The organism is Psychrobacter sp. PL15 (assembly GCF_035984995.1).
Taxonomy (GTDB): Bacteria; Pseudomonadota; Gammaproteobacteria; order Pseudomonadales; family Moraxellaceae; genus Psychrobacter.
This window is the reverse complement of record NZ_JAXCIB010000004.1, coordinates 1-115,343: the sequence shown is the minus strand read 5'-3', so window position 1 is coordinate 115,343 and position 115,343 is coordinate 1. Positions and strand designations below refer to the sequence as shown.

General features: G+C 43.3%; 83 protein-coding genes, 5 tRNA genes, 1 other RNA gene and 2 pseudogenes (1 of these 91 running past the window's edge). 56 read left to right on the top strand and 35 right to left on the bottom strand.

What is annotated here, in order from left to right; translation table 11 throughout:
• From RCH20_RS04995 to RCH20_RS04955, 9 genes are all read left to right on the top strand, one after another.
• On the top strand, positions 1-326 hold the end of the coding sequence (locus RCH20_RS04995; RefSeq protein ID WP_209958762.1) for an amino acid ABC transporter ATP-binding protein. Its footprint begins 457 nt before the window's first position; 326 of the gene's 783 nt are visible here — the last part of the coding sequence; its start codon lies beyond the left edge, outside the window; its stop codon occupies positions 324-326.
• A gap of 401 nt (positions 327-727) precedes the next feature.
• Positions 728-1,957, top strand: a complete 1,230-nt coding sequence (locus RCH20_RS04990; RefSeq protein ID WP_327192800.1) for an FAD-dependent oxidoreductase — start codon at positions 728-730, stop codon at positions 1,955-1,957.
• 709 nt (positions 1,958-2,666) lie between these two features.
• Complete coding sequence (locus tag RCH20_RS04985) at positions 2,667-4,430, top strand: AMP-binding protein (protein ID WP_327192799.1); 1,764 nt, start codon at positions 2,667-2,669, stop codon at positions 4,428-4,430.
• Between the two features lie 448 nt (positions 4,431-4,878).
• On the top strand, positions 4,879-6,636 hold the full coding sequence (locus RCH20_RS04980; protein WP_209955440.1) for an AMP-binding protein: 1,758 nt from the start codon (positions 4,879-4,881) through the stop codon (positions 6,634-6,636).
• Positions 6,637-6,770: 134 nt separating this feature from the next.
• Positions 6,771-8,381 carry a carboxyl transferase domain-containing protein gene (locus RCH20_RS04975; protein WP_209955438.1) on the top strand — a complete coding sequence of 537 codons (1,611 nt, stop codon included), beginning with the start codon at positions 6,771-6,773 and terminating at the stop codon, positions 8,379-8,381.
• A 204-nt stretch (positions 8,382-8,585) separates the two neighbouring features.
• Positions 8,586-9,392: an enoyl-CoA hydratase/isomerase family protein gene (locus tag RCH20_RS04970; RefSeq protein WP_209958760.1), complete on the top strand. Its 807-nt coding sequence runs from the start codon at positions 8,586-8,588 to the stop codon at positions 9,390-9,392.
• Positions 9,393-9,518: 126 nt separating this feature from the next.
• Entirely contained in the window at positions 9,519-11,657 is a 2,139-nt protein-coding gene (locus RCH20_RS04965; protein ID WP_209955436.1) for an acetyl/propionyl/methylcrotonyl-CoA carboxylase subunit alpha, read from the top strand.
• A 149-nt stretch (positions 11,658-11,806) separates the two neighbouring features.
• Entirely contained in the window at positions 11,807-12,721 is a 915-nt protein-coding gene (locus tag RCH20_RS04960; protein ID WP_209955434.1) for a hydroxymethylglutaryl-CoA lyase, read from the top strand.
• Positions 12,722-12,810: 89 nt separating this feature from the next.
• On the top strand, positions 12,811-13,989 hold the full coding sequence (locus tag RCH20_RS04955) for an isovaleryl-CoA dehydrogenase (RefSeq protein ID WP_209955432.1): 1,179 nt from the start codon (positions 12,811-12,813) through the stop codon (positions 13,987-13,989).
• A 413-nt stretch (positions 13,990-14,402) separates the two neighbouring features.
• Here RCH20_RS04955 and RCH20_RS04950 read toward each other — a convergent pair whose 3' ends face one another.
• Both RCH20_RS04950 and RCH20_RS04945 read right to left on the bottom strand, forming a co-directional pair.
• On the bottom strand, positions 14,403-15,128 hold the full coding sequence (locus RCH20_RS04950) for a pantothenate kinase (protein WP_209955430.1): 726 nt from the start codon (positions 15,126-15,128) through the stop codon (positions 14,403-14,405).
• Positions 15,129-15,280: 152 nt separating this feature from the next.
• Positions 15,281-16,297: a biotin--[acetyl-CoA-carboxylase] ligase gene (locus RCH20_RS04945; RefSeq protein ID WP_327192798.1), complete on the bottom strand. Its 1,017-nt coding sequence runs from the start codon at positions 16,295-16,297 to the stop codon at positions 15,281-15,283.
• 205 nt (positions 16,298-16,502) lie between these two features.
• Here RCH20_RS04945 and RCH20_RS04940 point away from each other — a divergent pair, with 205 nt between their 5' ends.
• From RCH20_RS04940 to ligA, 5 genes are all read left to right on the top strand, one after another.
• Positions 16,503-17,306: a sulfite exporter TauE/SafE family protein gene (locus RCH20_RS04940; RefSeq protein WP_327192890.1), complete on the top strand. Its 804-nt coding sequence runs from the start codon at positions 16,503-16,505 to the stop codon at positions 17,304-17,306.
• A gap of 69 nt (positions 17,307-17,375) precedes the next feature.
• Complete coding sequence (locus RCH20_RS04935) at positions 17,376-17,624, top strand: hypothetical protein (RefSeq protein ID WP_327192797.1); 249 nt, start codon at positions 17,376-17,378, stop codon at positions 17,622-17,624.
• 264 nt (positions 17,625-17,888) lie between these two features.
• A complete protein-coding gene (locus tag RCH20_RS04930) occupies positions 17,889-21,908 on the top strand; it encodes an AAA family ATPase (RefSeq protein WP_327192796.1) in 4,020 nt (1,339 codons plus the stop codon).
• A gap of 239 nt (positions 21,909-22,147) precedes the next feature.
• Complete coding sequence (locus RCH20_RS04925) at positions 22,148-23,173, top strand: cell division protein ZipA C-terminal FtsZ-binding domain-containing protein (RefSeq protein ID WP_327192795.1); 1,026 nt, start codon at positions 22,148-22,150, stop codon at positions 23,171-23,173.
• A gap of 360 nt (positions 23,174-23,533) precedes the next feature.
• Positions 23,534-25,525, top strand: a complete 1,992-nt coding sequence (gene ligA, locus RCH20_RS04920; RefSeq protein WP_327192889.1) for an NAD-dependent DNA ligase LigA — start codon at positions 23,534-23,536, stop codon at positions 25,523-25,525.
• A gap of 180 nt (positions 25,526-25,705) precedes the next feature.
• On the opposite strand, the gene RCH20_RS04915 is transcribed toward ligA, so the two are convergent.
• The 3 genes and pseudogenes from RCH20_RS04915 to RCH20_RS04905 all read right to left on the bottom strand — a co-directional run bounded on the left by RCH20_RS04915 (position 25,706) and on the right by RCH20_RS04905 (position 27,669).
• A complete protein-coding gene (locus RCH20_RS04915; protein ID WP_209955420.1) occupies positions 25,706-26,260 on the bottom strand; it encodes a hypothetical protein in 555 nt (184 codons plus the stop codon).
• Positions 26,261-26,745: 485 nt separating this feature from the next.
• Positions 26,746-27,156 carry a hypothetical protein gene (locus RCH20_RS04910; RefSeq protein ID WP_209955419.1) on the bottom strand — a complete coding sequence of 137 codons (411 nt, stop codon included), beginning with the start codon at positions 27,154-27,156 and terminating at the stop codon, positions 26,746-26,748.
• A gap of 153 nt (positions 27,157-27,309) precedes the next feature.
• A pseudogene (locus tag RCH20_RS04905) lies at positions 27,310-27,669 on the bottom strand (DUF3362 domain-containing protein).
• A 55-nt stretch (positions 27,670-27,724) separates the two neighbouring features.
• Here RCH20_RS04905 and RCH20_RS04900 point away from each other — a divergent pair.
• The gene (locus RCH20_RS04900; protein ID WP_209955417.1) at positions 27,725-28,111 is read left to right on the top strand and encodes a hypothetical protein; all 387 of its coding nucleotides are present in this window, start codon (positions 27,725-27,727) and stop codon (positions 28,109-28,111) included.
• A 187-nt stretch (positions 28,112-28,298) separates the two neighbouring features.
• Here RCH20_RS04900 and RCH20_RS04895 read toward each other — a convergent pair whose 3' ends face one another.
• Positions 28,299-28,766 (bottom strand): Lrp/AsnC family transcriptional regulator, encoded by a 468-nt coding sequence (locus RCH20_RS04895; protein ID WP_209955415.1) that lies wholly within the window; start codon positions 28,764-28,766, stop codon positions 28,299-28,301.
• Positions 28,767-29,046: 280 nt separating this feature from the next.
• On the opposite strand from RCH20_RS04895, the gene rarD reads away from it, so the two are divergent.
• Positions 29,047-30,048 (top strand): EamA family transporter RarD, encoded by a 1,002-nt coding sequence (gene rarD, locus RCH20_RS04890; protein WP_209955412.1) that lies wholly within the window; start codon positions 29,047-29,049, stop codon positions 30,046-30,048.
• Positions 30,049-30,441: 393 nt separating this feature from the next.
• On the opposite strand, the gene smpB is transcribed toward rarD, so the two are convergent.
• Entirely contained in the window at positions 30,442-30,918 is a 477-nt protein-coding gene (gene smpB / locus RCH20_RS04885) for an SsrA-binding protein SmpB (RefSeq protein ID WP_209955410.1), read from the bottom strand.
• 533 nt (positions 30,919-31,451) lie between these two features.
• Between smpB and coaD the strand changes: the two genes are divergently transcribed.
• From coaD to RCH20_RS04820, 13 genes are all read left to right on the top strand, one after another.
• A complete protein-coding gene (gene coaD / locus RCH20_RS04880) occupies positions 31,452-31,964 on the top strand; it encodes a pantetheine-phosphate adenylyltransferase (RefSeq protein WP_327192794.1) in 513 nt (170 codons plus the stop codon).
• Between the two features lie 113 nt (positions 31,965-32,077).
• Positions 32,078-32,326: a YfhL family 4Fe-4S dicluster ferredoxin gene (locus RCH20_RS04875; protein WP_327192793.1), complete on the top strand. Its 249-nt coding sequence runs from the start codon at positions 32,078-32,080 to the stop codon at positions 32,324-32,326.
• Between the two features lie 188 nt (positions 32,327-32,514).
• Complete coding sequence (gene bioA / locus RCH20_RS04870; RefSeq protein WP_327192792.1) at positions 32,515-33,843, top strand: adenosylmethionine--8-amino-7-oxononanoate transaminase; 1,329 nt, start codon at positions 32,515-32,517, stop codon at positions 33,841-33,843.
• 50 nt (positions 33,844-33,893) lie between these two features.
• Positions 33,894-34,622: a dethiobiotin synthase gene (gene bioD, locus RCH20_RS04865; RefSeq protein WP_327192791.1), complete on the top strand. Its 729-nt coding sequence runs from the start codon at positions 33,894-33,896 to the stop codon at positions 34,620-34,622.
• A gap of 227 nt (positions 34,623-34,849) precedes the next feature.
• Positions 34,850-35,232: RNase P RNA component class A (rnpB, locus tag RCH20_RS04860), an RNA gene on the top strand.
• 195 nt (positions 35,233-35,427) lie between these two features.
• Positions 35,428-35,504: transfer RNA gene (locus RCH20_RS04855), tRNA-Met, on the top strand.
• A gap of 413 nt (positions 35,505-35,917) precedes the next feature.
• Positions 35,918-37,714: a translation elongation factor 4 gene (lepA, locus tag RCH20_RS04850; protein ID WP_209955401.1), complete on the top strand. Its 1,797-nt coding sequence runs from the start codon at positions 35,918-35,920 to the stop codon at positions 37,712-37,714.
• A gap of 152 nt (positions 37,715-37,866) precedes the next feature.
• The gene (gene lepB, locus RCH20_RS04845) at positions 37,867-38,769 is read left to right on the top strand and encodes a signal peptidase I (protein WP_209955399.1); all 903 of its coding nucleotides are present in this window, start codon (positions 37,867-37,869) and stop codon (positions 38,767-38,769) included.
• Between the two features lie 195 nt (positions 38,770-38,964).
• Positions 38,965-39,351: a DUF4845 domain-containing protein gene (locus RCH20_RS04840; protein WP_327192790.1), complete on the top strand. Its 387-nt coding sequence runs from the start codon at positions 38,965-38,967 to the stop codon at positions 39,349-39,351.
• A gap of 170 nt (positions 39,352-39,521) precedes the next feature.
• Positions 39,522-40,319, top strand: coding sequence for a ribonuclease III (gene rnc / locus RCH20_RS04835; RefSeq protein WP_209955397.1), 798 nt, complete (start codon positions 39,522-39,524; stop codon positions 40,317-40,319).
• Positions 40,320-40,684: 365 nt separating this feature from the next.
• Complete coding sequence (era, locus tag RCH20_RS04830) at positions 40,685-41,737, top strand: GTPase Era (protein WP_327192888.1); 1,053 nt, start codon at positions 40,685-40,687, stop codon at positions 41,735-41,737.
• Between the two features lie 86 nt (positions 41,738-41,823).
• Positions 41,824-42,558, top strand: a complete 735-nt coding sequence (gene recO, locus RCH20_RS04825; RefSeq protein WP_209955395.1) for a DNA repair protein RecO — start codon at positions 41,824-41,826, stop codon at positions 42,556-42,558.
• Positions 42,559-42,639: 81 nt separating this feature from the next.
• A complete protein-coding gene (locus RCH20_RS04820; RefSeq protein ID WP_327192788.1) occupies positions 42,640-43,398 on the top strand; it encodes a pyridoxine 5'-phosphate synthase in 759 nt (252 codons plus the stop codon).
• 23 nt (positions 43,399-43,421) lie between these two features.
• Here the strand turns inward: RCH20_RS04820 and RCH20_RS04815 are convergent, their stop codons facing one another.
• Positions 43,422-44,123, bottom strand: coding sequence for a GspH/FimT family pseudopilin (locus RCH20_RS04815; RefSeq protein ID WP_327192787.1), 702 nt, complete (start codon positions 44,121-44,123; stop codon positions 43,422-43,424).
• A 682-nt stretch (positions 44,124-44,805) separates the two neighbouring features.
• Here RCH20_RS04815 and RCH20_RS04810 point away from each other — a divergent pair.
• Together RCH20_RS04810 and typA are read left to right on the top strand one after the other, a co-directional pair.
• On the top strand, positions 44,806-45,987 hold the full coding sequence (locus tag RCH20_RS04810) for an OmpA family protein (protein WP_327192786.1): 1,182 nt from the start codon (positions 44,806-44,808) through the stop codon (positions 45,985-45,987).
• A 371-nt stretch (positions 45,988-46,358) separates the two neighbouring features.
• A complete protein-coding gene (gene typA, locus RCH20_RS04805) occupies positions 46,359-48,206 on the top strand; it encodes a translational GTPase TypA (RefSeq protein ID WP_327192785.1) in 1,848 nt (615 codons plus the stop codon).
• Positions 48,207-48,417: 211 nt separating this feature from the next.
• Here typA and RCH20_RS04800 read toward each other — a convergent pair whose 3' ends face one another.
• The 6 genes from RCH20_RS04800 to cysM all read right to left on the bottom strand — a co-directional run bounded on the left by RCH20_RS04800 (position 48,418) and on the right by cysM (position 56,806).
• Positions 48,418-48,864, bottom strand: a complete 447-nt coding sequence (locus RCH20_RS04800; RefSeq protein ID WP_209955387.1) for a hypothetical protein — start codon at positions 48,862-48,864, stop codon at positions 48,418-48,420.
• 320 nt (positions 48,865-49,184) lie between these two features.
• Positions 49,185-50,120 carry a bifunctional DNA-formamidopyrimidine glycosylase/DNA-(apurinic or apyrimidinic site) lyase gene (gene mutM, locus RCH20_RS04795; RefSeq protein WP_327192784.1) on the bottom strand — a complete coding sequence of 312 codons (936 nt, stop codon included), beginning with the start codon at positions 50,118-50,120 and terminating at the stop codon, positions 49,185-49,187.
• 201 nt (positions 50,121-50,321) lie between these two features.
• Positions 50,322-52,880: a RelA/SpoT family protein gene (locus tag RCH20_RS04790; RefSeq protein ID WP_327192783.1), complete on the bottom strand. Its 2,559-nt coding sequence runs from the start codon at positions 52,878-52,880 to the stop codon at positions 50,322-50,324.
• A 392-nt stretch (positions 52,881-53,272) separates the two neighbouring features.
• A complete protein-coding gene (rlmD, locus tag RCH20_RS04785) occupies positions 53,273-54,814 on the bottom strand; it encodes a 23S rRNA (uracil(1939)-C(5))-methyltransferase RlmD (protein WP_209955381.1) in 1,542 nt (513 codons plus the stop codon).
• A gap of 111 nt (positions 54,815-54,925) precedes the next feature.
• Positions 54,926-55,759: a 3'-5' exonuclease gene (locus RCH20_RS04780; protein WP_209955379.1), complete on the bottom strand. Its 834-nt coding sequence runs from the start codon at positions 55,757-55,759 to the stop codon at positions 54,926-54,928.
• A gap of 87 nt (positions 55,760-55,846) precedes the next feature.
• Positions 55,847-56,806, bottom strand: coding sequence for a cysteine synthase CysM (cysM, locus tag RCH20_RS04775; protein WP_327192782.1), 960 nt, complete (start codon positions 56,804-56,806; stop codon positions 55,847-55,849).
• Positions 56,807-57,460: 654 nt separating this feature from the next.
• Here cysM and RCH20_RS04770 point away from each other — a divergent pair.
• The 5 genes from RCH20_RS04770 to tsf all read left to right on the top strand — a co-directional run bounded on the left by RCH20_RS04770 (position 57,461) and on the right by tsf (position 66,106).
• The gene (locus RCH20_RS04770) at positions 57,461-61,114 is read left to right on the top strand and encodes an ATP-binding protein (RefSeq protein WP_327192781.1); all 3,654 of its coding nucleotides are present in this window, start codon (positions 57,461-57,463) and stop codon (positions 61,112-61,114) included.
• A gap of 254 nt (positions 61,115-61,368) precedes the next feature.
• Positions 61,369-62,181, top strand: a complete 813-nt coding sequence (locus tag RCH20_RS04765) for a crotonase/enoyl-CoA hydratase family protein (protein WP_209955375.1) — start codon at positions 61,369-61,371, stop codon at positions 62,179-62,181.
• Positions 62,182-62,408: 227 nt separating this feature from the next.
• Positions 62,409-63,668 carry a multidrug effflux MFS transporter gene (locus RCH20_RS04760; RefSeq protein ID WP_209955373.1) on the top strand — a complete coding sequence of 420 codons (1,260 nt, stop codon included), beginning with the start codon at positions 62,409-62,411 and terminating at the stop codon, positions 63,666-63,668.
• Between the two features lie 367 nt (positions 63,669-64,035).
• Complete coding sequence (gene rpsB / locus RCH20_RS04755; protein WP_209955370.1) at positions 64,036-64,899, top strand: 30S ribosomal protein S2; 864 nt, start codon at positions 64,036-64,038, stop codon at positions 64,897-64,899.
• Between the two features lie 322 nt (positions 64,900-65,221).
• Positions 65,222-66,106 (top strand): translation elongation factor Ts, encoded by an 885-nt coding sequence (gene tsf / locus RCH20_RS04750; RefSeq protein ID WP_209955368.1) that lies wholly within the window; start codon positions 65,222-65,224, stop codon positions 66,104-66,106.
• Between the two features lie 192 nt (positions 66,107-66,298).
• On the opposite strand, the gene RCH20_RS04745 is transcribed toward tsf, so the two are convergent.
• From RCH20_RS04745 to hflX, 4 genes are all read right to left on the bottom strand, one after another.
• Complete coding sequence (locus RCH20_RS04745) at positions 66,299-67,108, bottom strand: lytic transglycosylase domain-containing protein (RefSeq protein ID WP_209955366.1); 810 nt, start codon at positions 67,106-67,108, stop codon at positions 66,299-66,301.
• A gap of 467 nt (positions 67,109-67,575) precedes the next feature.
• Positions 67,576-68,262 carry an LrgB family protein gene (locus RCH20_RS04740; protein WP_209955364.1) on the bottom strand — a complete coding sequence of 229 codons (687 nt, stop codon included), beginning with the start codon at positions 68,260-68,262 and terminating at the stop codon, positions 67,576-67,578.
• On the bottom strand, positions 68,259-68,681 hold the full coding sequence (locus RCH20_RS04735; RefSeq protein ID WP_327192780.1) for a CidA/LrgA family protein: 423 nt from the start codon (positions 68,679-68,681) through the stop codon (positions 68,259-68,261). Before RCH20_RS04735 ends, RCH20_RS04740 begins: the two co-directional genes overlap by 4 nt.
• A 385-nt stretch (positions 68,682-69,066) precedes the next feature.
• On the bottom strand, positions 69,067-70,527 hold the full coding sequence (gene hflX, locus RCH20_RS04730) for a ribosome rescue GTPase HflX (RefSeq protein ID WP_209955359.1): 1,461 nt from the start codon (positions 70,525-70,527) through the stop codon (positions 69,067-69,069).
• A gap of 495 nt (positions 70,528-71,022) precedes the next feature.
• Here hflX and RCH20_RS04725 point away from each other — a divergent pair, with 495 nt between their 5' ends.
• Positions 71,023-71,820, top strand: coding sequence for a lysophospholipid acyltransferase family protein (locus RCH20_RS04725; RefSeq protein WP_209955357.1), 798 nt, complete (start codon positions 71,023-71,025; stop codon positions 71,818-71,820).
• Between the two features lie 131 nt (positions 71,821-71,951).
• Here RCH20_RS04725 and RCH20_RS04720 read toward each other — a convergent pair whose 3' ends face one another.
• A complete protein-coding gene (locus RCH20_RS04720) occupies positions 71,952-72,992 on the bottom strand; it encodes an aldo/keto reductase (protein ID WP_209955355.1) in 1,041 nt (346 codons plus the stop codon).
• A gap of 57 nt (positions 72,993-73,049) precedes the next feature.
• A complete protein-coding gene (locus tag RCH20_RS04715) occupies positions 73,050-73,547 on the bottom strand; it encodes an FKBP-type peptidyl-prolyl cis-trans isomerase (RefSeq protein ID WP_209955353.1) in 498 nt (165 codons plus the stop codon).
• Positions 73,548-73,744: 197 nt separating this feature from the next.
• On the opposite strand from RCH20_RS04715, the gene RCH20_RS04710 reads away from it, so the two are divergent.
• The gene (locus RCH20_RS04710) at positions 73,745-74,392 is read left to right on the top strand and encodes a DUF1294 domain-containing protein (protein WP_209955351.1); all 648 of its coding nucleotides are present in this window, start codon (positions 73,745-73,747) and stop codon (positions 74,390-74,392) included.
• A gap of 337 nt (positions 74,393-74,729) precedes the next feature.
• On the opposite strand, the gene lspA is transcribed toward RCH20_RS04710, so the two are convergent.
• The 3 genes from lspA to RCH20_RS04695 all read right to left on the bottom strand — a co-directional run bounded on the left by lspA (position 74,730) and on the right by RCH20_RS04695 (position 79,360).
• Positions 74,730-75,374: a signal peptidase II gene (gene lspA / locus RCH20_RS04705; RefSeq protein WP_209955349.1), complete on the bottom strand. Its 645-nt coding sequence runs from the start codon at positions 75,372-75,374 to the stop codon at positions 74,730-74,732.
• A complete protein-coding gene (gene ileS, locus RCH20_RS04700; protein WP_209955347.1) occupies positions 75,367-78,204 on the bottom strand; it encodes an isoleucine--tRNA ligase in 2,838 nt (945 codons plus the stop codon). The genes lspA and ileS overlap by 8 nt, the downstream gene beginning before the upstream one ends.
• A 439-nt stretch (positions 78,205-78,643) precedes the next feature.
• On the bottom strand, positions 78,644-79,360 hold the full coding sequence (locus RCH20_RS04695; protein WP_209955345.1) for a GntR family transcriptional regulator: 717 nt from the start codon (positions 79,358-79,360) through the stop codon (positions 78,644-78,646).
• Positions 79,361-79,501: 141 nt separating this feature from the next.
• Here RCH20_RS04695 and RCH20_RS04690 point away from each other — a divergent pair, with 141 nt between their 5' ends.
• The 3 genes from RCH20_RS04690 (at position 79,502) to ald (ending at position 83,683) form a co-directional block, all read left to right on the top strand.
• Complete coding sequence (locus RCH20_RS04690) at positions 79,502-80,200, top strand: aspartate/glutamate racemase family protein (protein WP_209955344.1); 699 nt, start codon at positions 79,502-79,504, stop codon at positions 80,198-80,200.
• Between the two features lie 46 nt (positions 80,201-80,246).
• Positions 80,247-81,602, top strand: coding sequence for an NCS1 family transporter (locus RCH20_RS04685; RefSeq protein WP_327192779.1), 1,356 nt, complete (start codon positions 80,247-80,249; stop codon positions 81,600-81,602).
• 965 nt (positions 81,603-82,567) lie between these two features.
• Complete coding sequence (gene ald / locus RCH20_RS04680; RefSeq protein ID WP_209955340.1) at positions 82,568-83,683, top strand: alanine dehydrogenase; 1,116 nt, start codon at positions 82,568-82,570, stop codon at positions 83,681-83,683.
• A 338-nt stretch (positions 83,684-84,021) separates the two neighbouring features.
• On the opposite strand, the gene RCH20_RS04675 is transcribed toward ald, so the two are convergent.
• Together RCH20_RS04675 and RCH20_RS04670 are read right to left on the bottom strand one after the other, a co-directional pair.
• Positions 84,022-84,480, bottom strand: a complete 459-nt coding sequence (locus tag RCH20_RS04675) for a protein disulfide oxidoreductase (RefSeq protein WP_327192887.1) — start codon at positions 84,478-84,480, stop codon at positions 84,022-84,024.
• Positions 84,481-84,780: 300 nt separating this feature from the next.
• Complete coding sequence (locus RCH20_RS04670) at positions 84,781-86,418, bottom strand: carbon-nitrogen hydrolase family protein (protein ID WP_327192778.1); 1,638 nt, start codon at positions 86,416-86,418, stop codon at positions 84,781-84,783.
• A 553-nt stretch (positions 86,419-86,971) separates the two neighbouring features.
• Between RCH20_RS04670 and RCH20_RS04665 the strand changes: the two genes are divergently transcribed.
• Positions 86,972-87,601 (top strand): BLUF domain-containing protein, encoded by a 630-nt coding sequence (locus tag RCH20_RS04665; protein WP_327192777.1) that lies wholly within the window; start codon positions 86,972-86,974, stop codon positions 87,599-87,601.
• A 281-nt stretch (positions 87,602-87,882) separates the two neighbouring features.
• On the opposite strand, the gene RCH20_RS04660 is transcribed toward RCH20_RS04665, so the two are convergent.
• Positions 87,883-89,346, bottom strand: a complete 1,464-nt coding sequence (locus tag RCH20_RS04660; protein WP_327192776.1) for an FAD-binding oxidoreductase — start codon at positions 89,344-89,346, stop codon at positions 87,883-87,885.
• 578 nt (positions 89,347-89,924) lie between these two features.
• Here RCH20_RS04660 and serA point away from each other — a divergent pair.
• Entirely contained in the window at positions 89,925-91,157 is a 1,233-nt protein-coding gene (gene serA, locus RCH20_RS04655) for a phosphoglycerate dehydrogenase (protein WP_327192886.1), read from the top strand.
• 299 nt (positions 91,158-91,456) lie between these two features.
• On the top strand, positions 91,457-91,885 hold the full coding sequence (uraH, locus tag RCH20_RS04650) for a hydroxyisourate hydrolase (RefSeq protein ID WP_209955329.1): 429 nt from the start codon (positions 91,457-91,459) through the stop codon (positions 91,883-91,885).
• Positions 91,886-92,084: 199 nt separating this feature from the next.
• Here the strand turns inward: uraH and trhO are convergent, their stop codons facing one another.
• The gene (gene trhO, locus RCH20_RS04645) at positions 92,085-93,143 is read right to left on the bottom strand and encodes an oxygen-dependent tRNA uridine(34) hydroxylase TrhO (RefSeq protein ID WP_327192775.1); all 1,059 of its coding nucleotides are present in this window, start codon (positions 93,141-93,143) and stop codon (positions 92,085-92,087) included.
• Between the two features lie 302 nt (positions 93,144-93,445).
• Here trhO and RCH20_RS04640 point away from each other — a divergent pair, with 302 nt between their 5' ends.
• Entirely contained in the window at positions 93,446-96,670 is a 3,225-nt protein-coding gene (locus tag RCH20_RS04640; RefSeq protein ID WP_327192774.1) for an Eco57I restriction-modification methylase domain-containing protein, read from the top strand.
• Positions 96,671-96,779: 109 nt separating this feature from the next.
• Here the strand turns inward: RCH20_RS04640 and RCH20_RS04635 are convergent, their stop codons facing one another.
• From RCH20_RS04635 to metX, 3 genes are all read right to left on the bottom strand, one after another.
• On the bottom strand, positions 96,780-97,361 hold the full coding sequence (locus tag RCH20_RS04635) for a tetratricopeptide repeat protein (protein ID WP_209955324.1): 582 nt from the start codon (positions 97,359-97,361) through the stop codon (positions 96,780-96,782).
• A 405-nt stretch (positions 97,362-97,766) separates the two neighbouring features.
• Positions 97,767-98,384 carry a methionine biosynthesis protein MetW gene (gene metW, locus RCH20_RS04630; RefSeq protein WP_209955322.1) on the bottom strand — a complete coding sequence of 206 codons (618 nt, stop codon included), beginning with the start codon at positions 98,382-98,384 and terminating at the stop codon, positions 97,767-97,769.
• Positions 98,381-99,772, bottom strand: a complete 1,392-nt coding sequence (metX, locus tag RCH20_RS04625; RefSeq protein ID WP_327192885.1) for a homoserine O-acetyltransferase MetX — start codon at positions 99,770-99,772, stop codon at positions 98,381-98,383. The genes metW and metX overlap by 4 nt, the downstream gene beginning before the upstream one ends.
• A gap of 560 nt (positions 99,773-100,332) precedes the next feature.
• On the opposite strand from metX, the gene hemH reads away from it, so the two are divergent.
• Positions 100,333-101,352 (top strand): ferrochelatase, encoded by a 1,020-nt coding sequence (gene hemH, locus RCH20_RS04620; protein ID WP_209955318.1) that lies wholly within the window; start codon positions 100,333-100,335, stop codon positions 101,350-101,352.
• Between the two features lie 128 nt (positions 101,353-101,480).
• Here hemH and RCH20_RS04615 read toward each other — a convergent pair whose 3' ends face one another.
• The 5 genes from RCH20_RS04615 to RCH20_RS04595 form a co-directional block, all read right to left on the bottom strand.
• Positions 101,481-101,798, bottom strand: coding sequence for a hypothetical protein (locus tag RCH20_RS04615; protein ID WP_209955316.1), 318 nt, complete (start codon positions 101,796-101,798; stop codon positions 101,481-101,483).
• Between the two features lie 66 nt (positions 101,799-101,864).
• Entirely contained in the window at positions 101,865-102,665 is an 801-nt protein-coding gene (locus RCH20_RS04610) for an SDR family oxidoreductase (protein WP_209955314.1), read from the bottom strand.
• 176 nt (positions 102,666-102,841) lie between these two features.
• Positions 102,842-103,417: a hypothetical protein gene (locus tag RCH20_RS04605; protein WP_327192773.1), complete on the bottom strand. Its 576-nt coding sequence runs from the start codon at positions 103,415-103,417 to the stop codon at positions 102,842-102,844.
• A 423-nt stretch (positions 103,418-103,840) separates the two neighbouring features.
• A complete protein-coding gene (gene polA / locus RCH20_RS04600) occupies positions 103,841-106,813 on the bottom strand; it encodes a DNA polymerase I (protein WP_327192772.1) in 2,973 nt (990 codons plus the stop codon).
• A 233-nt stretch (positions 106,814-107,046) separates the two neighbouring features.
• Entirely contained in the window at positions 107,047-107,460 is a 414-nt protein-coding gene (locus RCH20_RS04595) for an organic hydroperoxide resistance protein (RefSeq protein ID WP_209955310.1), read from the bottom strand.
• Positions 107,461-107,822: 362 nt separating this feature from the next.
• Between RCH20_RS04595 and RCH20_RS04590 the strand changes: the two genes are divergently transcribed.
• From RCH20_RS04590 to RCH20_RS04545, 10 genes and pseudogenes are all read left to right on the top strand, one after another.
• Complete coding sequence (locus RCH20_RS04590) at positions 107,823-109,445, top strand: peptide chain release factor 3 (protein WP_327192771.1); 1,623 nt, start codon at positions 107,823-107,825, stop codon at positions 109,443-109,445.
• A gap of 272 nt (positions 109,446-109,717) precedes the next feature.
• Positions 109,718-110,053 carry a hypothetical protein gene (locus tag RCH20_RS04585; RefSeq protein ID WP_327192770.1) on the top strand — a complete coding sequence of 112 codons (336 nt, stop codon included), beginning with the start codon at positions 109,718-109,720 and terminating at the stop codon, positions 110,051-110,053.
• Between the two features lie 283 nt (positions 110,054-110,336).
• On the top strand, positions 110,337-110,567 hold the full coding sequence (locus tag RCH20_RS04580; RefSeq protein ID WP_327192769.1) for an RsiV family protein: 231 nt from the start codon (positions 110,337-110,339) through the stop codon (positions 110,565-110,567).
• A 160-nt stretch (positions 110,568-110,727) separates the two neighbouring features.
• Entirely contained in the window at positions 110,728-112,185 is a 1,458-nt protein-coding gene (locus tag RCH20_RS04575; RefSeq protein WP_327192768.1) for an FHA domain-containing protein, read from the top strand.
• 421 nt (positions 112,186-112,606) lie between these two features.
• Positions 112,607-114,103, top strand: coding sequence for an anthranilate synthase component I (trpE, locus tag RCH20_RS04570; protein WP_327192767.1), 1,497 nt, complete (start codon positions 112,607-112,609; stop codon positions 114,101-114,103).
• A gap of 181 nt (positions 114,104-114,284) precedes the next feature.
• Positions 114,285-114,360, top strand: a tRNA-Thr gene (locus RCH20_RS04565).
• An 85-nt stretch (positions 114,361-114,445) separates the two neighbouring features.
• Positions 114,446-114,529 (top strand) — tRNA-Tyr (locus tag RCH20_RS04560).
• Positions 114,530-114,592: 63 nt separating this feature from the next.
• Positions 114,593-114,666, top strand: a tRNA-Gly gene (locus RCH20_RS04555).
• 123 nt (positions 114,667-114,789) lie between these two features.
• Positions 114,790-114,864: transfer RNA gene (locus RCH20_RS04550), tRNA-Thr, on the top strand.
• Positions 114,865-115,266: 402 nt separating this feature from the next.
• Positions 115,267-115,343: pseudogene (locus tag RCH20_RS04545) on the top strand (hypothetical protein); the annotation flags it as partial.

The window sequence follows — 115,343 nt, the reverse complement described above, 5'->3', positions numbered from 1 at the left end:
CTGAGCTATCTGGTGGGCAGCAGCAACGGGTAGCGATTGCTCGTGCCTTAGCGATGGACCCAGTGGCAATGTTATTTGATGAACCAACCTCGGCATTAGATCCTGAAATGATTCAAGAAGTACTAGATGTCATGGTGGAGCTAACACGCGATGGCATGACCATGATGTGTGTGACTCATGAAATGGGCTTTGCCAGCCAGGTCGCCAATCGTATTGTATTTATGGATGAAGGGCATATCGTCGAAAACTGTAGTAAAGATCAGTTCTTTGAAGGAGCGAAAAGTGAGCGCGCGCAAATGTTCTTATCTAAGATTTTGAATCATTAAGCCATTGTTTATATAAGTTAATCGTTACTAAAAGCGCCTACTAGGCGCTTTTTTTTATATTGTTGAGCATGAACAAAACTGTCCTCTTCATCATAATCTAATAGACAACACTCATTTTTGTTGTTTGCCAGCTCGCACGGACGTTCTTTTATCTCAATAATAACGGATCTATAATACGCCCGAGCCGAATTGATTTTTATAAATAAGGTTAATAAGCTTAGCATGGCTCTTTAGCGCATACTGTTGACGTGAGTCATCCTTAGTTTGCTGTTACAATAGCTGAGGCTATTTTTCATATACAAGCCGCAAGACAAAACCTATCTATTATCCATTTATCATAAATAGCATCGCAGGCAGTGGCATAATAACAACAGCTGAGCGGCGCAACCTTTGGAGCCATCATGAGTGTAGAAAATATGTCCACGTCGCCTATGTCATCACCCCAGAAAGATATTGTGATCATCGGTGCAGGTTTAGCGGGCTGGCATGTCATTGATGCGATTCGTAGCAAAGATAAAGATATTCCCATCACCTTAATCACTACCGATAATGGTGATCGTTATCATAAACCTATGCTGACCATGGCTATCAGCCAGAATAAACGCGCTGCTGACCTAGTGCGTGCAACTGGTATTGAGGCCGCAAAAGCCGCGAATATAACATTACTTACCCATACTCAGGTTATTGATATTGATTCTGACAGCCAGCAATTACATCTTGCGGCAACGGGAGCAGCGGGTACCCATACTACTAATCCAACATCTATCCATTATGAAAAATTAGTACTGGCAGTGGGTGCTCATCCTATCTTTCCAAAAAGTCTGCCTGAAGATTTGGTCTGGCATGTCAACCATATTGAGCGTTTTGGACAGCTGCAAGAAAAACTAGCTACGGGCAGTCAACGGGTGGCTATTGTTGGTGCTGGTATGGTGGGTACTGAAATTGCAGAAGATTTGCTAAAAGCCGGTCATAAAGTCACTCTAATTGATTTGAATAACGCGCCACTATCGCAAATGCTACCACCGCAAGCGACTGCCCGTATTACAATAGCGATTGAATCACAAGGCATCCAGTTTTTGGGTGGCTGTCAAGTATCAGGCATCACTCGTGATAGCGATGGCCAGTTACATATCAGTTATGGGCCTTTAGATACAGGGTCAGAAGATCTCAGTATTCAACAATTCACCCCGCTGGTAGTCGATCACGTGATTGCTAGTACCGGGCTGTTGGTCGATGATAAATTACCTACTGCCGCTGGTATTGAGTTCGATCGTCGTACTGGTATCGTGGTTGATGCGCTCACATTGCGTACTCATGCGGCAAATATTTATGCCATTGGCGATTGCATGTCTATTAATGGCGTGGCGTGTCGTTATGTGGCACCGCTACGGGCGCAGGCAGCAACGATTGCTGATGATATTTTAGGGCATGAGCATGGTGGTTATGATCATAAACCACCAATGATACGTTTGAAAAATAAAGCTATTTCGGTGATGGTGACTGGCGTACCGAAGGCTACTGGCAATTGGCAAGTAAAAAGCGACAGCGCTGACGAGTTAGTCATGGAACTGCTCGACGATCATGAGGCAGTAAGCGCTACGGTAACGATAAAAGCACCTACAACGGCGTAAGTGTAACCAGAATTAAGCTGTTTGGTTATGGCATTGTTTTAAGTCATTGATAACCAGTTACGCTGTTATGTCGAACTGTTAAGAAGGACTGAGGTTAGTTACTGCTAATAATATGAGTTGCTGAAAAAACCAGCCAAATGCTATAGAGGCGTCTGGCTGGTTTTATTATTTCTAAGATCGGTTTTATGATTTACGATCTAAATAATTATTCAGGCTATACTCTTTAATGACAAGATAAGTGGCTAGTAGAAGAATATTTGAGTAATACATAATTAAAATACCTTAAAAACGCGACGGTACTGCTGGTATAAGCTTTTTGCAGCCTCTGTCTGCGTAGGCACAGCAAGCAAGAAAAACTTATGCCAGCAGTACGTTATGTATCGATATTACTTTTCATTGACTATATATTGTATCGATGGAATTGATAGTCTTTAATTGCAGGCAGTATAGTAAACGTTTAGGGCGTATCACCATTTAGCATACTAAATCATACTAAATCATTCTAAGCTTTATAGCCTAATTAAAAACCCAAACTACTTTTCTAAATTAGATACGCTATAGTTAGAGTGTATCTCTAGCGCTTTTATTGCTACAGATAACCATTAATATACTAAGCAGTCATACGGTTATATCTGCAGAAAATGTGCCATTATAGCAGTACGATAATTTAGAAAATAAAACCCAAAGAATAAAAACGAAAGGACTCGTTATGACTAAACCCTCCTATTTTGATACTATTCTTAATAATGTTCCACGCGTCAATATGGGCGCGCGCTCTGCTAATGCGCCACTCACCCAAAGCTATGACAAAGGCCCTGATGTGCCGCTAATCGAAGCGACTATCGGCGACTTTTTTGATGCTATCGTAGATAAATATCCTGAGCGCGCAGCACTGGTGTCACGGCATCAAAATATCCGCTGGACTTATCAAGAGCTGCAACAACAGGTTAATCAGTTGGCCAGTGCTATTATCGAGATGGGACTTGAGATTGGCGATCGCATTGGTATTTGGTCGCACAACAATGCTGAATGGCTTGTGCTGCAGTTGGCAACTGCAAAAGTTGGGGTCATTTTAGTCAACCTTAATCCTGCTTATCGCACTTTTGAGCTGCAGTATGCGTTGAATAAATTAGGCTGCTCAGCACTGGTGTTAATGCGTCATTTTAAAACCAGCGATTACGCACAAATGATCGGTGAGTTGTGCCCTGAGATTTATCATAAGAGCTATCAGCAGCTCGACTTAGTCGAAATGCCTACTGTCGAACGCATCATTTGGATTGATCAGCCTGGTAGTGATGAAGACTTTAATTTTATGCAAAAATTTTCGGCGTGGATAGCAGAGGGCGATGCTAATGATCCGCGCATTGCCGAGCGGCAAGCACAGCTGAAAAATACGGATGCTATTAGTGTGCAGTTTACCAGCGGTACCACGGGTACGCCAAAGGGCGCGACCTTAAGTCATCGTAATATTCTAAACAATGGCTACTTCCTCGGCGAGTCGATGAACTTAACTGAGAAAGACAGACTATGTATCCCTTTGCCGCTTTATCACTGCTTCGGAATGGTTGGTGGTAATTTAGCCATCTTGACCCACGGTGGCTGCGCGGTCTATCCCAATGATGGCTTTGATCCCTTGACCGTATTACAAACGGTAGAAGAGGAAAGGTGTACTGGCTTACTTGGCGTACCGACCATGTTTATCGCTGAGCTTGATCATCCAGAGTTTGAGAGTTTTGATTTGTCCAGTTTGCGAACGGGCATTATGGGCGGTTCTAGTTGTCCGATTGAGGTGATGCGCCGGGTCATCGATAAAATGCATATGAGCGGAGTCACCATTGCTTATGGCATGACGGAAACCAGTCCGGCCTCTTGTCAGACTAATGAGCATACCCCACTTGAAAAAAGAGTGTCCACGGTAGGGTTGGTTTTGCCAGCGATTGAAGTCAAAATTATCGATACCGAAACCGGTGATACTGTAGCGATTGGAGGGACTGGCGAGCTATTGACCCGCGGCTATTCAGTGATGAAAGGTTATTGGGGCAGTCGTTTTAAGACCCATGAAGCCATTCAAGACGGCTGGATGCATACCGGCGATTTGGCCACTATGGATGCAGACGGTTATATCAACGTGGTTGGCCGTAGTAAAGATATGATTATCCGTGGTGGCGAAAACATTTATCCGGTCGAGATCGAAAACTATTTATACCGTCATCCTAAAATCCGCGACGTACAAGTGGTTGGCATACCCGATGAGCGTTATGGTGAGGTATTAGCCGCCTGGATAATTGCCAAAAAGCCGGATAGTTTAACTGAAGACGAGGTACGGCAGTTCTGTCTTGAGCATATTGCCCATTATAAAGTACCGACCTACTATCGTTTTGTCAGCGAATACCCAATGACTATCACTGGCAAAATTCAAAAATTCAAAATCATAGAGCTAATGAAAGCAGAATTGGGATTAGAGTCGATCTAACTTAAAAACGATACAACGATACAACGTTACAACGATACAACATTACTGGGCTGCTGGGATGAATTTTTTGCAGCCTCTGTCACGCGTGCGAACAGCAAGCAAGAAAAATTTATACCAGTAGCACGTTGATTTGAACGACTCTCTTTTATTCTTAACTGACTATAGAGTAGCTTGGTTGGGTAACAATTTACTCATTAATTAAATACTGTTTTTATCAAGTGCTAAAAAAGCCAGCTGTCCATTACACCACTAATTATGAGCTTTTAATTATTTATAATACCTTTCCTAAGGTTTGTTTAAGTGATACATATTGTATCGATATCATTGACAGCCTTTCATTGAAGGCGTTATAGTAGTTGGCAAGATATAAAACAGATTCAAGGAAGAATAGAACCTGTTAGCAGGCTATAGTAAAGTAAAATAATAAAGTACAACGAAAGGACTCGTTATGACTAATCCCTCCTATTTTGATACCATTCTTAATAATGTCCCTAGCATAAATATGGGCGCGCGCTCTGCCAATGCTCCTCTCACCCAAAGCTACGATAAAGGCCCTGATGTGCCACTCATTGAGGCCACTATCGGTGACTTTTTTGATGCTATCGTAGATAAATACCCTGAGCGTGAAGCGTTGGTGTCACGCCATCAAAATATTCGTTGGACGTATCGTGAGCTACAACAGCATGTTAATCAGTTGGCCAGTAGCATGATTGAGATGGGACTTGAGATTGGTGATCGCATCGGTATTTGGTCGCACAATAATGCCGAATGGTTACTCATGCAGCTAGCGACCGCAAAAGTCGGGGTGATCTTAGTTAATATTAATCCAGCCTATCGTACCTTTGAATTGCAGTACGCTCTTAACAAGTTAGGGTGCTCGGCGCTGGTATTAATGCGTCATTTTAAAACCAGCGACTACGCTCAGATGATCCGCGAGTTATGCCCTGAGATTTATCATAAGAGCTATCAACAGCTGGACTTGATCGAGATACCGACCATTGAACGTATCGTTTGGATTGATGAGCCTGATAGCGATGAAGATTTTAGCTACATGCAGAAATTCTCGTTATGGATGGCTGAGGGCGATGCCAATGATCCGCGGGTAGCTGAACGACAAGCTCAGCTCAAAAACACCGATGCTATTAATGTACAGTTTACCAGCGGCACCACTGGCACCCCAAAGGGCGCAACCCTAACCCACCGTAACATTCTAAATAACGGTTATTTTATCGGTGAGGCCATGAACCTAACCGAAGAGGACAGATTGTGTATTCCTGTACCGTTATATCACTGCTTTGGTATGGTGCTCGGTAACTTAGCAGTCTTAACTCACGGCGGTTGTATTCTTTATCCCAACGATGGCTTCGATGCGTTGACGGTATTACAAACGGTTGAAGAAGAGAAATGTACCGCTTTGCATGGCGTGCCGACCATGTTTATCGCTATGCTCGACCATCCTGAGTTTGACACCTTTGATTTGTCCACTTTGCGTACCGGTATTATGGCCGGCTCTAGCTGTCCGATTGAAGTAATGCGCCGGGTCATTGATAAGATGCATATGAGCGAAGTCACTATTGCTTATGGCATGACTGAGACCAGTCCGGTGTCTTGCCAAACAAATGAGCACACGCCGCTTGATAAGCAGGTTTCTACCGTCGGACTGGTACAGCCCGCACTTGAAGTAAAGGTTATCGATAGCGAAACGGGTGATATTGTGCCGATAGGGGAAACCGGTGAGTTATTAACGCGCGGCTATTCGGTAATGCAAGGTTATTGGGGCAGTCGCTTTAAATCGCGTGAGGCTATTCAAGATGGTTGGATGCATACCGGTGATTTGGCCACTATCGATGAAGACGGTTATGTCAAAATCGTTGGTCGTAGTAAGGATATGGTCATTCGTGGTGGGGAGAATATCTATCCGGTAGAAATTGAAAATTATCTCTACCGCCATCCTAATATCCGTGACGTACAAGTGGTTGGTATACCCGATGAGCGTTATGGTGAGGTGTTGGCAGCATGGATTATTCCCAAGCAGGAAGGTAGCTTGACCGAAGAAGAGGTGCGGCTATTCTGTAGTGAGCATATCGCCCATTATAAAGTACCCACCTACTATCGCTTCGTTACTGAATATCCAATGACCATTACTGGTAAAATCCAGAAGTTTAAAATCGTTGAGCATATGAAAGAAGAGCTGGGCTTAAAATAGCGAAGCAGCTAAGCAAAGCATTTAAAAAGCAGCCTCTAAAAAGCAGTATTTAAAAACAGTAGCTAAGCGCAGACTAAGAAAAATAAGTCATAAATAAAAGACCAGCATAAAAGCCAATTATAGAAAGGGATATCATGAGCGCCATCATAACCAGTAAATTGAGTCCAAACGCCGCTGAATTTCAGCAAAATAGCGCCGCTATGCAAGTGATAGTAGATGATCTATATGAGCATTTACACAAAATTGCACAAGGTGGCTCAGAGCGCTCGCGTGCTAGGCATTTGGCACGTGGCAAACTGCTACCACGTGAGCGTGTTGAACGCCTGCTCGATGTTGGGACCCCCTTCTTAGAGATAGCCCCGATGGCGGCATACGATATGTATGATGAAGATATCCCAGCTGCTGGTGTGATTGCTGGTATCGGTCGTGTTAATGGCACTGAATGTTTGATTATCTGTAATGACGCTACTGTAAAAGGCGGCACTTATTTTCCAATGACTGTTAAAAAGCATCTGCGGGCGCAAGAAATCGCACAAGAGAACAATCTGCCTTGTATCTATCTAGTGGATTCAGGGGGCGCAAATTTGCCCAATCAAGACGAAGTGTTTCCTGATAAAGAGCACTTTGGCCGTATTTTCTTCAATCAAGCCAATCTTAGTGCGGCGGGTGTTCCACAAATTGCGGTAGTGATGGGCAGCTGTACCGCTGGCGGCGCTTATGTCCCAGCGATGAGCGATGAGTCTATTATTGTCAAAGATCAAGGGACTATCTTCCTAGGTGGCCCGCCGTTGGTAAAAGCGGCTACTGGTGAAGAAGTGACCGCCGAAGACTTAGGCGGCAGTGATGTGCATACGCGTCTATCAGGAGTGGTGGATCATCTGGCGCAAAACGATACCCATGCGTTGTCGCTGGCACGTAATATTGTCAGTCATTTTAACCGACCAGCCAAGCACATTCCCAATCAAATTACCCCGCGGCCGCCGCGTTATGATGCCAAAGAGCTGTACGGCATTATTCCCAATGATACCCGCCAGCCGTTCGATATTAGAGAGATCATCGCGCGGATTGTCGATGACAGTGCGTTTGATGAATTTAAGGCGCGCTTTGGTACTACCTTAGTCTGCGGTTTTGCCCATATTGAAGGCATGCCAGTCGGTATTATTGCCAATAACGGTATTTTATTTAGTGAGTCGGCGCAAAAAGGTACGCACTTTATTGAGCTGTGCTGTAAGCGCAAAATTCCATTAGTATTTTTGCAAAATATTACCGGATTTATGGTCGGACGTAAGTACGAAAACGAAGGTATTGCTCGTCATGGTGCCAAGATGGTGATGGCCGTTGCCAATGCTAAAGTACCTAAATTTACCGTTATCGTCGGTGGCTCATTTGGTGCGGGTAATTATGGTATGTGTGGCCGTGCGTATAGTCCGCGCTTCTTATGGATGTGGCCGAACGCGCGCATATCAGTCATGGGCGGCGAGCAAGCGGCATCGGTACTTGCGACTGTCAAGCGTGATAATTTTGATCGTAAAGGTGAAGCCTGGAGTAAGGATGATGAAGAAGCCTTTAAAACGCCTATTCGCGAGATGTATGAAGAGCAGGGCCATCCGTATTATGCGACTGCCCGCTTATGGGATGACGGCGTGATTGACCCTGCTGATACCCGCAAGGTGTTGGCACTAGGACTTAGCGCGGCTCATAACGCTCCGATTGAAGAGACCACATTCGGTGTTTTTAGAATGTAAGACAACTAAGCAAGTTACTCATGATTATGTTGGGTTTAATTTAAAATAGATACAGTGTGATTGGCAGAAATTTTTGCAGCCTCTGTCTGGCTTGCGCACAGCAAGCAAGAAAATTTTTGCCAGTCACACGCTCATATCAATATTTAGTATTGACTGGTTTGAAAAGTACTATAAAAATATAAAGAGAAAATTATGCAAAATGATATGGTAAAAAATACTAATAATTATAAAAGCCTACTGGTCACTATTGAGCAACACGTCGCCACCGTCACTTTAAACTGTCCTGAAAAGCGTAATGCTTTCAACGATGAGATGATAAGTGAGCTGACCGTAGCGTTTGAACAGTTAGGGGCAAATGATAACGTGCGCGTCATTGTTCTAGCGGCAGCTGGCAAGGCCTTTTGTGCTGGTGCGGATCTCAACTGGATGCGCGCCATGGCGGATTACAGCTATGAGGAAAATTTAGCGGATGCTGATAAGTTAGCGCAAATGCTTAAGACCATTTATGAGTGCCCAAAGCCGACTATTGCTGCTATTCAAGGGGATGTTTATGCGGGTGGCATGGGCTTAGTAGCCGCCTGTGATGTCGCATTTGCCGTTAAGATTGCTAATTTTTGTTTAAGTGAAGTTCGGTTAGGTCTTGCACCAGCAACTATCAGCCCTTATGTCATTCGCGCAATGGGTGCCCGAGCAGCGCAGCGTTATTTCTTAAGTGCGGAAGTTTTTGATGCCAAAAAAGCGCGCCAGCTCGGCTTTATTCATGAGCGCGTTAGCGAAGAGTCACTTAATGATGTGGTAGCAACTTTCTGTGCCAAAGTCGTCAAAAACAGCCCTGATGCGATGGAAACCTGCAAGACTCTACTTCATGATGTGGCCGGACAACCCATAACCGAGAAGCTTATAAAGCATACGGTCAAAGGTATTGCTGATATTCGTGCCTCAGAACAGGGGAAGGAAGGCGTGCAAGCCTTTTTACAAAAACGTCGCCCCGCATGGCAGACAGAAGACTAGCTATTAAAGACCAATTGGTGATAGCAGCAAAAGTAATACTAAACGGACAGCATCAAACAGTCAGGTCAGGATTCCAACCATAACTGATGCTACGATAAAAATATAAGGCAAAAGACAAGGATAGCTATGTTTTCTAAAATTTTGATTGCCAACCGTGGCGAGATTGCCTGCCGAGTGGCAGCGACTGCAAAGCGTATGGGTGTTAATACCGTCGCTGTCTATTCCGATGCTGACCGTCATGCCAAGCATGTGGCTGTCTGTGATGAAGCCGTCTATTTGGGTGGTTCTGCCCCAAAAGACAGTTACCTTAAAGGTGATGCTATTATTGCGATCGCTAAAGAAACCGGCGCGCAAGCCATTCATCCTGGTTATGGATTCCTGAGTGAAAATGCTGAATTTGCTCAAGCTTGTCATGATGCCGGCTTAGTATTTATCGGTCCATCGGCTGCTGCTATCCGTGCCATGGGCGGTAAGTCTGAATCTAAACGCTTGATGGAAACAGCTGGCGTACCACTAATTCCTGGCTATCATGGCGACAATCAAGATGGCGAATTCTTAAGGGCGCAAGCTGATGAAATCGGCTATCCAGTATTAATCAAAGCCAGTGCTGGTGGCGGTGGTAAAGGCATGCGTATTGTCGAGCAAAGCGCTGACTTTATCGGCCTATTAGAGTCTTGCCGCCGTGAAGCGATAACCAGCTTCGGTAATGATCAAGTATTGGTCGAAAAGTATGCCCTCAAACCGCGTCATATCGAAATCCAAGTATTTGGCGATAGCCACGGAAATTATGTGCATTTATTTGAGCGAGATTGCTCGGTACAGCGCCGTCATCAAAAAGTTCTTGAAGAGGCGCCAGCGCCTGGTGTCGATATCAGCATGCGCGAGGAAATGGGCGCAGCGGCTATCGAGGCTGCGCGGGCAGTGAGTTATGTTGGCGCAGGAACCGTCGAGTTTATCGTTGAGCAGCGTGAGACTTCCATGAATTTTTACTTCATGGAGATGAATACGCGTTTGCAAGTCGAGCATCCGGTTACCGAAGCAATTACTGGTTTAGATTTGGTTGAATGGCAGCTATTGGTTGCTGCTGGTGAGTCATTACCGAAAACCCAAGATCAGCTGGTTATTAATGGTCATGCTATTGAAGCACGAATCTGTGCTGAAAACCCTGACAATGATTTCCTGCCAGCGACGGGGACGTTGTTTACTTATCAAAAGCCTGAACACAGTACCTTTAACATTGCTGATATACGTCTTGATGACGGTGTCCGCGAAGGCGATGTCATTAGCCCCTTTTATGATTCGATGATTGCCAAACTAATTGTTCATGCACCAACTCGTGAGCAAGCGTTAGCCAAACTTGATCGCGCACTGGCACAAACGCGCATCGTTGGACTGCCGAACAACGTAGCATTCTTACGTTATATTATTAATACCGATTCATTTAGCAATGCCAATCTAGATACGGCATTGATTGAGCGGGAGCGGGCTGACCTTTTTGACCAACAGCCTCTTGAGCTATCAACACTCATTAGCACTGCCATTGTTCAGCAGCTTGCCACTGAGTCGGCCGATACGGATGCCAATTCTTTTGACCCTTTTGGCCAGACCTCAGGGTTTCGCGCTTATACCGATTATACGCGGCAGTTTAGTTTGGTTTATGATGAGCAGCCTTATTTAGCTCATATTAGTGATTGGTACAATGGTGCTACATGCTCAGATAGTGGTCTTGACAAGTCTAACGATAAAGCCAGTCGCTTTGATATGGTCATTGAGCATGATACGACTAATAATGATGGTAAAGATACAGACCAAGTTAACGACAAAAATAATACTGCCAGTCCAACCCATAATTTATATAAGGGCCATGTCAGCTACACAAGCAGCGATGCACACAACCATGTTTTATGGTTAGACGGTACACGTATTAGCGCCCAAAGTTGGCTACATAATGAAACTGTATATGTCTTTACTGATGCTGGGCGTGATCAGATTACTTTAATTGATATTATGGCTCATGTTGGTGAGGATAATGCGGCGGTTGGTAGTCTAAAATCGCCTATGCCAGGACAAGTTATTGCCTTTAAGGTAGCCGTAGGTGATACCGTCAAGCAAGGCGAGCCGTTAGCTGTGATTGAAGCCATGAAAATTGAGCATACTATCATCGCGCCTACGGATGGTGTAGTCGCAGAGCTGCTATTTAAAGCCGGCGATTTGGTTGCCGATGGTGATGAGTTATTGCGAATTGATGCTACCGAAGAAGGATAATGATAGCGACAGTTAAAGAGCATGGCGGTTTTTAGAAATAACTGTTTGCGAAATTAGCTCTTTAAAAATTTCAGCCTAGTAGCTTTTAGCCCATTAACCACACTAACAGTCAGATCAGTAAAAACAGATTAATAAAAAGGATGGCAATCATGAAACACTCGTATCCCGACCAGGTACTGATCGTTGACGTCAGTCCGCGTGATGGCTTGCAAAATGAGTCCAAAACCGTACCAACTGCCATCAAGCAAGCACTGATTGAAGACCTGATTGCCGCTGGGATTAAAAAGCTTGAAGCGACTAGCTTTGTCTCGCCTAAATGGGTACCGCAAATGGGTGATAACAGTGCACTGTTGGAAGCGCTTGAGCCCACACGTCATGATGACGTTTGTTATTCCGTATTAGTGCCCAATATGCGTGGCTTTGAAAATGCTATCGTGCATCGTCCTGATGAAATTGTCATATTTGGCTCAGCCAGTGAAACCTTTAGTCAAAAGAATATTAACTGTAGCATCGATGACAGTATTGCACGCTTTGCCCCAGTCGCTGCTGCTGCTAAAGCCCAAGGTATCAAGGTTCGCGGAGTTATTTCGTGTACGGTCGGCTGTCCTTATGAAGGTGATATTGACCCCAGTCAAGTAGCGTATGTGACCAAGCGTCTGGTCGAGATTGGTGCCGAGCAAATTGGCATTGCCGATACTATAGGTGTTGGTACACCCCTCAAAGTTCAGCGTGCTTTACAAGCAGCGCTTGAATATGTTGATATAGCAGCGATATCGGGGCACTTTCATGACACTTATGGTCAGGCATTGAGTAATACCTTAGCGGCATTGCAGATGGGTGTGCGCGAGTTTGATACATCCGTTGCTGGGCTTGGTGGTTGTCCATATGCCAAAGGGGCAACCGGTAATGTGGCGACTGAAGATGTGGTTTATATGCTGCACGGTATGGGTATCCGTACCGGTATTGATCTGGAAAAGTTGGTCAGTGCTGGCGAGCGTATCAGTGCATTTTTAGAGCGTCCCAATGGCTCCAACGTTGCGCGTGCATTGATTAACCAGCGTTAGTCTTGAGCTATTAATCAATAAAAGTACCCTACGCGCTAATAACCTTTAAAAATATTAATAGATTAGAACCTAAAATATAAGGAATAATTATGAGTTTACCCGGATTAGACTTTCAGCTTGGCGAAGATATTGATGCCCTACGCGATATGGTGCAAAAATTTGCGGCGAATGAAATTGCCCCGCGTGCCGCTGAGATTGATTCCAGCGATGAATTCCCAATGGATCTATGGCAAAAAATGGGTGATTTAGGCCTTCATGGTATCACCGTTCCTGAAGAGTATGGCGGGGTTGATATGGGCTACGTCGCGCATATGGTGGTGATGGAAGAGATTAGCCGCGCTTCTGCGTCGGTGGCACTCAGTTATGGCGCCCATTCAAACCTTTGCATCAATCAGCTCAAACGTAATGGCAGTGAAGAGCAGAAGCAAAAATATCTACCTAAACTGCTGAGTGGTGAATTTATTGGTGCGCTTGCCATGAGTGAAACCGGTGCTGGTTCTGATGTCACCAGTATGAAGCTCAAAGCCGAAGAAAAAGACGGTAGCTATATTTTGAACGGTAGCAAAATGTGGATTACCAACGGCCCTGATGCGGATGTGATGGTGGTTTATGCCAAAACCAATCCTGAGCTCGGTGCTAAAGGGATTACTGCCTTTATCATTGAGAAGGGTATGGCAGGCTTTGGTACTGCACAAAAGCTCGATAAATTAGGCATGCGTGGCAGCCATACTGGCGAGATGACCTTTAGCAATGTCGAAGTGCCTAGTGAAAATATCCTTGGCGGCTTAAATAATGGCGTCAAAGTATTGATGAGTGGGCTGGATTACGAGCGCGCGGTATTGGCTGCTGGTCCTATTGGTATCATGCAATCGGTGATGGACAATGTGATTCCTTATATCCACGATCGTCAGCAATTCGGTCAAGCCATTGGTGAATTTCAGCTGATTCAAGGTAAAGTCGCTGATATGTACACCGTGCTACAAGCTGGTCGCAGCTTCTTATATACGGTCGGTAAAAACCTCGACGCGCTAGAAGCCGGTCATAGTCGTCAAGTACGTAAAGACTGCGCCAGTGTTATCTTATGGTGTGCTGAAAAAGCCACATGGATGGCAGGTGAAGGCATTCAAATATTTGGCGGTAATGGCTATACCAATGAGTATCCACTGGGTCGTTTATGGCGCGATGCCAAGCTATATGAGATTGGAGCGGGTACCAGTGAAATCCGCCGTATGCTGATCGGCCGTGAGTTGTTTAACGAGACTAAATAGTCTGACTAATAAACAGCTTGGCTCATAACTAGGCTCATAAGTTAGCCAGCAACTGGCATGACTGAGCAGGCGAATAGACGGACAGACAGCGTGAGGTTGTTTTTGAAAGTTTAATAATTTGAAGTGCTAAAGCTTTTAAAATGATGCCATAACTCAGAATCTATAGTTAAAATACCTTAAAAACGCTACGGTACTGTTGGTATAAGCTTTTTGCAGCCTCTGTCTGCGTAGGCACAGCAAGCAAGAAAAACTTATGCCAGCAGTATGTTATGTTATGTATCGATGTTACTTTTCATTGACTATAGAGCCCACAAAACAGCTCGCACTGTCCGTTAACCCATAAAAAAGCAGTAAGTCTGAGACTTACTGCTTTTTTATGGATTGTTTTTTATCAATAGTTTTTCGCAGGCTAATTACTGTTTGCTATAGTCGAAATATCGCGCTATGCCGTTGAGCAGTAAATCTTCACGAATACGCACTGGACGATTAACATGTTGGGCAATCATATTAGCATCGCCACCGGTCATGATCAGCTCAAAGTTTGGATGACGATTGGTAATCTCATTTACCGCGCCGACGATAGACAACAGGATACCTCGGTGTACCGCCTCATGAGTGTTGGTGCCTTGAGTGATGCGATCAAAGGTACCGTTAGAGATGGTGATTTGTTTAGTACCTGAGAACAACGACTCACGCTGCAGATAGATATTAGGAAAAATATAGCCGCCCAAATGCTCGGCGTGATCAATCAGATCAATAGTCACAGCCGTTCCGCAGCCAATCACACATTGACGCTTTTTCTTATCCACGGCACCCAGCATTTGTAGCCAGCGATCACAGCCTAATTGGTTGGCATCGTAATCACTACGCATGAGTGGATGTTCGGCATCAACATGGACAAACTCGAAAGGAATACCCAGTCGACTCAAGGTTTTTGACACTCGTTCATTAAGCTCGTCACCCAGTACTGACGAGATACCGATAAAGTCAGGAGCATAGCGCTCAAAGCGATCCGTCAAACCCATGAGTAGTTCTGCAGGCGCTTGCAAATGTTGCTTAGCGTCATGCGAGACAATCTGCCCGATATCATCGGTGAGCCAGTATTTAAGACGGGTATTTCCCAAGTCGAGCCAGAGCATAAATATCCTTATATCGAATGAATCAATTATAAAGCAGTTGCGGTGTCAGACGTGCTTAATGCACTTGCTGTGATAAGTGACGTACCCTCTTCACTTACCTGTCTGGTACTTATTTTATATTTGATTCACTATTAGTGCCCAGTGTAGGTGCTTTAAACCTCATTAATAACATCAATACGACCAGTAAAAAGCGCGGAAAGCTTACCGTTATCTTGCCGTAATTGCAAACATCCGTGTGTATCAATACCGCAGGCATACCCAGTAGTAATATGAAGTTGGTCGTTATGATTTTGGCTCACCTGTAGCCGTAACCCTGTCAGTGCGTCCATTGCGGCAAACTGAGTCATAAATTCATCCGCATATTGAGTGTGGGCGGTTAGTTTTTCAGCAGCCAATTGCTCAAAGCAAGTAATCGCTGTTATTAAGGCGTGACTGATTTGCCGATATAAGTCTTGTAGGCTTGGCAAGGTTGCGTTCATTGTCTCTGATCTAGATAGATCGCTATTATTAGAGGAGGGGTTTAGCGTTTCATAAATGTCTTGTAGACTAATCGCTTGATAGCTCATACCTTCGCTGGTTTGGGTGGTCAAGGCTGGGGTTGCTCGTACATTTAGGCCAACCCCCATTACTACGCCAATTAATTTACCTGATTGCCACACTGGCTCAATCAAAATGCCCGCCAGTTTATTAAAATAACTGATTGGTGGCGTAAGATTATGAGCGTCATCAGACTCACGCACTTTATTGGGGTTGATTGATGTATCAGAGTGTTGAGCAGGTTCTTTAGTAGAGTGGTTAGGCGTTTGATAAAACCCTAAATCATTGGCCCATTTTACCCCAATAGCAGCCAATCCTTGCGCTCGTAATTGGTCATTCAGCGTTTGAATCACTGGCATTTTAGCCAATTCAGCCCCGATAACTAAGGATAATAAACCACTGATCGGCATTTGCATTGGATGATACAACGACAGATAGACATTACCCTGCGGTGACTGCCAAGAACGGCCGCGCTGTCCACGCCCTGCGGTCTGGGTGTCGGCAGTTAATAGCTGCGGCTCATTTGTACTGAGAGTTCCTGCTTGTACAGCGTCAATCAGCTCGCTATTAGTCGATGGACTACTGACAACATGGCGATGGTTGAGGGTCGTTAAGAGGGTGGTTAGTGGCATAATTTTAGTCGATGTGGTTAATGTAGTGTGGGTAATTTTTGATATACTGAGGCGATTGTGGAGAATAGAAGATAGAAAGTCGACATCATGGATGGAAAAACAAGACCGTCATCTTATTATCATATAAAAGTAAGCACAATAAAAGCCAAGCTCAATAGCAGACGGACACAATAAAAATTAAGTATATTAAAAGGTAAAACGGATGATGTTATATGTATGGTTTGTAATTGCCGGTGCGTTCGCAGGAGTCTGTGCTGGTTTGTTCGGTGTGGGCGGTGGCATGATTATCGTGCCAGCCTTAGTATGGATTTTCACCGCCTATCACTTTCCACCTGAGGTGGTTACTCATTTAGCGATTGGTACTTCTTTGGCGACCATTGTTGTCACCTCAATCAGCTCAATGACTGCGCACAATAAGCGTGGCGGCGTACGTTGGGATATCTGGCGTAAAATGGGAGTGGGTTTGGTGATCGGTAGTTTAATAGGGGCCGGTGTTGCTGAGTCGATTGATGGCCAAGCACTGAAAGCCATTATTGGTGGCGGAGCATTATTAGTAGCCATAAAAATGTTGTTCTTCTCTAATAAGGAACAGCTTGGCAAACCGCTGCCTTCTACTGGCGTACAATTTGGTGCCGGCACGGGTATTGGTTTGGCCTCGTCTATTTTCGGTATTGGCGGTGGTAGTTTGACGGTACCCTTTTTAAACTGGGCAGGGCTGACGATGAAGCAGTCGGTGGGTACCGCTGCTGCTTGTGGTTTACCTATTGCAATTGCCGGAGCGTTAGGGTTTGCCTGGTTTGGTCAAAATGTCGAAAACTTACCAGAGGGCACTATTGGCTTTGTGCATATTTCTGGATTTTTATGCATTTCGGTGATTAGCTTTATTATGGCAAAAGTCGGTGCGAAGCTTGCGTACAAATTGCCAGCTTTGATGCTCAAACGTGCCTTTGGGGTATTGTTGTTATTTGCTGGTGGGCAGTTGTTATTGAGTGGTATTGGGGTGTTGTAGCTTGGCCTGCTATAGATTTGAATTTGAGTAACAATGTGCTATTAAGTAATTTGTACAAGGATAAAAAGTATGCATAGAAATGATAGAAAATTTGTTATAGCATTAATTCTAACGACTGTTATTGCAATTGCTCTCTATTTCTTTTTAGGCCTTGTCGCCCAAAGCTATGCAAAAAACATAGCGGCATCTATTTCAGGCGAAATATCAAAATCTCCGTTTATAGTTATCGACTTATTAAAGGGCGGTGTTTGGCTGCTTTATGCCGCTGCCATACTTGTGCTCATATCAAAATGGTGGGCTAAGCGAGTAAAGACTTAATGGAAACTTTCTTATAAAGTGAAAATTTCATCACGGCTTTGATTGTGTCGGGTTTCATTTTATATTTTTATAACTTGGACCATAATGATACTAACATTACTCATTTACAACCAATCAAAACGAGATGTGATGCTAGGGAAAATGAGTTACATAACAAGATTAAAAGTTATATATCAGATTATACTCAAATCCTACAAACCCCAAAAATCTCCCAAAATTTCAGGTAGAATAGCCGCCTGTTTTTGCTAAGCTTATTGATACTTCATGCGTTTAAAATCTCTAAAATTAGCGGGCTTTAAGTCTTTTGCTAACGCTACTACCTTTACCTTTCCCCGCGGTATTACTGCTATTGTCGGGCCCAACGGCTGTGGCAAATCAAATGTGATTGATGCCATCCGTTGGGTATTGGGTGAAACCTCTGCTAAGCAATTGCGTGGCGGGGCGATGAGTGATGTTATTTTTGCTGGCACGCAAGATAAAGCAGCAAAAAGTGTCGCCAGTGTCGAACTGACTTTTGAGCATACCCAAGACGAGCAAATGGGTATTCGCCATGAGTTCAATCTCTATCAAGAGCTGTCTGTCCGCCGTCAGGTCAATTTGGAGGGGCGCTCAGATTACTTTATTAACGGCACGCGTTGTCGTCGCCGTGATGTGATTGATGTATTTTTGGGAACTGGCCTCGGCTCGCGCAGCTATGCAGTTATTGAGCAGGGCATGATAGGGCGTATTGTGGACTCCAACCCAATGCAGCTACGTGAATTTATTGAAGAGGCGGCAGGAGTATCTCGCTATCAAGCACGCCGTGATGAAACTCAAAAAAAGTTAGAAAAAACTAAAGACAATCTGGCGCGCCTATATGATGTGCAGAGTGAGCTGGAACGCCAACAAAAGACGCTATCTAAGCAAGCTGCCAGTGCCCAGCACCATGCTGAACTGGCCGAAACTCTGGCTGATATCAAGCAGCAGCTGGCTATTCAGCAATTATATCAAGCCAAACAGTCGCAGCAGCAGTATAAAGCTGAGCATGAGCGTAGCGTTAATACAGTGGCTAGGCTACAAGCCAATTATGATCAGCTCAAAACCCAGCAAGATAAACTCACTGCGCGTATTAACCAAGAGCAGTGGCTAAAAGACGATGCCCAAAGCGCGCACTATCAGCAGCAATTAAGCTATCAACACGCTGAGCACCAATTAAATGATGGGCAAGCGCAGCTTGACCAAATTAAGCAGCAACTTGCTGATTTAGAACAGCAACGAGAGCAAGCAATAGCTGAGATTAATGATCTAGAAATAGCACAAGCGCAGCAACAGACTGAGCTAGCAAAACTACGGCCACAGCTAGTCGAACTAACGGCTAAGCGCGACACAGATAAACGCGATGAGCAACCACTACAGCGCACTTGGTATGAGTCACAAAATAAGCTAACGCATCTACAAGATAGTGAGCGTCTGCTCGAGCAGCAGCAAGCACTCAATACCCAATCACAACACCGTTTGCAACTTAGTCAAGATAAATGGGCTCGCCGCCAACAGAATTGGCAAGACTTATGGGTACAGAGCCAACAGGCTACTCAATCTCAATCGTCCGAAACTACCGCGTTTAATAGCGATAATGTAGCATCAGGAAGTCAGACCACAAAGGCACAAATTGTTGATTTAGACAGTCAGCTACAGCAAATTAACCGGCAGCAAGACAGTGTTGAGGAACGACTGTCTGAGTTACAACCGCAAGAGCGTATGTTGCAGCAACGTTTGGCTGAGCAACAGCGTGCCCTTACGGAACACGAAAAACGCCATGCGCTATTAGCCGGTGAGTACGATGCCATTCACCAAGTATTGCATCCTAAACCTACTAACAATTCTCAGCAGCAAACCGCTAATGCAAACAGTGACTTAAACAGTGACTTAAACAGTGATTCAGACAGTAAGTTAAAAGGCAGCTTTAAAAGCAACGCGGAGGATAAAGTAGTCAGCGACTACCAACCGTTACCTATCACCACCCTGCGTGAGCAGATTGAGCTTAGCGCTCAAGGTCAGCAGTACGCGCATCTGCTAGATAGCTTATTGGCACTATGGCTCGATAGTCATGTGCTCTTACTAAGCCAACATAACGTTCATGATAATGCTCAACGAACAGCTAGTCTGTCGTCACAATTTAAGCGCTATTTGCCGGAGTTGCTGGCGTATCAAAACGGTCAGAAGCAACAGGATACATCTGAAAATTGTCATAGTCTATGGTTGCCCGTGGCTCATGCTGCCAATCAAAATGATAGCCGGAAAAATGATTTTATCGACACTTTACCAGGCCAGCTTAAAGATAACGTTTTTTCTTTATCGCAACTGATTGCGCAGCCTACATTGGCATTATGGCAGCAGTGTTATTTATATATTGCTCAACATGATAACAATACTGATTTTGAGAAAAATGCACAGCTGACTCTCATCTTGCAAGCGTTACCCTCATCAGCGCTATTATTAACCACTGATGGTTGGTTAATCAGCAGCAGTGGCACGATAAATCTCAGCAAATTTGTTGGTGCCCAGGATGAGCAGGCTGATAGCCAGAGCAACAGTCAATTTCTAACCCAGCGTCTGAATCAACGCCAGCGCTTAGAAAATTTAGCAACCTTGCTCGATGAGAGAGAGGCGCAGATAACAACGCAACAGCAAACGCTCAATCAAAACCAACGTGAGTATGATACGTTGGTCATCAGTCTTGAAGAAACTCGCGCTCAAGCTGACAATCTGATACGCAATCAATATCAATGCCAGCAGCAATTAACCACTCAGCAAGCCGCTCGTGACCGTCAACAGGCCGATGTACAACGTTTAAATTTTGATAAAACAGCACTTGCAGAAGAGTTGCAAGAGTTAGAGCATGAGCAAAAGTCTTTAGACCGCGAACAGCTGAGTATTGAACAAGATAGAAACGCGCTCATGCCTAAACTAGCAGAGGCGCGCGCGATCTGCCAGCAATTACAAGCTGATCACAACCAATTAAACCGAGTCCGTCAAATCGATACTGAGGCGTGGCAGGCATTACAGTTAAGCATCCAGCAAAGTGATATCCGCCTTGAGCATAGCGTCAGCAGTCTAGCGCGTGCGACTGATGTACAGGATAAGGCGATACAAAATCAGCAGACCTTGATAGCACGACTTAAGAGCGATCAACAACAGCTGCCAGCCTTGCAAGCCGCATTACAAACGGCACAGACAGCACGGGATCAACAGCAAGCATTACTAACCGAGCGTGAAATTATATTAACCGCACTTAAGCATGAATATAGTGAGCAACAGGCAGCGCTAGATACGTTGCAAACTGAGGTACAAGTCAAACAAAGCAAGCTGGCAAGTGACGCAACCGAATTAGCCTTAAGTGAAGCACGGTTAAATGACGCTAGTAACCGCGCCCACGAGAGCTTAGCGGAATACTATCAGCTTAGTAATAAGTCTAATAATAGTGGACAAACGCTGCAAACTATCAGTGTCTCAAGCTTATTAACTGACTTTATTACTCATGAGCGCCGCGTACGTCCGGATAAAATCGCTGATCTATATAATAAGCAAAACCAACTTGAGCAGCAGCTGAACAAAATTGGCGCAGTTAATTTAGCTGCGGTGGCTGAGCTGTCTGAAGTCAACCAACGCTTAGCGCCGCTGGCACAGCAAACTGAAGATATTGCCGCCAGCATGAATACCTTGACGAATGCGATCGCCTCTATTGATGAGACGACTAAGGCGCTATTTATGCAAACGCTTGAGGCGGTCAATATTGATCTCGCTGATTTATTTGCCAAAGTATTTGGTGGGGGTCATGCCAGCTTAACGCTCAACCTAGATGACATGCCGACTAACAGCTCTTCTGATAAAGATCAGTCAAAACCATATTCAGAGCAATGTTCAGAGCCATGTTCAGAGCAATGGCGCGCTGGACTTACTTTAATGGCACAACCAAAAGGCAAGCGTAACAGTCGGCTAGCGGTGTTGTCGGGCGGCGAGAAAACCTTAACCGCCCTCAGTTTGATTTTTGCTATTTTTAAGCAGCACCCAGCACCATTTTGCGTCCTTGATGAAGTGGATGCACCGCTCGATGACGCTAATGTTGCACGGTTTACCAGTCTCATTCATGAATTGGCAAACGATTTACAGTTTATATTTATCAGTCACAATAAGCTGGCCATGCAGATTGCCGACGAGCTTAAGGGCATCACCATGCCCAGTCCAGGGATTTCAACCTTGGTCAGTGTTTCCTTAGAAGAGGCCGCGCACTATATTGAGAGTTAGGATATTGAGAGTTAATGTTTAGCGCTTGGTATTAATAGCTCCTATCAAAAATTAACATTGAGCAATTATTGAATGCTGGCATTACCATTTAGAGTTGATAGCTGATAGTAAGTATCAAATAATGATATTGGGCGGACTATAAACCATCACAATATGGTGACGACTTCGGTCAGCCATGCTAGACTATTGCCGTTCATACCATCTTTTGTTTTTGTTATATATATTAGGATGTATTTCTCATGACCGCTATTCAGTTTATATTAATTGCCATTGCTGCGTTTATCGTGCTTGCAGGGTTGTTTATGGTCATTCGTAGCTTTAAGCGGCGCAAAAATGCTGAAGTGGCGGCGGTCAATTATGATAAGAATGGTATTCCCATTATTCCACGTCATGAGCGTAATATCGTCGATCAGCCAGATCTTGATGACACCGTTGCTGGCGAGACCACTATTGGCCCTAATCGTGATTATTTAAATGCGGTGATTGAAGACGAGCCATTGACTCATGCGCACACCAATGTCGATGCGCAATTGACAGCAGATCGCGGTGATGCCAGCCATGATATTGATATTGATATTGATAGCGATGAGGACTATAAACGCTGGCAAGATGAGCAGCAGATTGAAGATAATGCTGAGTTTGTGCATGTCGCTGACCAATTGCAAATGAAGGGTTACCAAGAGCCTGACGCCTTTTCTAGCCTAATGTCTGCCACTGACAACCTAATGCCATCGATCGATACTGTAGAAGAGCCGCGCTTTACCGACAACAGTCCGATACTCGACCACCACCTGCTAGAGCCAGTGGATCAAGCACAAAATGGTCCACTCATTAATGCCAAAGACAATATTAATATTACTATTTTACCGCATCAGTACCGCGATCGCCCATTAACGGTTATCCGTGGTCGTGACCTATTAGCGCTAATTGATAAATATGGCTTGCGCTTTGGGGCGATGAATATGTTTCATCGTTACGAGAAAAAGGATGGTACTGGTATGCTATGGTTTAGTATGATGGGTATCACGGATAGTGGCATCGCACCCTTTGATCCACACAGTGTGGCGACTAATAATTATAGCGGTATCGTGGTGTTTTTATCATTACCTCATCCGCAAGCATTGCTCAGTTTCGATAGTATGATGAGCATCGCCTATATGATGGCCAGTGACTTAAATGCGATGATGCTAGACGAAAGTAATGAACCGATCACTCCCGAATATAAGCAGCAGCTGCGTAATCAAGTTCGTGACTACGAAGGTTAGAGTGGTGCTCATTAGCAGCTAAATAGCCTAACAACCATAAACCAAATTTAAGTAAACTGTAGGTCTAAAGAAATAGGCTAACAAGTACAAATAACGTGATGTATGTTACGTTATTTGTATCTATCAATTATCACAATATCCTGCAAACTTGTTATGATATCGGCATCTTGAATCGTAAAGACGCCGACTATGACTGACTCACTCTTACCACCTGACTCGAAAAAAGCAACCTCTCAAGCAGTAACCTCTCAACCAGCCACTTCGCAATCAAGCAGCCCCCAAAATCCAGATTCGCAAAAGCCCATTGCTCAAAAGCTCATCGAAAACGACATTACCGATAGTGATGCCGTTATCGCACAAATGCGCGTATTTATTGATGCACTCAAAACTCATAACAACGCCTATTACGTGCTGGATAATCCGCTCTTAGAAGACAGTGAATACGACCAGTTGCGTCGAGAATTGTTGGAACTAGAACAGGCTTATCCGGATTTGATCCAGCCTGACAGTCCGATTAATCAGGTGGGTGATGCTCCATTATCTGCATTTACCCAAGTCACCCACGATATACAGATGCTATCGCTCGGTAATGTGTTTGAGTACGATGATTTGCGTGATTTTATGCGCCGGGTCAACGACCGTTTAAGTGTCGCTCAGCAGAACCCTGAATATGAAATGGAGCTAAAGCTTGATGGGCTAGCAGTGTCGCTAAAATATGTGCATGGCAAGTTTGTGCAAGCGGTCACGCGCGGCGATGGGCAAACAGGTGAGGACATCACTCAAAATGCCAAAACCATTCGGAATCTACCCTTATGGTTAGCTGCGGCGGCTGATATTGAGTTGCTAGAAGTGCGCGGTGAAGTGCTAATGCCTAAGGCAGGATTTGAGCGTCTGAATCGACTGGCACAGGAAAATGAAGATAAAACTTTTGCCAATCCACGCAATGCTGCTGCTGGTAGTTTACGTCAGCTTGATCCGGCGGTCGCGGCAAATCGTCCGCTAGCCTTCTATGGCTATTCGATTAATCAAGGTCTACCGGATACCATCGACACTCAATCAGCAGCCCTTGCTTGGTTGAAAGACATTGGTTTTACCGTTAGTGCAGTAGAAGTAGTACAGAACCCACGCGAGGCGCAAGCCTACTATGAGTCAGTGATTGAGGCACGCGCTGAGCTGCCGTTTGAGATTGATGGTACGGTGATTAAGGTTAATAGTTTGGCGCTCCAGCAGCAATTGGGCTTTTTATCACGTGAACCGCGCTGGGCAACTGCTTATAAATTCCCTGCCGAGACCGTCATGACCCGTTTACACTCCATTGAGTGGCAAGTTGGGCGTACCGGACAAATCACCCCAGTTGGTAAGTTAGAACCGGTAAAAGTCGGCGGCGTTACGGTCAGTAATGTCACCTTGCACAACTTTGGCGAGATTCAACGCCTCGATGTACGCGCAGGCGACATGGTTAGTGTCCACCGCGCTGGTGATGTTATTCCGAAAGTGACCCGTGTTTGGCAGGATCAGCGTCCAGCCGATAGCGAGCCAGTCACTTTACCGTCTACCTGCCCAGTCTGTGATTCTCCTGTGGTACTACCCGAAGATGAAGCATTGGCTCGGTGTACGGGTGGTCTGTTTTGCCCGGCCCAGCAGCAAGAAGCGCTGATTCATTTCGTTTCTCGGCGCGCGATGGATATCGATGGATTGGGTGAGCGCTGGCTTATTGGCTTTTTTAACCATGGGGTAGTCAAAACTGTCGCTGATATTTATCAGCTGCATAACCATCAAGAAGAACTCATTACCCTTGAGAAGCTGGGTGAAAAATCAGTACAAAAGATCATTGCTGCTATCGAAGCCAGCAAGCATACAACGTTGGCACGTTTCATTTATGCGCTTGGTATTCGCGGTGTGGGTGAAGGTACTGCCCAAAGCTTAGCGCAGCAATTCGGTGATCTGGATATCCTAATGGCCGCAGATATTGAAGCGCTATTGCTAACCCCTGATGTTGGAGCTATTACCGCTGAACTGGCTTATAAGTTCTTCCGTGCGCCCCATAATATCGAAGTCATTGCCGCGTTACGTGAGGCGGGCGTATATTGGGATAAGGTTGTGCAAAAATCATCTAGCGATCTACCACTTGATGGCCAGACCTGGGTTATCACTGGCGCGCTGGCAAGCATGGCACGTGATGAAGCCAAGGCCAAACTACAAGCATTGGGTGCCAAAGTCTCGGGTAGTATTTCTGCTAAAACTACGGCGCTACTGGCAGGTGAAAAGGCTGGGTCGAAGATGGCGAAGGCGGAGAAATTAGGCGTTAAGGTGGTGGGTGAAGAAGAGTTTTTGGCGATGGCTGGGGAGTAGACTTTCTCTTTCGTTGTTTAACATTGAATGCTAATTTTAAAAAGCTAATTTTATCTTTCTTGATCTATTTCTAATTATAAGCTCGATTGTCAAAGGAAATCTTGTTTAAGGGATTTTCTTTGACAACCTAATATTTCAATATAATTTCTTAATGGTCCTCAACCCACGCTACTAAACTCTCTATTCTGGCGACTCTCCATGCGGCTTAAGATCGCTTTTCTTACTATCTGGTTTGATGACGATAGGCAAGATAAGCCCTTTAGCAAAATCTTCGGCAAGCACATAATCATAGCTGCTGGCTTTGATATCTGACGTGGTATGAATAATAAGCTCAATATTTTCGCCATCGGTCAGCTCATGGGAAGTATAGCTACTATCGAGCTGGTCCAATACCTTCGATAGCCCTTCGTTACTGGCCATGCCTATGGTGATATTATGCTGAGCAACCGCACTATCAACCTTAAAGTAGTCCGCGTAGGAACGTACCGATTCGCTATCCAGTGGAAAAGGATATTCGTAGTTAGCAAGTTCGGCAGGGGTCTCACCACTTGCTACTGCTTGCCAGTCGATAGTATTTGTTACTGGGGCGGCTGGCGCGCTTGCAACCTCTGTAGCTGCATCTTGTTTCGCCACTTCAGAATTAGTGTTAGTAGGGTCTGCACTGTTATCGCAGCCCGCTAGCATTGCTATGCTAAATGCACTCAAAACCACCATACCTATTAGACGCTTCGCCATTGATACTTTCCCTTTTCTACTTTTATGATTGATAGAGTCAATCCAAAATAACACGAACACCAGGAAGCAGAGTGCCAGCTATACATCAGTATGGCGGGCAGAGTCGACGACGTAGGCGTCTTATAATGAGCAGGCTATAGCTATTAATGAGCTATTAATAACTTCTTACGGTAGCCGTTTATACAGTAACTAATATAGTCGATTCAATTTAAACAAGATACAATGCTACTGGAATGAATTTTTTGCAGCCTCTGCCACGCTTGCGAACAGCACGCAAGAAAAATTTATACCAGTGGCACATTGCTATACACAATTTTTTTTATTGTGAACTGACTATAAGCACCTTATATTACTGCTATTTTGACAGTTTTCCTCATACTTCTCTAGCTAAAACCATCAAAATTAATTATTTACCATCAAAATAGCCATAAAAAAACAGCCATCGCTTGATGACTGTTTGCATTAATAATATAGAGTGTTAGTTATTATAGTTTTTGGCAGTTGACTTGATATTCTTTACCGTTTGCCCATTTCATAGCCAATACCCCTTTATCACCAGTCATATGCCATGCATAAATAACTTCTGGATTAGATTGGTTGACATAGCTTGCCGTTTGACCGGTTACGCCACCATTTAAGGTAACTTGCTGTTGTTTCCAATTAACTTTAGGTAAGGTGGCAGTGATCATTGCTTGTTTTTTATTAATAGATTGTTTGGCCATAATTTGACCGTCATCGGCACAGGTATAACGCTCTGGCATCATACGGTCATAGGCTGTATTGGTCACACTTTCAGCAGCAGCGGGAGTATTTGGTAACGTAGGTGCAGTAGTCGCACAAGCGCTAAGTAAGGCCAGGGCTGGTAGGGCAGTAGCAAGTTTCATCATCGTGTTCATGGCTGTCTCCAAAAGTATAAAAATTATTATGTTATTCGTTTTGATAACGTATTAAGTATGCAGCGGCTATGGTAGCGAAAACCAAAGCTTGATAATGTTAGAAATTGTTCCATACCTGTGCTCTAGTTATCAGCTTGGTTACTGATAGTCAGTTCACAATAAAAGAGGGTCGTGTATAGCAATGTGCCACTGGTATAAATATTTTTTACGTGCCGACTGATAGCTGTCCTGCGCGGCATCACGGCCTTCTAAATTAGCGTTAAATGCTGGTATCAAACAGCCACGACCTTTGCCAATAAAGTCGCTACGTCTCATGCTCTTAAGTGCTTCAGGTAATAGCACTCAGTTTTTGGGATCATGATAGCGTAAGAAAGCGTTGTGTAGCGGGTCCTTATGTAGCGGATATTTATGGGTATGATACATAGTAGTGGCAGTCACCATAAGACTTGGATAAAATGCTTGAACTTGATCAGCTCGGTAGTCTTGGCTTTTGATCCAAAGCGCCAGGTTCATCATATTTTCATCTAAAAATAGGATTTTGTAAGAACAACATTATCTAGGAGTGAAAATGTCTAATCGAATGATAGCCTTTGCACTATTTTTTCTGATTCCACTATCAGCGAATGCTATAGACATGAACCTATCAAATGGGTTGATGACTGTATCTTATATTTTTTATATCGTAGTGCCAGTCCTGCTGGTTCATTTAATAGCGACTGTCTATTTTCACAACAAAGGCTATTACCGCAACAAATCTTTTACTACTAAACATCTGATAATCGCTATGTCAGTTCCTATAATGGGAATTGCTTTGCTCATCTTTGAATATTTGTCGAATATGAATAGGGCAGGCATGCACATTGGCACATTTTTATCCATTCTGTTCGTATATGGGTTCCTCTCTTTAGTTTTTGCTATTCCTTATCTTCTTTATCTTGCGGCTCCCGAGAAGTAGAAAAGTTATTCACTTTTCAATAACGATTGATATAGTTAATCCCGTTTAAAAACGACTCAAGGTTACTGAGCTATTGAAATGAATTTTTGTAGCCTCCGTCATGCTTGCGAACAGCACGCCAGAAAAATTTATATCAGTAGCGCCTTGCTATAAGAATATTCCTTTTATTGTGAACTGATTATAGCTATTAATCTAACAAAATCTTGGTACCACTTTTAGTAAAGTTCATCACAAATTGACTTTTAAAATTGCGCACATTGTTCTCATAAGTCAGCAAGCTGCGCGTGAACTGATGATAGTCGCTCATATTTCTAGCGTTGACCATCAACATAAAAGCAAAGTCGCCCGATACTTCATAGCAGCTCATCACTCGCGACTGCGCGTCCATTAAGCGCTCAAATCGATGCTGCATCGAGTTATTGGAGCGCTCCATCTCTATCATTACCACCACTGTTAGACCGTAGCCAACTTTATCAGGATTGACAATAGCCACTTGCTTGGTAATCACGCCATTATCTATCAGTGCTTGAATTCGGCGCTGAGCAGTGGCGATAGACACATGAGCGTGTTCCGCCACCGTTTTTAGTGGTAGTGTCGCATCGTCTTGTAGTAAGTTCAAAATGGCTTTATCAGTATTGTCTAAAAGCTGACTCATAAGCGTATGTCCTCTTAGATAAAATTTTTAATAAGGGCTGATATTCTCAATGAAAAAGTGCACAGTATCGAGAGAATATAGCTTTATTATCATAATAATTTAAAATTTAATAAATAAATCTATTAATACCCTATTTTTAGATAAATAAAATCATAATTAAGATAATATTGAGATATTTTTTCACTATATCCTTGTAAAATTAATCTTATCAGTTAACAAATATAAAATCAAAGCTGGTAATAGTCTCTTTTTATTTGTATCTCAATTTATGGTGCTCTATATGTCTACGTCAATCCTATCTAATATGGTAGCGTCCACTTTGTCACGGTGGTTATTACCTGCCATTTGGACGAGCGGTAGTCCGCAACAGCGTACTTTAATATTAGGGGTAGTGTTTGCTATCGTGTCCAATATTTTGTTTGGCGTGCTTTATGCCTACAGTAGTCTTCTTGCGCCCTTATCAGGTACACAAGTATTTATTTGGCGCATGCTAGCCATGTGGGCAGTATTGATAGGATATTTACTGCTCAGTGGTCGCCTAAACTTACATATTGATAAGCTACGAGCCTTACGTTCAGTCAAGCAGTGGGCATGGTTACTGCTACCGACACCGATATTTTTAAGTCAATTGTGGCTATTTATGTGGGCACCAGTCAATGGTCAAGGCGTACAGACTGCGATGGGATATTTTTTATTTCCCTTGATGATGGTGGTGTTCGGTTGTGTATTATTCGGTGAAAAGCTCAGCCGGCTACAATGGCTTGCGGTAGCATTTGCAGCGGTAGGGGTGGGCAGTGAAATTATTCGTACCCAAAGTGTATCCTGGGCGACCTTATGGGTGTGTGGTACCTATCCAATATATTATATCCTGCGACGCCTGCAAGGGATTGATGCCATCACTGGCATGCTGGTGGATTTGACTTTATTTGCCCCGTTTGCGCTTGGGTATTTGTATCTAATAGCGCCAAGCAATTTGACCATGGTGGCCGGTTCTGGATTCTTCATCATCATGTTGATAGGCCTTGGGGTACTGAGCGTACTGGCTATGAAAACCAATATTGATGCCAGTCAAATGCTGCCAGTCAACGTCTACGGTATGATGAGTTATTTAGAGCCCGCCTTGTTGTTTATTTTAGCAGTTACCATATTGGGCAACCCGTTTGAGTCGGCGATGATCTACAGCTATGGGTTGATTTGGTTAGGCATTGCCTTTTTAATTGCACATGGAGTCCGGCAACTACGCCGCTCTCGTAAAGAGGCAAGAACAGTTTTAAATAGTTAGGAAGTTAAACTACTAGAAAGTTAAACTATTAGAAAGTTAAATAGCCAAATACCTGAATGACCTGTATATAAATAAAAATGGCACCTAAACAAAAACAGCATCTAAATAGACAAAAAGCTTAGCGTTAAAACTATTCAGCCAAACTGATCAATTAAAAGACAATAAAAAAGGGACGATTCAATAAATAGCTTGAATCGTCCCTTTTGCCCCGCATTAACCAGGGTGATTTTAAATTAAAACCACTATAGTTAAAATACCTTAAAAACGCTTCGGTACTGCTGGTATACGCTTTTTGCAGCCTCTGTCTGCGTAGGCACAGCAAGCAAGAAAAACTTATGCCAGCAGTAGGTTATATATCGATATTACTTTTCATTAACTATATTCTAAAAACGGCTAGTCCAAATGCTGCTTAAAGCCGCGCTGCTTGTCACGTTCCCAATCACGATCCTTTAAGGTCTTGCGTTTGTCATGCTGCTTTTTACCTAATGCTAGCCCAATTTGGCATTTAACTAATGAGTTCTTCCAGTAGCAAGACAACGGTACGCAGGAATAACCTTTTTGATTGACCGCACCAAATAGCTTTTCGATTTCTCGGCGATTAAGCAGCAGCTTGCGCGTACGGATACTATCAGGACTGACATGCGTCGAGCTACTTAACAGCGGTTGAATATGTGACCCGAATAAAAAGGCTTCTCCGTTACGGAAAATGACATAGGCTTCGGTAATGGTCATTTTTCCGGCACGAATGGCTTTTACTTCCCAACCTTGTAATGCCACTCCTGCTTCAAAGGATTCTTCAATAAAGTATTCGTGGCGAGCCTTTTTGTTTGCACAGATTTGATTGTCAGGCTTTCTTGATTTTTTTGACATGGCTACCTCTTTCTAGACGTGGTGTCCTCGTCTGACCAGTTCCTCATCTTATCCTAAATCAACTACCAATCAGCTATGGTGTCAGACTCGCATAATGCACCTACTATTATAAAATGTAACTATTATCATAAGTTGGCGTACCATTTTCTCTCGTCTTGCTCATAACAGATTAATATTTGCTTTACTATATAGCCCAACCCAACTGTCGGGTTCGGACCATAAATACTAGATGAGTCGAACCGCCTATTGTAGCAAAGCCTACAGCGAAAATGTAAGTGGGCTGTTATAACAAATGTAGCGGCTGCGTTGCTATTAAAAATGTCACTAATATTAGCAATTTAGCATAAATAAATGAGCAACTTTGAGTATTTATGAGTAGTAGGCACAAGTTCTTGCTACTAAATTTCACAAGTAATGAAGGTCACTAAATAATATCGAGGGCCAATGGACAACTTTAAATGGTAGATAAGTGTTAAATTTAGACAAAATTTGCTAGCATAGTCGGTAATATTAACGACCAAATTAGCACCGCTATGAGCCTTCCTGCGACTTCTTCAAAATTGCATACCAAAATATTGTATCCTGGTACCTTTGACCCCATTACTAATGGTCATGTGGACTTAGTCACACGCGCGGTAAAGCTGTTTGATGAAGTGGTTATTGCTGTGGCTTCAGGCCACCACAAAAAGCCTTTATTTGACTTCGAAGAACGGGTAGCATTAGTAGAGACGGTATTTGCTGGCTTGCCGCAAGTATCAGTGATAGGTTTTGAAGGTCTGTTAGTAGATTTTATGCGTGAAAAAAATGCTACTGCTGTGCTACGTGGCTTACGGGCGATGTCCGACTTTGAGTATGAGTTTCAACTGGCCAATATGAACCGTGAGCTCGATGAAAATTTTGAAGCAGTATTTTTGACCCCATCTCAGAACTATTCATTTATATCTTCAACTATGATTCGCGAAATAGCCAGACTTGGCGGTGATGTCACTAAGTTTGTTCCTGATTGTGTTGCAGAAGCTTTCACCAACAAGCTAAATATTAAATAAAGTAAACGTTCAAGCACCCAAATTTTAAAGGTTAATGAGTACTAGCAACCGTTATGTGCTCAATCATTCAGTTGAGAAAACTCAGCTGTTAGTAGAATAATAAGGAGCAGTTTATGGCGCTGTTAATCACTGACGAATGCATCAATTGTGATGTGTGTGAGCCTGCTTGTCCAAATGATGCCATCTCAGAAGGGGATGATATTTATGTTATCGACCCCGACTTGTGCACCGAATGTGTCGGGCATTTTGACGAGCCGCAATGCGTCGTCATTTGTCCCATTGACTGCATTCCTCATGACCCCAATTATGTCGAAACACAGAGCGATTTGATGTCTAAATACAAGCGTATTACTGGTCAATAGCTCACTGTGCAATATCATCATTAAAAGCGAGCACTCGCCTCTAACCACCACTCATATTAATAGTGTTTTTAAAAATAAAAGCTCACTAGCAAGAGCCGTGTAAGTCCTATTTTTATAGGTTTGGCGCGTCTCATAATAGTAGTCTTTTTTTGGAATTGCTACAAAGCTGACATTTTAGGGATCACACTATGACTATCAATACAGACAGCTCAACAAGTGACTTCGACCACCAACATCTCTGGCATCCCTACGCTAGCTTGCCACCCACTTATCCCAATATCGTTATTGATCATGCTGATGGCATCTATATTGTCACTCAAGATGGCACGCGTCTGATTGATGGTATGTCGTCGTGGTGGGCAAGCGTGCATGGCTACAACCATCCAAAGCTAAATGCCGCTATTATTGAACAACTGGGCAAAATGGCGCATGTCATGTTCGGTGGTTTGACCCATCAACCAGCGATAGATTTAGGCAAAAAACTGCTGTCAATCGTTCCTGCTGGACTTGATGCGATCTTTTATGCTGATAGTGGCAGCATCGCGGTGGAAGTGGCACTTAAGATGGCGCTGCAGTATCAAGTTGCGGCTCAGCGGCCAAACAAGCGGCAATTTGCATCCACCCATTCAGGCTACTATGGTGATACTTGGCATGCGATGAGTGTCTGTGATCCGGTCGCGGGCATGCACAGTTTATATGGCAATCAATTGCCTATGCAGCATTTCGTGTCCGCACCGCCATTAGGCTTTGAGCGTACTTTGACGGACGATGAGCGCGATGAGTTAACCGTGTTTTTTGATAAGAACTGCCATCAGCTGGCAGGCTTTATTATCGAGCCAATTATTCAAGGCGCAGGTGGTATGCGCTTTTATAGTCCTGAGTATTTACAACTGTTGCGCCAATTGTGTGATCAGCATGACGTAGTACTGATTGCCGATGAAATCGCGACTGGCTTTGGTCGCAGTGGCAAGTTATTTGCGTGTGAGCATGCCGATATTAGCCCTGATATTATGACTATTGGTAAGGCGCTGACTGGTGGCTATATGACTTTTGCCGCGACCTTATGTACCCGCGCCATTGCTGAGACTATTAGCCAAAGTGATTATCCCGCATTGATGCATGGTCCTACCTTTATGGGCAATCCGCTAGCCTGTGCGGTCGCTTGTGCGTCGGTTGATTTGATAGTGTCTTATGATATTGAGTCGCGCACTGCACATATGCAAGCCTTTATGGAACAGCAACTCGTACCAGCTGCTAAGTTAGATGGCGTTAAAGAAGTACGCTGTTTGGGTGCAGTAGCAGTGATTGAGCTGGATGACGCGGTTGATATGCCTACTTTTCAGGCACTGCTATTAGCGCAAGGTATTTGGGTCAGACCCTTTGGCAAATTGGTTTATATCATGCCGCCATATATCATTACTGATAGCGAGCTTGCAACTTTATGCCAAGCCTTGTTAAAAGTCGTCAGCATTTATTTAGCGCAAACTTCGAACCCAGCTTTACACAGTGAAGCCTAACAATCGTTTTTGATTTTATTAGCTAGCAATTTTTTGTCATGAGGTCAGTTATGAGCGTGCTATTTATCTCCGGTATCGATACCGACATTGGCAAAACCTATGCTACTGGATTAATTGCTAAAGCATTATTGCAGCAAGGCATCAATGTTATTACCCAAAAGTTAGTACAAACAGGTGTGGCGATAGATCCAGATAGCGGCGAGATGGATATTGCTGATGATATCATCACTCATCGTACATTGATGGACATAGCGCTACAGCCATGTGACCTTGATTATACGACTTGCCCTTATCGTTATCAGAAGCCCGCGTCACCGCATTTATCGGCTAAGCTTGCTAACGAGGTTCTTCACCCCGAGGTCATTACCAATGGCACTCAGCGTTTGCAAGCGGATTATGAGGTGGTGCTACTAGAAGGGGCAGGCGGGTTACTGGTGCCGATAACTGCAGATTTATTAACCTTAGATTATATTGCCGCCCAAGGCTATCCTATCATTCTAGTCACCTCCGGTCGCTTGGGCAGTATCAATCATACCTTATTAAGTTTGGAAGCGATAAAATCACGGGGCCTAACCGTCCATAGCGTGATTTATAATCATATTCATGATGAAGATACCAGTACCAGCACAGATACCGAAATTGCTAACAGCACCATCGAGTTTTTGCACCACTATCTTCAGAAAAATTATCCAAATACGCATTGGCTACGTTTGGTAGTGCAAAAGGATGATGATCTTAATAATACCGATGTCGTTCTGCCCAAAAACTTTTTAAAATAATAATGACTTACATCTTATCTTTTAAAATATAGCGTAGCTGGCGGAGTTTTTTACAGCCTCTGTCACGCTTATTAACAGGAAGTAAGAACATTTTTGCTAGCTGAACGGTTCTAATGGCACCAGTGATTCACTTTAAACAGCCTATAAATTTCTTCAGTGTTTTTGACAATAAAAATAAGCCAAAAAGACTTCCCCAATCAACCAGTAGGTTTGTTATACTAGCGCGCTTGGTAGACTAGGCAATCGCCGCTGCACACTGGCAACAGATGAGCAGGGGAGGAAAGTCCGGGCTACATAGGGCAGCGTGCCAGCTAACGGCTGGGCAGGGTAACTTGACGACCAGTGCAGCAGAGAGTAGACCGCCTTTGGCTTATGTGAGTATCGCAAGATATTCATGTCATCGGTAAGGGTGAAAGGGTGCGGTAAGAGCGCACCGCGTGGCTGGCAACAGTTCACGGCATGGTAAACTCCACGCGTAGCAAGACCAAATAGGCATCGGCATGGCGCGGCCCGCGTTCGATGCGGGTAGGTTGCTTGAGCGTATTAGCGATGATACGCCTAGAGGAATGATTGTCCACGACAGAACCCGGCTTATCGGTTTACCAAACCTTTTTTTATCGTTTAAGTTATAAGCTTTCAAGCTAGACTATTTGAAACTTTAGGATTTTAAGCGTTAAAACGATAATAAGTGCGTATTGTTTTAACAAATGGCTTTATTTTTATTATAAAACCATTTATTTGCAAAAAAATTCTGCTTAAGGGTTGACGTCAGTCTCCTGCTTGGGCATAATACCGAGCCTTAAATGGCGATGTAGCTCAGCTGGTTAGAGCGCATGACTCATAATCGTGAGGTCAAGAGTTCAAGTCTCTTCATCGCCACCATTTATCTGTAGTTGTTCAAATTTAAAATTCCAATCCTCCGTGATTGGTTTTTTTTTGTCTGTTGAATAGTTAATGCTTAAGAACCTTGCTATTAATCGTTATTTAGCCATTGGTATCTCACCATTGGTATCTCATATAACCGCAGACTAAGTCCTCTTCATTGATAAGCTCAGCGATCCTCACTTATAAATCAAACGCTTGCTGATAAAATCGCCTTACTTTACAGTAGAAAACTGCTAGAATACCTGTATATGTTTGCGCGCAACGTTGAGTGACCTTATCGCCGATGGAACATTAATGCTGATTTATTAGGCCTCATGCCATCGAGTGCTAGCGCCATACTTGCGACCGCCGATATTATTAAATATTATTTTCAATAACTATCCCCTTATCCTCTATTTAGTAGGCGCTTTGTGACTGCATTAGCCAATATTCGTAACTTCTCTATCATTGCCCACATTGATCATGGCAAGTCGACCCTTGCTGATCGTTTTATTCAAATGTGCGGCGCGCTGCAAGATCGTGAAATGCAGGCGCAAGTACTCGACTCCATGGATATTGAGCGTGAGCGCGGCATCACCATCAAGGCGCAATCAGTAACCTTATTCTACGAACACCCCAATGGAGAGCGCTATCAGCTCAACTTTATTGATACTCCAGGGCACGTGGATTTTTCTTATGAAGTCTCGCGTTCATTAGCGGCTTGTGAAGGTGCCTTATTGGTGGTCGATGCGGCGCAGGGTGTGGAAGCACAATCCGTTGCTAACTGTTATACCGCAGTTGATCAAGGCTTGGAGGTAATGGCGGTCCTTAATAAGATCGACTTGCCACAAGTAGAGCCTGAACGTGTGATTCAAGAGATTGAAGATATCATTGGTATTGATGCCGTTGATGCGCCGCGCGTCTCCGCCAAATCTGGTCTGGGTGTTGATAAGTTACTGGAAGCCATAGTTGAATTTATTCCTGCACCAACAGGAGATCGTGAAGCGCCACTACAAGCGCTCATCATTGACTCCTGGTTCGATAATTACTTGGGCGTGGTGTCCTTAGTGCGTGTGCGCCAAGGTACAATAAAAAAAGGTGACAAACTTTATATCAAGTCAACCAAAGAAGCGCATCTGGTAGGCTCGATCGGGGTCTTTACCCCGAAGCCTTTAGATACGGGTATTTTGGAAGCGGGTGAAGTGGGTTTTATCATCGCTGGTATTAAAGATATTGCTGGTGCACCGGTTGGTGACACGATTACTCATGCTAAGACGCCTGATGTCGATCGTATTCCTGGGTTCAAACAGATCACCCCGCAGGTGTATGCGGGCATGTTCCCAGTAGAATCTACGGACTTTGAAAAGTTCCGTGAGGCACTACAGAAATTACAAATTAATGATGCGTCGTTATTTTTTGAGCCAGATACCTCAGACGCCCTTGGTTTTGGCTTTCGCTGCGGCTTCTTAGGTATGCTGCACATGGAGATCATCCAAGAGCGCCTAGAGCGTGAATACAACTTGGACTTGATCACTACTGCGCCATCAGTTATTTACGAGATCATGAAGAAAGATGGCACAATTATTTACGTTGATAACCCGTCAAGATTGCCTGAGCCAAATAATATTGAAGAGTTTCGTGAACCGATAGCCCGTTGTCAGATCTTGGTGCCGCAAGATTACTTGGGCAACGTCATGACTCTATGCATTGAACGCCGCGGTGTACAAGTCGATATGCGCTTTATGGGCAGACAAGTTCAGCTGATATTTGATATTCCAATGGGCGAGGTTGTGATGGATTTCTTTGATCGCCTAAAATCAGTCTCACGCGGCTTTGCCTCGCTTGATTATAATTTTGAGCGTTATCAAGCAGACAAATTAGTCAAAGTTGATGTGCTTATTAACGGTGATAAAGTGGATGCCTTAGCCATGATTGTTCATGAAGCACAATCTCGTTACCGTGGTAATGCGCTGGTTGGTAAGATGAAAGAGCTGATTCCAAGACAGATGTTTGACGTGGCGATTCAGGCTGCTATTGGTAGCCAAATCATCGGGCGTAGTACGGTTAAGGCCATGCGTAAAGACGTACTGGCCAAATGCTATGGTGGTGATGTTTCTCGTAAAAAGAAATTATTGTCTAAGCAAAAAGCCGGTAAAAAACGCATGAAACAAGTCGGTAATGTGGAGATTCCACAAGAAGCCTTCTTAGCGGTATTACAAGTAGATTAAATAATTGCTGTTTCAGTTGGTAATTAAGCACCTCAATAACGATTGAGACCAATCGCTATTGAGGCAATTAATTGCTGAAGGTAGTAAATAACCATTGCTAGTCTTATAAATGAAAACGGTCAGATAAGCAGCTCTCTAATAGGCAATCTAGTATGGATTTTGATTTTAATTTAATTTTAGTGCCGTTAACCCTAGGGTTAGGTCTGATTTGGCTATTAGATAAGTTAGCGTTCAAACAGCGGAAAACCCGCGGATTTGGTAAAGAGAGCATGTTGGTACGTTGGGCTTATGACTTTTTCCCGGTACTGGCAGTGGTATTAATAGTACGCTCATTTTTGATTGAGCCGTTTAATATCCCGTCATCATCTATGGTGCCAACCTTATATACTGGCGACTTTATTGCGGTCAATAAATATGCTTATGGTGTGCGTCTACCGCTCACCTATAATAAGGTATTGGATACGGGCTCGCCCGAGCATGGTGACGTGGTGGTATTCCGTTATCCTGAAAACCCGAGCATTTATTATATTAAGCGTTTGATCGGTCTGCCAGGTGATACGGTCACTTACGACCAAGGTCAATTAGCGATTAATGACGTGGCAGTAGACACCAAGTTAGTCAGTTTTGACGCCAATCCTGAACTGACGTCGCAATTGTATTCAGCTGGCAAGGTAGCACCAGGGCAAGTGCTGACTGAGAACGGTGCCATACAGATGGGACAGCAAGAAGAGGATGAGGCGCAATATTTTCAAGAAATACAAGGCGAGCACGATCACTTGGTTCGTTATTTACTCGATATGAACAGCTCACAATATGCCCCATTTTTGCAGCAGCAGTCGCCAGAAGTAATCAGTTCAGAAGGAAAAAAATGGCGTATTACTGTGCCTGAAGGTCAGTACTTTGTAATGGGTGATAACCGTGATCGTAGTGCTGATGGACGTTTTTGGGGCTTTGTTCCTGATGAAAATCTAGCAGGAAAAGCGGTTTATATCTGGATGCACAAGCCACCTGGTCTTAATCTGCCAACCTTTAGCCGCAATGGATCTATTGACTAAAGAGCTAAGTAGACGGGCGATTGTTTTTACGACATAGATCGTAGACGACCCTCTTATGAGCGCATAGTTTGTGCTAATATTGTTTTTATCACTATATAAAATTAAGACTCACTCATAAATTCGCTATCGCATCAGTGTCTATGTGAGTAGCTATTAACAGTGGTGATTTAACTAACGGTTAACAGGTGGTATACGGTGCAGCAGTTGTCTGGTTTGTCCTCTCAACGCGGTGCTAGTGTGACTAGCATGATCTTAATACTGGTTGTTATTGGTATTTCAGCTAAGTTAGCGATTGCAATTATACCCGCGCAGGTCAGCGATTATCAGCTGACCAAAACCTTGAGCTCGCAGCTTCAACAAGCCAATAGTAATAACGAGTCAGCCAAAGAGTTCGTCGAACGAGTCAATCGTCAGTTATCTATTAACGCGAATTACGATACTGATGCCAGAGACGTATTTACTTTCACTAATAAGAAAGTTGGTCAACTGGCTATTTATAAAAAATATGAAGAAACCAATACTCTTTTTGGCAATATTGATATCGTAAACCGCTTCGAAGGCGATGTTAATGCAACAGAGTAGTTAATATAGCCACAAACGGGTTTTTAACTTCTTGGTACTTATCAGCTTTTTCAGTTGCAAAATTCTGTATAGCTGTCTTATTAGAACATTCAAAAAGCCATGTACTATAAATATATTATGACTTTAATAACATCAATTAGTGAGACAAAAGGGATAACCACACGCCACGCATGAAACCAATTTCACAGCAGTATCAGGCGGTGCCTATGGCCCAAAAAAACAACGCACCTATGGACACTTTTATTGTCAGCTCAGACTTTATTCAACAGTTGGCAGTATTGACGCGCAAGCTAGGTTATACCTTTAAGGATCTCAGCTTACCGAAGTTAGCGCTGACCCATCGTTCATTTGACAGTAAAAAGAACTATGAGCGTTTAGAGTTTTTAGGGGATGCGCTATTAGGTATGATTGTTGGTGAGGCTCTGTATCACCGTTACCCTAGCCAAAATGAAGGGCGCTTGACTCGTATGCGTGCCACCTTGGTACGCCAAGAATCACTGGTAACCATTGCACAAAATCTAGAGCTGTCCAATCATTTGATTTTAGGTATCGGCGAGCGCAAAGGTGGGGGCCGCAATCGTGCTTCGATATTGGCCGATGCTGTGGAATCGCTGATTGGTGCTATCTATCTAGACAGTCAGGATATGGCTATTACTCGTACTTGCGTACTGTCGTGGTACGGTGATCTTATTGACAACGTCAACGATCAAAAAGCCCTCAAAGACGCCAAAAGTCGTTTGCAGGAATGGCTGCAATCTAAACAATTTGATTTGCCACATTATGAGCTAATGGAAACCCGTGGCAATGCCCCGTATCAAATATTTGTGGTGCGCTGTCAGGTAAATATTAGTAATTGTCCTGACATTACTGAGCTGGGTGAGAGTCGCCGTATTGCTGAGCAAAAAGCGGCGGAGCTGATGATTAATCAACTGCATAAGTTGCCAAATTCGGCCAAAAAACGTCCATAGCTTGAACGTGCATCATTTAGATAGCATTAAGCAATGCATAATGAATAATAAGTATTTCCAAAGTAATAACCGTCTCACTGTCTGTCATATATTTCGATAAAGAGAGTGCAACACAGTTGAGTGGCGTTTATAAAACCCGACAGGATTACCCTATGAGCAATCTTACTGATTTGCCATCTAACCATAAAGATAATGCCGATAATATGACTGAAAACACCAATGATACGACCAAAAATACAGACTTGAGCCCAGTTGCAGACACCACTAAAAGTACAGATGCTGTGGCTGATGAGAAGGCGGTTGAGACAGAAAATTCTAGGCTAAAAAATACTGATTCAATAAGTTCTAAGCTAAAAAGTACTGAAATGAAGAGAGTTGGTTCAGAAGGCGCTGACCCAGAAAGCACTGATTCAGAAAGTACTGATTTAGAAAGCAGTGACCTAGAAAGTGATACGGCGATTGAAGATTTCTTTGCACCAACGAAGCATACCCATCTTAACGATGGCTTTAAGGCTGGTTATGTCGCGATTGTCGGACGTCCAAACGTTGGTAAGTCGACGCTAATGAACCATATGTTGGGTCAAAAGCTATCTATTACCTCGCGTAAGCCGCAAACCACTCGTCACCGCATCCACGGTATTTTGTCTAATGACGAGATGCAAGCGGTGTTCGTTGATACCCCAGGTATCCATCGTAATGAAGTGCGTGCAATCAATGAGCGTATGAATAAAGCAGCCGTTTCGGCACTGGTTGATGTTGATTTGGTACTGTTTGTAGTAGATTCTGATCAGTGGCGTGATGATGATCTATTGGTTCTACAAAAGATTGGCAGTACTGATCTCAATGTGGTGCTAGTGATTAATAAAGCGGATACCTTAAAAGATAAAGGCACTCTGTTACCACTTATTGAGACGTTTAGTGACAGCTTTGATTTTGCTGATATCGTACCGGTTTCAGCATTGAAAAATCAAAATCTTGATCGTTTGCAGGAAGTCATTGCGTCGCATCTGCCAGTTGCGACCCCTATTTATGACACCGAACAAATCACTGATCGCTCTGAGCGTTTTTTAGCCAGCGAAATTATCCGCGAAAAAATCATGCGTAGTGCCGGTGATGAAGTACCTTACGACTTGACGGTTCAGATTGATGAATTTAAAGATGAGGCCGCGCACAACGATCCAAAAACAGGTCGTCCACGTAAAGCTTGTACCTTCATTGATGCGACTATTTACGTCGAACGTAGCGGCCAAAAAGCCATCGTTATCGGTGACAAAGGTCAGCGCATCAAGCAAGTGGGTATGGACGCGCGTAAGGACATGGAGCTGTTGTTCGGCAAAAAAATCATGTTGACCTTATGGGTAAAAATCAAGCGTGGCTGGTCTGATGACGAACGTGCGCTGACCAGCTTGGGTTATTAATCAAATACCTCGTCAAGCCCGTGATTGAGTGAGATACTTGCGCTCAGTTATAGCGCGTATTGAGGCTAGCGCTGAGGTAATCAACCATGCGTAATGAAGCATTAATCGGTTATTTATTACATCAGCGCCCGTATCAAGAAAAGCGTGCGCTTTATCACTTATTTTCCCAGCAGCATGGCATAATAAATGGTGTAGGTAAAAAAGGCGCACCACTGTTTGTACCATTACAACTGTTTGCCACTGGTAAACGTGATTTAAAAACTTTTAGTCAAATGAATATAGTGCCACTGGAACGTGATTTTGTGAGCGCTGAAACCCAACGTTACCAGCAGATTAGCGGTCAGCAGCAGTATGCGGCGTTATATCTCAACGAAATACTTTTGAAGTTACTACCTACCGAAGACCCCATGCCAGTACTCTGGCAATATTATCAAGACAGTTTACGGCAACTTAAGCAGCCATTAACCGCAGAAGAATTGCGTTTATGTTTACGGCAATTTGAGCAGCGCCTATTTACCGAGTTAGGCTTTGCATTAACGCTAGCGCATGATAATACGCTGTCTGTCATTGAGCCTGACTGTACTTATCAGTTCTTACCCGATGTAGGCTTGGTACCGATTGTACAAACGGATCATTTAGCCAACACGACAGTACAAGCGGTGTTTGAGGGCAGTGAGATATTGCTAATGGCGCAACTGGGGATATCTGCAACCACGCTCAGCGCATGGTCACGTTTACACCGTCAATTAATCGACCATTTACTCGACTATCAACCCCTACAAAGTCGCTTACTCTGGCAACAACAACAGCGCTATCAGTAAAGCAAAATAAATTTTATAAAAGCCTCTATCGCAGACAATCGTCAGTATGTTAATGGATCATCTTTATCAAAAGGGTTTTTTATGAACACTTCATCGCAACACTTACAACAGCCTTTATTGGGCGTCAATATAGATCATGTGGCGACCTTACGCCAAGTGCGCGGGGTCGATTACCCCAGTCCTTTGGCAGCAGCATTATTGTGCGAACAAGCAGGGGCCGATGGTATCACTATTCATCTACGTGAGGATCGCCGCCATATTCAAGATGCAGATGTTTATGATATTGCGCAGCAACTGACTACTCGATTAAACTTAGAAATGGCTGCGACTACTGAGATGCTAGCAATTGCCTGTGAGGTTAAGCCGTTTTGGGTATGTCTAGTACCCGAAAAACGTGCCGAGTTAACTACAGAAGGTGGGCTCGATGTTGTAGGGCAGATCACTTGGTTGACAGATTATATCAGCCAGTTGCATGCAGCAAACATAAAAGTATCTTTATTCATTGACCCAGATGAAGCCCAGATCGAAGCAGCAGTGGCCTGCCAGGCTGACGCTGTTGAACTACATACGGGTGCTTATGCAGAAATGGGCTTGGCCAGCAATACAGCTGGGCAGCGCGCTGAGCTACAGCGTATCGAGCACGCCGTAAGTCATGCACAGTTAGCAGATAATAAATTATTGATTAATGCAGGTCATGGATTGTCTCGCGATAACGTCCATGCCATCGCCCAGATTAAAGGTATTTATGAGCTTAATATTGGTCATGCGCTCATCGCTGATGCGGTCTTTGTAGGCTTAGCGCAGGCAGTAACGATGATGAAAGCCGCTATGTACCGTTAAGGATTAAGGGTTCAAACTTAAGCTCAACAACCAGTCGGGTGCATACTGCTGGGTTTATACTTAATGATGCCTGATTGGTTGAATGATATTTGATACATTGCTTGATTATAATTTGAGCTTGGGCAGTATTTAATATGGCCAAAAAACCCGCGTGGCTTACCACTATCGCCAGCAAACCTGACATAATCACGATTACCTGCACGTAGATGCAGTGTACCGTATCTAGGGCTTAATGTTAGTTCTACTAATAGCCCGTCAGTATCGGCATCAAAGTCTTGATTACTGTTGTTATCCATAAACAATAATAAGGCTCTATTGCTGTCTCTATCACACCGACCATTGCCGTCAGATAAACATACCAGTAAGTTTTTGCGTCTAATCAGACTCTCCGCTTTAGCCAATGCTAGGGTGTTTAGCATCCCGTACCTAATACGTTTGGCCTCCATGTGCGCCAGTTGCGTTAAGACAGCGGGAGTGGCGATTACGGCGATAATCGCTAAAATGGTTACCGTCACGATCAGCTCCACTAGATTAAAACCACCTTCGCTACAGGATATAAAGGAGGTGTTATAGTTGCTAGCTGATGGGCTTGGTTGAACGGCTTTAGAATCAACCATACCCACATTGTCAACTGGCGTTGAATGAATACGTTTACAGTTATTAAGAGCCAAAACAAAGGTAAATGCATGCTGGTTACTCGACGATACTTTATATAACATAGCCATAAGCGGTTGCTGCCTATATAAGTAGGGTGATAAGTAGGGTGATAAAAAGTAGGGTAATAAAACTGAGTAGTTTCGCTTGCCTGTGCAACACAACATTCAACACAACATTCAACACAACATTCAACATTCAACATAACATTTAACACAATATTCAGTCTTTTCTGCCACAAGTATTCCTGTGTTTTAAGTCGTCCTATATTCTTGAAAGATCCTCTTATCTAGTAAGACCGTTCAAGTTTTTGCTGCATTACTAGAACTATGTTGATTAATATGATATAAACAGATGATGTGCCCATTGTTGTCTATTGTCAAAAAATGTTTCAATTAGTGAATGCCGAGTATTAACAATAGAGAAAAAGGGACAACTGTATTAAACTAAGCGCAGATAATAGATACAGTTTGGTAGGTTATCTATTACAACTTAGCATTCAAAAGCCAAAATGTACAAACCCTGTTAGCCCTCAGTAAAATAAATATGTTATTGTTTTTTGTTTGCAACGCTCTCGTGTAATAATGTGTAGCTGACTAACGAAAAAAGTTGTAAACTGAATTGATAGTCGATAAGCTACTTCCTAATTGCTTTTGTTGTATAGTTATACACTTGTAAACGATGTCTGTTTTTGGTCATCTAGGAAGTGGTTGTGCTTAACGCATTACTCAAATCATCCTTTGGAGGAAGTCCATGAAATTGAATAAAATTGCCCTAGCTTTATTTGCCGTAACAGCTGCGCCACTAGCGGCCAACGCTGGCGTTACTGTTACTCCACTATTACTTGGTTATCATTACAGCGAAGGCGCTGATGATGATCAAGCTGACTTATTGAAAAATGGCTCCGACAGCTACTACAAAGAAGATGGCCTATACACTGGTGCGGCACTGGGTATTGAGCTGACCCCTTCTACTCAGTTCCAAGTAGAATATGGCGTATCAAATACAGACGCTATCGACCAAAACGGAAATGACAATTTCGACGCTGAACAAGAAATGATTTCTGGTAACTTCTTAATCGGTACTGAGCAGTTTACTGGCTATACTGATGGCAAATTTAAGCCATATATGCTGATTGGTGCTGGTCAGTCTAAACTTAAAATCGAAGATTCGACCGGTCTTGAAGTCGCAGAGACTACTGATACTATCGGTAACCTAGGTTTAGGTGCTATGTATCGTATCAATGATGCATTGAGCCTACGTGGTGAAGCCCGTGCGATTCATAACTTCGATAATAACTGGTGGGAAGGCATGGCCTTAGCCGGTCTAGAAGTTGTACTAGGTGGCCATTTAGCCCCAACAGTAGCAGTACCACCAATGGTAGAACCTATGCCTATGGTTGATACTGCACCAATTATCGTTGTTGAATCTGATCTTGATTCTGACGGTGATGGCGTACTTGACAGCATGGATGCGTGCCCAGGCACTCCAATGAATGTGGTTGTAGACGAACGTGGTTGCCCAGTAGCAGTAGACATTACTGACGAACTAAAAATGGAACTTCGTGTATTCTTTGATAACGATAAATCAGCTATCAAAAACCAATATCAGCCTGAAATCGCTAAAGTAGCAGAGAAGATGCGTGAGTATCCTAACTCTATCGCCCGCGTCGAAGGTCATGCTTCTAAAACTGGTCCATCAGCACGTTATAACCAACGTCTGTCTGAAGCCCGTGCCGTTGCTGTGAAATCTATGTTGACTAACGAATTTGGTATTGCACCAAACCGTCTATCAACAGTTGGTTACGGTTATGACCGTCCAATCGCGCCAAACGATACTGAAGAAGGTCGTGCTATGAACCGTCGTGTTTATGCCATCATCACTGGTGACAAAACGATGACTGTTGAGCAAACCAAAGACATGGTTATTCAGTAAGTAACTGCTTATCTTAAGTAAGCCTTATTAAGTAACAGATAACTAATAAAGTTACAAAAAAAGCTGCCCATTGGGTGGCTTTTTTTTGTTTGTGCTTGCATATAAATTAAGTTATTGCATAAATTTATGATGCAATAATGCTATACTAGCCGCCCAAACACTTTGTAAATTGACAGGGTGTACACTAGCATGGCTAACGGTACGATGGATGTATCGATATAGATGTTTACTTCTACTGTATTACTTACCCCAGCGCAATTATTGTGCAGGCGTTTAAGAGCAAAGTAAACTATCTGGCTGATCGATGATGACAGCTTATCCAGCGGCGCTTACTGCTACTACATTTTATTAAGACAAAACGAGCATTCTATATGGCGAACGACATTAAACATTTGCGTAATATCGCAATCATTGCCCACGTTGATCACGGTAAAACGACTTTGGTCGACAAGCTTTTACATCAATCTGGTACTTTTGGCGACCGTGCAAATGTTGCAGAACGTGCAATGGATTCAGGTGATATCGAGCAAGAGCGCGGCATTACTATTTTGGCTAAAAACACAGCCATCAGATGGACGGATAAATCCGACGATACCGAATATCGTATCAATATCGTAGATACCCCAGGTCACGCCGATTTTGGTGGTGAAGTTGAACGGGTCATGTCAATGGTTGACTGCGTACTTTTAGTGGTTGACGCCGTTGATGGCCCAATGCCACAAACCCGTTTTGTGACTCAAAAAGCATTTGAGCAAGGCCTGAAACCAATTGTTGTTATCAATAAAATTGACCGTCCAGGCGCCCGTCCTGATTGGGTAATGGATCAGATTTTTGATTTGTTTGATAACCTTGGCGCTAGTGATGAGCAGCTTGACTTCCCCGTTGTTTATGCCTCTGCATTGAATGGTGTTGCTGGTCTAGAAGCAGATAAGCTTGCTGATGACATGACGCCGTTATTCAAGACTATTGTTGATGTGGTTCAGGCGCCGCAGGTTGATGCAGATGCACCATTCCGTATGCAAATCTCAAGCATTGATTACAATAGCTTCGTTGGTGTTATCGGTATCGGTCGTATTCAGCGCGGTAAAGTTAAAACCAACACGCAAGTGACTGTGATAGGTAAAGACGGCAAAACGCGCAACGGTCGTATATTAAAAATTATGGGCTATCATGGTCTTGACCGTATTGATGTCGAAGACGCCCAAGCAGGTGATATTATCTGTATCACAGGTGTTGATGCGCTTAATATCTCTGATACTATATGTGATCCCAATAATGTTGAAGCTCTGCCAGCGTTGACTGTGGATGAGCCAACAGTATCGATGAACTTCCAGGTAAACAACTCACCATTCGCAGGTCGTGAAGGTAAGTTTGTGACCTCACGTAACATTCGCGAACGCCTAGAGCGTGAGTTAATTCATAACGTGGCATTGCGTGTAGAAGACACCGAGTCACCTGAGAAATTTAAAGTATCAGGCCGTGGTGAGCTACATCTGTCTGTGCTAATCGAAAACATGCGCCGCGAAGGCTATGAGCTTGGCGTATCAGGCCCAGAAGTTATCGTTAAAGAAGTGGATGGTAAACTACAAGAGCCGTACGAAAACGTTGTCTTTGATGTTGAAGAGCAGCATCAAGGTCCAATCATGGAGCAGGTCGGCTTGCGTAAAGGCGAGATGACTAACATGGTTCTCGACGGTAAAGGTCGTATGCGTATTGAAGCAACCATACCCGCTCGTGGTCTTATTGGCTTCCGCTCTGAGTTTCTGACTTTGACTTCAGGATCTGGTATCTTAACGTCAAGCTTCTCGCATTACGGACCACAAAAAATTGGTGATGTTGGCGGCCGTGCTAATGGTGTACTAGTCTCTATGGCTAAAGGGGTTTGCTTAGGATTCGCGTTATTCAACCTGCAAAAGCGTGGCAAGATGTTTGCTGAACCTCAGCTTGAAGTGTATGAAGGTATGATTGTTGGTCTGAACTCACGTAACGATGATATGGCTGTTAACCCAACAACTGCCAAACAGTTAACCAACGTTCGTGCTAGTGGTACTGATGAAGCCTTGACTCTAACGCCAGCGATTAAGTTTACCCTTGAGCAAGCGCTTGAATTCATTCAAGATGATGAGTTGGTTGAAGTAACGCCAAAATCTATCCGCCTACGTAAGCGCTACTTGACTGAAAGTGAGCGTAAGCGTCACGGTCGTAAGAAAGGTGCTTAATATTTATTCTCAATGAGAATTGATATTGAAACAAAAAAGGCTAACGTGATGTTAGCCTTTTTTTATGCTTGGAACATTCTGATTTAACTTCACCTCAGGTATTGAGGCATTCCTGCTCATAAATTGATAATAAATTATTAAGTCTTTGATTCTGTTATCAAGGAGAGCGTCTGGTTAAGGGGCGACTATTATTGTTAAAGTATGATTACAACTAAGGTGTCACTATCACATAGTCATTGGTATTAATCAAAATCTCTGAGGGACCATCGACGACAATACGCACGACATTATCATTGACCACTTGCGACTGCGACTTATAATAATTGTCTTCGGCAACGGTACAGCCCAAACAGCGTGCCATTGCATCCCACGGTTCAACGAATAGCTTTTGCTGCGCTTGATCTGCATTACCGCCAATCAGTGAAAAAGGCAAACTGACAAGATAAGCGGCTGTACCAGCAACAGCGGTCACCAGCTGTAGCGGTTTACCAGCTAGAGTATCAACGACCATGGTTCCGTATGAGGGGCCAAAATCAGTTTCATCAATTTCTATCGCTGCTAAGGCGGGTTGCATACTCGCCACAACGAAGCTCATGCTTGCGATCGCTGTAAGAAGCTTGTGCTTAGTTGTGCGTTGGGTATTGGCTGTAACAGACATGACGATATCCTAAAACTCGTAAGCAGCAGGGCTAATGGCTGCTATTTTTTATATAGAGGTGAGGGAGTAACGATTACTATTAAAGCAAGATGCGGGGTAATTAGCAACAACAATGCGTACGATACAGCAGGTGAGTCGATAAAGAATTCTGTGATAGACCAACTATAATCTCACTTGGTATTTAATCACTTGTTCTATATTTTTTCACTATAGCATTTAAGCTTGATAGACAAATTATACCAGTCGTATTAGAAATACAGTTGCCACTATAGGTTATGATTGTTTGTCTTGCCTTATTGAGTTGAGCTTATTTTATGGCACTAAACTTGTTTTAAAGGCTGGCAGGATGGGCAATAAACACTAGCACGTGCGTTCAGCTTGATGTTATCGAGTAGGGTATCGCAGTGCGGACAAGTCTCGCCATGCTTACCGTAGACATTCAGCGTTTGCTGAAAGTAACCTGTTTGACCACTCGCTACTGTGAAATCCCGCAGCGTTGAACCGCCAAGCTCTATCGCCTTTTTCAAGATAGTCTTGATGTGATCGACCAATATAACTATCTGATCGCACGACAGCTGATGGGCGGGTGTCGCGGGGTGAATACCTGCTAGGTATAAGCTTTCGGTCGCATAAATGTTGCCTACCCCAACCACGACTTGCTGCTCCATGATTACTGACTTAATGGCACGAGCTATAGGACGTTTGCTGGACTTATTAGTGGTCTTATCCTCTATTTCATTAGCAATTGGAGTGCGCTGAATCAAATGATATAAGTAGTCCGCGGTAAACTCCTCTGATAAAGGCTCAGGACCCAAATGATTCAGCAATTTATCACTATAGTCTGCATACCATAACACTGCACCAAAGCGTCTAGGGTCGTGGTAATGCAGTTGGGTGTGAGTGCCACTAGCATCGTTAAATATGATGATTAAATGGTCGTGTTTGCGCTTATCAGTGCCGCGAGCATGTTGCTGTAAGCTACCGGACATACCCAGATGAATCAATAGCTGCCGCGCTACTAAGGCAGTAGAAGGAGTATGGGTGTCAGCATTTTTTAGTGTGGGTGGTACAAAGTTCAATATCAAATACTTGGCCCGCCGCTTGACGCTTTGCAAAGTGTAATTGGCTACGCTATCCAAATCATCAGGCATCAACCAGCGTAATTTTGGCTGGAACACCTGGACGTCGATAACTTGCTGTCCTAATAAGGGCGCTAGGCTGGTTTTGGTGGTTTCAACTTCTGGTAATTCAGGCATAGTGGTTTTTTATGATCACTGTAGTATTAAAAGGACACATTATTAAAAAGACACATTATTAAAAGGACATATTATTAAAAGGACATATTGTTAAAACAATGTACTATTAAAAAAATATGTTACCTAAAGAATGTATCGCTTAAAGAAAGCGTTATTAAAAATATGAGTACTTGCTCGTAAGAGGCTGCAACGGATAGATTATCATGCAACAGCGCGGCGAGCATGTAAGATGCCATGCTGCTGTTCAAGTTTAGCTAATAGCTTAGACAAGTGCTCCAGCCCTGATACCTCGATATGAAATCTTAGAAAAGCAATATTATCATCGGTACTTAGGGTCTCAACCTGACGAATATTGACGTTTTCTTTATCGATAATTTGGGTCAAGTCACGCAATAGGCCTCGTCGATCATACGCTTCAATATGAATATCAACCGGCTGGTAACGACTAGATTGAGACTTCCAAGCCGCATCAATTTTACGCTCAGGCTCACGTTCAACTAAGCGCGTATATTCTGGGCAGCCGCGGTTATGGACACTGATACCGCGAGATAAGGTAATGTAGCCAGCAATAGGTTCGCCATTTACAGGGTGACAGCAGCCCGCTAAATTGATCTCAATGTTATCTAAACCATCGATACATATCTGGTAAGCATCAATTTTACTCGTGGTCTTAAGGTCAACGCTGGGTGAAAATACTTCTTGTTGTTTTTCAGGTTCTAAGTGTAGCTGACGAGAGATATGACCGGTAAGCTGGTTTAGACCGATCTCACCGGTAACCAAGCCGACCACGATATCATCAGTACTATTAACGTGAAAATACTGAAGATAGTCTTTTAAATCAATACTGCTAGGATGTATGGATAAGCGCTCAAGCTCTTTACTCAGCATCCGTCGACCAATTTCAATATTTTTATCGCGATCTTGCTTGTTAAACCATTGACGCAGCTTAGAGCGTGCGCGGTTAGTATGAATGTAACCCAGTGAGGCTACCAACCAATCACGATTAGGCTCACGTGAGGCCTTGGTAATGATTTCGACCTGCTCACCCGTTTTAAGCTGATAAGTCAGTGGCACATAGCGTTGATTGACCCGCGCAGCTTGGGCACGGTTGCCCACTTGCGTATGGACATAATAGGCAAAATCGAGAACAGTCGCCCCTCTAGGAAGCTCGGTAATATCGCCATCACGGCTAAAGATATAAATGCGTTCGAGCTCGTCAAAGTCAACAACTTGTTCTTCATCTTCGAGCTCAGTAAGCTCTATGCCATCGAGCTCCTCACCTGCTGCTAATGCGGTGCGCAGCTGATTGCGAGTTTCGTTATTGACAGATAATAATTGACGGAGTGAACTGATTCTTTGACTGAGGTAATTGTCTTTCTTGTTTTTTAGCCCCTCTTTGTAGTTGACATGGGCACACATGCCAAGCTCGGCTTCAAAATGCATTTCGTGAGTACGAATTTGTACTTCGAGCGATTTATTCTCAGCAATAACAGCGGTATGCAATGAGCGATAGCCATTGGATTTTGGATTGGTAATATAGTCATCGAATTGCTCAGGAATATAGCGCCATAAACCGTGTACCAAACCTAAAACGTGGTAACAGTCTGAAGGGTTGGTGACCAATATTCTTAGGGCACGAATGTCATAGAGTTGATCAAACGATAAGCCTTTAAGCTTCATTTTACGATAAATAGAATAGATATGCTTAACACGTCCTGAGACCTCACCGGTAATACCCGCCTCTATTAAAGCCTCATTTAGCCTGTCTTGGACGCGCTGAATATAAGATTCACGTTCGCTGCGTTTTTCAGATAATAACCTAGCAATCTCTTTATAGCGTTCAGGCGCGAGATAACGAAATGCTAGGTCTTCAAGCTCCCACTTGAGCTGCGCAATACCTAAACGGTGAGCCAGTGGGGCATAGATAGTCATCACTTCACGTGCGACCCGGTGTTGACGCTCAGTATTAGAAAAGGTCAATTCACGCATGGCAAAAGTACGTTCAGCCAGTTTAATGAGTACCACACGCACGTCATTGGTGACTGAGATGAGCATGCTATAAATATTTGATAACTGGTCACGCTGATTATTAACGAAGTGATCTTCCAAGCGTTTGTTACTTTCAATAATTTCAGACAGTTGACCCATTGCTAAGGCATCTTTAACCAAAGTAGAGATGTCAGTACCAAAGTTTTTCTCAATATCAGCCAAACTTATCATAGACTTACGGGCACTACGATAGAGCATTGCAGCGACTAGCGCATCTTCATCTTGATATAAATAAGTCAAGATATCCGTCATACCAATGCCAGTGATGTAGGCACCTGAGCGCTCGGACTCACTAGTATTCATACGGCTACGAATAAACTCACAAGCAGCATTGAGATTGGGTACCGACTCTTGCCCGATACGCTTAGCGACGTTCTCTAGCCAAACAGGAACATCGATGTTGGCATGATCTAAATCAACAGCCTTAAGCTCTTCTGAGAGCAGGGGAGCCTCGTCCAACAGTGTATTGTCTAAGTATTCGTCTGTCAGCTTTGAGTCGTGATTATGGTAAGCCTGTCGCGCTGAGCGATCAAAGGTAGTGTGTAATTTACGAGTAGTTAGCTGTTGCTTGATATCAAATGGTATCTGGGCATAGCTATTGGCAGACTGATGAGAGCGTTGACTGGCGACCAGCTGTGCTGCTAATGTCGCACTATCAGTTTGTGTGGTTTTGCCATCTTTTAGTGGTAATCCTTCACGAATCTTTACCATAGCCGAATCCTCTTAGCTATTTTTAAGTTATTTATGACCTCATTCGCTAGGTGCCTCCTCTGATTCGAATATTGATAAATTATCAGATACAAATCGACACAGCTGCTAAAAAATCCATTTTTCAGCAGCTGTCATAGAGATGAGTACTCAGTGTTTTTGAGGATATAAATGCCAGTGTCTACTACAGGTTTATTAAAAAATCTATAGACCAGTGGGCTATTATTATCTCACTTCAACACCGCAAATCAAGCCAAGCTCTGTAATGATAGTAATGTAGGTAAGCGTAACATAATAGCCGTGTAAATAATGAACTTTACCTTTTATCCAGATAAAAACCTATTACAGCGCTGCCGTAGTGACTCATGAAGTAAGACCAGTAAATACAGTCGATCTTAAGCGGGTACTTTTTCGAAACGTGCAATTGACTCAACGTGACCGGTATGACAGAACATGTCCATGACACCGGCGTGGGTCAAACGGTATCCTTGTTCAAGTAATGCCTTGGTATCACGTGCTAAAGTTGCTGGATTACACGAGACATAAACAATACGCTCAGCATTGAACTTAGGCAAATATTGCATAATATCCCAGGCCCCAGAGCGTGGTGGATCGATAAGTAGCGCATCAAACCCTTGGTTGGCCCACGGCTGATCGGTACAGTCTTGGGTTAAGTCTTGGCTATAAAATTCAGTATTATTGATGCCATTACGACGAGCGTTTTCAGCAGCACGTAGCGTCATGGCTTCGCTACCTTCGACTCCGATTACCGTACCAGATTCACCCACCAAGCGTGCCATTGGTAAACTGAAATTACCTAGACCACTGAATAAATCCAGTACGCGCTCGCCAGCTTTTAAGTCTAATAAATCACAAGCCAGCTTGGTCATCTGTCGATTAACAGACAGATTGACTTGAGTAAAATCGGTAGGAATAAATTCGTAAGTCAAATTATATTCTGGCAATTGATAATACAGACGACCAAATTGCTGGCTCATATCATCGGCGTCAGTCAGCGCAATGCGCTTGATACTGTCAACCCCTTTAGATTGTAAGTATAACTGCCAGTTGCGTGCAGCAAAAAAGACTTTTAGCTTATCCACATCACTGTCTGATAACGGCGATAAATTACGCACAATCAGCGCCACGGGCTGATCGCCATCAGGTAATTCTGGTAGATACTCACCCATGGCCAGCTCAAGCTGAGCGATTTGACTGCGGGCTTCAAGCGAGCTAATCAAGGCTTTTAAGTTCTCAATCTCAAAGCCAATACGCGGGTCTAAAATATGACATTCATTCAGCTCAGCCAAGAAGTTACTCGAACGCTCACGAAAGCCGACCAGTGCGGTTTCTTTTTTGGCAACATAGCGCACACCCAGTCGCGCCTTGGTACGATAACCCAGACGATCTCCAACCACTGGCGCCAGCCAAACATCTGGCTGAACATGGGCTTGGTGCTCTAACATTTCGGCCAGTACGGACTGCTTAAAATTAATTTGTGCATCTGGCTGCCAATGCTGTAAGTTGCAACCACCGCAAACCCCAAAGTGTGGGCAGGGCGCTACGGCGCGCTCTGGATTAGGATTGGCAGTGACGCTAAGCGCATCGCCCTCTTCAAAACTAGTGCGGCTATTGGTCAGTTTGACCAGCACGCTTTCACCCGGCAAAGCAAAGCTAACAAAGATCTTTTTGCCATGTTTGTCCAGTGCATGACCTTCCGCTTCACCCCAGCCATTACCATATACCGCAACGCCACGTCCATCATGCGATAAGCCGTCAATAGTAAAGGGTAGCGGCTCTGCTTCTTTTAGACGTTTGCGCGTTTTTGACGAGGGTTTGGACTTTTTCTTGTTGGGTGGAACCGTAATGTTTTTAGTGTCGCTAGCTGGTTGAGTCGTGTCATGTACGGTAGACGTCTTGGAATCGGTGGGTTGCATAAACCTGCCTTAACAATAAATGAGAAATAATAAAAAGGGCGATAAAAGTAGTATCAAATTGCAGTACTTATATTGCAGTACTTATAATGTGATTACTTATAATGTTAGTACTTATGGTGCAGGCGCTGAGGGTAATGAGGTCCAATCAGCGATAAATTCTTGGTGCCGTAAGCTACCATCCGCTTGAGTGAACCTAGCTATGTAATCGCGGCTGTGCTGCTGCCAGTCGTTAAAAGCTGGCGATGACAGCTGTCCGGTTAGGCGCAGCCAGCGCAGGTAAATCAGCCAGGTATTCATTACATCGGACTCGCAGTATATAGATAGCGTTTGCCAGTCATCATTGGCGACGAGATCGCCGACCATGCTGCCGTCAACATCAGTTTTACCCGGTAAACCATATAGACTGGCGACCACGTCCATTGCTTCACGCCGGCTAGCACCGTATTGGCTGAATCTGTCCATCAGATCAAGGTGTTTGGTTTGGAAACGGTTGACGTAATTGTCAAAACGCATGTTCTTAATACGCTCGCCTTCTTCAAACAGCCATGGTGCTGATAAATCGTATTGCATGGCGCGGTAGATGAGTACAGGAATATCGAACCCTGAACCATTCCAACTGATTAACTGTGGCAAGTTATCGATATCACCAAATGCTCGAAAAAACTTAGCCAGAATGTCTTTTTCACTAAACTTGTCTGCGCTCAAGGAAAACAAAGACAGCTGACCGTCCTTGATATACAGTGCAGAGATACAGACAATACGCTGAAGTGGTAGCCGCATGAAGTCGTGCCCCGCTTCTTGGATTCGGATCGCTTGTAGCGCGCTCATAGCATCAGCATCGTTCAGATCAGCCAATTGCGGATAGATACGCCGCGCGGCATCAGTGTCTGCTACCGTCTCAATATCAAAGACCAATGTGGGGTTGTAAGGTAAGGCGTGTGGCATAAATAATCCTGAGCTATCGTTCGTTACGCTGATTGAGCACTGTCGTTACTGCCGGTATCAAGAACAGCACCTTCAAAAATACTGTTCTCAAAAAATAGTATCATCAAGGCTATCATCGACATTATATAATCCAGTCGATAAATAACGATCACCGCGGTCGCAGACAATAAAGGCAATAACCGCATTAGGATTGGCTTTAGCAACCTGTATAGCAGCCCATGTAGCAGCGCCCGATGACACTCCGGCAAAAATACCTTCGTTTTTGGCCAATTTACGCATATAAACCTCAGCAGTATACTGATTAATATCCATAATTTCATCGACCAAATCTGCGTCATAGATACCCGGCATATAAGCTGCCGGCCAGCGGCGGATACCCGCGATTGATGCGTCTTCATCAGGCTGGAGACCGATAATTTTAACCGCTGGGTTTTGTTCTTTTAGATACTGAGATACCCCAGTAATCGTGCCTGTAGTGCCCATTGAACTAATAAAATGAGTAATCTTACCATTGGTTTGCTGCCATAACTCTGGACCGGTGGTTAAGTAATGTGCTCGTCTGTTATCAGGATTATTAAACTGGTCTAATACCACCCCTAAGCCATCAGCTTGCATCCTTAATGCTAAGTCCCGTGCTACTTCCATGCCTTCGTCGACTTCGATTAAGGTCGCACCATAGGCAACCATCGCATCTTTACGCTCTTGGGTGGAGTTGGTCGGCATCAACAGCGTTATTGGATAACCCCGCATGGCGGCTACCATCGCTAGTGCAATGCCAGTATTACCACTGGTCGCTTCAATCAGAGTATCGCCGGGCTTAATCTCGCCGCGCTGTTCTGCTTGATAGATCATATTAAAAGCAGCACGATCTTTAACAGAGCCGGCGGGGTTATTGCCTTCAAGCTTGGCTAAAAGTTGCGCCCCATTGCTGATCTGCTCTTGTTCTGGCAAACGATGTAATCTAGCTAATGGCGTCTGACCGACGCAATCAGCAAGATCAGCGACTTGAGTGATAAAGTTGGCGTTCGATGGGGTCGTAGACGACATAAGGCATCCTTGTTGATTTTTTAAATGACTGTTTGTTATATGACTGCTTAATACAACACTACTGCTACTTATTTATGCTGCAAATAAAAATTGGCTCATTATATCATTTTGTTTTCAGCTGCGCTTATCGCATCAAGGTTTATTGCTAAATAGACAACGCCCAAAGAAGAAGGTTTAAAAAATTTGGGTAATCAGGTTAGTTTGCGAAATTCACTATTATTCACTACTAATGGCACACCACTAATCGGTCTATAACGGTTCAAATATAAAAGTTAATATACGGGCTTGATAGCAAGTTATTAAACAAGCCACTTGATGTAAGACTAAGGAGGTCATTGTTCCTAAACTCTCAAATTTGCATGCTTATTTTTACTAGATTGCATTGGCAGCACTTACATTTATAAATACTGCTAACATGGTTTTAATATTTAACGAGTTATAATAATGTTCGATGAGGTGTATACAAGACCATTAAACATTTATTGAGGTCTCGTTCAGAGGTCTCATCGAATAGCTGATGACCATTATCTCAATAATGGCATACTTGTATAACATGAATACAAACAGCATATCTATTAGTGGTGCAAACTAGTAGTGCAAATAGTGGTGCAAACGTCAGCAGTAGCGCAAACGTCAGTGGAGTTCAAATTTAGCATGGCAAATAAAAAACGCTTTGATACCAGTAGCGCCTATGGTCAGTTGATTCTATTGGTGTTTTTGCCAATTTGTGTGCTGGCAGCGGTTGGTGGTATTTTAGTATTCCATGAGACCATGCGCGCTAGTGATTCCGAGCAAGAAGCTCTAGCAGAGGCATTTTTAATCCGCTATAAACCGACGGTTACTGAGCTTATTCCAGCATTGCTTGAGCAAGAGCGTCAACAGTCAAAAGCCAATGAGGAAAATGCTCAAAACATCGTTGACGGTATGGCAGCGGCCAGTCAAAAGGCACTTGAGAAGGGCTCAGCACCCGAGAACCTACCGTTATCACAAGTACACTCTGATAATTACATGGGTGCGCGCGGCGCCAGTCTAAGCAGTGCAATACTCTCAGAAGAAGAGTTAGGAGGCATACCGACCTTTGTACCATCCAGTACGGTCATCGTCGATGAGGGTTTAACCCGTACAAATGTTGCCCCAAGCGGAGCAATTGCCACTCTGGTATCGATTCGCGACAGGCTCAGCCGTATGCAGTCTGAGCAGCATGTGCAGCGTATTGCCATCATCAACGAGAACAACAATCAAGTATTGGCTACCGTAGGCTATGGTGTGAACGAGACCTGGCCTTCAATAGATGGGTCGCAGAGCTTCTTATCGCAACAAGCCACACCTATCGGTACGGCCTATGGCAGTTTGTTGGGCAATTTTGAAGGGCAAAAACTGTGGCTGTTGGTCGATATGGACAATGAGCCGCTCTATATCGCGCGCTACCGTATCGCGATGTCGTTGGTCATTACGGGTCTGCTCACTATTTTAATCTTATTGTTAAGCCTAAACATCTATGCCAAACGTTGGATTGCCCCCATTTATGAGCTGCGTTTGCAGCTGCAACGCACTCATGTTGATAATCTATATAAACCTGTTTTGGTTGAATCTGATGGTGAGCTGAATCTATTGCAGCAAGATTTGGTCAAGACGTTACGCCGCTTGCATGTTAGTTTTCAAGAGCTTACCGATCATGCAGAACAAACTGAAGATGACCTTCGTTTGGCTTTTGATGAGATGGAAATGCAAAACATCTCAATCCGCGACGCACGAGATGCCGCCATTTCTACCAGCCAAGCCAAGTCTGCGTTTTTGGCCAATATCAGCCATGAGCTGCGTACGCCTCTAAACAGTATTGATGGCTTTATCAATCTGCTGGCGCGTCATGGAGAGCTCAATCCTGAGCAAGACTTATATGTGCAAACGATCCGTAAGTCTTCAGCGCATTTGCTGGCCTTGGTTAATGACGTCTTAGACTTTTCAAAGATTGAGGCGGGCAAACTGGTCCTTGATCGCCATGAATTTGATTTGTATGACACTATCTATGATGTAGTCGATATGTTCTCGCCAGTAACCGCAGAAAAAGGCCTGCGAATGGCCGTGCTGTTTTATAACGATGTACCGATGCGTATCGTTGGTGATGCCCTACGTCTCAAGCAAGTATTGACTAATATTGTCGGTAATGCGATTAAGTTTACCGATATTGGTGACGTGGTAGTGCGGGTTAGTCTGGATGATCATCGAGACAATCATTTGATGATTAGCATTCAAGATAGCGGTAAAGGAATCTCGGACGCTGACCAAAAAATGTTGTTTCAAAGCTTTAGCCAAGGCGATCCTTCAATTACCCGCCAATATGGCGGTACAGGGCTAGGCCTAGTTATATCCAAGCAATTGACGCGGCTGATGGGCGGTGATATTGGCTTTTATGATAATGCCCAAGAAAACATCGCCAATCAAGGAGCGACCTTTTGGTTTCGGATGCCAGCGCATGTTGATGTGTTAGAAGCGGCTACTGGGCAGACTATTGCGTTGCCCGTTCTTGCACCACTTGCTAGTGACACTGATGAGTTTCACGTTTTAGTATGGATTAATCACACGGCTTCTAGACAGGTTCTTAAAGCCAGTTTGCAAAATTTACCTATCAAGCTGACTCAAGCCAACTCCTTACCGGGTGTGTTGGAATCCCTAAAAGAGCAGGGTAATTATTGGGATTGGGTGATTGTTGATGATGATACTCAAGATGACATGATGGCCTTGCTCAAACAAATTCGCCTACATTATCAAGGCAAGCTGGCGGTATTTGGTTATCAGGTTGCCGCTGATCAAGCACTGCTCAACCGCTATCATGCCAACATATTATATGAGCCTCTAGATAAGCGACAACTCTATGCCATGCTTGATACGCAAAAGCGCAGTGCACCAATCCAAGCACAAGAACCGCGCTGGAAAGGAATGACTGTACTGGCCGTTGATGATCACTTACCTAACTTATTAGTGCTAGATGCACTGCTCAGCGAGCTTGGGATTAAAGTCATCACCGCCAATAGCGGTTTTGATGCCATTGAACTAATCAGCAAGCAACATGCTAAAAATACAAAAATTGCCAAAACCAATCAGCAAAGTCTTTCAAGCAAAACCCAAGTTTCTAAGGCTGAAGCCCGTGCAAAAACCAGTAATACCTCGGCTAACTCTGTATCCACTACCGAAGAAAATATTGAATATAAAGTGAGTGCGGATGATGGTAATATCGACTTAATCTTTATGGATATTCAAATGCCGCGCATGTCAGGACGCGAGGCGGCCGAGCAAATTCGTAAAATTGAAGCGACGGACAATCGTATTCCAATCATTGCTCTGACCGCGCATGGCTTAGCGGATGAGCGCGATAAGCTAGTGGCCAGCGGTATTGATGACTATGTTGGTAAGCCTATTAGCCAACCGCAATTGCTACAAGTCCTACAAAAGTGGCTGGGACGCACGGGGACTCCTCAGCGCTTGACCACATTAGCCTCAGATGTCAAAGCGCAAACGGTCAATTCACCAGATAGTGTGACCCAAAGACCGTTATCCCCAAGTGTAGCGCCACTTATTACTAATATTAGTGGCGCTAGTGATGCTGATGCTGTTTTAACTTACGGGGGGGTGGTTGATTATGATATCCGTACCAAACCAGTAGACCTTCAAGCAGAGCAAAAAACAGCACGGCCATTGTCGCTCAAAAAGATTCGCGATGACTTTCTGCGTGACAGTCAGCCTCGTGATGATTACCGCCGCGAACCGCAGCGTACCACTCAGCCACGCTACGAAAACTTGCAATACCAAGAGCATCTACAAGCATCACTAACTGAATACGAGGGTCAACCGTCAAACCATCCGCTGACAGAAGACCACCTAAAAACCAATATTATTGATACGTTAGATATCTTAAACTGGCAAGATGCGCTGACTCGTTCAGCCAATAAACCTGACCTTGCGGCCAAGCTCATTATTATGATGCTAGATACTATCGTTGATGAAAAGAAGATATTAACCCAAGCCTGGGAAACGCGTGATCGCAGTACGCTGGCGCAAATTGCCCATCGCATCTTAGGGGGTAGTCGCTATACGGGTGTACCGCAATTGCGCCAGGCCAGCCAAAACTTAGAAGATAAGTGCTTATTAAATATCCAACATACGACCCCGGCACAGTTTGCTATGCTTGAGCCTTATTATGATGACTTGCTACTGGCGCTGACCAATTTACAACTGCTTGATCTGTCGCCCTATCCACAGTTAACGTATCATCGTCTCAGCGAAAACGACATGACTTGGAAAATGATTTGAGATGAGTGCTTATTTGAGATGTATAGTTAAAATACCTTAAAAACGCTACCGTGCTGCTGGTATGAATTTTTTGCAGCCTTTGTCATGATTGTGAACAGCAAGCAAAAAAATACATCGGTAGCATATTGTTATGAACGACTCTCTTTTATTTTGAACTGACCCTAGCTATCTTCATAATCATCACAATAGTGATCCTCATTTTACTATTTATTTTATTGACCTTGATGGTCGTTTTACCGTTATTAAGGAGTGTTATGCACGCTATCGCCGCCTATCAATATCAAACCCTACAAGTTAGTATGACCCAAGATATCTTGACCATCAGTTTAAATCGTCCACAGAAAAAAAACGCGATGAGTTTTGAGATGATGCATGAGCTGATTGCAGTTGCGGGGCGTATCTGCAAAGACAAAAAACTACGTGCAGTCATTATTAATGGTGCTGAAGGCACGTTTTGTGCGGGTGTCGATTTAAGTGACCTAAACCAACCCAAAAATCAAGCTTATGCATTATGGGAACTGGTTAAGCCGAGTCAAAGTTTGTTTCAGCGAGTCTGTCTGGTCTGGCGAGATCTGCCTATTCCAGTTATCGCTGTGTTAGAAGGGCATTGTATCGGTGCAGGCTTACAACTGGCGTTAGCGTGCGATGTGCGTATCAGTAGCCCTGATTGTAAGCTGTCTATTATGGAAGCGAAGTGGGGGCTAGTCCCTGATATGGGGTTAACCCAGTCAGCGCTTGGGGTTGTGCGCGTAGACGTATTAAAAGAGTTGGCCATGAGTGCCCGTACCATTGATGCACAGCAAGGTCAGAAATTAGGTCTTATCAGCCATTGTAGCGAATCACCATTACAGCACGCGCAACAGCTCGCTATTGAGTTTGCGCAGCGTTCCCCCGATGCAGTGCTAGCAAGTAAGCGTATTGTGAATGCCATGTATCAGCAAGCACCAACTACCTTATATAAAGAAAAAGCTTGGCAGTTAAAATTGATGCTAGGGCGTAACCGTAAACTTGCCGTAAAAAAGGCGAAGGCAGCGGGAACTCTATTTACAAAACGTCAGTTCCACTAATCTAAGTGCATCTAAAGATGTGAAACCGTAGCTTTTACGTAAATTCTACTTACCGAACTTCAGCTACTCGTTGAAATGCTAGCAGACAGTACGATATAACACTGTCTGCTATTGTACGTTCGCGTCTATGCGATGTTGCTTTATGACGCTCCTTTCTTATATTGCTTATAATTATATCAGCGAATAAAAACTAACAATAATAACCCTTATATAAAATGGTCTGAGACATGTCTGCTCCAAAATCTATCCCGCCCAATCAATCTTCTGCCCCCACTCGTGTACGTTCATCAGATCTACCAGTCGCCTGGATTATGATGCTAGGGCTCATTGTCGCCGTTGGGCCTTTATCTATCGATATGTATTTGCCAGCGCTACCAGAGATGGCCGCCAGCTTCGGCGTGCCGACTGCCTTTATTGCCAACTCTGTGCCTGCCTATTTTGTTGGTTTGGTATTTGGCCAGTTGTTTTATGGTCCATTGAGTGATCGTATTGGCCGTGTTAAACCTCTATATTTTGGTATGACCTTATATGTCATCGCCTCCATCCTTTGCGCGACCACTAATAATGAATATGTGCTGTTTGCGGGACGTACCCTGCAAGCACTGGGGGCATGTGTGGGGGCTGTCGTTACTCGCGCCGCGATTCGAGATCGCCTCACTGCTAGACAAACCGCAAAAGCGTTTTCTATTATGATACTGGTCATGGGCTTGGCACCAATATTAGCACCATCGCTTGGCGCATTATTCCTACGGTTCTTTAGCTGGCATTCTATATTCTGGTTTTTAGCGGCTTTTGGCACGCTCAATTTAATACTGACTAAGCTATTTTTCTTCGAAACCCTAACGGAAGAAAACCGCAATGTCCGCCCAGTTAAGGAAGTACTCAGTCAATATTGGGACTTGTTAAAAGATCCGACTTTTAATTACCCAGCGATTGGTGGCGGCTTGTTGATGGGCGCGATGTTTGTCTATATCAGTGCAGCCTCTGAGCTATTGATGGATAATTATGGTATTTCATCCACTCATTTTGGTTGGATTTTTGGGATGAATGCGGCAGGTTTTGTAGCTTTGACCCAGCTCAATCAATGGCTGACCAACCGTTTCCGTATTCTCAGCATATTGCGCTTTGGCGCTGCCATGCAAGTCGTTGCTTCGGCAGGGTTGTTTGTATTGGGTCTTATTTTCGGTAGTGATGCGTGGCTGCCCCTAGTATTAATCTGCATCTTCCTTTGTATCTCCGGTCTCGGTTTAACGCAGCCAAACGCGTCCGCTATTGCGCTGGCGTTTCAAAAACGCCGTGCTGGTATGGCCAGTGCGCTACAAGGCTCGCTGATGTTTTCGGTGGGTCTCTTTGGTGGTTTACTACTGAACCTATTTCCGGTCAATACAGTACTCAAAATTGGTATTACTATGTTTATGCTGATGAGTCTAGGCTGTTTCTTGATTTGGCGTATCGATCGTAATTTGAATCTTGATGATGCTGAGTAATGTAGAGGGTTTTACCCTTGCTCGCCGTATCCATATCAGACTCATGAGCAATAATAACACTGGCAGTACTTAAAGATTTTATGATAAAATACAGCCCAGCTATTTCTATAATCCGTTTTAGAACCTGTTCTAGAATCTGGTTTATAGTTTGATTTTGAACATTTAGTTGAAAGTTAAACGATAGCTCTTTTTTTAACCAACCAATGACACACACATCATGGTAAAAAATTGCTGGGTGTTCGGCGACTTGATTAATTTGCGACAGCACGGTATTAGGCTAGCAAAGCTTTTATCGCCAGCAGATGCGTATCGCTGAATAGGCAGTTTTTGTGATGTGGAGGCATAACCCAACACCAAGGAATTTTACATGGCTAATCAAAATCCAACTCAAATTGCAATGCGCGACTTACTACAAGCCGGCGCTCACTTTGGTCACCAAACACGTTTCTGGAACCCAAAAATGGGTCCATATATCTTTGGTGCGCGTAACAAAATTCATATTATTAACTTAGAGCACACCGTAAAAGCCTTCAATGAAGCGCTAAACTACGTAAACAATCTAGCTAGCAAGAAAAACAAAGTATTGTTCGTTGGTACTAAACGCGCAGCCAGTGGCGTTATCCGTGAACAAGCAGCTCGCGCTGGTATGCCTTATGTTGACCATCGCTGGTTAGGTGGCATGTTGACTAACTGGAAAACCCTACGTCAGTCAATCAATCGTCTAAAAGAGCTTGAAAAACAAGCAGAAGACGGTACTTTCGCTAAGTTAACCAAACGTGAAGCGCTAGAGCGTACCCGCGACATGGAAAAACTTGAGCGTTCATTGGGCGGTATCAAAGACATGGGCGGCCTACCTGACGCTATCTTCGTCGTTGACGTGGATCATGAAGCGATCGCAATTAAAGAAGCCAAAAATCTAGGTATCCCAGTTATTGGTATCGTTGATACTAACTCTAACCCAGATAACGTTGACTACATCATCCCAGCAAACGATGATGCTATCCGTGCCGTGACCCTATATGTCACTGCTATGGCTGATGCCATTATCGCTGGCAAAGAGTATGCACAAACTCAAGCAAGTGGTGGCGCTGACCAAGAACAGGCTGCAGAACAAGCGCCTGTTGCTGCTGAGCAAGAAGCACCAGCTACTGAAGAAGCACCAGCTGCTACCGAACAGTCAGCAGAAGCATCTGCCGTAAAAGCACCAGCAGAAGCACAAGCTGACCTATAGGCTTCAGCACCTAACGTCATAAACAAAAGGCTGACTTGATAATTTACTTATCAGCATCCATATAACGTTAGTAACAGCATAAAATCTCGGACAAGGCATGATGTAGTTTTACTCGTCATGCCTTGTTGTTGATGGATTAGCTATCAGTGATCGAGCCGCTAATGGACGAGTATTATCGTCTATAATAGCAAGCGCTATATCTATAGCGGTAGCTCTTCTAAATATCCGCTGACGATGAGCAATCTTATTAAGTTTACATCAACAATACGATCTCAAATAGAAGTTAAGCACTCCCATACATAACAATACTAAGGTAACTCTTATGACAGAAGTAAAAGTATCTGCCAAAATGGTAAAAGAATTGCGCGACCGTACTGGTCTTGGCATGATGGAATGTAAAAAAGCGTTAGAAGAATCAAACGGTGATGTCGAAACTGCCATTGATAACCTACGTAAGTCTGGCCAAGCAAAAGCGGCCAAAAAAGCCGGTAACATTGCTGCTGATGGCGCTATTATTATTGTTCAAGGCGAAAATAAAGCCTTCCTAGTAGAAGTTAACTGTCAAACTGACTTTGTCGCAAAAGACAATAGCTTCACTGCGTTTGCAGAAAAAGTAGCCAATATTGCATTAGAAAACAATACTACTGATGTTGCTGCTATCTCTGAATTGCCTTATGGCGATGGTCAAACCGTTGAAGAAGCTCGTGTCTCACTAGTACAAAAAATCGGTGAAAACATTCAGTTGCGTCGCGTTGAGACTCTCGAAGGCAATAATATCGCCGCGTACCGCCATGGTCTACGTATTGGTGTGGTCGTCTCTTTTGAAGGTGGTGGTGCAGACACTGGCAAAAACCTTGCCATGCATATCGCTGCATTCAACCCAGTTGCGGTAGATGACAACGACGTTGCTGCTGATGTCCTAGCACGCGAAAAAGACATCATCGAAGCCAAAGCAAAAGAATCTGGCAAGCCGGATAACATCGTTGAAAAAATGATTGAAGGTGGCCTACGTAAGTACCTAGACGAAGTTACTTTGCTACGTCAACCATACGTCATGGACAACGAGAAAAAAGTTGGCGACGTACTAAAAGCGGAAGGCGTAAAAGTGCTAGGCTTTAAACGTTTAGAAGTCGGCGAAGGCATTGAGAAAAAGCAAGAAGACTTCGCTGCTGAAGTTGCTGCTACTCAAGCATTAGCTAACCAGTAAGTTTTCAAGTCGTCTTTAAAGTAAGTGCTGATTAGGGTTTCTAATTGGGTACTTGTAGGTTTGCTTTATATTTAATGCTGTAATATAAGCGATGTGGCAAAAGTATAAAGTGACCAAACACAAAAAAGCCCGTTATTTATCTAACGGGCTTTTTTGTGTCTGCTGTTTACGCTGAGCTTTTAGCCATTAATATTAGCGTAAAGCGGCATAAGCTGAGTTGGCATAACTGGCACTACCACTATTGTTAATAGTCCCATAACTAACTGCCTGCATGCCATTATTAGTAGCGGTATTGCTGGCGCTTGTGGCGCGACTAGATAGCCCTGAGTCATTTTTGTACAAGCTATGATAGCGACTCATGACACTTTTGACGTAGTTGCGGGTCTCTTTAAAAGGGGGAATACCGTTATATTTGTCGACGTTACCTTCACCAGCGTTGTAACCAGCAATGGCAAACTCGACGTTATTATTAAAGCGGCGCATCAGCCAGGCGATATACTTGGCTGAACCCTCGATATTTTCGGCAGGATTCCAGGCATTGCTGACTTTAAAGCGACGTGCGGTCGCTGGCATTAATTGCATTAAGCCTTGTGCACCAACAGGAGAGCGAGCATTGGGATTGAATGAAGATTCAGTGTGCATCATGGCTTTCATCAGCCCAGGATCAACACCATGACGTTCTGCAGAGGTACGGATATAATCATCATAGGAATTACGGCTACCGCTTTTACTCGCGCTACTATTGCCATAATTATCATTGTTATAGCCGTTGCTGCTGCTATCGTAATTGTTTGAGTCTTTATAGTAGGTGACTTTTACTTTTTTAGTAAATTTATCAAAGTTGCCACTGGGGCTGACATTGGTGAGCAGTACTTGTCCTCCCTTGTCCTTATAAATATACATATTACCGGCCTGAGCAGTAACAGACAAAGTAGACAGGGCGACAGCAGTCAATAAGATAGGAGACAGCCAGCGGTAAAATAGGGGTGCAACAGTCATCATAGAGGTATCACTTTTTATCGAATAATAGCAAATCTCTTTGCCTACAGGCGCATTAATTTAGCCTTTAAAGCGGTTAGCGAGGCTATCTGGTTTTGATATACAAAACTGGCAAAACTCACGTCTAATAAGAAACCACTGACAATAAATACAAAAGATAATAGTTGTTCACTATACCATAAATTGTATTTTAGCCCCATCTGATTGCCTATAAATCTAGACCAGTTAACTTTTAACTGGTTAAAAAATTGATATAAATCAAAACCCTAACATTATCATCTCTGTAGTTTAGAGGGATACTGTACAGATTGATATTGTGTAAATGAGTATTATGTAGATAAATATTGTCAGTCCAGAATACTACCAACACAAGTCGGCGCAGCAGAGGCTACGCTTTATTATGGCTGACGAATCTGTGGCTGTAGGGGTTTTCTTAGAGGCCAGCAAAAATACTGGGTTGAATGGATTGATCAGGTAAGCGCGCTGATGAATATAGGTACCCAAACGGCGGTGACCAAGCCATTAACGGCCAAGCCAAAGGCGGCATAACGTCCAGCAGTATGGCTAATTTGCCATGCTTCTACTGTACCAAAAGCATGAGCGGCCAAACCTAAGGCCAAACCTTTGGCACGATCATCGTTGACCCCGTGGAATAAGAACCGAGCTAAAGTGCCGCCTATTAATCCTGAGACAATGATGATTAAGTTGGCCATAGCCAGTGGCGCTTGGATGAGGCTGGCGATACTCAGACCAATCGGTGTGGTCACTGAGCGGGTAGCAAACGCTAATATAGTGTCATTACTCAGTGAGAACAGATAAGCGAGCGACATCGGTAATAGGGCACCAATAACACTGGCTATTAACACGATTATCGACAGACGCTTTACTGGTAGGCCTTTGAAGTTCATCGCTGCCAGCGGTATGGCCAGCAGGACGGTCACATAGCCTAAAAGATGGTCAAATATCGGCTTAGCAACGTCGTAGTATTCATTATAGTCCCACTGTAGAATAAATAAAAATAACACAACCAGTGCGATGGCGGTGATTACCATCGGTAGCCCTGATAACTTTTTTGCTAAAACGCGAGCAGATACGTGCGCCGCCAACGTCACCAAGATAGCAGCAATAGTGGCAATGATAACATTATCAAAACTCATGATTGCCCCTTACGCTTAGTGTCAGTATCGACAGTATTACTAAGCCAACGATTAGAAAGTAACGCTAGGCCCCAAAGTGGTATTAGCGTACTAATTGCCATGGTTAGGATCACGCCCCATAGCTCGTCACCTAAGGCAAATAATAGCAAGCCTGCGCCAGCTGATACTGGTAAAAAGGCAAAACCACTGTCTACTAATAGTATATTACTGGCCCTGGTCAGCCAAATGGGTAAGCCTTTGACCATGCGCCAAGTTATTAATATTAAAAACATCGCTACCATGCCAACCACATTGGCAGCTTTTGCCATGCCTAATAATTGACAGATAACGACTGCTGATTCACGTACTAGGATTACCATAATCAGCGTTAAGATTACAGCTAGCCATACGGGCAGTTTGGATAAGGAGGTGGGCTTCATAAACAGTCCTTGCCAAGTTCATAATCAATAAGGCGATATTAATTTAATATTCTTAGTAACACAGGGTATACGTCATTGGCGCAGAAGACCATGTTTTAGACTATTATAATGACAATTAAACAGCTGTAATGAGCAGTCGGTAACGACTGTTATTGATTTTAATGGTGACCTTCAGCAGATTATATACATCATATATAAACGAACAAACCCGACCTGATAGCTAGAGGGTATTATGACGGTCAATGTTTTGATTGAGAAAAGATTGTTAATGCCAATCATTATAGCGTAAAGGGCCATCTGTAGTGGCTAAGCGCTAGCAAATACAGATGGCCCTTTATTTGGCTAAAGCAGTTATTTTTTGATTAATGACTGATAAATAAAGCAATTAGTCCTGCGGATCAGACAATGCTGATTTTGGCTCAGAATCAAGGCCAGCCACTGGTTCTTCTGCTAGATAACCGTCTTCAGTTAATAGCTCTTCAACTTCATCTGTCTCACTTTTTGCATTGTCATCTTTTTGTTCAAACGGTTCTAAAACCGGCAACAATAACGTTGCTTGTGCGAGAGGCAATACATCTAGTGGCGATAAGTCTGCTTGACCTAATAGCTGTCTGAGCCGGTCACTTGGCAAGCGAATGGTCAAACGCTCATGGCCGGTATCATCATAGCTCTCTTCTTGAATAACGCCCAGCTCGTACAAGGTGTTTTTGAACTGACCTGCATTATAAGGTAGGGTCAAATCAAAGGTGGTCAGCGTACCGGTAAGCAGTTGCTGCACGGCTAATGACAGCTCTTCCATGCCCAGATTGTCTTTAGAAGAGACATAAACACGATTAGGTTGACCCTCGCTTGCATAACCAATATGGGCGGGCTCATCCGTTAAATCAATCTTGTTATAGATGTTGAGTACTGGCACATTATTGTCAATTTCGGCCAACACATCTTTTACCGCTTGAATTTGCTCATGCATATCTTCACTGGCGGAATCGATGACATGTAGCAATAGATCTGCCTCTAGCGTTTCTTCCAAAGTTGCGTGAAAAGATTCGACCAGTTCATGCGGTAGGTGACGTACGAAACCGACGGTATCGACTAGTACCACTCGGCCAACACCTTGCCAATCTAAACGGCGTAAAGTGGGGTCTAAAGTCGCAAACAATTTATCTGCAGCATAGATATTCTCATCGACCAAACGATTAAACAGAGTAGACTTGCCCGCATTGGTATAACCCACTAGCGAGATAGTCGGTACGTCTGATTTTTGGCGTCTTGCCCGACCTTGAGCGCGCGTTTGTCTTACCTTATCAAGTTTGGATTTGAGTTGAATCACCCGTGTTTGCAGTAAGCGGCGGTCAGTCTCTAGTTGAGTCTCACCAGGACCGCGCAGGCCGATACCCCCTTTTTGACGTTCCAAATGCGTCCAACCACGTACCAAACGTGTCGATAAGTGATTGAGCTGCGCCAGCTCGACCTGCAGTTTACCTTCGTGAGTACGCGCACGCTGGGCAAAAATATCCAAAATCAGACCGGTGCGATCGAGTACTCGGCATTTAACCAAGGCTTCGAGGTTACGTTCTTGTGATGGCGATAAGCTATGGTTAAAAAGAACAATATCGGCATCGTGTTCCCGAACCAGTTCAGCGATTTCTTCCGCTTTACCACTACCAACAAAGTATCTGGCATCAGGTCTTGAGCGTGAGCCAGTTACTAGGGCCAAACGATCTGCCCCTGCCGAATCTGCCAATAATTCAAACTCGTTCAAATCATCAGGGTCTTGTATTTGACGAATGTCCAAATGTACTATAATGGCGCGTTCGCCACCTTTTTGTCTTCCAAAATATTCCAAAGAGTATCACCTATGTATAAAGTAAATAAATCGCTACTGTGAATGCATAAATTCCATTAAAATCTATTATAACAATAGCGTTCAGATGACCATCTATATGAGGTCCTATCACTTGATATTAAAGCGTATTGGCACAATTAGCGATGATTTTATGTTACAGCTCTGATTAGCAAATAGGCTGCTACTAAGTTTATCATCATTAAAATCAGATGTTCTGACGATAAAAAAGTATAAGCTAAGCCATGCCTACCTAAACAATAGGTAATAGCAATCTGTTAATCGTGACTGAGTGAACAAATAGTCACTGACTGACAGAATTTTGTTATACTTACCGCGTTTTTTTCGTTAAGATAGTGGCCTTCTAAACTGACAACTTTCTAAATGAAAGATTTTCTAAGACAGTAATTTTAAGTAACTCTTAGCCACAAATAAAACTTGTTTATGATTTAACGTCATAGGCAAAACAGCACAGTCATCCAATAACGAGGGACGCAGATGAGCCAATCTAAGCCAGGCTTTTCACTTAAAAAGCAATTAGGCCGCGGCAAACAAATTGCTGGCATGACCACCACTATTGCTGGCGGCATGCGCACCGCCCAGCGTATCGGCGCCTTTCGTCAGCCGCCACGTGAAAAGCTACCACGCTATATTCAGACCTTTTGCCGTAAAATGGCCGGCTCCTTTGGGGTCAAGATAGTTGAAGTCGAGCCTGTACCACAGCACCATGGTCTTTGGGTCTCTAACCACGTCTCATGGATGGATATTCCTGTGACTGGTAGTGTGAGTCCGGCGTTTTTCTTATCAAAGGCAGAGATTGGGGATTGGCCTATATTTGGTAAGCTGGTGCAAGCAGCAGGGACTTTATTCATTCAGCGCGGTTCTGGTGATGTAAGCGCGGTATCGACGCAACTTACTAGCTTTTTGAATGAAGGCTATTCGGTGATATTTTTCCCTGAAGCAACGACCTCAGATGGTACAAAGGTGAGACGGATTCATGGCACCCTGCTACAAGCGGCAATAGATGCTAGCGTACCTATTCAGCCGATAGTACTGTGCTACGTCAATAAGGATGGTACTTTAAGTAAAGAGTTACCTTATTATGGCAAACAGACGATGAAAGATAGCCTAAAACGGGTACTAGATAGTAAAAATGTGACTGCTTATGTGCTGCCACTTGCGCCATTAGATCCAAACGGTCATACAAAAAGTGAGCTGACCAATCTGCTACAGCAGCGTATGCAAGAAGGCCTAGTAGAGCTGCATGCACGCGTACTAACTAACACTGCCAGCTAATAAGGTATCAGCATCGGCTTTATAAGTCATACCCTTCCAACCATTCAGTCAATACTAAAAAAGCGCAAATTCTTATGATTTGCGCTTTTTTTATGTCAAGAATAAACTTTGAAAGTGGCAGTAGTGTAGGCCTATGGTGACGGGTTAGGATGCTGCATATGTACCGCTTCAATAGCCTCAAGTACGTCTGAGCTCAAGGTCAGACTGATACTGTCAATGTTAGATTGTAGTTGCTCGATACTGGTTGCACCAATAATGTTGCTAGTGACAAACGAGCGCGAATTAACAAAGGATAGCGCCATCTGTGCCATATCAAGCCCTGCGTCAGCAGCAATCTTGGCATACTGAACCGTAGCGGATTTTGCTTGCTCATTAGCGTAACGATCAAAGCGATCATATTCGGTTAGGCGGGCACCCGCTGGACGTTTACCATCTAGATATTTACCTGATAGCACCCCGAAGCCCAGTGGCGAGTAGGCCAGTAGACCAACATTCTCACGGTGCGATATTTCTGCTAATCCTACTTCATATAGACGGTTGAGTAAGCTGTACGGATTTTGAATAGTAATAGGCGCAATTAAATTATTCTTATCCGCTTCCCATAGATAACGCATGAGACCCCAAGCAGTGTCGTTCGATAGTCCATAAGAACGAATACGGCCTTTTTTGATTTCATCATTTAAAGCAGAGATAGTCTCCAAAAATGACGTTAAGTCTTCTAAAGGCTGTGTCGCCATATCTTCGTCATAACCCCGTTGACCAAAGAAGTTCGCTTTGCGTTCTGGCCAATGCAGCTGATAAATATCGATATAATCTGTTTGTAAACGCTGCAAATTATCATCAATCGCTGCGCTAATTTGTTTAGCGGTATAACGCGTTTGACCCCCACGTAAAAAACTCATCGGTGATATTTTGCTAGCTAAAATCACTTTATCGCGCTGTTTGGTCTTGCTAAACCAGGTACCCATAAAGCGCTCGGTATCGCCTTGCTTGTCTTTATCAGGTGGTGAAGGGTACATCTCAGCAGTATCCCAAAAGTTGACCCCTTCTGCCAGTGCCAAATCCATTTGCGCATGCGCTTGATCTTCGGTATTCTGCTGACCCCAAGTCATAGTGCCCAAGCAAATTTTAGAGACTTTTTCATCGATTTGTGGCAGTGTTTGATATTGCATGCGAGTGTCCTTTTTCGTTCTATTTACAAGTGTATTTTCATGGTGGTCGCTTAATAGTTATACGAGTTGTATACCCGTCACACCAGGCGGCGTTACTTTAAATATCTTAACTTTAAATAGCACTGATTGACCAGCAAGTGGGTGATTAAAATCAACTTCTACCTCATCGTCATCGATAGCAGTAATCGTACCAGGCAAGGTGTTTTTGCCCTTGTCTTCAAATTCTATCATCATACCAATTTCTGGATCGTCTGCGACCAGTGCAAATTTAGTACGGCTAAAATGCTGGATATTATCAGGATTCCAGTCGCCAAATGCCTGCTCAGGATCAAGATGGGCCGAACGTGTATCGCCAGCGCGCAAGTTCATTAGTACTTTCTCAAAACCGGGCAATAAGCTTTCGTCACCGATAGTCAGAGTCACTGGGGCATCACGGCTAAAGGTGGAGTCAACAATAGTACCGTTCTCGAGTGTTACTTCGAAATGCAGCTTAACGAGGCTGCCATAACTGATACGGGTGTCTTCATTAGGATTGATAAATTGAGATTCAGTCATAGTGGTCACATTATTTATTCAATAGGATTAGAGGGATCAACACGTTAAATAGTTTAGCATAATCCGTTGATTACACCCGATTATGTGGTTATCAGGATTAAAAATAGTTGAGAGTCTGCTCTTGGCTTTTTTTATGGGCAACTAAAAAGGCTATAATGATAGTCGATGACCGCTAATGATAAGAAAAGCAGGTAAGCATGAACACCAAACAACAGGGTATTATTAGCAAATGGCAAGCGGATAAAGGTTTTGGCTTTATTGAAACTGAAGATGGCGAGTCGGTGTTTTTTCATATTAGTGAGTTTAAAGCACCATGTCGTCCTGATGTCGGTGAGCAAGTGGTTTTTACTATCGGACAAGATAGTCAAGGGCGACTGCAGGCACGACAAGTACAACAGCTTGGCTTTATTCAGCAACAAATGGCGCAAAAGAATAAGCAAATCCGTCAACGCAACCAAAAACGAAGCGCGCAAGCGGACTTTGAAGCGGGGCAGAAAAAACGTTCATTTCTCGGTGTTGGCTTTTATGCGGTACTGATATTACTGGCAGTCACGAATAAACTGAGCTGGTTAGTAGTGGGCTGGTACGTAGTATTAGGACTAATCACTTATATGATGTATGCCAAAGACAAAGCCGCGGCGCAAAGTCGCGATTGGCGTACCCCTGAATCTACTTTGCATGTTTTAAGTGCGCTTGGTGGTTGGGTTGGGGCAATGGTCGCGCAGAATTACTTGCGCCATAAGTCACAAAAGCCTGAATTCCGAATGACTTATTATTTGACGGTGTTGATTAATTTGGCGGGGCTATTGGTGTTGTTAATCAAGGAGGATGGCTTGCCTTTTTGAGAGCCATTACTCCTATAATATTGCTTACTTTAGAGGACATTACTGTAAACTATCTACTTTTAAAGAGCATTTTATTAAATTATAGTATAGTCAATGAAAAGTAATATCGATACACAACCTACTGCTGGCATAAGTTTTTCTTGCTTGCTGTGCCTACGCAGACAGAGGCTGCAAAAAGCCTATACCAGCAGTACCGTCGCGTTTTTAAGGTATTTTAACTATACTTGAAATTTTTTCTTTAAGCCTTTTATTATAGGCAACTGTGCTGCTAATACCAAAACCCCGCCATAGCATTCTATAATGGGGTTTTTTTGGGACTAATTTTGGTTAATTAACGTTAGCTGTGTCGCTTCTTTTCCAAAAACAGCATATCAATGATAATTAATATCACCCCAATACTAATACCCATATCGGCAATATTAAAGATCGGATAATGCCAGTCGTTTTGATAGTGCACATGGATAAAGTCGATGACATGGCCATGCAATAAGCGGTCAATTAAATTACCTACTGCACCGCCAAGAACCAGTGCTAGACCAGTAGATAACAGTTTGGCTTGGCGCGGGGCTTTGATGAGATAACCGATCAAAAATATGGACATAACCAGTGCTAGACCCGAAAAAAACCACTTTTGCCAGCCGCCTGCATCCGCTAAAAAGCTAAATGCTGCGCCATAGTTGTAGGCAAGCGTCCAGTTAAGAATGGGCTCAATAACCGGCACGGGCTCATTGAAGGTTAGGTTGGTCTCAGCCAACCATTTTGTCCATTGATCCAGGATCAACACCACTAATGACAATAGATACCACATAAAAGCTTTACTGCCATTAGCAATCATCTTTGGGGTCTTAACCAAGCGACTCATAGGAGTCATCGAATTGCCGGTAGTAACATGGACAGCAGTAGGCGCATGTGGTTTAGCACTATTATCGTCGTCAAGTGGCTCGTGTTCGCTAGGCTTGGGTGTATCAGACGAATTAGGCATAATGGCGTACCTCGCCTTTACCACTAACGTTAGTCACGCAGCGCGCGCACAGCTCAGGATGAGCAGAATCTACGCCGATATCATCACGCACATGCCAGCAACGAACACATTTAGTACCCTCGGCAGCGCTGATTGTCACCGTTAAGCTTTTCAACTCATCTGCACTATCTGTATTATTATCTGTTTCAGCATCAGCAGGCGCTTCACCCATTGGCTTCAATGTGGCGCTACTGGTAATCAAGACAAACCGTAGCTCTTCACCAAGCTTGGCTAAGCTATCGAACATGGCCCCACCAGCGTATAAAATTGCGTCAGCGGACAAGTTAGCGTTTATTAATTTGTCGCTACGGGCGGTTTCGATATGCTTATTGACCATATCTTTGGCTACCATGATGCGCTGCCAATCGTCGCTGCTAATGGCACTGAGTTCAAACTCAGGGAATTCATACCAGGTTTGGGTAAATACAAAACCATTCGCTGAATTTGCTTCGGTACCGTGTAGCACTTCCCATGCTTCTTGTGCGGTAAAAGATAGAATCGGGGTAATCCAACGAATCAACGCTTGAGCAATATGATAAATAGCTGTTTGCGCGGAACGGCGTGGTTGGCCATTTGCTTGAGTGGTGTACTGACGATCTTTAATGATATCTAAGTAGAAGCTACCCAAGTCTTGTGAACAAAACGCGGTAATAAGCTGAGTCACTTGATGAAAGTCCATCGCGTCATAAGCATTAATAATTTCTGCTTGTACCGTTTGCGCACGCTCGATAATGAACTTATCGAGACTAACCAATTCATTAATATCGACACTATCAATAGCGGGATCGAAGTCATCGGTATTGGCCAATAAAAAGCGCAAGGTATTACGGATACGACGATACATATCAATCGCACCTTTGAATGCAGTTTTGCCGGCATTCATCTCATAGCGATAGTCATTAGAGGCAATCCATAAGCGCAGCATGTCTGCACCAGTTTTGTTGATCTCTTCTTGCGGCGTGATAATATTGCCGAGTGATTTACTCATCTTACGGCCATTTTCATCAACCACAAAACCATGGGTCAATACTTGCTTAAAGGGTGGACGCTCGTACATCGCTTCAGAAGTGAGCAATGACGTCTGGAACCAACCGCGATGCTGATCTGAGCCTTCAAGGTAAATATCAGCAGGGTTGGTTAGCTCGTCGCGCTGCTCAAGTACTGTAAAGTGAGTCGTTCCTGAATCAAACCAGACGTCTAGCGTATCGGTGGCTTTATCATAATCAGCAGCGTCCTCTCCCAAAAAGTCTTCACAGCTGGCGTCAAACCAGGCCTCCACGCCACCTTTAGCAATTCTTTGTGCCGCAACTTCCATTAGCTCCAAGGTGTTTGGATGCAGCTCACCGGTTTCTTTATGAGTAAAGAATGCAATCGGTACGCCCCAAGTACGCTGGCGTGAGATACACCAGTCTGGACGACCGTTTAACATAGATTCGATACGACTTTGTCCCCAGGCAGGGGTCCATTTCACTGATGGCACATCTGCAAGCGCTCGCTCACGTAATCCATTGGTTTCCATATTAATGAACCACTGCGGGGTCGCCCGAAAGATAATCGGTGATTTATGACGCCAGCAATGCGGATAGCTGTGTTCAATTTTGGTGTGACTAAGGAGATGACCATTTTCATGCAAGGCAGCAATGATCTGCGGGTTGGCTTTATAGATATGCTCGCCGGCGAATACTGCTGCCGTACTTAAATAAACGCCAGTACCACTGACTGGGTTTTCAACCGGCAAGTCGTATTTAAGACCGACAATATAATCGTCTAAACCATGACCAGGGGCGGTATGGACTAGACCTGTACCACTATCGGTAGTCACGTGATCGCCTAAAATTAGCGGGATTTGACGGTCCTTGATAAGTGGGTGCTGGGCGTGTAGACCCTCTAGCTCAAGGCCTGATACCGTTGCGAGTATTCCTTGATTGCTTAGACTTAGTTCAGCTAAGGCAGTATCAATCAAGTCGGTTGCTAATAGTAAGTTGCCTTTTTCAGTAGCGACCACGCTATAGTCATGCTCAGGATGTACGGCAATAGCTTGGTTGGCAGGCAAGGTCCAAGGCGTGGTGGTCCAAATCGCTGCAGCAATACCGTCTGTTAGTTCAGCAAATGCAGCAACTTCATTGCTATCTAACACGTCAAAGCTGACATAAATGGCATCGGACACCTTGTCCTGATATTCCACTTCCGCTTCCGCCAAGGCTGAACTACAGTCCAAGCACCAGTTTACTGGCTTCATACCACGGGTGACGTGACCATTGTCATAAATTTTAGCCAGCGCGCGTACGATATTGGCTTCTTGCGCGAAGTTCATGGTTAGATAAGGATTATCCCAGTCACCAAAAATGCCCAAGCGCTTAAAGTCTGCTTTTTGTAGCTCTACTTGGCTACTGGCATACTCACGGCAAAGGCCACGAAACTCTGTTGCCGAGACTTTTTGACCCACTTTACCGACTTTCGCTTCGACCTTTTGTTCAATAGGCAGACCATGACAGTCCCAACCTGGAACATAAGGCGCATCAAATCCTGATAAAGTTTTTGACTTTACAATAATGTCTTTAAGGACTTTATTAACCGCATGGCCCAAGTGAATCTGACCATTAGCGTACGGAGGACCGTCGTGCAGCGTATATTTAGGCGCACCATCTCGTGCTTGGCGAATTTTGCCATAGACGTCATCCGCTTCCCATGCATTCAGCCAGTCCGGCTCGCGTTTGGCTAGATTGGCTCGCATTGGAAAGGAGGTGTCAGCGAGGTTTAGAGTATCTTTATAGTCGATAGATTCGGTCATAGTCGGCGTCTTTGTCTTTATTTATACAATGGAAAGATAATGGTTAGGGTTTGATAGGTTAAATGGTGACTCATGAACCAGTGGGCATGATCAGCAAAATCAAAGCCACCCATTATAGGATAAATAATTAACTAAAAATAGGGGACATGATACTCAGAATTAAGCGATTGCTAGGCAATCAGCATTTGGTGCAAAGGATGTGCACTGGCTTGGCGTTAGCTCTTTGTCTAGGCGTTGGTATTGTTGATGTTTTCTGTTATATCGAGATGTGTGCGGTCTGCTATGGCACATCAAGGAAGCTCGCGAATGTATGGACGGGCGCTGGTATTAATGCTATCAGTCCTTTTTAGCTATCAGTCCTTTTTAAAACCGCCTAAAAGTCACTGTCGAGCGAATCAAAAAGGCCATTACTCTCAGACAAAAAGTGCTTTTTAATCGTTCAGTCTGAGGTGATGGTCAGCTGTTCTGCTAGGGTAAAGAATGGGGTCGCAGAACGCTGAAAATCAAGACCACTCTCTAAATGATTCAAATGCTGATCAATCAATAAGATAAAGCGTTCTTCATCGTGTGCCTCAAGCGCCTGTACGATACCCAGATGTTCATCTTCGGCGCAGTTAGAAGAGCCAACCTTGTTGTATAGTCCAATGATCAAGGTAGTACGCAGCGTCAGTTCGCTCAAGAATCGTTCCAGAACCTGATTGTCAGCAATTTTAGCCAGATGCATATGAAATATGCGTGATAGGCGCAGCTCTGCTGGTTTATCGCCTTGCGCGCGCGCGTTAGCCTCAGCGGTGATGGTATCACGCATATCAGAGAGGTCTTGTAGGCAGACATTTTTTATCACACTACGCGCTAAGGTGCGCTCAATCGTGCGGCGCGCTTCAAACACATCGCAGGCTTCTTTGGGCGAAGGGGTTGAGACAAAAGCCCCTTTATTAGGCTGCAACTGCACCACATGCATAGTAGCAAGCGTAGAAAGTGCGCGCCTAACATTGGCTCTATTACATTTAAAAATATCACTCAGCATCTGTTCGCCCAGCTTGGTTCCGGCTGGTAGACGCTGTTCTGAAACGGCAGCCGTGATTGAGCTTATGATCGCCTGTTCAGGGGTTTCATCGGTTCCAGCGCTTGGTTTTTCTGCTTTTATTGTATTCATGGCCGCAATTATAGTGTGCTATCTCCCCCTTCACAACAAATAAAGCAAACTTTCGGTTGTTTTGTTAACAATAATGATTAATACTGTTTGTTAACAAAATATAGTTGTTGTTAACAATATTATGATCAACAGTGAGGCTCTATGAAAATCTTAGTTATGAACCCCAATTCGACGACTTCTATGACAGATAAGATCGTAGAAAGCGCGCGTCAAAAAGCCAGCGCTGGTACCATAATTATTGGGGCTTCTGGGACTGATGCCCCTGCATCTATTCAAGGGCATCACGATGAAGCTATGTCGGTACCTGGTTTACTTGCGCGCTTGAAGCAAGCTGAAGAAGACGGTATCGATGGAGTGGTGGTTGCTTGCTTTGATGATCCTGGTATTGGTGCCTGTCGCGAAGTGTTTTCGGGTCCAGTTCTCGGAATTTGTGAAGCGGCAGTTAAAGCTGCCAGCATGATTTCAACGTCGTTCAGTGTCGTTACCACCTTGCCTCGTTCTGTGCCTGTGATTGAGGAACTTATTCACGGTTATGGTTTGTCTCATCGCTGCAGACGTGTTCGTTCTGCCGCAATACCCGTACTAGCACTTGAAGAGCCTGGCTCAGGCGCGCGTGAAAAAGTTCGTGATGAGATCTTGCGCGCTATTCAAGAAGACAATTGCGAAGCCGTTGTCTTGGGCTGTGCGGGCATGGCAGATTTGACAGAATGGTTAACCCAAGAAACTGGTGTTCCTGTTATTGATGGTGTGACGGTTGCCACTCGTATGGTTGAGGCTCTAGTTGGTTGTGGTCTAAAAACCAGCAAAATTGGTGCTTACGCGAAACCCATTCAAAACTAAGTAATCTTAGATTGATCGAGACGTTTTCTCAAGGAAGGAGAATATAATGCAAAACGCAAAACTGGCTACCGCATCAGGGGTTGAGACACTTGACCACAAAGGAGTAGGGCAAGAGAGTCTTGCACCACAAACCACGCGTATTATGGGTCCTTGGTCCTATCTATTTGCTTGGCTAGGTGGCTGCGTATCCATTGGTACTTTTACAGTGGGCTCCGGTCTGGTCGGTACGTTGAACTTATTGCAAGTGGTGGTGGCGATCACAATCGGTTGTACCGTCATTGGTGCGGCGCTGATGATCAATGGTCGCGCCGGCCATAAGTACGGCATTCCGTTTATGGTACAGTGCCGGTCTGCATTCGGTTTTTCTGGTAACCGTATTCCAGCAATAGTGCGCTCAGTGCCCGCCATTGTATGGTTTGGCTTTCAAAGCTGGATCGGGGCTGGCGCGCTGAACCTAGTGTCAGATACCTTGTTTGGCTACAACAACCTTGTGGTCTTCTTCATTGGTTTTCAGTTCTTACAAATTGGCCTATCGGTTCTGGGTTTTCACGGCATCAAATGGCTTGAGAATATTGGTTCAGTTTTCATTATTGGCTCACTCGCTTATATGTTTTTTAGTGTCATTAATAAGTATGGTGATTCCATCTCGACCAATCTTATCAATGTTGAAGGTACTTGGGGTACCCCATTTTGGGGTGCAACGATGTTATTTTTAGGGGTTTACAGCACGATGATGCTGAACGTCTCTGACTATTCGCGCGAATTGCGCAAGGAAGTTGGGCTATTCCGTCAAGTCGCCATCTATGCCAACTCAATTCTACCTGCAACTCTATTCATGGGTTTGATCGGTCTGATGGTCACTAGTGCTACTGGTGAAGTTGATCCCATTAGTGTGTTTTCTAGCGCAGTCGATAACAAGCCTTTGCTAGTAATCACTATGATTTTCATCGCTTTTGCACAAGTTACGACCAATATTTTGAACAACGTCGTGCCACCAGCTTATGCTCTAATGGATATTTTTAACCTTAAGTTTAAAACAGCGGCTGTTATTGTTGGTTTGCTTGCATTTTGTACCTTCCCTTGGGAACTAGTGAAAGACGAATCTGCTGCAGGATTAAATATTTTTATCCAAACCTATTCGGCATTCCTAGGTCCGCTATTTGCAATCTTAGTCGTCGATTATTATTTCATTCGTAAGCAAACGCTTGATCTTGACAAACTCTATGATGAAAATGGCCCTTATAAAGGCGTCAATATGGCAGCAGTTATTGCTATGGTTGTCGGCGTGGTAGTTGCACTGACGTTCTCAAGTATCTCTTGGTATGCAGGCTTGCTTCCAGCTGGCGGACTTTATTGGATCTTAATGCATAAGCTGCCTTCCGCAAAACGCTTCTTGCCGTAAACTTACTTACTCAGTTGATCGGTACAAAAAAACCCCACGGTAGCCTATACTTCCGTGGGGTTTTTGTTTTCGATATGGTGATTATCTTATGCAGGCTTTAGGTAGCGTGATATACAAAAGCAGGTGTTATTTAGAGGGTGCTTGACCTTTATTAAGTAAGTTTGACCTTTATTAAGATTGCTTTGTCGCCTAAAACTACTGAGGTAAAATATTAAGATAAAAAGAGCGATGTTTATTATCGCTAAGCTTAGATAAAAAGGTATGAATATTCTTAGCAACGTTTGATTATTATGCTGGTTTATCCACTGTGAGTTAGAAAACTATTTATTAGTAATTGATAATTAATTTTCTAGGCTATAGCTAGCCATACTGTCATTAACTGTGCTATAACTATTGATCACGCTAGTGCAGTTATCTATTTTAGCGTCCTAAAACTAACTGTTAGAATATGGCTATCAACAGCTAGTCTGTAAAAAAGCAGTGGCTACTTAATATAACTGTATTCTTAAATAACAATCTCCTTAAGTAACCATGATTTTCTCAAGTAATAAAAAACGTTTTAATTCGTTCGCTATTATCGTAAAACTTACTATCATCAGCACTAAACCTCTGGAAAACCATCCAAGCCGTCATTATCCGTAGATTAAGTACTCTATCTGCAATATTACAGACCCATTAACGTCTTAAAACTAAGCGACCAAGTACCATTGCGAGTCACATTCGGGCATAACTATGCAAATATTCGCTGCCAAAACTTATGCCTGCAATTTAAATCTATCGTCTATATTGGACCTGATATCTAAAAGCTAACCGTTATGCTTGGTATTATATAGTGACGTCTGAGCCTCCTAACCGGCAATAGCGATGATAAATAAAATAGGGCACTTAGTTGTTGTTAGACCATTAATTAAGCCAGTATTATCCCAAAGCAGTTCCACTCAAAAACTACCATGCAAGGAATAATTATGAAAATAGGTATCCCAAGGGAAGTTAAAAACAACGAAAATCGTGTTGGTCTACCACCGAACGGCGTCAGCGCTTTAGTCGATAACGGCCACCAGGTTTATGTCGAAACCGATGCTGGTATCGGTTCACAGTTCACTGATGAAGATTACAAAAATGTGGGCGCAACGATCGTTGATAGCGCTGCCAAAGCGTGGGATGTCGAGCTGGTCATCAAGGTCAAAGAACCTCAAGCTGAAGAATACCAATATTTCAGAGAAAATTTGACCCTGTTTACTTATCTGCATTTGGCCGCTGAACCTAAGCTTACTAAAGCACTGGTCAATAGCAAAGTAACAGGAATCGCTTATGAGACTGTGCAGTTAGCAGATAATTCATTACCACTTTTAACCCCAATGAGTGAGATTGCAGGGCGGATGAGCACACAAGTTGGGGCACAATTTTTGCAAAGTTTTTATGGCGGCAAAGGGATTTTACTCGGTGGCATCCCAGGCGTGAAAAAAGGTAAAGTTACCATCATCGGTGGCGGTGTGTCCGGTACGGAGGCGGCCAAAATTGCTATCGGTTTGGGCGCAGACGTCATTATTTTAGACTTAGATCCCAAACGTCTCAAGCAGCTGTCTGAGCTGTTTGGCAATGATGTACAGACACTGATGTCGACCAAAGTCAATATTGCCAATAGCGTACGCGATAGCGATTTGGTCATCGGTGCGGTATTGATTCCGGGCGCAGCAGCGCCGAAGCTGGTCACTGAAGCTATGATTGAATCGATGAATGATGGTGGCGTTGTCGTTGATATCGCTATTGACCAGGGCGGTCTGTTCGAGACCACTGACCGTATTACTACCCATGATAATCCGACTTATATTAAGCACGGCATCATCCATTATACCGTTGCCAACATCCCTGGTGCGGTACCACGTACAGCGACTTTGGCCCTATCTAATGTCACCTTGCCCTATGTACTAACGCTGGCCAAAAAAGGCTTTAAGCAAGCCTGTATTGACAATCCTGCCTTTGCAAAGGGGGTCAACACGACTCAAGGTTATGTGACTTATAAAGCGGTTGCGGAAGCGTTAGATTATGATTATAAAGAACTAAGCTCGTTAATAAGCTAAGCTTTTTAATTGGCTATGTTGTTAAACCAATAAAAACGTGAAGAAAACCAATAGTCTGCTAACTGTGCATGATTGTCATTGCTGTTGTTATTGTCGATGAAGTGCCTATGTAGCAGATTGTTTTTATGGTTTCATGCCATTCGATATTTATGAGAAAACAGTCACTAACTAAGACTGATTAACAGGCAGTTAACGATCAATTCTATCGCTTCTTTGATAGAGATTATTAAGGTTTACATAGGTTTTCAGACAATGCAATCAGGATATTGCCTGAAAACCTATCAGCCAAAGTGTCTAATACTAAAGCTAAAAATATTGCCAGTAAAAGTTATTACTGTTTAACCAAGTGAACTAAACCAAAGTCGCAATTTAAGTGACCATAACGGTTGGATACCCGTTAGGCCTTGAGTCATCTCGCCATCTTTTAATATCACATATGATGGGGTTACTTGTCCCTGCCAGTCAGCGAAGATGTCACCTTTTTGATCATTGATGGTCGTAAAGTTATAACTATGTTGGCTCAGATAGCGGTGTAGCTCCTGGTCGGTACCTGACTTTATGGCAACAGTTACCACTGGATAATTTCCTTGCGCCGCAAGGGTATTTACTGATGGAGAAGTCGTGCGGCATATCGGACACCAGCTTCCCCAAAAGTATATCAGCGTTGGTTTTTCGGCACTTAACTGGACCAAGTCCACAGTTTGCCCTTGATAATCGGTAAGCTGTAACTGTGGATTAGCGGGCATGACGGGTTGCCGCCACCAATTAATCGCGGTATAAACTACCACAAAGACCATGCCATATAGCAGCACCGTTTTGAGCACTGATAGCAGCTTTTGTCGGGGGCTTTTGTTAGGAGGTTTTTTGTGTCCTTTTTGAGGACGGGGTGGTTTTTTTAATTTAACATCAGTATGGCTAGTATTAACGTTGTCGTCGTTGGTATCAATAGTCATAACATCTGCTTTTTTGAGTGTATGGTGTTGGATCAATCATTTCTTAGACAAAAATAAACGGCTGAATGGTCAGCCGTATTATTAAATCTTTAATTAAATCGTTTTCTTTGAGAATTCGATTTATAAAACCTAAGATTTTAACAGTTAAGGTTTTTGTGCCCGTCCTTGTAATGGATTGCCCTCTAGCACGCTACCTGAGTTTTCACGGCGTTCTTCATCAGTTAGTCGACTGGCTGAAACGCGCGCTTTTTTCTTCCATTTCAAGCTATATAGATCGTCACGGCGGTCGAGCAGGTTATGTACTGAGCCTTCGTTACGAACGTGGGTAAGTTTATCAAGGTTAACATCAGAGAAGAAGATCATCTCAGTATTGGCTGTGGTTTCGGCCATGATGGCATCGTGTGGAAAAGCAAAGTCTGATGGCGAAAAGACAGAGGACTGTGCGTATTGAATATCTAGGCTTTCAACTTGCGGCAAGTTGCCCACTGAACCACAAATCATCACATAGCACTCGTTTTCGATGGCGCGGGCTTGGGCACAGAGACGCACACGTAGATAGCCGTTTTTGGTATCGGTCCAAAACGGCACAAACAAGATATCCATATCCTCAAGCGCCAGCAGACGTGACAACTCTGGGAATTCGATATCATAGCAAACCAAAATCCCAATACGTCCGGCATCAGTATCGAATACTTGAACTTTATCACCGCCTTCAATGACCCACGCGCTACGCTCATGCGGGGTAATATGAATTTTGCGTTGCTCTTCAACCGTACCATCACGGCGGCATAGATAGCTGACGTTATATAAAGTATCGTCCTCATCCAACAACGGCATAGAACCTACGATGACGTTGACGTTATAAGTGACCGCTAAATGCGAGACTTCATTTTTAAACCATTCGGTATAACCCGCTAAGAAGCGAATAGCAATGTTTTGGTCGGTAGATTCGCACAGTCCCATCAATGGCGCATTAAAAAATTCAGGCAGACAAGCAAAATCAGAGTTGTAGTCAGCCATCACATCGACAAAGAATTCGACTTGTTGTAGTAGTTCCTCAGGGGATTTGACTTCACGCATTTGCCATTGAATACCGCCAATCCGAACTTCAGACTTACGGGTATTGGGCTTATAATCCTGCGGATCGTAATAAATATTAGACCATTCAAGCAGGGTCGCAAAGCCTTTAGACTGTTTGTCATCAGGTAAATAAGCGGTCAGAATACGTTTGACAATAAAACCATTAGACAGCTGGAAAGACAATGCTGAGTCGTGAATTTCACGCGACTCAACGGCATCAATATATTCGCCTGGCGTTAGGTCTTTATGATTGTAATAATTAGGAATTCGGCCACCGGCTAAAATGGCACGGAAGTTCAACTGTCGGCACAGCTCTTTACGGGCATCATACAGCCGGCGACCAAGACGATAACCACGATATTCAGGATCAATCAGCGCATCCAAACCATAAATAGCATCGCCTTTTGGATTATCTTTGATGATCTCTTTTTGTCCAATTAAGTCATCATAAGTATGGGGGTTCGAAAACTTCGCATAATCAACCCGCATGGACAGCACAATCCCAATCAACTGATCATGGTCGAACAAAGCAATTTGCCCTTCAGGAAAGGCGTCAATCAAGGTGTGGATAGTCGTCTTTGACCACGAACCACCTAAGTTGGCATAAACACGATCCATTAAGACTTTTAATTGGGGATAGTCTTTTTTCTTAATTTCGGCAATCGTAAGATGAAAGTCATCGGTTTTTTCTATTTTGCTCATGATATTCCTGTTTTTGTACTGACTGGTTTTATATTTACTGGTATTACAGTAGGCTATTTTACCAGTCATGATATGATTTTTGAGATATTAAATTATTCCGTAATGGCTTAAGACAACTGTCAAAATTGATATCAATAATCACCTGTTACCGTTACAATACCTTAATAATAACAATGATCTTTTAATCTATTGATTATTACCACCGTTAATATGAATATAAACCAATAGCCATATGCTCTGTGGTTGTTAGCAACAATGAGTAATAGAGCAACTGCCCGTTATTGCAAACGTCTATCATGACGAATCGAGCCAATTTATTAAGCGGCAACTGTGCACGCTATCATAACAATCTCATCCATTAATAAAAGCGTAACGTGGTAAGCGTTTGCTACCATTTTGTGAGTGACTAATCATGTCACTAGTTTTGCAATGCCCTGATTTAGTAATAAACGTTGTATGGTTGATAACTTAATTGTCTTGGATATAAGCTATTGCTTATATTTATCTGGGTTTATGAGTCGCATGTTGCCGCTATTTCTAGGATTATCTTACTATGCCTCTACATCATATTGATATGGTCAAAACTTTAGAAAAAATAGAAGAGTCAGCAATGATTCGACTGGTCTATATTAGTAGTCTGACCCTAAAGGGACGAATGAGTGCGTCAATGTTCGAGCAAGTAGAAAAGAGTGCTAGCGCCTATAATCAGCAGCGTGATATTACGGGTATTTTATGTTATGGCAATGGCAACTTCTTGCAGTGTATTGAGGGTAATAAAGCACAAGTCATCGCCTTACAACGGCATATTTCTTTAGATAATCGCCACAAAAATATCAGAGTGCTATTATTAAAAGAGATCGATCAGCACACATTCCGTGATTGGCGGATGCGCTTATTATTTTTAGAGCGTTGGCTGTGGTCTCCTGCTACTAAGCAACAAGTTGCTCAGTTATCACCATTTTTACCGTTTACCCCCCACAGCTGGACACCTGAGCGTGCTGAACAGTTCTTACAAGTCATTAATACCCTGGATACCCCGCCCCACATTAAAGTCGCTGGTATTACTTATAATGCGTTAGGTAATATGTTTCGGCATATTGCTGCCCCGCATCAAGCGTTTTTGATTGTTCAAGGGGTTCTCAGTCTGCTGATTGTCGTGGCCTTGCTATTGTTGTTTTTATAAGCGCTTGCTAAGCTATCTATAGCTGCAAACCTGATAACTTATTTATAATAAGCGCAGCATAAAAATGACGCTAAGTTTTGACACTTAGCGTCATTTTTTAAGTTAAATAAATGTATTAAGCGAATACCATAGTCAATGAAACGTAATATCGATACATAACGTACTGCTGGCATAAACTTTTCTTGCTTGCTGTGCCTACGCAGACAGAGGCTGCAAAAAGCTTATACCAGCAGTACCGTCGCGTTTTAAGGTATTTTAACTATACTTGTTTAACAGGTTATTTACATGTCAAAAATCTTACCCCGGTTCATAATATTATTAGGATCGAAGACTTTTTTAATCTCCTTCAAGTACTCAATCTCGGTCGCACTGCGACTGTAGTGTAAATACGGCTTTTTGGTCATGCCCACGCCATGCTCGGCTGATACTGAGCCACCATATTTTTGCACGATCTCAAACACATACTTATTGACCACCTGACATTCTGTAAAGAATTGGTCTTTGTCCATATTTTCGGGTTTTAGAATGTTCAGATGCAAATTACCATCGCCAATATGACCGAACCAACAAACTTCAAAGTCAGGGTAATTGCTGCTGACAATATGATCAATCTCATCAATAAAATCAGGCACGTGACTGATCAGCACTGAGACATCATTCTTATAGGGGGTGAATGCCGAGATGGTCTCTGAAATATACTCGCGTAGCTTCCAGAGCTCTCGTGCTTGCGCGATACTTTGACTCATAACGCCGTCAACCACCCAGCCTTGTTCCATACAGTGCTCGAATATCGCCATGGCCTTGTCCATAATCGGCTCATACGGCGTCTCAAACTCCAATAAGGTGTAAAACTTGGTGCGTGAGGCGAATGGTTCTTGCACTTGACCGTGCGCCATTAATTTATCAATGGCGATACTGTCAAAAAACTCAAAGGCAGTCAGGTCAATTTGAGCTTGAAAGGCAGACAGCACATTCATGACATCGGTAAAGTTATCCATGCCCAGTACCATCACCGTCAAGTCTTGCGGTGGACGCTCAAGTTTAATCTGTGCATGGGTGACTAGACCGAGCGTGCCTTCACTACCGATAAACAGCTGACGCAAATCATAACCAGTCGCATTTTTGACCATACCGCGGTTGAGGTTCAAGATATCGCCCTTACCAGTCACCACGGTCAGTCCCATAATCCATTGACGGGTCATACCGTAACGGATGACTTTGATACCGCCTGCATTGGTACCGATATTACCACCCATTTGGCTTGAGCCTGCTGAGGCAAAATCGACGGGATAATATAGGTCTTTGGATTCAGCGAACTGTTGAAGCTGCTGGGTCACGACCCCGGCTTCAACTTCTACCAATCGGTCAGCAGGATAAAAGGTACCGATATGGTTCATTTTATCCATGCTGACTACAATCTCGCCATTGGCCGCTACTGCGCCCGCAGACAAGCCCGTCCGACCACCGCTTGGGGTCAGTACCACATTATGCTCATTGGCCAGTAGTACTAATGCTTGTACTTGCTCGGTGGTTTTTGGGAAGACAATCGCAGCAGGAGCAGGTGCAAAATGTTTGGTCCAGTCTTTGCCCCAGTGCTCTAAGCTTTTGGTATCCATTTTAATTTGGGTGGCATCAAAGTGATGGTTATTAATAAGTGTGCTTAAGATAGCGTCGACAGCAGCGGTATCAATGTTGGCATTAGCGACCAGCGTTTCTGATGCGGTCATGGCTTCTGATGCGGTCATAGTAGTCTCGATTCTTTAATTTGAAACAATAGATGAGGGAGTAGGTAAGAGCGGCTCATAAGTAAGGCAGCTATAGTTGATTGACTATAATACCGCTACAGAGTCAATGTCGCTAACCATATGGATACATGGTCTGCGTTTGGTATGTGGCTTGCGTTTTTCTTGCTTGCTGTGCCTAGGCAGACAGAGGCTGCAAAAATCTTATACCAGCAGTACTGTCGCGTTTTTAAGGTATTTTAACTATAGATAATAAAATATCAGCGCGTCACTATTTTTTTGTTCTTTATAAGCAGAATAACCGAGCTTTATGGTCGGTTATTATAGCTGATAGCTATAATGGTCTCATGAGTTATAAAATAGTTTAAGGTCAATATTAGCACATTGTTCGCTGTTATTTGGCATAGGATAATCACCAGCGAGTTTATCATAGTATAAAATAGTAACTATTTATTTAGGTCTGCTTATTTAGGCCTGCGCTCTAACATCGGCGCTGAATTTTGTGTAAGATGATCGAATTGTTTTCGTTTCAGGTTCAATTTCACTCATAGCACACTATTTATAAAATAGTTATAGGGCAGATTTCAATGGCGTTATCATTACAAAAAGATAAAATCCGGTTTTTATTGCTTGAGGGTTTACACGAAAATGCCCTAAAAATATTGAAAAACGCGGGCTACAATAATATCGAGAATCTCAGCCATGCGCTAGATCAAGATGAGCTGATCGAAAAGATTAAAGACGCTCATTTTATTGGTATCCGCTCACGTACCCAGCTGACCCGTGAAGTGCTTGAACATGCTGACAAGCTCATTGGTATTGGCTGTTTCTGTATTGGTACTAATCAAGTCGATTTGGAAGCGGCCCGTGAGTTCGGTATTCCGGTCTTTAACGCCCCGTTTTCAAACACTCGCTCAGTCGCTGAGCTAGTATTAGCCGAAGCCATCATGTTATATCGCGGTATCCCTGAAAAGAACGCCACTGTCCATCGCGGCGGTTGGGGTAAGTCTGCCAAAAACGCTCACGAAGTGCGCGGCAAAACGATCGGTATCGTCGGTTATGGTTCTATTGGTTCACAGCTGTCGGTACTGTCCGAAAGCTTCGGTATGAAAGTTATTTATCATGACGTCGTGACCAAGCTACCATTAGGTAACGCTTATCAAGTCGGTAGTTTAGATGAGCTGTTGTCACAAGCAGATATCGTCACGTTACACGTTCCTGAAGTGGCCAGCACTCGCTATATGATGAAAGCGGCGCAGTTCGCGCAGATGAAAGAGGGCAGCTATTTTATCAATGCCGCACGCGGTACGTGCGTTGATATTGATGATCTGGCGGCTGTACTTGAGTCTGGTAAAGTCTTAGGCGCGGCAATTGACGTCTTTCCCAAAGAGCCAAAATCTGCTGACCAAGAGTTTGAATCCCCGCTACGTAAGTTTGATAATGTCATCTTGACCCCGCACATCGGGGGCTCAACTCAAGAAGCACAAGCCAATATCGGCTTTGAAGTAGCAGAGAAGTTTGTTAGATATTCTGACCAAGGCGATACCATCACAGCGGTGAACTTCCCAGAAGTTGCGATTCCGTTTAAAGAAGGGACTCATCGTCTGCTACACATTCATAGAAACGTACCAGGCGTATTGTCACAAGTTAACCGTTTATTCGCTGAGGCACATATCAATGTCTTAGCGCAAAGCTTGATGACTGAAGGCGGTGTGGGTTATTTGATGATGGACGTGGATTATCATGATTCCGATGCTGCTATTGATCAGCTTAAAGATGTGGAAGAGACTATTCGCTTACGTATTTTGTTTTAAAGTTAGCGCTTAAGCGTTAACCTTAACTAATAATCTGTATTAGTAATCCTAGTTCGTATCATAACTAATAGCAGGCAGTTTTTAAAATTGTCTGCTATTTTTTATCACTTAAATGGTGTTTATTTGAGCATTGCTACATATAGTATACTTTTTGCTATATAAGTTAACATTTCCTTCATTGTAAGATTGGTTTGATAATCTATACTACACAGCTGAAGACCATTATCGATGTCAACTTAACGATTTTATAGTAATGTTAATCAGTATGTTTTACTGTTTTTTAATTTAAAGGACGTTTTATGAAAATGAATATAATGAAAGCAGCAGCACTCGGTGGCGCATTGGCCATGACTGCGACTGCCAGCTATGCTGCTGACCAAGATGCTTATCAACTGTCGAGCCATATTCTCGATATTAGCACTGGCAAGCCTGCACCAGACGTGAATGTCCGTTTGATGCAGCAGCAAATTAATGGCAGTTGGAAGTTGTTAGATACCCAAAAGACTGGAGCAAACGGTCGTATCGGTGAATTTTTACCGAACGAAGGTAATATTGATAATGACGGTACTTATAAGCTTATCTTTGAAACCACGCCATACTTCCGTAATCAAGGTTTGGAATCATTTTACCCCTATGTTGAAGTGAACTTTAACGTCAAAGGTGATAACCATTACCATGTACCAATCACTTTATCTCCATACGGCTATAGCACCTATCGTGGTAGCTAAGCACTACTGAGTAAGTGAACATAAAAAAGAGCCGCTCTATTTATTTATAGAGCGGCTCTTTTTTATGGGCGGTAGTTTATAATTAGGGTTCAGTTAAGCACTGTGACCATAGCAATGGGCTAAAGCGCGCTTGACTCTATGATTCGCAAACCTTCAAAGTTGCTCAAAAATATCCATAGCAATTATAATGTCTCGTAAGCTACCTTGATTTAGCATCCGCTTTGCGGCGAGCTTCAGTCTTAGCCGCTTTGCGTTTTTCAATGACATCAATCACTTCACCACCAATATGTACTTCACCACGTTTTATCGCGAAATGCATTTGACGCTCACGCTCGCGAAACCGTGCCTTTTGCTCGTCAGTGGCTTTACCAATACAATGTGGGCAGGATTCACCTTTGATATAAGCGGCGCTTTGTTGATCCGCTGCTGTGATAGGCATACGGCAAGCAAAGCATTGCTCGTACTCACCCTTTTCTAGGTTGTGATTGACCGAAACCCGGTTATCAAAAACGAAGCAGTCGCCTTGCCACATGGACTCATCGCTAGCGACTTCTTCTAGGTATTTTAGGATGCCACCCTCTAAGTGGTAGACTTCTTCAAAGCCTTGTTGGCGCATAAATGCCGTTGACTTCTCACAGCGAATACCGCCAGTGCAGAACATCGCCACTTTTTTATGCTTGCTGGGATCCAGCTCTTTTGCGACATAGTCTGGGAACTCACGGAAGGTTTCTGTTTTCGGATTGACCGCATTTTGAAAGGTGCCAATTTGTACTTCATAATCATTACGGGTATCGATAAGAAGCACTTCAGGATCTGAGATCAGTGCGTTCCAATCGCTTGGCTTGACATAGCGGCCAGCTGATTGTAGCGGGTCAATATTCTCCACGCCCATGGTGACGATTTCTTTTTTCAGCTTCACTTTGGTGCGATAAAAGGGCTGCTCATCAGTATAGGATTCTTTGGACAGCAGGCTACCAATCGCTTCAATAGTACGTAGGTAGTCAAGGACCTTATCAACCCCTTGACGGGTACCAGAAATCGTACCGTTAACCCCTTCAGCCGCGATTAATAAGGTACCCTTCACTTCACTATTGAGCATAGTGTTTAAGAGGGGCTCGCGGTATTGCTTAAAGTCAGCCCAGCGCGTGAATTTATAAAGCGCAGCGACTACAATATTATTGGTTTCGCTGTCGTATTCGGTGGCATGGGTAGGTGTGCTAGCCACTTTGGCTGGCGTATTTACTTGGGTACTACTCATTACTCTCTCCTGCTGGCTAAGTCGTAAACCTAGTGCATCGGGTTAAAAAGGTTTTTTTATTTAAAGAAGGGTCAATAACATTGGCATAAATGTGGAATTGGCCAAATGCTGGCGCAGTGTAACAAATTAAGCCTCATTTTTGAATGTTTTTGCATATTTTATGATAGTTATGACTTCAATAATTTAGGCCGTTATTATTCAAGGTCATTTATCCTGCTAGTAGACCTTGCTATAGTAGTCGCTTGTTAGATACTTTGTTTGATTTCATAATTTTATCTCATTACATCGTTTAAGGCGCTCGTATGTCCCTATTTCAATCCGTCGTTGTCACTAGATATGTCAATCAGCTTGATACACAGCTACTTGATCAAGCTTGGCAGCGTTACACCGATTGTTTTTTAGATCCGTTAAAGCAAGATAATATTCGCTTAAGTAAAGAAGAGCAATATCAAGAAGGCTTCTTACGTGATCTGTTCGTCGATGTGTTTGGCTATACTCTAAATCCCAACCCTGACTATGACATTACTACTGAGTTCAAAAACCAAACCAGTAGCAAAAAAGCCGACGGCGCGATACTCAAAGATGGTCATGCTATCGGGGTGATTGAGCTAAAAGGCATGAACACCACGGACCTTAGCAAAATCGAGCAGCAAGCCTTTGGTTATAAGAACAATCAACCCCAATGCCGTTATGTCATCACTTCTAACTTTCAAAAACTGCGCCTATATATCGACAATGCGGTCGAGTATGAAGAGTTTGATTTATTTGCCATAACCCAAGATAAATTTGCGCTGTTGTATTTACTGTTACACCGTGATGGGGTCATGGCAGATTTACCCGCCAAGATTAAGTCTGAATCGTTGTCGCAAGAAGAAGCCATTACCAAACAGCTATACAAGGACTATTCGGTCTTTAAGCGTGAGCTGTTCGCTGATTTGACTGCCAACAATCCTGATATTGATGCGCTAACATTATTTCAAAAATCGCAAAAGTTACTTGATCGGCTGTTATTTATTTTCTTCGCCGAAGACAGTCAGCTGCTACCGGCCAACTTTGCCAAAGGTATTATTAGTGAGTGGGAACAGCTCAAAGCCCTCAAAAGGAATGAGCCGCTGTACGACCAAGTCAAACAGTACTTTTCATTTTTGAATGATGGCTATAAGGATGAGCACTGCGAAATATTTGCTTATAACGGTGGTTTGTTCCGGCCTGACGAGCTACTAGATAAAATTACTATCAGCGATGAGCTGCTACGCAGTCATATTATTATCCTATCAGAATATAACTTTGCCAGTGAAGTCGATGTCAATATCTTGGGTCATATCTTTGAAAACTCCTTAACCGAGCTGGACGAAGTTAAAGCCGAGCTGGCAGGCGAGGCAGTGGACAAATCGCAAACCAAACGTAAAAAGGACGGGGTCTTTTATACGCCCAAATACATTACCAAATATATTGTTGAGAATACTATTGGTAAATTATGTGAAGATAAAAAGTTAGAGCTAGCGTTGAATGAGGAAGATTATCAGCAAGACGTTGCCCTTAATAAAAGCGGTAAAAAACGGAAAAAAACTGATAAGAGAATTGCAGAAGAAAAGGTAGCGTTGGAGCGGTTACACGCTTATCGAGACTGGTTATTACAAATTACGATTTGTGATCCTGCCTGTGGTAGCGGGGCATTTTTAAATGAAGCATTAAACTTCTTAATTGCTGAACATGGCTATATCGTTGAGCTTGAAACTAAGCTGTTCGGTAGCGGTCTGGCATATCCTGATATCGAAAACAGTATCCTAGAAAACAACTTATTTGGGGTAGATATTAATGAAGAGAGTGTCGACATTGCCAAGTTGTCTCTCTGGCTACGCACCGCACAACCTCATCGTAAGCTGAACGACTTAAATAACAATATCCAATGTGGTAACTCGCTAATTGATGATCCTAAGGTGGCAGGAGATAAAGCCTTTAACTGGCAGACGTCATTCCCACAAGTCTTTGCCAATGGTGGCTTTGATGTGGTGATTGGTAATCCGCCTTACTTGAGAGTTCAAGGTCTAAAATCACACTTTCAAAATGAAACCGTCTACTATGAGAAGAATTTTAAAAGTGCAACTAGACGATATGATATATATTCACTTTTTCTAGAAAAATCTTCAAAGATTCTTAATAAGAAAGGAAATATTTCTTTCATTCTACCTCATAAGTTTTTAGTTGTAGAAGCAGGTCATGGCATAAGATCATTTCTTGCTGAAGAGCGTTTAGTGAATTCCATAATACATTTTGGAGAGAAATCAGTTTTTTCTGACGCATCGACCTATACTTGTATAATCAATTTAACCTTAGACCGAAAAAACACTCTTTATTTCAAAAATATTAGTCCTAAAAAATTATTCGACGAGGAAGTATTCAAAGAAATTGATTATTCGAATTTAGGTGGTGATAATTGGAATTTGATTGATAGTAGTACAAATAGCTTAATCAGTAAGCTTTCTAAAGAAAATAATCTTCTAAAAGATGTGTTTAGCTCGATAGGAGCGGGTATTGACTCTGGGGTTGATGATATTTTTATTTTATCTGGAGAGATAAAAGGTGAGTACTTTGAAGGTTATTCTGAACAGTTGAAAGAAAATGTAAGGTTAGAAGCTAGTGTTATGAAGCCAGTATCAAAGGGTGAAGATATAAAAAAATATAGCCGCCCAAATTCCAATAACTTTATGCTTTATCTTCATTACCATAATGGTAAAAAGACAGTTCCATTTGAGGAATATTTTATTGAAGATAAGTTTCCATTGGCTTTTAACTACATAAGTAAATTCAAGGAAGAAATGATTTCCAGAAAAATTAGAAAAAAAACTAACCCGAAGTACTGGTATAGTTTACATAGATCTAGAGATATACTAACTTTTCAAAACGAAAAAATTATGACACCTGAAATATCATATGGTACGAATATGATTTTCGACGAAAAAGGGTTGTTTCATAACACTAAGGTTTATTACTTAGTAAAGAAGAAAGGTAATTTAGAAAGTTATAAATACTATTTAGCTATACTTAATTCTTCGATAATGTGGTTCTTTTTAAAGACTACAGGCTATGTTCTAAGAGGTGGATATTTTACTTTTAAAACTAAATTTTTGGAACCTTTTCCGTTACCTACAGTAGCTAGCATGGAGAGTCAGTTATTGTTGTCAGAGAGAGCAGATTTGATGTTATCGTTAAATGAGAGTCTACAAGACCTAACGGGCAGATTTATCCGAACATTGCAGCGTAAGTTCGATTTAGATATGCTGAGTAAAAAGCTAGAAAACTGGCACGACCTCACTTACGCAGACTTCATCAAAGAGCTGGGCAAAAAGAAAGTAAAAATGAGCTTGGGTGATGAAGCGGAGTGGGAAGACTACTTCCTAGCTGAACACTTCAAAGCGCAGCAATTAACATTGCAGATTGAACAAACCGATAGCGAAATTGATCAGATGGTTTATAAATTATACGACCTAACCGCCGCTGAGATTGCCATTATCGAAGCCAGTTAACGGTTTTAATTCTACGTTTTTATTTATTCTAAACTCAAAAAATCCAGCAAATAAGCTGGATTTTTTACCATTAAGCTAAGACTGCATCTTACTTACTGACTTATCTAACTTACTTACTCTGAAACCAACGATCTGCTTGGCTACGAGCGTTGGCGATGTCTGAGCTTGACAAGTTCAATGCCAATTGACCAATTTTGCCACGAGCTTTGCTACGTACTTTTTCGTCTAACATACCATCACGGGCAGCCAGGTCATACCATTTATAGGCATCAACTAAATTCTTTTGCTTTTCATCCAACAATGCAAGCGTATAGCTGGCACGGTTATCACCGCGCATCGCAGCTTTTTCTAACCAAACACGAGCTTGTTGTAAGTTTGGCTTGACGCCTTCACCGCGCAAATACATGATAGCAAGGTTAAGCTGGGCAGGAGCGACGCCTTGTTGTGCAGCTTTGGTATACCACTGAATCGCTTGCTGAGTATTTTGAGCGATACCTTGGCCTTTTTGTAAGCGCTTGGCTAGATAAAACTGTGCATGATCGCTACCTTGGGCGGCGCGGGCGGACAACTCACTGACTGGCATAAGCTCAAAACGTGAGGTATCAAGCGGTATATTGGCGGTTAATTCAGCGTTTGCTAGTCCAGCACAAGAAAATAGGGCAGTGAACAAGGCAGCTTTTAATAATTTCATAGCAGCTCCAAAATTAGGCAGTCGATAAGCAATGGATAAAGTTACACCATAAAAATAAGGTTTTTATATGGCAATAACCATTAAGTCAGGCGTTGCAATATTAACTTACCTAAGTATTAGCAGTTTTAAAGTATTTTACGCTAACTCAACAGATAAGTGGTTGTAATAAGGGCGTCTTTGACAACACTTTGCTAGCTTACCACCCAAACTTACGAAACTCAAATACTAATTACCCAGTTTGACATCGGTGTCACCAATATAGTCAGTAACAAAATCATGTAGTTACGAAGTGGTGATAAAAATTGCATGTCAAGCGAAGAATAAGTAAAGTATTCACTACATCCAAATCCTATTTCAAGCTGGATTTAAAACGCAATAGCAATCACCGCTCAGCGAAAAATAATGTTAAGTCGATCTGCGCTTAGTAACCCGATAAATCGCTACATCTGCTAATAAATTAGGCGCTTGCCGTATCAATGCCGTCATTAGAGGCGAATGACCTTTATCAGAGTCACTCACAGCGAAGCGATTAATAATATGAATGTCATGCTGTGCACATAGCTTTTCAAAATCTTTAAAGGTACACAAATGGATATTTGGGGTGTTATACCACTCATAGGGCAACGCTTCTGAAACCGGCATTATGCCTTTGAGCCCCAAATGAACACGGTTTTGCCAATGGGCAAAATTAGGGAAAGTGATAACGGCTTCGCGTGCCACTCGTAGCATATCGAGCAGTAGTACATCAGGCGCCTTGACTGCTTGTAGCGCGCGCGCCATTATCACGGTATCAAAGCTGTTATCAGCGAAGCGCTCTAGACCGTCATTAAGATCTTGTTCAATGATAGATAGTCCCTTAGCAATACCATCATTAATCTTTTCTTCGTCAATCTCCAATCCGTAGCCAGTGACGCCGCTATTTTTTTGCAAGTGCGCGAGCAGCTCGCCATTACCACAGCCCAAGTCCAGCACATGTGACTGCGGGGCAATCCAACGCTCGGCCAATTGATAATCCATTCTCATGAGCGCTCTCCTGTTGCTTGGCGGCTATCGGTAATAAATGGCGCTGTTAAAAAGCCTTTAACCGCGCCCATATAGCGTGGAATATCGAACAAAAATGAATCGTGACCGTGCGGTGCATCAACATTAATATAGCTGACTGGCTTGCCGGTCGCCATGAGGGCGTTGACAATCTCTTGGGAACGCTCCGGTGCAAAGCGCCAATCGGTAGTAAATGACACCACCAAATATTGGCATTGGGTGTGGGCAAATGCAGCCTTCAAGGCGGTGAGCTCATGGTGGCTGTAATCCTGGTCATCATTCATACTGGTTGTGGCAGTATCATATTCACTATCAGTGTTATGGCCAATAGCTTCTGATGACTCTGCCCATGACGATACTGATGATTTTGCTATTTTTTCTTCGGTTAGTGTTGATTGTTGTGCTGATCGTTTTGATGGCGATAGCTCAGCTGATTCACTTGGATAATCGCGCGTGGGATCAAAATAATCTAAAGCTTTGGTCATTAATAGATAAGTATTGGCATCGAAGTTTTCGCTAAAACGTTCGCCTTGATAGCGCAAATAACTCTCAACCTGAAACTCCACATCATAGCCATACATAAACCTGCCCGACTTAAGATCGCGACCGAACTTTGCCTTCATCGCATCATCGGTTAAATAGGTGATATGGCCGACCATTCGCGCTAGGATGAGACCGCGCCGTGGATAAGTACCCGCTTGTAGATAGCGCCCATCTTTAAAGTCAGGATCAGATAAAATAGACTGCCGTGCGACTTCATTAAAGGCAATATTCTGTGCCGATAGTTTAGGGGTACAAGCAATAACCACGCAGCGCTTAAGCCGGTTTGGATAATCCACCGCCCATTGCAGCGCCTGCATACCACCCATCGAACCACCAACGATGGCATGCCAGACCTTAATATCTAAGCGATCTGACAACATCGCCTGCGTTTTGACCCAGTCTTTAATCGTTATTAAGGGAAAGTCGGGACCATAAGGGAGCGGGGTGTGGCCCTTTTTAGTGCTGTCGGTATTAACGCTATCGGTGTTAATGCTATCTGGATTAATTGTGGTCGGACCAGTAGAACCAAAGCAGCTGCCAATATTGTTGACACAAACCACAAAAAACTGGTTGGTATCGATGGCTTTATTTGGTCCAATCATATTGTCCCACCAACCTGCTTTTTTGTCATCGCTACTGTAGAAGCCAGCGGCATGATGGCTACCAGACAAGGCATGGCAAATCAATATTGCGTTTGAATGGTCGCTATTTAGCGTGCCATACGTCTCTACTATCAAATCAAACGAGGGCAGCGTACGGTTGCATTCTAAAGTCAACGGCTCAGCAAAGTGAAAAGTTTGGGGTGTGACTATACCGACTGAGCCGATTAAGCCAGACGAATCAGCAGAATCACCTGAGCCGGCTGAATTAGAGCTATCATTGGTGGAGTGGTCACTGGTAATATCAGGACGTGCGTTCAAGGCTACCTCGCAAAACAACAGTCATCAATAAAAATAAAAATAAAAATAAAAGCAAAACGGCAATATACCCTAAAGCTCTGCTCGCCTATTGTATGGCGATGCGCGTATGAGTACAACCTTCGCGCCAGTCTATTCTACAATACCCAAATAATTGTTCTACGATATGCCTTCAAAATCATTTCATTTGTTATTTTGAGGCACAATTAATTAACGGACTGCGTCTTTTGCGAGGCGCTTGTTGCCTCATAAGATGCTACACTAAAGGGGCTTAATAGTCGTATTATTTAACCAGCGTTTCTTCTATAATCTAATTATTATATTTTAACAATATTTGGTAGCTATTAACTGTGACTTAACAGAAAGTCACTTAAGTTCTTAACCTATTTCTCTATTTTAATAATATACTGAATAACACAACAGATCTCTTTATTCCCCATTTCTCATAACTACTTATAAGATTTGCCGCTATGAAACCTGACTTACCTCCACGTATTGCCGTCTTATTAATCAATCTTGGTACACCTGACGAGCCAACTGCACCTGCGGTAAGGCGTTATCTACGTCAGTTTTTATCAGACCAACGGGTAATCGAGCTTCCTAAGCTTGTATGGGCGGTTATTCTCAATTTATTCGTGTTGCCCAATCGTCCTAAGCGCGTGGCAAAAGCTTATGCCAGCATTTGGGATGGCGATTCGCCGATGCGCAAAATTCTCAATCAACAAGTTGAGATGTTGCAGCCGCGATTGGCTGAGCATGCGGAGCCATTTCGTGTGTCCGTCCATGCGGCGATGAGCTATGGTAATCCGGGTTTGCCTGAAGTTATGGACAAGCTACGTGCTGAGGGTGTTGATCACTTTGTGATGTTACCCTTATTTCCACAGTATTCAGCAACCTCAACGGGTGCCGTCTATGATGCGATTACTAAATGGACGCTCAAACAGCGTAACTTGCCTAACATTACGATAGTGAAAGACTACTTTGCCCATCCACTATATATTAAGGCTTTAGCAGATAGCATTCGCCGCTTCCAAGCAGTAAATGGTAAACCTGACAAGTTGATGTTTAGCTTTCATGGTATTCCGCAGCCGTATATGGACAAAGGCGATCCGTATCCTAGACGTTGTAAATGTACCGCCGCGCAAGTGGCACATGAGCTAGGACTCAATGAAGATGAATGGATTATTAGTTTCCAGTCACGCTTTGGTAAGCAAGAATGGGTCAAGCCTTATACTGACGTCATATTAGATGAATGGGCCAAGTCTGGGGTAAAATCAGTCCAAATTCTCAGCCCTGCTTTCTCATCTGATTGTCTAGAAACTTTAGAAGAATTAGCGATTGAAAACCGTGAAAACTTCATTGAAGCGGGCGGCGAGGAGTATCACTATATCCCAGCACTTAACGCAGATGAAGCACACATAGACTTATTAGAAGCCATGAGTGCACCATTGGTAAAAGGTTGGGCAGGCACATTAGATGGTTGGGCATAAACTATTTTAACTATAGTCAATCACTAATCACCAATTATTAAGCAGTAGCAGTACCGGACATTATGTCCGGTATTTTTTTGCCACCCTGATGCCAGTATTAAGCTTGATGCTGATAGTAGGTTGTTGGTTTATAGATCTTCAATATCACTGTGTTCTGCTGCATCTTTATCTGCAATATCAACAATAGTAGGATAGTCACTGTCATCTAAGTTGTCTTGGACCAATAGGTTTTCAGCGCTCGATTCATCGATATTTTGTCGATGCATTGGAGTGAGACCTTGGGTAGCATCACTACCTGCCTGTGAGTTATCAAACCCTGCACTGTTATCAATCACGTCATCATTGTCTATGGTATGCAGCATTGGGTTGTCCAAATCAACTTGCTGATTGTCATCGCCGTCAATACGATCCATCTCTTTAGGGAGGGGCGTTTTTGAGTTATCCATAAATAATTCCTTGGTGTTGTAGTTAAAAACAATTTTATTTCTTAAATTAGAGAATCCTTTTCTATTTTACTTTATTATTTCTTTCGCACCGACTCTACTGTTGACCCAGCGTAGCAGTGAATCGGGTGCGATTTGTGATAGATTTTGTAATACTTTTGCTGGCATGCCAATAGGGTAATGAGTCCGTGACAATTTTCGGTTGGGACGACAGCTGAGTTTACACATAGTCTTAGCGACATCCTCAACAGTTAAGTTGACGCCCAAGCGTTTGATACTTTCGATAGTCACGTCTTTGGTCATATCCGTTTTGACCCATAGCGGCATGACATCGATGACCTTAATACCAAGTTCAGCGTATTCAATATTTAGAGCTTCAGTTAGCCCACGTACAAAGAACTTACTGGCAGAATAAGTCGCAATTTCAGACTGACCATAAATGGCAGAAGCGGAGGATAGGTTAATAATTTTACCGTTTTTGGCATCTGCTAAATAAGGGGCTAGCTTGTGACAGCCAATCAGTACCCCTTTACAGTTGATATCAATCAAGGATAATTGCTTGTCTAAATCAGTCGTTGGTAGTACACCGCTATTTAGTATGCCGGCATTATTAATTAAGGTGTCGATACCCCCAAAGCTCTCAACCATATGCTCAATAGCCGTATCCCATGCTTCAGGCTCAGTAACATCGAGGTGACCGTGGACAATACGCTTCTGTTTCAGTGCTTTTTTAAATACTTTATCATTAAGCGCCCGCTCAAGCTCAGCAGTGTCAATATCAAAAAGACCAACGCTATGACCTTTTGCGACTAGTCTTTTGGCAGTGGCGAGGCCAATACCGCGTGATGCGCCGGTGATTAATAGATTCATAATAGCTCACTTGATAGTTATTAATCATTATTAATAATGATTAGGTAGAGGTGCGGGGCCAGATGCCAACATCCTTCTACTATTTGCTAATGTTGGTTCACCTGATTTAGAGAAAATAAGGGTAGTAGTAGCGATAGTTCGAGTGCTCCTATTACAGCAGCACCCCAACAGCCCTCTTATTTGTCGACTGAAATGCCTATTACTCGCCTTTCAAAATCCGCTAATGTAAAGGTCCACAAATAAATCAAAGCGACAATATAGATTATATTTTCAGCCAGTTCTTCGATGATGATACCCAAGGAATAGGGGAATATAATGGCATTTTCTCCCATATATTGAATGAGGGCTAAGACTATAACGCTAAGGTATAGGAATTTAGAAGTGTTCTTTAAAACGCTCCAAAAATAACGCCATGAGTAAGCCAATAAGCCAAGCATAACAACGATGATGACTAAGAGAACCATATCTTCCCACCAATCGTATGAATAACCTAAAAATATAAAGTCGGGTGGTACCATTGAGTCTGATAAATGGCTCAACTCTCTTCGAATAACACTAAAGAATACTAAAACGGATGCAAGCCAAAAACATCGCCCCTGTTTGAGGCGGCTTTGTACTGCATATTGCACACAACGCAGTATGCACAGCACTAAGACCATTGTCTCAATAATTTCGATGACGCCATTTTCAGTAAAAATGGGAATCTCCTGGTAAATAAAATAAAGACTAAAAAAATGAGCCCAAAGACTCACCCTAAATTGTAAGTCATCCTTGTGGAGCAGATTTACTTAACATTCGTCTATTATATTGCTGACCTTCGCAGTTTACTACTGCTTAATCTAAACCACGCCGACAAGGGAAAGCCAATAAAAAATATTGGCCTCACCATAAGCGATTACATCGTACTAATCAATTTTTCAAAGGTTAAGCCTTGATACTGATGTTACGTGGATGTTATTGGGTCAGTATCAATTATCAATTATCAATTATCAATACTCACGCCCAGTTTTTTACTTAGTGGCACTTTATGTTATTTTAAGGCTCAGCAGTTCCTCATAAACTAACCGGCACTACATCCTCGTAATGCTTGATAAAGCAGAATATCTTAACGACAGTTCAAATCTTTAGCGCTGCTTCAGTGCTACTTTGGCCTTGAATGTAGCGCTATCTCGCTATTAGTGCGCCTCATCCCAATTGCTACCGATATCGGTCTCAACCAATAATGGTACAGCAAAATCAACTTGCCAGCCTTTTTCTGCTGCTGTCGTTAGCAACACATCTTGCATGGCATTTTTGACCAGCTGGCTAATCTCGTTAGCCTTATCGCTATCAACCTCAAACACCAACTCATCATGGACTTGCAGTAGCATCTTCGCCTGCGCCTTTGGCAGTACTTTATCGACGGCGATCATAGCCAGCTTGATAATATCTGCGGCTGAGCCCTGTAGTGGGGCGTTAATGGCCGCCCGTTCAGCCGCTTGCTTGACCATCCGGTTACTATGATTGATGTCAGGCGTGTATAGCTTACGACCTAGCAGGGTTTCGACATAGCCTTTTTCATGGGCACTAGCACGGGTATTTATCATATATTCTTTGACGCTTGGATAGCGATCAAAATACATATCGATATAGTCTTGCGCCTCGCCGCGACTCATTTGTAATTGTTTGGCGAGTCCAAAAGCGCTCATGCCGTACAACAGCCCAAAGTTAATGGCTTTGGCATTGCGGCGTTCAGTGGTGCTGATCTGATCAACGGTCTTGCCTAAGACTTCTGCGGCAGTGGCAGTGTGAATATCCAGCCCGTCATTAAAGGCACGGGTTAAGGTGTCATCGCCTGAGAAGTGAGCCATGAGTCGCAATTCGATTTGCGAGTAATCGGCGGCTAAGATAACTCGACCTTCTGGCGCAATAAAAGCTTGGCGAATCAGGCGACCAGTCGCAGTACGAATTGGGATGTTTTGTAAATTGGGGTCAGTAGATGACAATCTGCCAGTACTGGTCAGCGCTTGATGATAGCTGGTATGAACGCGATCAGTCTCAGCATCGGCAACATTATCAAGCGCATCGGTATAAGTGCTTTTGAGTTTCGCTAAGCTGCGATATTCCAAGACAATATCGGCCAGTGGGTGGTCAATCTTAGACAATACTGCCTCGCCCGTTGAATACTGACCCGACTTGGTTTTTTTACCACCAATGACGCCCAGTTTATCAAACAGCATTTCCCCCAGCTGTTTAGGAGACCCTAAATTAAATTCTTCACCAGCCACGTCATAAGCGCGTTTCTCCAGGGCGATAATTTCTTCATCGAAGCGCTTTGATAACTCATTTAAAAAAGGACGCTTGATTAAGATGCCGTGTGCTTCCATTTGACACAGTATCTCGGCCACTGGAATCTCTAGCTCATGTAGCAGTTTAAAGTTATTGTCACCATCAGTCAGTTTTTTGCTAAAAATATCGAACAACTGATAAGTAATATCGGCATCTTCACAGGCGTAGTCGCTAGCAATATCAATAGCAACTTGATCAAAGCTGACTTGCTTCGCGCCTTTACCTGCGACATCTTCAAAAGTAATGGTCTGAGTCTGTAGATAATACCGCGCTAAGTCGTCCATACCGTGCCGGGTAATGGCCGCATTAATCACATAGCTGGCAAGCATGGTATCCATAGCCCAGTTGTTTTTTGGCTGCTGGACATTATTAACTGGTGCATGAATCGCATCAATCAGATCAATATCATAATGACTTAAAACGTGTGCATCATATTTGAGGTGTTGGCCGATTTTACCAATAGCTGGATTTTCCAATATGGGTTTTAAACGCGACAATACGATCTCAAGATCAAGCTGTTTAGCAGTCAGCTCATCACCCTCTAAACGGTGAGTGAGCGGAACGTAATAAGCTTCATGCGCTTGGGTCGCAAAAGACAGTCCGACCAACTGAGCTTGACGCCAATAGACACTGGTGGTTTCAGTGTCGATAACAAAGTGCGGGGCTGCTTCTAATCGTTCAATTAAACTGTCAAAAGCGGGCATGTCTAAAATAGTATGCCAAGCCTTATCGTGATTTTTGCTGTCTTTGACACTATCAATGCTGGTTGATTGCAATGATTTGGCGATTTGTGCTTGTGACTCTGCATTTGCTTGACTGTCTTTTACGCTGTGTGAGCCATTGGCAGGGTGATTTGGATGATCAAGCGAGGCCAGTTCGTTTTTGAATTCAAGCTCAGCATATAAGTCGCGCAGCTCATTAATATAGGCACAAGGGTCAGTGTTGATCTTTAGGTCGTCCCAGTCGTGACCAATGTCTAAGTCGGTAACGATGGTGGCAAGCTGCGCATTTAACGGAATGTCATCGGCATGTTCGATTAAGCCTTTGGCCCCACGCCCTTTAATGGTGGCGAGGTTTTGTAGCATGTTATCGATATTACCGTATTCATTCAGCAAGTCCATTGCCGTCTTCTTACCGATACCAGGTACGCCTTTGATACCGTCAGACGAATCGCCCATTAGGGTGAGAAAGTCAATCATTTGATCTGGCTTAATACCGAACTTATCGACTACCCCTTGGCTATCGGTTACTTTTCCGGTGAAGCTATCCTCTAAAATCACGCAGTCATTGACCAGCTGCGCCATATCTTTATCACCGGTGGAGATGACGACATGATGACCTTCGGCAACCGCCCGGCAAGCAAGCGTGCCGATAATATCATCGGCTTCTGCGCCTTCAATACGTAATAGCGGAATCCCTAATGCTTTTACCAAGCTATGAAGATAAGGAATTTGTTGCGCCAGCTCAATATCCATCGGCGGGCGAGCAGCTTTATAATCTGTTGATAACTGATGGCGAAAAGTTGGTGCACGGGTATCAAAACAGACTGCCATATGAGTTGGATGATAGCGGCGCATCACCTTGAGTAGCGCATTTAATGTGCCGCGAATAGCGTTGGTATGCTGACCTTTAGTGGTCGTCATTGGTGGTAGGGCATGATAAGTACGGAATAGATAATAAGACCCATCGACCAGGATAAATGGCGGCTTGTCTTTATCCACGTGGCTGGTATCCATGGTCGCCACATTGGGCATGGTCTCAAAACTTGGTAAGGTATCAGGATTAAGAGCTAGGTGTGAGTTGTGGTCATTCTCAGTCATAAAGGTCACTTATCAGCTATCAGATAAAAAGATGGCTCTATTATAACGATAAAATCGGAGTGTGCCGAACTGCTGAACCGTTATGATGTGTAAGAATATAGGAAGCTGACATCAGACTGGTATAAAACCGGTATAAAACTGGCATAAAAAAAGAACCCAGCGTTGGCTGGGTTCTTTAGAATGGCATTTAATATTTTATTAGTTTGAGCGACTACTGCTCATTATCTTGGTATTTATTTGACTTCTGAGGTCACTTCAACATCGATATTACCGTGCGTGGCTTTAGAATATGGGCAGACTTCATTGGCCTTTTCGACTATTTTTTGGAACTCAGCAGCAGATAAATCTGTGCTTTCACCAATGATATGAAGTTTTACTGCGAGGTTATAGTCGTGATCATCACCTTGTAGCAAAGACACACTCGCCTCAGTGGTCGAGCCAAAACTGGCTTTTTCCATTTTTTTGACTACGCCTAGCGCGCCATCAAAGCAAGCTGCATAACCCATTGCGAATAGTTGTTCTGGATTGTTGCCATCTTCACTAGAGCCGGGTGCAACCATATTGATGGTCAGATTGCTGTCTTCGAGGCTCGCATGGCCGGTACGACCGCCAGTAACTGTTGCTTTTGTAGAATATAGTGTTTTCATAAGGTGTCCTTTTATATAAATAATTTATAGAATGGTTTATAAAGAGTGCTTAAAGTATTTTAAAATTTGGTCTTGAATTGTACTTAACCTATCTAGCATAACAAATCATGAGTTTAACTTTACACAGCCCTAGTAAATATATAGTGGCTATTTGTAAGTAAACCTTACCAATAGCACAAGAGCCATACGATCCTTATATTATCAGCTTACCGTCGTTGCTGCCTTCTTTATAAAGCCTAGCAAAAATAGCATCTTGACCGTAAATCCGCTACAATATGCACACTAAAATCTTTCACATCTACTGTTATACCTTTTATTAAACCTTGCTTTTTCTTCCAAAATTTAATGATAAGTTATCCATTATGAGCGCAGATACCAAACTTTTAACCCCCAAGCTCTCAGCAACCAAGCTTGCCCGCGAAGTCGCTAAACGCCGTACCTTTGCCATCATCTCGCATCCTGATGCGGGTAAAACCACCATGACTGAAAAACTGCTGTTATGGGGACAAGCTATTCAGGTAGTAGGTGAAGTCAAAGGCCGTAAAACAGATCGCCACGCCACCTCAGATTGGATGAGTATGGAGCAAGAGCGTGGTATTTCCATTACCACCTCAGTCATGCAGTTTCCGTATCAAAAGCACATAGTCAACTTACTAGATACTCCCGGTCATGCTGACTTTAGTGAAGATACTTATCGCACCTTAACCGCCGTCGATAGTGCACTGATGATGGTTGACGGGGCCAAAGGCGTCGAAGAACGTACCATCAAGCTGATGGAAGTTTGCCGGATGCGGGATACACCGATTATCTCGTTTGTAAACAAGCTTGATCGTCAAATTCGTGAACCGCTTGAATTACTAAGTGAGATTGAAGCGGTACTAAAAATTAAATGTATTCCTTTGACTTGGCCAATTGGTATGGGCCAAGACTTTATCGGGGTCTATCATCTCACCGAAAATAAAACCTACTTTTATCAAAAAGGTCATGGTGGCGAGATTGTCGATATCGAGACTCGTGACGGTTATGATTATCCTGATATCCGTGAGCGCTTGGGTGCGCTGATGTTTACTGCCTTTGAAGAGTCGCTTGAATTGGTACAAATGGCGCTGGAAGACTTTAGCGTTGAGGCATTCTTGGCGGGTGAGATGACACCGGTGCTATTTGGTACTGCATTAGGCAACTTTGGGGTCAATATGGTATTGGATACGCTGATAAAGTACTCACCACCACCACAAGCTCATCCTACCAATGAGCGTGACATTGCAGCTACCGAGACTGATTTTACTGGCTTTGTATTTAAGATTCAGGCCAATATGGATCCGCGTCATCGTGACCGCATCGCCTTTTTACGGGTGTGCTCAGGTAAATACGAAAAAGGTATGAAGATGAAGCATGTACGTCTTGGTAAAGATGTGCGTATCGCGGATGCGTTGACCTTTTTGGCAGGAGACCGTACGGCGTTAGAAGAGGCCTATCCAGGTGATATTATTGGTCTACATAACCACGGTACTATCTCTATCGGTGACAGTTTCACCGAAGGCGAAACCTTGAGCTTTACGGGTATTCCTCACTTTGCTCCAGAGCTGTTTCGCCGCGTTGTACTAAGAGATCCACTCAAATCTAAAGCCTTACAAAAAGGTTTGAAACAATTGAGTGAAGAGGGTGCCACGCAGGTGTTTATGCCGCAAATCAGTAACGACTTAGTCTTAGGTGCGATTGGGGTACTACAGTTTGAAGTGGTCGCGCATCGTCTAAAAGAAGAGTACAAGGTACAGTGTACCTTTGAGCCCGTGTCTATTGCTACGGTACGTTGGATTCATTGTGATGACGAAGTCGCTTTAGCCAAATTTAAGCGCAAAGCTCACGATCAGCTATCGCTTGATGGTGGTGGTTATTTGACTTATCTTGCCCCTTCACGCATTAACTTACAGCTGATGCAAGACCGTTATCCAGAAATTACCTTTAGTAATACCCGCGAGCATTAATATCAAAAATGTGCTTCTGTCATCTCAAGACTGTAACACTTATTTATTGCCATCTCTAAAAGACACGCTAGACGTGTCTTTTTTATTGTCTATGATTTCTGTTGTAAATAGCGCTTTGGTACTAATTTTGTAGCAATAGAAACACCTTAACAAGACAAACAGTGTTCCAACAATACCCTGCAGTGGTTACGGTAGAATATTAATAAGAGTCATCTATTTATCGAAGAGCACATATGATAATAACAACTCAATCTTGCTTCACTAAGCGGTCTGTGACTCAGTCACTACCTAGTAAATCCAGCGGGTTGCACTTATTGACTGCCTTAGGTTGTGGCGTTTTACTTAGTACAGCAAGTTTACCTGCGAATGCCAGTAGCCTTATTAGCAGTAGTGACTATCTCGATTATGAGCTACCTGCAGAGTTGCAGGGACGTTGTATTGAGCGTGATAATTGTCCACAAATCGAGGTTAAGTATATCAAGACCAATCATAATTGGATAAATAACATCGTTAATGCGCGTATCAATCATGTGGCAGCGAATATCGCACAGACTAAATCTGTACTGATAGCGCCACCTATTAGTCATAACCAAGTTAAAAGTCATTAGATGACTTTGCCAGTGCTTCATTCATCGACCCACCAGAGGGCAGCACCTGGGGTTATAGCTTAACCATAGATCCAGAATATATCGGTCATGTACAAGATTTTGAGCTATTTAGAATTGATTCTTATGTCTTTACCGGTGGCGCGCATGGTATGCCCTATAGCGAATATTTAATATTCGACCCTAGTAGCAAAACACAAATTCAACTTGCAGATATGTTAGTACCTGCTAAGCAAGCACGTAACAAGCACGTAAGAAATCACGTAAGAAAGCCCGTTTTAAAGCGTTGGCGTATGATGCTTATAAAACCTGGGTTAAAACGGTCGATGAGGATGCTGACGGCTACGAGAAAAACTGGCCTTTTACGCTCAGTGATAACGTCACCTTGACCGATAAGGGGGTTGATATTCGTTATCAGCATTATGATATTGGTCCCTATGCTTATGGTATGCCAGCTCTTAGCATTCCTTATGAGAAGCTAGGTGGAATAATCAAGCCTCATTTTATTCCCAAGTAAATATTAGATAAAAGCAATGTTCCTAGTCCCTATATCGTTTCATAGAACTACTAAGACAAAAGAGTCAGCTGATTTATTGAGCGTTTTGAACAGTAAGATAGCAACTAATGACAAAATTTTTTTGTAGTTGACTAAATATTAAACAATAAGGAGTGACCGCATGACGAACAATTTAGAAAATGGAAATATGACAACAGCAGACACGGAAGTAGCCGCAGCGGAAACCAATACTTGGCAACTGAATGCTTTAACAGCAGCACTTGGCGACCTGTCCTTAACTGTTAATGAGAGTTTGTCAGTGGGTCGTGGCAGCGATAACGATGTGGTGCTAGGTAGCAAGCAAGTATCCCGCAATCACGCGTTACTGAGTGTCTCAAACGGCAAGCTATACCTAAAAGATTTGAACTCATCGAATGGTACTTTTATTAACGAAGAACGTATTGAGAGTAATAAATCTGAGCAGGTAAAAGCTGATGATACCGTGGGATTTGCCAGCTTTTCCTTTCAAGTTATCGCACCGATGGCAACCGCTTTCGATACTGCTACTCGTTTAGAACAGCCAGTTGAGGACTCAATAAATCTTGAGCCCACAACCGTCGATACTCTACCTACCGTAGCCACTGACAACGAAATCACTGACAACGAAATCACTGACGACGAAATCATTAGTGAGGATGTTGAGGACAGCGAAACCGCCGCCGCTAGCGTTATCGCTGCTGAAAATATTAATTCTGAAGTCATTAAGGATAAGGCTATAAGCCCTATTGCTGAGCCTGAGGTAATTGCAATAGTTGAGCCTACTGCTTTAGTTACTCCAGCGACAGTTGATCCAGTTGTTACAAATAACACAGCCAATGCTAATGACGTGATGACCGATAGCGCAAAAGAGGATACTGTAAAAGATGCTAGCGTAAAAAACAGTACTTCAATAGACAGTACCGTAGAAAGTGATACTGCAAAAGACATGACCGATGTAAGCCAAACAGAGGAGCCAGTGGTAAAAGAAACCATAATAGCAGAGGTGCTATCTTCTACGGCCAGTAGTTCAAATGCATCAGCACCGGCCATCGCTGATGTAGAGTCGGAGCCGCCTATCAGTTCAGCATCAATGCCAAGTACGGCAGCCGAGCAGGAGACAGTGATTTCCAATGATATTTCTAAAGAACCAGCAAGTACAGAGCCGCTGAATAACGAATCACTAAATAAAGAACCACTAAATAAAGAACCACTAAATAAAGAAACAGGGGTAAATGAGCCAGTAACCAGTGAACCACTAGTGAAAGAGCCGACGGTTCATCAAGAGCCAGCTCCGCATAAACAGCCAATAGTTACGCCAGAGCACGATAAAACTACCAAGACTGCATTACAAGAAGAAGCTGACCCTGATATATTGCGTGCCAGGCAAGCGGCAACTGGGCAATTAACAGGCACGGCTAATTTAGGTCGAGCTCGTGATATTGGTACTGAAGGCAACAATGCCCTGGATCAAGCCACTAACAATTCTACTAATGCTGAACAGGTTGAGACCAAATCTAGTGGCGGTTGGTTTATTTGGGTACTCGTCGCTGTCGTCATCATTGGCTTAGCATTATGGCTATTCAATATGGGCGGTGCCTAACTGCTAGCTTGGACATAATACTAATCCCTGAAATATGCAGCCAGCTTATGAGTATTACTTTAAGGGTAATATAGTCAATGAAAAGTAATATCGGTACATAACTTACTGCTGGCATCAGTTTTTCTTGCTTGCTGTGCCTACACAGACAGAGGCTGCAAAAAGCTTATACCAGCAGTACCGTCGCGTTTTTAAGGTATTTTAATTATATATCATAAAGACTGGCCGCATTCTAATTTACAAACTGAATAGTTAGCCTAAATGATAATAACCTCAGTCAGTTTTGTTATACTGAGCTGCTGATTTTCGGCGGCTCTTGTCACTTTCTAATAGCACCTCATATTCATCAGGATATTGAAGCGCTATTTTCATTATCTTTCCTGCAACTCCCATCTTTTGCCATTGGGCTAAGAGACTATCTACTATGATGACCTTTGAAGAATATCAAGCCTTTGAAAAGCGTGGCTTTAGTCATGCACCACTGATTAAAAAACGTTTAATGGATGCTCAGACTCCAGTATCTGTGTTTTCCAAAGTACGGGACTTGAGTGGTTCAGCGTACTTATTTGAGTCAGTAGTGGGCGGAGAGCGTTGGGCGCGATATTCGATGATTGGTTTGGGCAGTGATCTAATTTTGCAATATTCAGATGGTAACATGACTATTAAAAAAGACGATCATATTGATATCAATGCGGTTGATGATCCGTTTGATTACATCCGTAAGCTGATGGCAGGTTATAAAATGCCAACAGTAGACGATATAGCGGCGTTACCAACTTTTAGTGGCGGACTAGTCGGTTATTTTGGTTATGACATGGTGCGCGTTATAGAGCCAAGTGTCGGGCTGTCTGACGCGCCCAATCCGATGTCATTGCCTGATATGTGGTTGATGCTATCGATGAGTGTGATTGTTTTTGATAACTTAGAAAATACATTATCCATCATCGTTTATGCTGACTGCAATGATGAAGATGGCTACGGAGCCGCGATTCGTGAGCTGGAAAAAATCGAAGACAAGCTTGCTGAAATGCCAGACTTAAGTGCACCAATTATGCCAACCCCCAAGTTTGTGTCGCAAACGGGACAAAAAAAATACTGTGCTGATGTCAATAAAATCAAGGATTACATTTTAGCAGGGGATGTGATGCAAGTCGTTCCTGCGCAGCGTCTGACTGCTGATTATACTGGCGACTCACTTGCTGTATATCGTGCGTTACGGTTTTTAAACCCGTCCCCTTATCTATTCTTGGTCCACGGTTATACCCTCGACGATCATAAACGCTTCGACATTATCGGGGCTTCTCCTGAGATATTGTCTCGCATCGAAAATGGTACGGTTACTGTTCGTCCATTAGCAGGCACGCGCAAACGTGGCCAAGACGAAGCTGAGGATTTAGCGCTTGAAAAAGAGCTGCTCTCTGACAAAAAAGAAATCGCTGAACATTTAATGCTGATTGATTTAGGACGCAATGATATTGGCCGTGTCTGTGAATACGGTAGCGTTAAAGTCACGGAAAAAATGTTCATTGAGCGCTACTCACAAGTCATGCACATCGCCTCCAATGTCGAAGGTACGGTATTGGCTGATAAAGACGCGCTGGATGTCTTTTGTGCAACCTTTCCAGCAGGCACGCTCTCAGGGGCACCCAAAATTCGCGCCATGCAAATTATTGATGAAGTTGAACCCGTACGTCGTACGGTATTTGGTGGTTCAGTCGGTTATCTAGGCTGGCATGGCAACATGGATACCGCTATTGCCATTCGAACCGCAGTCATGCGCCGTGGTAAGATACATATCCAAGCGGGTGCTGGGGTGGTCGCTGACTCGGTTCCAGAAGCGGAATGGGATGAGACTAACAAAAAGGCCTTGGCCTTGGTTAAAGCGGTGAAAATGGCCTGCGATGGCTTACGTATTCGCTAAGAATAATTGATTGTATAAGTTATAGGCAGGCACTGTTAAAAATACCAGCGCTTTATGCTTATAAAAATGGTAATACAATCAGACGTTTAAAGTTTTTTATTAAAATAATCATAAAAATACGAGGATAGGGGTTGCGCTTTGTCAAATATTTGATAGAATAGCCACCACTTTGAGAGAACAAGCCGACTTAGCTCAGTTGGTAGAGCAACGCACTTGTAATGCGTAGGTCGCCAGTTCGAACCCGGCAGTCGGCACCATATCTCTCAAAGTCGCTTTTTTTAGAATTGCTTTAATTTCGATATATTTTTTGATTAAAAGTAACTTTTATCAAGAGCAACCTAAGGTGGGATTGGGGAGCGGTCAAACCCAACAGACTGTAAATCTGTCGCGAAAGCTTCGAAGGTTCGAATCCTTCTCCCACCACCATATTTTTTCTAAAGTTTGTTATAGCGCCAAACATACTCTAAATCAGTTCAATATAGAGTTTATGCGGGTGTGGTATAATGGTAACACCTTAGCCTTCCAAGCTAATGACGCGGGTTCGATTCCCGCCACCCGCTCCATACATGTGGCACCAATCGCAAATAGTAGCTTTGAATAGCAATGAATAATTAATCACGACAGCCAGTTTTAATCGCTGTTTCGTGATATTTTTTTTAGTATAACCCAGTGGTTGTCTAAAATATGCTCATATAGCTCAGCGGTAGAGCACTCCCTTGGTAAGGGAGAGGTCTTGAGTTCAATTCTCAATATGAGCTCCATTTATTATTCAAGTTTGCGTCGCCTATGCTCGGTTCGAACTTGATCTGAAGAAGCTGGTTATAAATATATTCATAACAATCTTATTCGACATCGTTATAACTTTTTGGCCGATATTGAAAAAAATTAAACAGACTCGGCAAGTAATTATTCAAAGGTAACACCGAGGTGTTGCCTTTTAGTGTTGTCAGTACGTTAATTTTATGCACGACCATACTTTGATCTACTGAGTTTTGCCGTAGCGATGGATTGAAAAATTTAGCACAGTATCCATATAATATGGCTGAGCTAATAAGTAACACTTAACAGATTAACCCTAGCGTCAACGGTTTAATGGTTTTAACTCTGTCATGAGCCGCCAAACAGCTAATTATTAATGATCAACCAATAAAGAGGAAACACTCATGGCAAAGGCCAAGTTTGAACGCAAAAAGCCACACGTCAACGTCGGCACCATTGGACACGTTGACCATGGTAAAAC

Bases quoted from the DNA above. Each gene is read 5' to 3' on its own strand.
- ileS (WP_209955347.1), bottom strand. From the start codon at position 78,204: ATGACCGAATCTATCGACTATAAAGATACTCTAAACCTCGCTGACACC.
- RCH20_RS04720 (WP_209955355.1), bottom strand. From the start codon at position 72,992: ATGCAATATCAAACACTGCCACAAATCGATGAAAAAGTCTCTAAAATT.
- tsf (WP_209955368.1), top strand. From the start codon at position 65,222: ATGACAGAAGTAAAAGTATCTGCCAAAATGGTAAAAGAATTGCGCGAC.
- smpB (WP_209955410.1), bottom strand. From the start codon at position 30,918: ATGTCAAAAAAATCAAGAAAGCCTGACAATCAAATCTGTGCAAACAAA.
- cysM (WP_327192782.1), bottom strand. From the start codon at position 56,806: ATGTCGTCTACGACCCCATCGAACGCCAACTTTATCACTCAAGTCGCT.
- RCH20_RS04685 (WP_327192779.1), top strand. From the start codon at position 80,247: ATGCAAAACGCAAAACTGGCTACCGCATCAGGGGTTGAGACACTTGAC.
- RCH20_RS04665 (WP_327192777.1), top strand. From the start codon at position 86,972: ATGCCTCTACATCATATTGATATGGTCAAAACTTTAGAAAAAATAGAA.
- RCH20_RS04670 (WP_327192778.1), bottom strand. From the start codon at position 86,418: ATGAGCAAAATAGAAAAAACCGATGACTTTCATCTTACGATTGCCGAA.
- RCH20_RS04975 (WP_209955438.1), top strand. From the start codon at position 6,771: ATGAGCGCCATCATAACCAGTAAATTGAGTCCAAACGCCGCTGAATTT.
- RCH20_RS04990 (WP_327192800.1), top strand. From the start codon at position 728: ATGAGTGTAGAAAATATGTCCACGTCGCCTATGTCATCACCCCAGAAA.
- RCH20_RS04965 (WP_209955436.1), top strand. From the start codon at position 9,519: ATGTTTTCTAAAATTTTGATTGCCAACCGTGGCGAGATTGCCTGCCGA.
- bioD (WP_327192791.1), top strand. From the start codon at position 33,894: ATGAGCGTGCTATTTATCTCCGGTATCGATACCGACATTGGCAAAACC.
- bioA (WP_327192792.1), top strand. From the start codon at position 32,515: ATGACTATCAATACAGACAGCTCAACAAGTGACTTCGACCACCAACAT.
- RCH20_RS04765 (WP_209955375.1), top strand. From the start codon at position 61,369: ATGCACGCTATCGCCGCCTATCAATATCAAACCCTACAAGTTAGTATG.
- RCH20_RS04660 (WP_327192776.1), bottom strand. From the start codon at position 89,346: ATGACCGCATCAGAAGCCATGACCGCATCAGAAACGCTGGTCGCTAAT.
- coaD (WP_327192794.1), top strand. From the start codon at position 31,452: ATGAGCCTTCCTGCGACTTCTTCAAAATTGCATACCAAAATATTGTAT.
- rnc (WP_209955397.1), top strand. From the start codon at position 39,522: ATGAAACCAATTTCACAGCAGTATCAGGCGGTGCCTATGGCCCAAAAA.
- RCH20_RS04575 (WP_327192768.1), top strand. From the start codon at position 110,728: ATGACGAACAATTTAGAAAATGGAAATATGACAACAGCAGACACGGAA.
- RCH20_RS04710 (WP_209955351.1), top strand. From the start codon at position 73,745: ATGAACACCAAACAACAGGGTATTATTAGCAAATGGCAAGCGGATAAA.
- RCH20_RS04810 (WP_327192786.1), top strand. From the start codon at position 44,806: ATGAAATTGAATAAAATTGCCCTAGCTTTATTTGCCGTAACAGCTGCG.
- metW (WP_209955322.1), bottom strand. From the start codon at position 98,384: ATGAGAATGGATTATCAATTGGCCGAGCGTTGGATTGCCCCGCAGTCA.
- RCH20_RS04635 (WP_209955324.1), bottom strand. From the start codon at position 97,361: ATGAAATTATTAAAAGCTGCCTTGTTCACTGCCCTATTTTCTTGTGCT.
- RCH20_RS04640 (WP_327192774.1), top strand. From the start codon at position 93,446: ATGTCCCTATTTCAATCCGTCGTTGTCACTAGATATGTCAATCAGCTT.
- polA (WP_327192772.1), bottom strand. From the start codon at position 106,813: ATGACTGAGAATGACCACAACTCACACCTAGCTCTTAATCCTGATACC.
- rlmD (WP_209955381.1), bottom strand. From the start codon at position 54,814: ATGCAACCCACCGATTCCAAGACGTCTACCGTACATGACACGACTCAA.
- RCH20_RS04610 (WP_209955314.1), bottom strand. From the start codon at position 102,665: ATGAATCTATTAATCACCGGCGCATCACGCGGTATTGGCCTCGCCACT.
- RCH20_RS04955 (WP_209955432.1), top strand. From the start codon at position 12,811: ATGAGTTTACCCGGATTAGACTTTCAGCTTGGCGAAGATATTGATGCC.
- hemH (WP_209955318.1), top strand. From the start codon at position 100,333: ATGAAACCTGACTTACCTCCACGTATTGCCGTCTTATTAATCAATCTT.
- RCH20_RS04970 (WP_209958760.1), top strand. From the start codon at position 8,586: ATGGTAAAAAATACTAATAATTATAAAAGCCTACTGGTCACTATTGAG.
- RCH20_RS04895 (WP_209955415.1), bottom strand. From the start codon at position 28,766: ATGAGTCAGCTTTTAGACAATACTGATAAAGCCATTTTGAACTTACTA.
- rpsB (WP_209955370.1), top strand. From the start codon at position 64,036: ATGGCTAATCAAAATCCAACTCAAATTGCAATGCGCGACTTACTACAA.
- trpE (WP_327192767.1), top strand. From the start codon at position 112,607: ATGATGACCTTTGAAGAATATCAAGCCTTTGAAAAGCGTGGCTTTAGT.
- RCH20_RS04695 (WP_209955345.1), bottom strand. From the start codon at position 79,360: ATGAATACAATAAAAGCAGAAAAACCAAGCGCTGGAACCGATGAAACC.
- lspA (WP_209955349.1), bottom strand. From the start codon at position 75,374: ATGCCTAATTCGTCTGATACACCCAAGCCTAGCGAACACGAGCCACTT.
- RCH20_RS04815 (WP_327192787.1), bottom strand. From the start codon at position 44,123: ATGGCTATGTTATATAAAGTATCGTCGAGTAACCAGCATGCATTTACC.
- RCH20_RS04760 (WP_209955373.1), top strand. From the start codon at position 62,409: ATGTCTGCTCCAAAATCTATCCCGCCCAATCAATCTTCTGCCCCCACT.
- RCH20_RS04740 (WP_209955364.1), bottom strand. From the start codon at position 68,262: ATGAGTTTTGATAATGTTATCATTGCCACTATTGCTGCTATCTTGGTG.
- typA (WP_327192785.1), top strand. From the start codon at position 46,359: ATGGCGAACGACATTAAACATTTGCGTAATATCGCAATCATTGCCCAC.
- RCH20_RS04945 (WP_327192798.1), bottom strand. From the start codon at position 16,297: ATGCCACTAACCACCCTCTTAACGACCCTCAACCATCGCCATGTTGTC.
- RCH20_RS04590 (WP_327192771.1), top strand. From the start codon at position 107,823: ATGAGCGCAGATACCAAACTTTTAACCCCCAAGCTCTCAGCAACCAAG.
- mutM (WP_327192784.1), bottom strand. From the start codon at position 50,120: ATGCCTGAATTACCAGAAGTTGAAACCACCAAAACCAGCCTAGCGCCC.
- RCH20_RS04595 (WP_209955310.1), bottom strand. From the start codon at position 107,460: ATGAAAACACTATATTCTACAAAAGCAACAGTTACTGGCGGTCGTACC.
- RCH20_RS04745 (WP_209955366.1), bottom strand. From the start codon at position 67,108: ATGATGACTGTTGCACCCCTATTTTACCGCTGGCTGTCTCCTATCTTA.
- trhO (WP_327192775.1), bottom strand. From the start codon at position 93,143: ATGAGTAGTACCCAAGTAAATACGCCAGCCAAAGTGGCTAGCACACCT.
- uraH (WP_209955329.1), top strand. From the start codon at position 91,457: ATGAAAATGAATATAATGAAAGCAGCAGCACTCGGTGGCGCATTGGCC.
- RCH20_RS04790 (WP_327192783.1), bottom strand. From the start codon at position 52,880: ATGGTAAAGATTCGTGAAGGATTACCACTAAAAGATGGCAAAACCACA.
- RCH20_RS04770 (WP_327192781.1), top strand. From the start codon at position 57,461: ATGGCAAATAAAAAACGCTTTGATACCAGTAGCGCCTATGGTCAGTTG.
- ligA (WP_327192889.1), top strand. From the start codon at position 23,534: ATGCGCGTATTTATTGATGCACTCAAAACTCATAACAACGCCTATTAC.
- RCH20_RS04925 (WP_327192795.1), top strand. From the start codon at position 22,148: ATGACCGCTATTCAGTTTATATTAATTGCCATTGCTGCGTTTATCGTG.
- RCH20_RS04735 (WP_327192780.1), bottom strand. From the start codon at position 68,681: ATGAAGCCCACCTCCTTATCCAAACTGCCCGTATGGCTAGCTGTAATC.
- RCH20_RS04820 (WP_327192788.1), top strand. From the start codon at position 42,640: ATGAACACTTCATCGCAACACTTACAACAGCCTTTATTGGGCGTCAAT.
- lepB (WP_209955399.1), top strand. From the start codon at position 37,867: ATGGATTTTGATTTTAATTTAATTTTAGTGCCGTTAACCCTAGGGTTA.
- RCH20_RS04950 (WP_209955430.1), bottom strand. From the start codon at position 15,128: ATGCTCTGGCTCGACTTGGGAAATACCCGTCTTAAATACTGGCTCACC.
- RCH20_RS04725 (WP_209955357.1), top strand. From the start codon at position 71,023: ATGAGCCAATCTAAGCCAGGCTTTTCACTTAAAAAGCAATTAGGCCGC.
- rarD (WP_209955412.1), top strand. From the start codon at position 29,047: ATGTCTACGTCAATCCTATCTAATATGGTAGCGTCCACTTTGTCACGG.
- RCH20_RS04690 (WP_209955344.1), top strand. From the start codon at position 79,502: ATGAAAATCTTAGTTATGAACCCCAATTCGACGACTTCTATGACAGAT.
- era (WP_327192888.1), top strand. From the start codon at position 40,685: ATGAAGAGAGTTGGTTCAGAAGGCGCTGACCCAGAAAGCACTGATTCA.
- RCH20_RS04875 (WP_327192793.1), top strand. From the start codon at position 32,078: ATGGCGCTGTTAATCACTGACGAATGCATCAATTGTGATGTGTGTGAG.
- RCH20_RS04780 (WP_209955379.1), bottom strand. From the start codon at position 55,759: ATGCCACACGCCTTACCTTACAACCCCACATTGGTCTTTGATATTGAG.
- RCH20_RS04715 (WP_209955353.1), bottom strand. From the start codon at position 73,547: ATGACTGAATCTCAATTTATCAATCCTAATGAAGACACCCGTATCAGT.
- RCH20_RS04915 (WP_209955420.1), bottom strand. From the start codon at position 26,260: ATGGCGAAGCGTCTAATAGGTATGGTGGTTTTGAGTGCATTTAGCATA.
- RCH20_RS04800 (WP_209955387.1), bottom strand. From the start codon at position 48,864: ATGTCTGTTACAGCCAATACCCAACGCACAACTAAGCACAAGCTTCTT.
- RCH20_RS04940 (WP_327192890.1), top strand. From the start codon at position 16,503: ATGTTATATGTATGGTTTGTAATTGCCGGTGCGTTCGCAGGAGTCTGT.
- RCH20_RS04980 (WP_209955440.1), top strand. From the start codon at position 4,879: ATGACTAATCCCTCCTATTTTGATACCATTCTTAATAATGTCCCTAGC.
- RCH20_RS04900 (WP_209955417.1), top strand. From the start codon at position 27,725: ATGTCTAATCGAATGATAGCCTTTGCACTATTTTTTCTGATTCCACTA.
- RCH20_RS04910 (WP_209955419.1), bottom strand. From the start codon at position 27,156: ATGAACACGATGATGAAACTTGCTACTGCCCTACCAGCCCTGGCCTTA.
- RCH20_RS04615 (WP_209955316.1), bottom strand. From the start codon at position 101,798: ATGGATAACTCAAAAACGCCCCTCCCTAAAGAGATGGATCGTATTGAC.
- RCH20_RS04985 (WP_327192799.1), top strand. From the start codon at position 2,667: ATGACTAAACCCTCCTATTTTGATACTATTCTTAATAATGTTCCACGC.
- RCH20_RS04935 (WP_327192797.1), top strand. From the start codon at position 17,376: ATGCATAGAAATGATAGAAAATTTGTTATAGCATTAATTCTAACGACT.
- ald (WP_209955340.1), top strand. From the start codon at position 82,568: ATGAAAATAGGTATCCCAAGGGAAGTTAAAAACAACGAAAATCGTGTT.
- RCH20_RS04960 (WP_209955434.1), top strand. From the start codon at position 11,807: ATGAAACACTCGTATCCCGACCAGGTACTGATCGTTGACGTCAGTCCG.
- RCH20_RS04675 (WP_327192887.1), bottom strand. From the start codon at position 84,480: ATGGTCTTTGTGGTAGTTTATACCGCGATTAATTGGTGGCGGCAACCC.
- RCH20_RS04930 (WP_327192796.1), top strand. From the start codon at position 17,889: ATGCGTTTAAAATCTCTAAAATTAGCGGGCTTTAAGTCTTTTGCTAAC.
- recO (WP_209955395.1), top strand. From the start codon at position 41,824: ATGCGTAATGAAGCATTAATCGGTTATTTATTACATCAGCGCCCGTAT.